Origin of the sequence: Citrobacter sp. Cpo221 (genome assembly GCF_030332345.1) — a bacterium.
Taxonomy (GTDB): domain Bacteria; phylum Pseudomonadota; class Gammaproteobacteria; order Enterobacterales; family Enterobacteriaceae; genus Citrobacter; species Citrobacter portucalensis.
On sequence record NZ_JAOWIA010000058.1, the window covers coordinates 114,758 to 230,100 of the forward strand.

Sequence of the window (115,343 nt, forward strand, 5' to 3'; positions counted from 1 at the left end):
GGTCACATCTTTGATGTGATCGTATTCTTTGCTCAGCTTGGTGTGCGGTACAGCAACCAGTTTCGCATCTTCACCGGATTCGTCGGTCATTTTCAGTACGCCAACCGGACGGCAGCGGATCACTGAACCTGGCTCCAGCGGGTACGGAGTCGGGACCAGAACGTCTACCGGGTCACCATCCAGAGACAGGGTGTGGTTGATGTAACCGTAGTTGCACGGATAGAACATCGCGGTGGACATGAAGCGGTCAACGAACAGGGCGCCGCTCTCTTTGTCAACTTCGTATTTGATCGGATCTGCGTTCGCAGGGATCTCGATAACAACGTAGATATCTTCCGGCAGGTCTTTACCGGCAGGGACGTTGAGTAAGCTCATGTCTGTTTCCTTTAAATAAGCTATGGCAAACAAGTGGCGGGTATTATAGCCAACTCGCGCGGAATGTCTCCGCTTGTTTTCGCTTTCTCTGCGTGCATTTTCTTCTTTTTACCTCTCTCTCGTGACAGAAAAATCCATATCTTCAGCCGCATTTTTCATAGTGAGATGAAAGCGATTACAAAGTTGTGATTAACGTTTTATTTACTTTTTTGAAGTGTGATGTAACGCAATCCGTTACATGCTCAATTGTCTATAGTTTTTTCGCAACGGTTAATTAACCAACAATAATCACCCTACGAGGACGCACTTATGTGGAAGCGCTTACTTTTAGTCACAGCAGTTTCGGCAGCCATGTCGTCTATGGCAATGGCAGCCCCTTTAACCGTAGGATTTTCGCAGGTTGGCTCTGAATCCGGCTGGCGCGCCGCAGAAACCAACGTCGCGAAAAGCGAGGCCGAAAAGCGGGGAATTACGCTTAAAATCGCTGATGGCCAGCAAAAGCAGGAAAACCAGATTAAAGCAGTCCGCTCATTTGTTGCGCAGGGCGTCGACGCCATCTTTATTGCGCCGGTCGTGGCAACGGGTTGGGAGCCGGTTTTAAAAGAAGCTAAAGATGCCGACATTCCGGTCTTTTTGCTCGATCGTTCCATCGATGTAAAAGACAAATCTCTCTATATGACCACCGTCACCGCCGACAACGTGTTGGAAGGTAAATTGATCGGCGACTGGCTGATTAAACAAGTGGACGGCAAGCCGTGTAACGTCGTTGAGCTGCAAGGGACCGTTGGGGCCAGCGTGGCGATCGATCGTAAGAAAGGCTTTGCTGAAGCCATTGCCAGTGCGCCAAACATCAAAATTATTCGCTCTCAGTCCGGTGACTTCACCCGCAGTAAAGGGAAAGAAGTGATGGAGAGCTTTATCAAAGCGGAAAACAACGGCAAGAACATCTGTATGGTTTACGCCCACAACGATGACATGGTGATCGGTGCGATTCAGGCGATCAAAGAAGCGGGCCTGAAACCTGGCAAAGATATTCTCACCGGTTCTATCGATGGCGTACCGGATATCTACAAAGCGATGATTGACGGCGAAGCCAACGCTAGCGTCGAACTGACGCCGAATATGGCCGGCCCGGCATTCGACGCGCTGGAGAAATTCAAAAAAGACGGCACGATGCCTGAGAAGCTGACCATTACCAAGTCGATCCTCTATCTGCCGGATACGGCGAAAGAAGAGTTAGAGAAGAAGAAAAACATGGGCTACTAAGCCTTCATGAAAATGCCGGGGGCGCTGCGCTTGCCCGGCCTACATTACGCTCTTTTGTAGGCCGGATAAGCGTAGCGCCATCCGGCGTGATGCAGGGGGAACCATGACCACCGACCAACATCAGGAAATCCTCCGCACCGAAGGATTAAGCAAATTCTTTCCCGGCGTCAAAGCGTTGGATAACGTGGATTTCAGTTTGCGTCGCGGTGAAATTATGGCGCTGCTGGGAGAAAACGGAGCCGGCAAATCGACGCTCATCAAAGCGCTGACCGGCGTTTACCATGCCGATCGTGGCACAATCTGGCTCGAAGGCCAACCGATCTCCCCCAAAAACACCGCCCATGCCCAACAACTGGGGATTGGCACCGTGTACCAGGAAGTGAACCTGCTGCCCAATATGTCGGTTGCCGATAACTTATTTATTGGCCGTGAACCGCGGCGTTTTGGCCTGCTCCAGCGCAAACAGATGGAAAAGCGCGCGACGGAGCTGATGGCGTCTTACGGTTTTTCCCTCGATGTGCGCGAGCCGCTGAACCGCTTTTCCGTGGCGATGCAACAAATCGTCGCCATCTGTCGGGCGATCGATCTCTCCGCGAAAGTGCTGATCCTCGATGAACCCACCGCCAGCCTCGATACCCAGGAAGTTGAAATGCTGTTTGGTCTGATGCGACATCTGCGCGATCGCGGCGTCAGTCTGATCTTCGTCACCCACTTTCTCGATCAGGTTTATCAGGTCAGCGATCGCATTACCGTCCTGCGGAACGGCGGCTTCATTGGCTGCCGTGAAACCCGCGAGCTGCCTCAGATCGAACTGGTCAAAATGATGCTGGGCCGCGAACTGGATACCCATGCGCTACAGCGTGCGGGCCGCACCTTGCTGAGTGATAAACCGGTGGCGGCATTCAGTGATTTTGGCAAAAAAGGCACCATCGCGCCGTTTGATCTACAGGTGCGTCCCGGTGAGATCGTCGGTCTCGCCGGACTGCTGGGATCCGGGCGAACGGAAACGGCGGAGGTGATCTTTGGTATTAAACCCGCCGACAGCGGAAGTGCGCTGATCAAAGGCAAACCGCAGACCTTGCGATCGCCGCATCAGGCTTCGTGTCTGGGGATCGGTTTCTGTCCGGAGGATCGCAAAACGGATGGCATTATCGCCGCCGCTTCGGTGCGGGAAAACATCATTCTGGCATTGCAGGCACAGCGCGGCTGGCTGCGGCCTATCCCACGGAAAGAACAAAACGAGATTGCCGAGCGGTTTATCCGCCAGCTTGGTATTCGTACCCCCAACGCTGAGCAGCCGATCGAATTTCTCTCCGGCGGTAATCAGCAAAAAGTATTGCTCTCGCGCTGGTTACTGACCAAACCGCAGTTCCTGATCCTTGATGAACCCACGCGTGGGATCGACGTCGGCGCGCATGCGGAGATCATCCGCCTGATCGAAACGCTGTGCGCGGATGGTCTGGCGCTGCTGGTCATTTCATCCGAACTGGAAGAGTTAGTGGGCTATGCCGATCGGGTCATTATTATGCGCGATCGCAAGCAGGTGGCCGAGATCCCACTGGCTGAACTGTCCGTACCGGCGATCATGAACGCCATTGCGGCCTAAGGAGACTATGGTGATGCCTCAATCTCTCCCTCAATCCAATCCGCCTAAACGGCGGTTCCGTTGGCCAAAGGGGATGCCACAGCTGGTGGCGTTACTGCTGGTACTGCTGGTGGATAGCCTGGTCGCCCCGCACTTCTACCAGGTGATTTTGCAGGATGGTCGGCTGTTCGGTAGCCCGATTGATATTCTCAACCGCGCCGCTCCCGTGGCGCTGTTGGCGATTGGAATGACGCTGGTAATTGCTACCGGCGGCATCGACCTTTCCGTGGGGGCCGTCATGGCTATTGCTGGCGCCACTACTGCGGCGATGACGGTGGCCGGGCACAGTCTGCCGGTGGTTCTGCTTGCCGCCTTAGGCTCCGGCATTCTGGCTGGGCTGTGGAACGGGATTCTGGTGGCCATCCTCAAGATTCAACCGTTCGTCGCCACGCTAATCCTGATGGTGGCCGGGCGCGGGGTGGCGCAGCTTATCACTTCCGGGCAGATCGTCACCTTTAACTCGCCCGAACTGTCATGGTTTGGCAGCGGCTCGCTTTTACTATTCCCCACGCCGGTAATTATTGCACTGCTCACGCTGGTGGTGTTCTGGCTGCTGACGCGGAAAACGGCGCTGGGTATGTTTATCGAAGCGGTGGGTATCAACATTCGTGCGGCAAAAAACGCCGGGGTGAACACCCGCATTATCGTGATGCTCACCTATGTGCTGAGCGGCCTGTGCGCGGCTATCGCTGGCATTATTGTCACGGCGGATATCCGGGGGGCAGATGCCAATAACGCCGGATTATGGCTGGAGCTGGATGCCATCCTGGCGGTGGTTATCGGCGGCGGCTCGCTGATGGGCGGGCGCTTTAACCTGCTGCTGTCGGTGGTAGGCGCGTTGATTATTCAGGGCATGAACACCGGGATTTTGCTGTCGGGCTTCCAGCCGGAACTGAATCAGGTGGTCAAAGCCGTGGTGGTGTTGTGTGTGCTGGTCGTGCAGTCGCAACGCTTTATCAGCCTGATAAAAGGAGTGCGTGGTCATGATAAAACGTAATTTACCGCTGATGATCACCCTCGGCGTGTTTGTGCTGGGTTATCTCTACTGCCTGACGCAGTTTCCCGCTTTTGCTTCCACCCGGGTCATTTGCAATATCCTGACCGATAACGCCTTTCTGGGCATCATTGCCGTAGGCATGACCTTCGTGATCCTCTCTGGCGGGATCGACCTTTCCGTTGGCTCGGTGATCGCCTTTACCGGCGTATTTCTGGCAAAGGCCATTGGTTTTTGGGGCATTTCCCCGCTGCTGGCGTTCCCATTGGTTTTGCTGATGGGCTGCGCGTTTGGTGCGTTTATGGGGTTACTGATTGATGCGCTGAAGATCCCGGCATTTATTATCACCCTGGCGGGAATGTTCTTCCTGCGCGGCGTCAGCTATCTGGTCTCTGAAGAATCTATCCCAATTAATCATCCGGTTTATGACACGCTCTCAAGCCTGGCATGGAAAATTCCCGGCGGTGGTCGCCTGAGCGCGATGGGATTGCTGATGCTGGCGGTTGTCGTCATCGGCATATTCCTGGCGCACCGTACGCGCTTTGGTAATCAGGTTTACGCGATTGGCGGCAACGCCACCTCTGCCAACCTGATGGGCATCTCAACTCGCAGCACCACCATCCGCATTTATATGCTGTCTACCGGGCTGGCGACGCTTGCCGGCATTGTCTTTTCCATTTATACCCAGGCGGGCTATGCGCTGGCGGGCGTTGGCGTCGAACTGGATGCGATAGCCTCCGTCGTGATTGGCGGAACGCTGCTTAGTGGCGGGGTCGGTACGGTGTTAGGGACATTGTTTGGCGTCGCCATTCAGGGGCTGATCCAGACCTACATTAATTTTGATGGCACATTAAGTTCCTGGTGGACGAAGATCGCGATTGGTATTTTATTGTTTATTTTTATAGCGTTACAACGCGGTCTGACGGTGCTTTGGGAAAATCGTCAAAGCTCGCCGGTGACCCGAGTGGGTACGGCGGCAACACCAAAGTAACATCCTGATTTTGCACAAAACATTTAAATACCTAAACTTTTTCCGGTTGTAGTCGATAGGTTCTGTACAGGTCTGTTTTAACCCTACAACCGGAAATATAACGATGCCAAAATCCCTTTCAATTCGATCAAGTTTGTTGGTGTTATTGTCTCTGCTGACGTTCCTTCTGTTACTGACCGGTGGTATGGGGCTATATGCTTCTACCCGTGTCATTACATCGTTGATTTATCACGGTATTATGAGCTCTGCGATGTTGGCTGCTATCGCATTGCTGGCGGTCATTTGGTTTATGCCGCGAAATAAGTTTCTCAAACCGTTGGATAACATGGTTGAGCAACTGGAACGTCTGGCAACGGGGGATTTGTCGCCGGTTACCGCGTTGTCAGCCAGCGCCGAATTCAACCGCCTGAACGCGGCAATGGATGACATGCGCCATGCGCTGGGCGACTCGGTACAGCGCGTACGCGATGCCAGTTCGCAAATTGATATTGGCAGTCGTGAACTGACGGCCGGGAACCAGCATCTGGCGCAACGCACTGAATCAACGGCCACTTCGCTGGAGCAGACAGCCGCCAGCATGGAAGAACTCACGGCGACGGTGAAACAGAATGCGCAGAACGCGGAACAGGCGCACCAGCTGGCAAAATCGGTGTCGGATACTGCCGATCGCGGTAGCGAAATGGTGTGCTATGTGATCGAGAAAATGCGCGATATTTCAGTAAGTTCCAGCCGAATCGCCGACATCCTCAGCGTAATCGACGGTATTGCTTTCCAGACCAATATTCTGGCGCTCAATGCTTCCGTTGAAGCGGCGCGAGCTGGTGAGCAGGGGCGGGGCTTTGCGGTTGTCGCCGGTGAAGTGCGTAATCTGGCCAGTCGCAGCGCCGAGGCGGCCAAAGAGATCCGTACGCTAATCAGCGATTCGCACACCCATGTGGGGGAAGGCAGTGAACTGGCGCAGCAGGCGGGCGAAACCATGGATGAAATCGCGACCGAGGTTATGCGTATGACCAAACTGATGCGTGAAATTGCCAGTGCGTCCCAGGAACAGAGTCGCGGCATAGAGCAGGTGAATATCGCGGTGATTCAGATGGATGAAACGGCACAGCAAAACGCGGCGCTGGTACAGCAGTCTTCAGCGGCTACCCGCTCGCTGGAAGAGCAGTCTTCAGCGCTAATCGAAGCAATGGCCGTATTTAAGCTACAGAAAGCGTAACCGGACGATGGATTTTGTAGGCCGGATGGCAACGCTACGCGTTTTATCCGGCCTACGTCCGTGCGATGAATAATACTTACGCGTCCGGGAACTCGCGGATAAAGCGTTCTACATCTTCAACCATATGGTCGTTACCCACGAAGAAGGAGCGGCGCTGGTGCAGACTTTCTGGGGTGATATCCAGAATGCGTTCTTTACCATCGCTGGCTTTGCCGCCCGCCTGTTCGGCCAGGAAGGCCATTGGGTTGCATTCATACAGCAGACGCAGCTTCCCTTGCGGGTGGCTGGCGGTGCTTGGGTACAGGTAGATCCCGCCTTTCAGCAGATTGCGATGGAAATCCGCAACCAGAGAGCCAATGTAGCGCGAGGTGTACGGGCGCTGGGTTGACTTATCTTCTTCCTGGCAGAATTTAATGTACTTCTTCACGCCGTTCGGGAATTTGATGTAGTTGCCTTCGTTAATGGAGTACGTGCTGCCTTTCGCCGGGAAGCGCATACGTTCCTGGCTGAGGCAGAATACGCCCAGAGAAGGATCGTAGGTGAAGGCATGTACGCCACAGCCGGTGGTATACACCAACATGGTGGAAGAACCATAAACCACGTAACCTGCAGCAACCTGCTTGTTGCCCGGTTGCAGGAAATCCTCTTCCGTGACCGGTGTGCCGACTGGGGTTACGCGGCGGTAAATAGAGAAAATCGTACCGACAGAGACGTTAACATCGATGTTGGATGAGCCATCCAGCGGATCCATTAGCACAACGTATTTAGCGTGTTCACAGCCTTCAAAGACGACGATTTCATCTTCTTCTTCTGAGGCAATGCCCGCCACAATGTCGCGCGCCTTCAGTGCTGCTTTCAGTTTTTCGTTTGCGAACAGATCGAGTTTTTGCTGAACCTCTCCCTGTACGTTCTCAGCACCGCTGGCACCCAGGATATCGACCAGACCGGCCTTATTGATATCGCGGTGGATGATCTTGGCGCCCAGCTTTATTGCCGACAACAAAGCAGTGAGTTCACCGGTAGCATGAGAAAACTCGTGCTGCTTTTCGACAATAAATTCACCTAACGTTTTCATAACACTTTCCCTGCAATTTATGTGGAGTAAAGCGACCGCAACAATATTAACAAATATTTCCATTGTTGCGCTTAGGTGAATCGCGCCAGCAAACTGCGGAATATCCTGAAATGCGTTTCTCACTTGCCGGACATGTGCGTAAAATGGCCCCCAGATTAAAAAAGGATAGTGACGTATGCGCATTCATATTTTGGGAATTTGTGGCACTTTCATGGGCGGTCTGGCGATGCTGGCGCGCTCGCTCGGTCATGAAGTAACCGGTTCGGACGCCAATGTGTATCCGCCGATGAGTACCTTACTTGAGAAGCAAGGCATTGATCTGATTCAGGGTTACGATGCCAGCCAGCTCGACCCACAGCCGGACCTGGTGATCATCGGCAATGCCATGACCCGTGGTAATCCGTGCGTGGAAGCGGTGCTGGAAAAGAACATTCCGTACATGTCTGGCCCGCAGTGGCTGCATGACTTTGTCTTGCGCGATCGCTGGGTACTGGCGGTTGCGGGTACGCACGGTAAAACCACTACCGCCGGAATGGCGACCTGGATCCTCGAAGCCTGCGGCTATAAACCTGGCTTTGTCATCGGCGGCGTTCCGGGCAACTTTGAGGTTTCCGCACGCCTCGGCGAGAGCGACTTCTTCGTGATTGAAGCGGATGAGTACGACTGCGCGTTCTTCGACAAGCGTTCTAAATTCGTGCATTACTGCCCGCGCACGCTGATCCTCAACAACCTTGAGTTCGATCACGCGGACATCTTTGACGATCTGAAAGCTATTCAGAAACAGTTCCACCATCTGGTGCGTATCGTGCCGGGCCAGGGACGCATCATCTACCCGGAAAACGACATCAATCTGAAACAGACGATGGCGATGGGCTGCTGGAGCGAACAAGAGCTGGTGGGCGAACAAGGTCACTGGCAGGCGAAAAAGCTGACCACCGATGCCTCCGAGTGGGAAGTGTGGCTGGACGGTGAAAAAGTCGGTGAAGTGAAGTGGGGCCTGGTGGGCGAGCACAACATGCACAACGGCCTGATGGCGATTGCAGCCGCGCGTCATGTTGGCGTCGTGCCTGCGGATGCGGCCAATGCATTGGGCTCGTTCATCAACGCCCGTCGTCGTCTTGAGCTGCGCGGTGAAGCCAATGGCGTGACGGTGTATGACGATTTTGCCCATCACCCGACGGCCATTCTGGCAACGCTTGCGGCACTGCGCGGTAAAGTGGGCGGCACGGCGCGCATCATCGCTGTGCTGGAACCTCGCTCGAACACCATGAAAATGGGCCTGTGCAAAGATGACCTGGCGCCGTCGTTAGGGCGTGCAGACGAAGTGTTCCTGCTGCAACCCCCGCACATTCCGTGGCAGGTAGCAGAAGTCGCTGAAGCCTGCGTTCAGCCGGCACACTGGAGCGGCGATGTGGATGCACTGGCAGATATGGTGGTGAAAACCGCGCAGCCTGGCGATCACATTCTGGTGATGAGCAACGGCGGGTTTGGCGGCATTCATCAAAAACTGCTGGATGGTCTGGCGAAGAAAGCTCAGGCGGAAGAAGAGTAAAAAATGCCCGGTGGCGCTACGCTTACCGGGCCTACAACGGATCGTAGGCCGGATAAGGTATTTGCACCGCCATCCGGCACTTTCGGCGGACGAAGAGGTTAGGCCTCGTTTTCCGCCAGTTCACGCAGATACTGGAAGATCTGGCGGGAAGATTTTGGCGGCTTGTTGCCCGCTTTTTCTTTCCTGGCGTTACGCACCAGCGAACGCAGTTGCTGACGGTCGGCGTCAGGCCACAGGTTCATCACTTCTTCGATAGCTTCATCGCTACCGTCAACCATACGGTCACGCAGTTGCTCCAGCTTATGGAAGACAACGACCTGTTGGTTATGACGGTTTTTTAGCTTGTCCAACGCCTGACGGATAGGATCAACATCGCGCTGGCGCAACATTTTGCCAATCAGCTGCAGCTGACGACGGCGACCTTCCATCTTAATACGCTGGGCCAGCTCAATCGCGGCACGTAAATCCGCATCGAGCGGGATTTTATCCAGCGCGTTTTTCCCCAGTTTTACCAGTTCCACACCCAGGTGTTTTAACTCCTCGGCGTCACGTTTTATTTCACTTTTACTGACCCAGATAATTTCATCGTCTTCGTCTTCGATGTCATCACCGGGAACGTCGTCGAGCCAGTCTTCGGGCTGCTTAGTCATGTCAGGCTCCTTAAAAAAAGAGGCTAATGTTACCAGTTAAGATGCGCACTGAAAAACGGTTCTCTGTTAGACTTCAGAGAAACTCTCTCTACATTATGGCATTTGCGATGAAAGTAATCTCACAAGTTGAAGCGCAGCGTAAGATTCTGGAAGAAGCAGTCTCGACGGCACTGGAATTAGCGTCAGGTAAGTCGGATGGCGCGGAAGTCGCTGTGAGCAAGACCACGGGTATTAGCGTCAGCACCCGTTATGGTGAAGTGGAGAACGTCGAATTCAATAGCGATGGTGCACTGGGGATTACGGTTTACCACCAGAACCGTAAGGGCAGCGCATCGTCCACCGATTTAAGCCCGCAGGCGATTGCACGTACCGTGCAGGCCGCGCTGGACATTGCACGTTACACTTCGCCGGACCCGTGCGCGGGCGTGGCAGATAAAGAACTGCTGGCCTTTGATGCGCCCGATCTGGATCTGTTCCACCCGGCGGAAGTTTCCCCTGACGAAGCTATCGAACTGGCTGCCCGCGCTGAACAGGCGGCGTTGCAGGCCGATAAGCGTATCACCAACACCGAGGGCGGCAGCTTTAACAGCCACTATGGCATCAAAGTGTTTGGCAACAGCCACGGCATGCTGCAGGGCTACTGCTCCACGCGCCATTCCCTTTCCAGCTGCGTAATCGCAGAAGAAAATGGCGATATGGAGCGTGATTACGCCTACACCATTGGCCGGGCGATGGGCGATCTGCAAACGCCGGAGTGGGTGGGGGCTGACTGTGCTCGCCGTACCTTATCTCGCCTGTCTCCGCGTAAACTTTCCACCATGAAAGCACCAGTGATTTTCGCCAATGAAGTGGCGACCGGACTGTTCGGACACCTGGTCGGCGCGATTGCTGGTGGCTCGGTGTACCGCAAATCCACCTTCCTGCTCGACTCGCTGGGCAAGCAAATTCTGCCGGAATGGCTGACCATTGAAGAACATCCGCACTTGCTGAAAGGGCTGGCGTCGTCGCCGTTCGACAGCGAAGGCGTACGGACCGAACGCCGCGACATTATTAAAGACGGCGTGCTGACTCAGTGGCTGCTGACCAACTATTCCGCACGTAAGCTGGGGCTGAAGAGCACCGGTCATGCAGGCGGGATCCACAACTGGCGAATTCCGGGACAGGGTCTAAGCTTCGAGCAGTTGCTTAAAGAGATGGGCACAGGTCTTGTGGTTACCGAGCTGATGGGGCAGGGCGTAAGCGGCATTACCGGCGATTACTCGCGCGGCGCGGCGGGCTTCTGGGTCGAAAACGGCGAAATTCAGTACCCGGTGAGTGAAATTACCATCGCCGGTAACTTAAAAGAGATGTGGCGTAATATCGTCACCGTCGGCAACGATATTGAAACGCGCAGTAATATTCAGTGTGGTTCGGTCCTGTTGCCGGAGATGAAGATCGCCGGGCAATAATATCCGTCATACTTCAAGCTGTGGCGTGAATTATTGAGGGTATCTGGCGTTTGTTTATTTTTGAATAATAAAAAAGGAAGTGAGCAATGCGTAAACACCTGTTAGCGATCGTCGCAGCTTCAACGCTGGTTCTTGGTTCTTCTGCGTTTGCAGCCGATCTTGAAGACGATATGGGGATCCTCAACGACAACCTGAAAATCGTCGAAAAAACGGATAATGCGACTGAACTGAAAGATGCGTTAACCAAAATGCGTGCAGCCGCGCTGGACGCGCAAAAGGGAACGCCGCCGAAGCTGGAAAACAAATCCCCGGACAGCCCGGAGATGAAGGATTTCCGCCACGGCTTTGACACGCTGATCGGTCAGATCGACGGTGCGTTGAAGCTGGCGAACGAAGGTAAAGTTAAAGAGGCGAAAGCCGTTGCGGAAGAGCTGAAAACTACGCGCAACGAAAACCACAAGAAGTTCCGCTAATCTGCGCTATCCGGCCTGCATACCCGTAGGTCGGATAAAACCCCCGCTACTGCACGTCCCATAAGTAAACGCTATCCCCATCACATTTTTTCATTTTTATCGTCCATTCATTGTTCGCACTTCCTTCCATTTTGCTGCTCGCTCTTGCGATCTCAATCACATTCTTCCAGTGATTAATCGTGGTTCCAGCCCTTTTTGCGGCACAGATCACTATCGCTGCACACCTTTCCACTTCGAAGTGGAAAACAACTCGCTACAAACTTATAACCTCCGTCGCTAATTTACCCTCAGAGACATTAACGGGGTAAGACGAGTGAATAACGGAGCTGTAATGAATGACATGGGGGAATCGGTGGAACTGGCCGACCGCATGCTGGCGCAGGTGTATGCCTTGCTGCGTGAACGCAACATTATTCCCAACGCCGTACAGGAACAGATGCTGACGTCGCATGTTCGCGCCATGGCGCACCGCTCGGTAACGGGTGAACCCTTACCAGAAGTCGATGCCAGCTTGTTTGATGAAATATCTGCCGAATCAATGGCGCTTGCCCGCGACGTGGTCGCCGAGTTTGGCAATCTTCCTGAGGAAGAGGCCTGGCTGCTGTCGGTGCACTTCGAAGTCGCGAAAGACAACCTTTAAGGAGCAAAAGATGGAACAGATTACCGTAGTGATTGGCGATCGTCTGGGTAAAGGCCAGAAAGTGGCGGCAGGCGTAGAGAAAGCGGGTGGCCGTGCCGTTGTGGTGCCGGGCGTTGCAGCAGATATGAAGCTGGGTGACGTGATGAAAGCGGAAAACGCCACCTTTGGTATCTCGTTTTGTGGCAGTGGTGGTGCGGGTGCGATTACCGCGCAGACCAAATACGGCTACAAGGCGAAATACGGCATGCGCTCGGTCGATGAAGGGGTAACCGCCATCAACGAAGGGTGCAACGTACTGGGATTCGGCTTTATGGATAAAGAAGAGCTCGGCGAGCGCCTGGTGCAGGCGTGGCAAAAGAAACACGGCGCTTAAGCATGAAAGAGCAATTCACCACCACGGTGAGAGTCACGGGTAAGGGCGAGACTAAAGCTCGCGCCTTTGCCGATGCCCTGAACCACGTTCAGGCTGCGGTGATGAAAGCGTCGCCGCATATCTTACTGCGTATTGAGCCACAGGATGTGCAGGTTGTTCAAGCGCGTGAATCGGTGCGTAAAGAGGCGTTTTTATTCCTCTTTTTGCGCCGGGAAAGACGCACTTTCAGCGTGGAGCTGGACGTGACCGTCAACGTGACTGCCATCAATCTCGACAAGGTGGATTTCGTTACGCAACGCTGATTTTTCTATTAAAAGGCATAATTATGTTCCTGATAATATTAATAAAATCGCTCATCATCGGCGCATTGGTTGGCGTTGGTGTCGGCGCTGGGGCTGCACGCATGTTTCATGCGCCTACCACTCAAGGGATGGGCGCGTTTCGTACTCTGGGAGAACTGAATTCCTGCGAAGGAGATCCAGCTTCTCACTTCTCGTTCGGCCTGGGCTTCTTCTTTAATGCCTGGGCTTCCTCCGTTGCGGCGGGGGCGTTCACGCAGGACGTCGACCATCGCATCATCCCTAACTGGGGCGCCGCCGCGCTGATGATTAAAAATCGCAACGTCGGTGAAACGCTGCACGACCCCAAACGCATGGCAATTGCCTGCGGCGTTATCGGGATGATCGTAGTGACCTTCCTGAACCTCACCGCATCATCCGTACCGGAAGCGTTGCAAGTTACCGCCGTCAAGGTGCTGGTGCCCGCGGCTAACCTGCTGGTTAACACCGTGATGCCAGTGATCTTCTGGCTGGCGGCGATCGACGCTGGTAAGAAATCCGGCTTCTGGGCCACCGTTTTTGGCGGCGCGGCGCAGCTGATTATGGGCAACGCCGTTCCGGGTCTGGTGCTCGGCATTCTGATCGGCAAAGGTGTTGAAGAAAGCGGCTGGAACCACGTCACGAAAGTGATGATGGTAGCTATCGTCGCGCTGTTTGTCCTGAGCGGCTTCTTCCGCGGTTTCGACATGAAGATGATCGAATCCTTCCATCTGACCGTGCCTAACTGGCTCGAACTTATCCACAACTCGCTCAGCGGCAAATAACGGAGGTCATCATGGAACAGAATAAAGGTTTTTGGTTCGCTGACTGGTCGTTCCCGATCTTCGTGGGCCTGCTCTCCTCTGGCGTATTTGCCGGAACACACATGTACTACCTGTACGGTATTGGCGCATTTAACGAAGTGGCTTTTGTGGCGATGCTGAAGGCGGGAATGGATACCGGCTCCTACGGGGCGGTGGCGGCATTTGGCGCAAGCTTCCTGTTTGCCCGCATCATTGAAGGTTCGCTGGTGGGGATTTTGGATATCGGCGGGGCGATTCAAACCGGGGTTGGGTTAGGTGTTCCGGCGCTGCTGCTGGGCGCGGGCATTATCTTCCCGGTCGCCAACTTCGCCGCCTCGCTGGTCACCGGTCTGGTGATTGGTCTGGCGATTGGCTACATCATCATTCTGGCGCGTAAGTTCACCATCAACCAGAGCGACTCGACCTACGGTGCGGACGTCATGATGGGGGCCGGTAACGCCTCCGGCCGCTTCCTCGGACCGTTGATTATCCTTAGCGCGATGACGGCTTCTATTCCTATCGGAATCGGTTCTCTGGCGGGCGCGCTGCTGTTTTATCTGTGGCAAAAACCGATTACCGGCGGGGCGATCCTCGGCGCAATGATCCTCGGGTCCATCTTCCCGATTGCTATTAGCTGATGGTGTGTCGTTGTAGGCCGGATAAGGCGCAGCCGCCATCCGGCAATGACGCCTGATGGCGGCTGCGCCTTATCAGGCCTACACGACCGCCCCCATTTCAACAGGAGAGAGACATGTTTGATTTACTCCTGCGCCGTGCGCGCCTCGTTGACGATACGGTGAGCGATATTGCGCTCAAAGACGGCAAGATCGCGGCGTTGGGTGACGTTGATGGTCCGGCGCTGAAAACCATCGAGCTGGGCGGTGAGTGCTACGTCAGCGCAGGCTGGATTGACTCCCACGTTCATTGCTACCCGAAATCCCCGATTTATCACGACCAGCCGGATAGCGTCGGTATTGCGACCGGCGTCACTACCGTGGTGGATGCGGGCAGCACCGGGGCGGATGACATCGACGATTTTTACACCCTGACCCGGGAAGCTGCGACCGAAGTGTATGCGTTGCTGAACATCTCCCGCGTGGGGCTTATCGCCCAGAACGAGCTGGCCAACATGGCCAATATTGACGCTGATGCGGTGCGAGAGGCGGTGAAACGCCACCCTGATTTTATCGTCGGTTTGAAGGCGCGCATGAGCAGCAGCGTAGTCGGTGAAAATGGCATCACGCCGCTGGATCGCGCCAAAGCGATGCAAGCACAGAACGGCGACCTGCCGCTGATGGTGCATATCGGCAACAACCCGCCGAATCTCGATGATATCGCTGAGCGCCTGAGCGCGGGTGACATCATTACCCACTGTTACAACGGTAAGCCGAATCGCATTCTGACGCCGCAAGGCGAGCTGCGGGCGTCAGTGACGCGGGCGATTTCACGTGGCGTGCGTCTGGACGTTGGGCATGGCACCGCCAGCCTGAGCTTTGCGGTGGCAAAACGCGCTATCGGCCTGGGCATTTTGCCGCACACCATCAGCTCCGATATTTATTGCCGCAACCGTATCAGCGGCCCGGTACATTCCCTGGCGAATGTGATGTCGAAATTCCTCGCCATTGGGATGTCGCTTCCGCAGGTCATTGAATGCGTTACCGCCAATGCCGCCGATGGTCTGCGCCTGAAACAGAAGGGGCGGCTGCAGGTCGGTCTGGATGCCGATTTAACCCTCTTTACGCTTAAGCGCCAGCCAACCGTGCTGGTAGATGCAGAAAACGACAGCCTGCAGGCTGAACAACTGCTGGTGCCGCTTGCCGCAATACGTGCGGGCAAGGGCTATATGACCGAACAAGGGAGCGCGGAACATGCCTTCGATTTTTGAGAAATACGATTTAAAACAGGTGATTAATACCTCCGGCCGCATGACGGCGCTTGGCGTCTCCACGCCGCGACCAGAAGTGGTTGAAGCCGCGATGGCGGGGATGAACCAATATTTCGAGATGAAAGACCTGGTCAATAAAACAGGCGACTACATCGCGAAATTACTGGAAGTGGAAGGGGCAACGGTTGTCTCTTGCGCCTCGGCCGGGATCGCCCTGTCGGTGGCTGGCGTATTGGTTAAAGATAGCGACTGGCTGCTGGAGAACCTGCACGTCACGCCCATTGAAAACAACGAAATCGTGCTGCCCAGAGGTCACAACGTCAACTTTGGCGCTCCGGTAGGCACCATGGTGGCGCTTGGCGGCGGCAAGTTAGTGGAAGCCGGTTATGCCAACGAATGTTCCGCGGCGCAGCTGGCGGCGGCCATTACACCGCGTACGGCGGCCATTCTGTATATCAAATCTCACCATTGCGTCCAGAAAAGTATGCTCAGCGTGGAGCAGGCCGCGGTGGTGGCGCGTACACATAATCTGCCGTTGATCGTGGACGCGGCGGCGGAAGAGGATTTGCAGTGCTACTACCGGGTTGGTGCAGATCTGGTGATTTATAGTGGCGCCAAGGCGATAGAAGGACCAACCAGCGGTCTGGTGATAGGTAAAACCCAGTACGTTGAGTGGGTGAAGCGCCAGACGGCGGGAATTGGCCGGGCGATGAAGGTGGGCAAAGAGGGAATTCTTGGACTGACCTGCGCCATCGAACTGTATCTGAACGCGCAGAAAGAGAGCGGCGCGGAGATGGTCGAGAAAATGACGCCGTTCATTAATGCCTTGAACCAGCTTAACGGCGTGAGCGCCCGCGTGGTGTGGGATAGTGCAGGGCGCGACATCGCACGCACGGAAATTAAGTTTGATGAAGCGGTAACCGGGATCGCCACGGGGGAACTGGTTGACGCGCTGAAACAGGGGGAGTACGCGATTTACTTCCGTGGTTACAAAGCCAACGAAGGCATTATCGAAGCCGATGTGCGCAGCGTCGATCGCGCGCAGCTGGAGATTGTGGCCCGTCGAATTGGTGAAGTGATTTCGCAGGAGAAAGAAGCATGAAACTGACCCCTAACTTTTATCGCGACCGCGTCTGCCTGAACGTGCTGGCAGGCTCCAAAGAAAATGCCCGGGATATTTACGCGGCGGCGGAAGGACACGTGCTGGTTGGCGTGCTGTCAAAGAATTACCCGGATGTCGCAAGCGCGGTAGCGGATATGCGTGAATACGCGGCCCTTATCGACAATGCGCTCTCCGTGGGGCTGGGGGCGGGCGATCCTAACCAGTCGGCGATGGTCAGTGAAATCTCCCGTCAGGTGCAGCCCCAGCATGTCAATCAGGTCTTTACCGGCGTGGCTACCAGTCGCGCGCTGCTGGGCCAGCAGGAGACAGTGGTCAACGGTCTGGTCTCGCCAACCGGCACGCCGGGCAGGGTGAAAATCTCCACTGGTCCGCTAAGCAGCCAGACGCCGGACGGTATTGTGCCGGTAGAAACCGCGATTGCGCTGCTCAAAGACATGGGCGGTAGCTCAATTAAATACTTCCCGATGGGCGGCCTGAAATGCCGTGACGAGTACATTGCGGTCGCGCAGGCCTGCGCCCGTCATGACTTCTGGCTGGAGCCAACCGGCGGTATCGATCTGGATAATTTCACTGAAATCCTGCAAATTGCCCTCGATGCCGGAGTGAGTAAAATCATTCCTCACATCTATAGTTCGATTATTGATAAGGTGAGTGGTAACACTCGTCCGGACGACGTACGCCAGCTGATGGCGATGACCCGGGCCTGCGTAGGCTAACTGACTGATGAGGAAACTGACGTGCGATTCCCCAACCAACGTTTAGCACAGCTGTTTGACATGTTGCAAAACGAAGCGCTTCCACAGGACGAGCTGGCGCAGCGGTTGTCGGTTTCCACACGCACCGTACGGGCGGATATCACCGCGCTAAACGCGCTGCTCACCCAGTACGGCGCACAGTTTGTCCTCAGCCGGGGTAATGGTTATCAGCTCAAAATTGACGACCCGGCAAGCTTTCACACCCTGCAAACGCAGCAGCCCAATACGTTGCTGCGCATCCCACGCACCAGCCAGGAACGGATACACTGGCTGGTGGTGCGTTTTCTGACATCGGCTTTCTCGCTGAAGCTGGAAGATTTGGCTGATGAATGGTTTATCAGCCGCGCGACGCTGCAAAACGATATGGCTGAGGTGCGCGAGCATCTGCAACGTTATCATCTGACGCTGGAAACGCGTCCCCGTCACGGCATGAAGCTGTTCGGCAGCGAAATGGCGATCCGCGCCTGTTTGACCGATCTGCTGTGGACGCTGGCGCAGCAGGATCCGCAGCATCCGTTAGTGACGCAAGAAGCGCTGAATGCGGGGCTTCCTGAGCAACTACAACCCGTTTTGCAGGACATTTTTTCCCGTTTCCATATTCGTCTGACCGATGAGGGCGAGCTGTTTTTACGCTTGTACTGCGCGGTGGCGGTAAGGCGGATTAGCGAAGGGTATCCACTCCCGGATTTTGCCGCAGAAGAGGCCGATCAATCGGTGTGCCTGGCCACGCGGGAAATCGCGGCGGTATTGCACCGCCTGGCAGACAAACCGCTTTCCGTTTCCGAAGAAAACTGGCTACAGGTGCATATTGCTGCCCGCCAGGTACAAGAGATCGCGCCCAGTGCTATCAATGCGGATGATGATGAAGCGCTGGTCAATTACATCCTGCGTTTTATCAACAGCCAGTACAACTACAACCTGTTGAATGACAAACAGTTGCATGCTGACCTGCTGACGCATATTAAGACGATGATCACCCGGGTGCGTTACCAGATAATGATCCCCAATCCGCTGCTGGAAAATATTAAACAGCACTACCCCATGGCGTGGGACATGACGCTGGCCGCCGTCTCGGGATGGGGAAAATATACGCCGTACACCATCAGTGAAAATGAGATTGGCTTCCTCGTGCTGCATATTGGCGTAGGGCTGGAGCGTAGTTACAACATCGGTTACCAGAGACAGCCGAAGGTTCTGCTGGTATGTGATGCCGGAAATGCGATGGCGCGGATGATTGAAGCGGTACTGGCGCGTAAGTATCCGCAGATAGAGATCGTCGATACCGTAACGCTTCGCGACTACGAACAGCGGGAAAGCATCAGCGAAGATTTTGTCATCTCTACCGCGCGGATTGGTGAAAAAGATAAACCGGTGGTGATGATTGCGCCGTTCCCTACCGATTATCAGCTGGAGCAGATTGGCAAACTGGTGCTGGTCGACAGAACCCGTCCGTGGATGTTGAACAAATTCTTCGATGCCGCCCATTTTCGTGTGGTTGACGAGCCAATGGATCAACAAACGTTGTTCAAAACCTTATGTCGTCAGTTGCAGGATGAAGGTTTTGTCGACGCAGAGTTTCTTGATTCGGTGGTGGAACGTGAGGCCATTGTCAGCACCATGCTGGGTGACAGCATTGCCTTGCCGCACGCCCTTGGTCTGCTGGCCAAGAAAACGGTGGTCTACACCATCCTCGCCCCACAGGGTATCGCCTGGGGCGATGAAACGGCCCACGTGATCTTCTTGCTCGCTATCAGCAAGAGTGAATACGAAGAGGCGATGGCTATCTACGATATCTTCGTCACCTTCCTGCGCGAACGCGCGATGACGCGACTCTGCGCGTGCCGTAATTTCACCGAGTTCAAAGCGGTTGCCATGGAGTGTGTGAGCCGTTTTTGAGAGGCGGAAAACAGAATATTTACCGCCTGGAAATTAACGCAAATGATGTACAACCTGGTTGCTGCTGCCGCGCCAGATCAGCGCTGGGTCTTTAAGATCCTGCACAAATTTACCATCGACCAGCACGTTGATGAGATCCACCACCTGCATTTGTGCGGCGTTGAGTTCATCAAGCTTGTAGCCGGTCCACACCCAGATATCTTTCCCCGGACACTCAGCGTGAATACGCTGTACCAGTTGCAGGATATCCGGCACGTTTTGCGGATGCAGCGGATCGCCGCCGGACAGCGAAATACCCTGGCGAGGGATTCGCGTGTCGTTCAGATCGGCAATGATCTTGTCTTCCATCTCTTTGGTAAACGGCTGGCCGGAATTGAGTCGCCAGGTGCTTTTGTTATAGCAGCCAGGGCATTCATGCACGCATCCCGACACAAACAGGGTGCAGCGAGTGCCGGGGCCGTTAACGATATCGACGGGATAGTATTGATGGTAGCGCATAGCGGGTGTCCAGAAAGCATGTAGGCCGGATAAGGTGCTTGCACCGCATCCGGCAACATTGTGATGCCTGATGACGACGCGATTGCGTCTTATCAGGCCTACGGCCTTTGCAAACGGAAATTAACCTATCTGCCCATTACCTAAATGCTTAACGCGGCGCTTCACTTCTTCCTGCTTACCGGCGTTAAACGGACGAGCGTCCGGGCTGCCTAAATAACCGCATACGCGGCGGGTGACCGACACGCGTGCGGCGTCGTGGTTACCACATTTCGGGCAGGTAAAGCCTTTGCTGGTGCACTCGAACTCACCGGTAAAGCCGCACTCGTAGCATTCATCGATTGGCGTGTTGGTCCCGTAATACGGCACGTGCTGATAGCTGTAATCCCAGACGTCTTCCAGTGCTTTCAGGTTGTGCTGAATGTTCGGGTACTCGCCGTAGCAAATGAAGCCTCCGTTCGCCAGCGGCGGGTACGGCGCTTCAAAATCGATCTTGTCGTACGGGTTAACCTTTTTCTCCACGTCGAGGTGGAAGCTGTTGGTGTAGTAACCTTTGTCGGTAACACCCGGCACCACGCCAAACTCGGCGGTATCCAGACGGCAGAAACGATCGCACAGGTTTTCACTTGGCGTACTGTACAGACTAAAGCCGTAGCCGGTTTCGTCTTTCCACTGATCGACCGCCTGACGCAGACGTTCCACAATGGCGATAGCTTTAGCGCGAAGCTGCTCGCTGTCGTACAAGTGTTTGTCGCCAAACAGCGCGTTGATGGTTTCGTGAATGCCGATGTAACCCAGAGAAATCGACGCGCGGCCGTTTTTAAAGATTTCAGACACGTCATCGTCTGCTTTCAGACGCACGCCGCAGGCCCCTTCCATATACAGGATCGGTGCAACGCGGGCCTTCACGCCTTCCAGACGCGCAATGCGGGTCATCAGCGCTTTACGCGCCAGGATCAGACGGTCGTCGAGCAGTTTCCAGAAGGTGGCTTCATCGCCATGAGCTTCCAGCGCGATACGCGGCAGGTTAAGGCTGATAACGCCGAGGTTGTTACGGCCATCGTGGACCTGTTCGCCGTTCTCGTTTTCCCATACGCCCAGGAAACTGCGGCAGCCCATCGGCGTTTTGAACGAGCCGGTCACTTTAACCACCTGATCGTAGTTCAGGATGTCCGGATACATACGCTTGCTCGCGCACTCCAGCGCCAGCTGCTTGATGTCATAGTTCGGATCGCCAAACTTGTGGTTCAGACCGTCACGAATCGCAAACACCAGTTTCGGGAACACGGCGGTTTTACGATTTTTACCCAGGCCGGCAATGCGGTTACGCAGAATGGACTGCTGGATCAAACGCGATTCCCAGCTGGTTCCCAGGCCGAAACCGAAGGTAACGAACGGCGTCTGACCGTTGGCGGTATGCAGGGTATTCACTTCATACTCAAGGGACTGGAATGCGTCGTAGCACTCTTTCTCGGTACGGGAATGCGCATAACCGTCGGCATCTGGGATCTGCCACTCTTCAGCGGTTTTGCGATGCTTATTAAAGCTCTCGGTCACGAACGGTGCGAGAACTTCGTCAATACGGTTAATGGTGGTACCGCCATAAATATGGCTGGCAACCTGCGCGATAATTTGCGCGGTGACGGCCGTCGCGGTGGAGATGGATTTTGGCGGCTCAATCTCCGCGTTACCCATCTTAAAGCCCTGCGTCAGCATACCTTTCAGGTCGATCAGCATGCAGTTAAACATTGGGAAGAACGGAGAGTAGTCGAGATCGTGATAGTGAATATCACCACGCTCGTGCGCCTGGACGACATCACGCGGCAGCAGGTGTTGACGCGCATAGTGTTTGGCGACGATACCGGCCAGCAGATCGCGCTGGGTCGGGATCACTTTGCTGTCTTTGTTGGCGTTTTCGTTCAGCAGAGCAGAGTTGGTTTGCTCAACCAGACCACGAATTTCCTGGTTCAGACGGCCACGTTTTTCACGCTGTATATCACGGTCGTGGCGATATTCGATGTACGCACGGGCGAGTTGTTTGTACGGACCAGACATCAGCTGGTTTTCTACCGCTGTCTGGATCTCGTTGATATCGACCTGGCTGCGCTCATTCATCTGGCTACTAACGACTTCTGCGACGGTGGCACAGTAATCTGCGTCATCGACTCCCGCTGCTTTAGCTGCACGCAGAATGGCTTCTTTGATGCGCTCTGATTTAAACGGCACTTTACAGCCATCTCGTTTCATCACATGCGGTGTCATGATCACTCCATATTTATAAGAACAGGTTATCCACAGAGGTTGGGGAAGCGGTCATGGCTTTATTCATCTCTATTGCCAATGACTTCCCGCAATCCTGACCCACTTTATCCACAATTCCACCGTTAAACGGTGCACTGTAGTTGTAGCAATTGTAGTCGATTAATACAACATATTGGGTCGGCGTGCATTTTAAGTTCTATATGTAGTGATTTGCATCAAGGATGTTTACGATTTATTTGATGTAGCGCAAAGTAAAAATCGGAGCGTACAGATGACGGGCGGTACAGCCGATTGTAAATTGTAGGCAGAAAATTCTGATTAATTATTCAGCAAAAACAGAAGGGTAAGCTAAGCGTATGTAGCAACGCCCGGTAGCGCTATGCGTACCGGGCCTGAACATAATTGCAAGCTATTTTTGCAACCACCAGACGGCCTCAAAAGGACGCAGTGTCATGTCCCCAGGTTGGCTGGCAACCTCGGCATAGTTGTGCATCAGCACCTGCCAGTTTCCGTCGGTCTGGGCTGGCTGCCAGCTCTGGAAGGTATCGCTCAGATTGGCAATGACCAGCAGCCGCTGCCCTTGCCACTCTCGTTGATAGCACCACAGATGCGGGCTGTCCGGTAGCAGATCCTGGTAGTCGCCCCAGGTGATAACCGGCTCCGCTTTGCGCAATGCGATCAGCTTCTGATAGGTGTAGAACACCGAGTCGGCATCGTTCAGTGCTGCCGCCACGTTAATGTCTGCTGCGTTGTCACACAGATTGATCCATGGCTCGCCGCGGGTGAAGCCCGCGTGTTTGCTGGCATCCCATTGCATCGGCGTGCGGCTGTTATCGCGTGATTTACTGGCGAGGATCGCCAGCAGCTCTTGCGCATCGCGTCCCTGGCCGTTCAGGGCGGCAAACATGTTATGGCTTTCCACATCGCGATAATCGGTAATCTGGCGGAAGTGCGGGTTGGTCATACCGATCTCTTCACCCTGGTAGATATAGGGGGTGCCCTGCATGCCATGCAGCACCATCGCCAGCATTTTGGCCGACGGAACGCGGTATTTACCTTCATCGCCAAAACGCGACACGATGCGCGGCTGATCGTGGTTACACCAGAATAATGCGTTCCAGGCCTGATTGTGCATGCCCTGCTGCCAGTGGCGGAACAGGGTTTTCAGCGCCATATAGTCGGGTTTTGCTAACGTCCACTTCTCGCCGTTGGGGTAATCCACTTTCAGGTGGTGGAAGTTAAAGGTCATCGACAGTTCGCTACCATCTTGTGCGGCGTACTGCTGGCAATGTTCCAACGTGGTGGATGACATTTCGCCGACCGTCATCAGGTTGCGTGGGGTAAAAACATCGCGGTTCATCTCACGCAAAAATTCATGCGCGCGTGGGCCGTCGGTATAAAAACGCCGTCCATCGCCGTCGGGATCGTTCGGGAAGTCCTGGTCTTTAGAGATAAGATTCACCACGTCGAGGCGCAGTCCGTCCACGCCGCGATCGGCCCAGAACTCGCAGACTTTTTTTAGCTCGGCGCGGACCGCCGGGTTTTCCCAATTCAGGTCGGCTTGCTCCGGAGCAAAGAGGTGCAGATAGTACTGCTCGCTTTCGGCGTGCCAGCCCCAGGCGTTGCCGCCAAACTTGGAACGCCAGTTATTCGGCGGGCAGTCTGGCGTGCCGTCGCGCCAGAGATAAAACTGACGATACGGGCTGTCTTTATCCAGCGCTTCACGAAACCAGGCGTGCTGGGTTGAGGTGTGGTTAAACACCATGTCGAGAATAATACGGATGCCGCGCGCTTTCGCCTGTACCACCAGTTCGTCAAAGTCTTCCAGCGTGCCGTAGGCCGGATCGACAGACGTGTAGTCTGCGACGTCGTAACCGTTATCAACCTGCGGCGAAATATAGAACGGCGTCAGCCAGATGGCATCAACGCCCAGCTTTTGCAGATAGTCGAGGCGCTGCGCCACGCCGCGTAAATCTCCGGTGCCGCTGCCGGTGGTGTCCTGAAAACTCTTGGGGTAAACCTGATAGATAACGCCGTTTTGCCACCAGTGGGGAATATTCATGGTTGTTTCCTGGAAATACGCTGGGGCGCAACTGCGCCCCGAAGAAAAGTTAGACAATCTGTAATGTGCCCAGACGGTGTTTACGCTGGTAAACGAATGAGGTCAGTACCATTGGGATGACAATCGCAATGACCATCGCCATGCCAAAGACCTGCCAGTAAGTCGGCTGGATGGAGAGGATGCCCGGCAAACCGCCGACGCCAATCCCGTTCGCCAGCACACCGTTCAGGCCGCACAGCAGTCCGGCGAGACCGGAACCGATCATCGCGCACAGCATCGGGAAGCGGTATTTCAGGTTGATCCCATACATCGCTGGTTCGGTTACCCCGAGATAAGCGGAGATCGCGGCAGGAACGGAAATTTCACGTTCGTTGTGCTTGCGACTGGAGATAATGATCCCGACCACCGCAGAGGCCTGAGCGATATTCGACAGTGCGATCAGTGGCCATACCGGCGTGCCGCCCATGCTCTGAATCATCTGCATGTCGATAGCCAGCGTGGTCTGATGCACACCGGTGATCACCAGCGGGGCGTACAGGAAGCCGAACAGCGCCGCGCCAATCGGAGCAAAACTGCCGGTCAGCAGATGACGGACCGCAAACGCGACACCGTCGCCAATCATGCGGCCAAATGGACCGATAAAGGCGTGCGCAAGGAATACCGCAAGGATCAGCGAGCACACCGGGACGATCACCAGATACAGGTAATCCGGCACGATGCGCTTCATGCGTGTTTCAATGAACCCGAGCGCCAGCCCGGCCAACAGTGCCGGAATGACCTGCGCCTGGTAGCCCACTTTCTCAATGCTGAACAGGCCGAAGTTCCACACGTCCGGCACCTGCTGACCGAGCAAATAGGCGTTCATCAGTTGCGGAGAAACCAGGGTCACGCCCAGCACAATTCCGAGGATCGGCGTACCGCCCATTTTCTTCACCGCCGACCAGCAGATCCCGACCGGCAAATAGAAGAAGATCGCCTCGCCAATCAGCCACAGGAAGTCATAAAGTGTTTTCAGCGAAGGATGCATCTGCGCCAGCGTCTGCCCGTTGCTCATGGGCAGATCGCCGATCACGTTACGGAAACCTAAGATCAGGCCGCCGCTAATCAGCGCTGGCAGCAGCGGGAAGAAGATCTCAGCAAAATGAGAAATCAGCTGCTCATGCCACTTCATGTTCTGCCGCGCCGCTTTCTTTGCCTGCTCTTTGTCGGCACTGGCTTGTCCGGTGGTCGCCAACAGCGCTTTGTAGTAATCGCCCACCTCGGTGCCAATCACCACCTGGAACTGCCCGGCGTTGGTGAAGCAGCCTTTGACCATTGGCAACAATTCGATCTCTTTCGGTCTGGCGTTTGCAGGCTGATTCAGCACAAAACGCAGGCGAGTAATGCAGTGACTCACCGTAGCGATATTGTCGCGCCCGCCAACCAGCTCAATCAGCCGGTCGATGTCTGCTTGTTTTATTTTGCTCATGATGGTGTGTGTTCCCCGTAGACCGGAAAAGACGCTGTTGCGTCGTCATTCGGCAACTCTCTCGTTGTTGACGCCAGAGTATATCTTCGATGAATTTTTAAAAATGGGAACGTTCCCGAAACGCAGCGAAGATCACAAATTAATGCTCAGAAAGCGATCAGGAGAGGGTGGAAGGAATAACGATTTGTCGTGGTTCGCTACGGCCGTTGATCTGTTCGATCAGCTGCGAGGCCGCTTGTCGCCCGGCTTCGGCGTATCCTGGATCGACGGTGATAGTTTCCGGATGGAGGAATTTCATCAGCGGCGTGCTGCCCACGCTTGCCAACTGCAGGTTCTCAATCCGCTGCTCCTGCAAGTATTTGCTGACGCCAAGGGCAAGGGTATCCGTCGCACAGACTAAGGCGGTGGTTTCCGGGGTGATGACGTTGGCGGCCTGTTCATAGCCCTGCTTCATGGCCAGACCAGGTAGCGCTGCCACAGAATGCAGTTTATGTTTTTTACAGAATGCCAGGTAGGCCTCATGGCGGCGTTTACCAGTGGTCACATCGCTATGCGGAACACCAAGAAAGCTAATATGGCGATGCTCGCGTTCGTATAAACGCTGCATCAGGGTACGAATGGCACCCTCATCGTCATAGCAGACGGAGGCAAAGCCTTTTGCATCTCTTGCCAGCAGCACCAGAGAATCCTGCCAGGAGGCGAGCATGGTTTCAGTAATGCCGGTAAAACCGAACAGCACCACGCCATCAATGTTACGGCGTCTGAGCATGCCGAGATGTTCTTCAACCAGCTCGGGCGAGAACTGGCTTTCCATCATGATCGGATCGTAGCCCTGTTCATAAAAGGCGGGCAACATGGTCTGCACGGCGAGATTTTCCGAAAGCGAGTCCAGACGCGTGACGATAATCGCCACCACCTTGTCGCTTTGTCCGCGCATGGCGCGTGCGGAGCGGGAAGGGGAAAAACCGTGCTGATTCATCACCGCCTCAACGCGTTCGCGGGTACGTTCACTCACGCCGCTTTCATTGTTGAGCACACGGGAAACGGTTGATTTTCCCACACCGCTTAAGCGGGCGATGTCTTTAATGGTCAGCCGATTTTGCATCCTGTTTTCCCATGTTGCGTGTGAAGTTATGCCAAATAGAGAATAACTTTACTCAAGCACAGTGCAATGGGCAAAGTCTGGTATATGTTTGGTTTAGTTTCCATGGTTTATCATACCGCCATAATTGCCACAAACCTTATGGTTTTCTGCGTATAATCCGCAGCGCAAATCATTCACTTACCGGAGGCTATATGGATCCCGATCCCACCCCTCTCCCGAGATGGAGAAACACCCCTTTCCGGTAAGCTTGTCTTTCACTGTCTTACCGGAACTGTAAGACAGTGACGTTCTGACGTCCCTGTTGTGATTTTAATATTGCCACCAGGCAAGGCTTTGCCACGCCTGAAGGATTTACTGCGCCTGTTTATACTGGTGCAGAGGGACTGCCTATGTTCAAAAATATAACCCGCCAGCTGTTTGCCCGGCTAAACCGCCATTTACCGCATCGTCTGGTGCATCGTGATCCATTGCCGAATGCTCAGACCGTTGCCAGCACGCCGATCCCGCCATCGCTGAGCGAACATTGCCTGAAAATGGCGCTGATGGACGAAGAAGCGCTGTGGAAAACGTTCGGCGCTCATCCGGAAGGCTTAAACGCCGCAGAAGTCGAAAACGCCCGCGAAATACATGGCGAGAACCAGTTGCCGGCGCAGAAGCCGTCGCCCTGGTGGGTGCATCTGTGGGTCTGCTATCGCAACCCGTTTAATATACTGCTGACCATTCTTGGGGCGATTTCCTATGCCACCGAAGATCTGTTTGCCGCTGGGGTCATCGCCCTGATGGTCGTCATCTCTACGCTGCTGAATTTTGTGCAAGAGGCGCGTTCCACCAAAGCGGCTGATGCGCTGAAAGCGATGGTCAGCAACACCGCCACGGTGCTGCGCGTTATCAACGAGAAAGGGGAGAACGGCTGGGTTGAACTGCCGATCGACCAGTTGGTTCCCGGCGATGTCATCAAGCTGGCGGCAGGGGATATGATCCCAGCCGATTTGCGCGTGGTGCAGGCTCGTGACCTGTTCGTGGCCCAGGCTTCGCTGACCGGTGAATCGCTGCCGGTGGAGAAAGTGGCAACCAGTCGCGATCCGCAGCAAAGCAACCCGCTGGAATGCGATACCCTGTGCTTTATGGGCACCAACGTAGTGAGCGGCACGGCGCAGGCCATTGTGATTTCAACCGGCGCCAATACCTGGTTCGGGCAACTGGCAGGCCGCGTCAGCGAGCAGGAAAGCGAGCAGAATGCCTTCCAGAAAGGGATCAGCCGCGTCAGCATGCTGCTGATCCGCTTTATGCTGGTGATGGCGCCCATCGTGCTTATCATCAACGGCTACACTAAAGGCGACTGGTGGGAAGCGGCGCTGTTTGCCCTGTCTGTGGCGGTGGGACTGACACCGGAAATGCTGCCGATGATCGTCACCTCAACGCTGGCGCGTGGGGCGGTGAAGCTGTCAAAACAAAAGGTTATCGTTAAACACCTCGACGCTATCCAGAACTTTGGCGCGATGGATATCCTGTGCACCGATAAAACCGGCACCCTGACTCAGGATAAAATTGTACTTGAGAATCATACGGATATCTCTGGAAAGCCCAGCGAACATGTCCTGCATTCTGCGTGGCTGAACAGCCATTATCAGACCGGGCTGAAGAATCTGCTGGATACGGCGGTGCTGGAAGGCGTGGACGAAGAATCAGCCCGCCAGCTCTCGACTCGCTGGCAGAAAATCGATGAGATCCCGTTTGATTTTGAACGTCGCCGCATGTCGGTAGTGGTGGCAGAAGAAACCGATGTACACCAACTGGTCTGTAAAGGGGCGCTACAGGAGATCCTCAACGTCTGTACCCAGGTGCGTCACAACGGTGAGATAGTCCCGTTAGATGACAACATGCTGCGTCGGGTGAAACGCGTCACGGACACGCTGAACCGCCAGGGGCTGCGCGTGGTGGCGGTGGCGACGAAATACCTGCCAGCGCGTGAAGGTGATTATCAGCGTATTGATGAATCAGATCTGATCCTCGAAGGCTATATTGCGTTCCTCGATCCGCCGAAAGAGACCACCGCACCTGCGCTTAAAGCGCTGAAAGCCAGCGGTATTACGGTGAAAATCCTCACTGGCGATAGCGAATTGGTGGCGGCGAAAGTGTGTCATGAAGTGGGCCTGGATGCGGGTGATGTGGTTATCGGTAGCAGCATTGAAGGGTTAAGCGATGATGAGCTGGCTCGGCTTGCTCAGCGCACCACGCTGTTTGCCCGTCTGACGCCAATGCACAAAGAGCGCATTGTCACGCTGCTCAAGCGCGAAGGCCATGTGGTCGGCTTTATGGGCGATGGTATAAACGATGCCCCGGCGCTGCGCGCGGCGGACATTGGTATCTCCGTTGACGGCGCGGTAGATATTGCACGTGAAGCGGCGGATATCATCCTGCTGGAAAAGAGCCTGATGGTGCTGGAAGAAGGGGTGATCGAAGGACGCCGTACCTTCTCTAACATGCTGAAGTACATCAAAATGACGGCCAGTTCTAACTTCGGTAACGTGTTTAGCGTGCTGGTGGCGAGCGCCTTCTTACCGTTCCTGCCGATGTTACCGCTGCACTTACTGATTCAGAACCTGCTGTACGATGTATCCCAGGTGGCGATTCCGTTTGATAACGTCGACGAAGAGCAGATCAAAAAGCCGCAGCGCTGGAATCCTGCCGAGTTGGGCCGCTTTATGATCTTCTTTGGACCGATCAGCTCGATCTTCGATATTCTGACCTTTTGCCTGATGTGGTTCGTCTTCCATGCCAATACGCCTGAACATCAGACGTTGTTCCAGTCTGGCTGGTTCGTGGTGGGCCTGCTGTCGCAAACGTTGATTGTGCATATGATCCGTACCCGTCGCGTGCCGTTCATCCAGAGCCGCGCCGCATGGCCGCTGATGCTGATGACGCTGGTGGTAATGGTGGTGGGCATTGCATTACCGTTCTCGCCGCTGGCCAGCTACCTGCAATTGCAGGCGCTGCCGCTGAGCTACTTCCCATGGCTGATTGCGATTCTGGCGGGTTACATGACATTAACCCAGCTTGTGAAAGGTTTTTATAGCCGTCGCTACGGCTGGCAGTAATCCTCAACGTCTCTGCAGGATGGTGTTAATACCATCCTGCATTTCTCTTTTTCATTCGAAAGATATTCTCCCAAAATATTAGTGTTTTATTTTTATTGAAATGCTAACGGGTGTTATTAGTATCAAATCGCCTTCTTTGCGTTTTTTTTGTATCAATAAAACGATCTGCATTGCAAAAATGAAACAGTGTGCTAAAAATTTTAAGCGTCTGCGATTTTTTGTGAACGCAGTCATCGAAATAAATTGTTACACCAGTTAGTCTGCGCAGGTAACGTCGTTAAGAAAGTTTCTCGCTGCCCGTTTTTAATTCCGGCAGTCATTTGCTCTGCAAGCTATTCCTGTTAATGGATATTATGAACTTCTGGAGAAGGACAAATGAAACTGACAAAAAAACTGTTAAGTCTGTGTATTGGCGCGTTTGTATTCCTGGCGAGTCATGCAACGCTGGCACAAACTTTTCGCGCCGCAGATGTGCATCCGGCTGATTACCCGAACGTTGTTGCTGTCAAACATATGGGGGAAAAACTTAGCGCTGCGACCGACGGCCGTCTGGAGATTAAAACCTTTCCAGGTGGCGTGTTAGGCGATGAAAAACAGATGATTGAACAGGCGCAATTAGGCGCTATCGATATTATTCGTGTCTCAATGACGCCTGTTGCCGCTATTCTCCCTGAAATTAACGTGTTTACCCTGCCATATATTTTCCGCGATGAGGACCATCTGCATAAGGTTCTCGATGGCATGATCGGTCAGGAAATTGGCGACCGTCTGACGGCCAATACCAAATCGCGGCTGGTGTTTCTCGGTTGGATGGATGCCGGCACGCGTAACCTGATCACCAAAAATCCGGTGGTGAAACCGGAAGATTTACACGGTATGAAAATCCGCGTTCAAGGAAGTCCGATAGCGCTGGATACCCTGAAAGCGATGGGCGCTAACTCCGTTGTCATGGGCGTCAGTGAAGTATTTAGCGGCATGCAGACCGGCGTTATTGATGGCACGGAAAATAACCCGCCAACGTTTGTTGCGCATAACTATTTGCCGGTCGTGAAAAACTATACCTGGAGTAAACACTTTATTATTCCTGAGCTTTTTCTGTTTTCGAAAGCTAAATGGGATAAGTTGAAAAAAGAAGATCAGGATCTCATTATTAAACTCGCCAAGGAAGCACAGATAGAGCAACGAAAACTTTGGCAGGATTATAATGCGAAATCACTGGAGACCATGAAAGCCAACGGCGTTCAGTTCCACGATATTGATACGGACTATTTCTATAAAGCCACGCAGTCAGTGCGGGATAATTACGGTAAAGACCACCAGGATTTGATCAAACGTATTCAGGATGTGAAGTAATTCATCAGGTGGAGGATATCAACCCTCCGCCTGAATCTTTTGATTAATTCGAGGTGATAATTATGGGTGAATGCTATTCATCGGTAATGGATTTTCTTTATCGGGTGTCAATGTGGATTGCCGGTATCGCATTATTGGTCATGGTCGCCATTATCCCCATTGGCATATTCGCGCGTTATGTTCTGAATAACGCCCTGTCATGGCCTGAACCCGTCGCTATTCTCTGTATGGTGACATTCACCTTTATTGGCGCGGCGGTGAGCTATCGTGCAGGCTCGCATATCGCAGTGAGCATGGTGACTGACCGTCTGGGGGATGCTTCCCGCCGTTATTGCTCGGTAATTGCAGACGTTATGTTGGTGGCGATAAGCCTGTTTATCCTCTGGTACGGAACCAATCTCTGTCTTGAACTGTGGGACCAGCCCGTGGCGGAATTCCCGCTTTTAAGCGCCGGGCAAAACTATCTTCCGTTGCCAATTGGCTCTGCCATAACGCTGCTGTTTATCGCAGAAAAGATTTTCCGTGGACCGCAGTACCAACGTCCCGTTGTTATGCTGGGATCGACCAGCTAGTTACCGCCCCCATTTCAGAAAGGAAAGCAGATGGATGCATTTATTCTCGTCTTTACGCTCGGCATTATGCTGGCGATTGGGGTACCGGTAGCGTACGCAGTTGGCATTAGCGCCATCATTGGGGCCTGGTACATAGATATTCCGCTGGAAGCGGTAATGATCCAACTGACCAGTGGGGTGAATAAGTTTTCGCTGCTGGCGATCCCATTCTTTATTCTGGCCGGGGCTATTATGGCCGAAGGGGGAATTGCGCGGCGACTGGTGAACTTTGCCTATATTTTTGTTGGCTTTATCCGCGGCGGACTGTCGCTGGTAAACATTGTGGCATCAACCTTTTTTGGCGCTATTTCTGGATCGTCGGTGGCTGATACCGCATCCATTGGTTCGGTAATGATCCCAGAGATGGATAAAAAAGGTTATCCGCGCGACTTTGCCGCAGCGGTAACGGCCAGTGGTTCGGTGCAGGCGATTCTTACGCCGCCCAGCCATAACTCGGTTATCTACTCGCTGGCAACCGGCGGTACGGTGTCGATTGCCGCGCTGTTCATCGCTGGGATCCTGCCGGGCCTGCTGTTAAGCCTCAGCCTGATGGTGATGTGCGTGGCTTTTGCGCACAAGCGCGGTTATCCAAAAGGCGAACGTGTACCGTTTCGCCAGGCGCTGAAGATTTTCGTCGATACGCTGTGGGGCCTGATGACCGTTGTGATCATCATGGGCGGTATCCTGTCAGGTATCTTTACCGCAACGGAGTCTGCAGCAATTGCCTGCCTGTGGGCCTTCTTTGTCACCATGTTTATCTATCGTGACTATAAATGGTCTGAGCTGCCGAAGCTGATGTTCCGCACGGTGAAAACGGTCACGATCGTCATGATCCTGATAGGCTTTGCCGCTGCGTTCGGTGCCGTCATGACCTATATGCAGTTGCCGATGCGTATCACTGAAGCCTTCACCAGCATCTCGGACAACAAATACGTCATCCTGATGTGTATTAACATCATGCTGCTGCTGATCGGTACGCTGATGGATATGGCACCGCTGATCCTGATCCTAACGCCGGTTCTGCTGCCGGTGACCAACGCGCTCGGCATTGATCCGGTTCATTTTGGCATGATCATGCTGGTGAACTTAGGGATCGGCCTGATTACGCCGCCGGTAGGGTCGGTGCTGTTTGTGGCCAGTGCGGTGAGTAAACAGAAAATAGAGCAGGTGGTGAAGGCGATGCTGCCGTTTTACCTCGTGCTATTCCTGGTGCTGATGCTCGTGACGTACATTCCGGCGATTTCGCTGTTCCTGCCGAAACTGTTTGGTGTGATGTGATAAATGCCCGGTGGCGCTTGCGCTTACCGGGCCTGTAAAGGACCCGTGCATTGGCCGGACGAGGCAAAGCCATCATCCGGCACAAGAAGACTTAGCGACGAACAGCGATCGCTTCAATCTCGATTTTCACGTCTTTCGGCAGACGGGCAACTTCTACGCAAGAACGCGCAGGGAAGGTCGCGTTGTGTTCGGTGAAGAATGCTTCGTAGGTCGCGTTTACAGTTGCGAAATCGTTCAGGTCTTTAACGAAAACGGTCGTTTTTACGATGTCGCCCACTTTCAGGCCTGCTGCTTCAACGATAGCTTTTACGTTTTCCAGCGACTGACGTGCCTGAGCGGACACGTCTTCCGCTACGGCACCGGTTTTCGGATCGACCGGGATCTGACCGGAAGTGATTACCATGCTACCCAGGTCAACGCCCTGAACGTATGGGCCGATTGCTGCTGGTGCATTTTCCGTCGCGATAGTCTTGCTCATGATTTCTCCTGAATTACAGCGGTAGTAGAATGTTCCCGCTCATTATAGGGAGCCGGGATCTCATAACCAACCCCAATTAGTTGGCCAGCACCACATAATGCGAAAACTCTTTTTCACAGTATTTGCATTTGAGTGCGATGTCATCAGCGCGCTTTTTCACTGCAAAACTGGAAGATACTGGTTCAGCATGGCTGATACAGTTGCTGTTCGGGCAAACCAGTACGTTGTCGATACGCTCAGGCAGGCTCGGACGTGATTTACCCACCACGTCGTAATCGTCAATGCGGTTTACCGTTGCCTGCGGGGCGTACAGGGAGAGCTGGTTTACCTGCTCATCGGTCAGGAACGTGTTTTCAATTTTAATCAGGTCCTTACGGCCCATCTCGCCTGACGGCAGGTTCAGACCGATGGTGATACGTTGGTCGGTTTCCGTCAGTTTGAACAGCGTCAGCAGCTTAAAACCAACCTGTGCGGGAATATGGTCAATCACGGTGCCACGTTTGATGGCTTCAACCTGCAGTTTGTTATCGTGTGTCATCTCTTTTTCTCCCTTACAGTGCCAGTTCGCTATTCAGTACCAGTGCCAGTAACGCCTGGCGGGCGAAGATGCCGTTGCCAGCCTGCTGGAAATACCAGGCGTGTGGCGTCTTGTCGACGTCGGTGGTGATCTCATCGATACGCGGCAGCGGATGCAGTACCTTCATGTTTGCTCTGGCGCCGTTCAGATCGCTGGCGCGCAGAACAAACTGCGCTTTCACGTTGGCGTATTCGGACGGGTCCAGACGCTCTTTTTGTACGCGGGTCATGTAGAGGATATCGACCTCCGCCATCACCTCTTCAATAGTGCCGTGCAGGCTCCAGGCGATACCTTTTTCATTCAACATATCCAGAATATATTGCGGCATGGCCAACGCGTCCGGGGCGATGAAGTAGAAACGGTTACCTTCAAACTTCGCCAGCGCCTGGGTCAGGGAATGGACGGTGCGGCCATATTTCAGGTCACCCACCATGGCGATGTGAAGATTGTCCAGGCGACCCTGAGTTTCCTGAATGGTGAACAGATCCAGCAGCGTTTGGGTGGGATGTTGGTTGGAGCCGTCGCCTGCGTTCAGTACCGGAACGTTACCGGAGAACTCCGTAGCCAGACGCGCGGCGCCTTCCTGCGGATGGCGCATTACGATGGCGTCGACATAGGTGCTGATGACGGAAATGGTATCGGCCAGTGTTTCACCTTTTTTGCCCAGAGAGGTGTTGCTGCTGTCAGAGAAACCCACCACGCTGGCGCCCAGGCGGTGCATGGAGGTTTCAAAGGATAAACGGGTGCGGGTTGAGGCTTCAAAGAAGCAGCTGGCGATAACCTTATGCTTTAACAGCTCCGGCTGTGGGTTAGCTTTTAATTTCGCCGCCGTTGCGAGGACCAGATTGAGGTCATCGCGGCTGAGGTCGTTTATGGAAATGATGTGTTTTTGATAGAGCGGATTAGCCATGTTTATCTCCTGACGCCTGGGCAAAAAAAAAGCCCCTCAATTGAGGGGCTCGGAATGGGTGATCAACGGAAAGAAAAACGGCAGGCCAGCGTCCTTTTTCAGACGCGGTAAGACAAAATGTCGTACACACTGAACCATACATCCTCCCGGCAAATTGTCCGCGATTATACTCAGCTCCGTTATGGGATCAAGCGAAAAATGCACAAATTATTCATCGCAAACGATTCTCATGAATATTCATTCACCCTGAATGCCAAACAGTAACAATGAGATAAACATGCGTTGACGCAAAATATCGGCAAATAGCAGTAGTATGGCAGACCATTTTTTCGTATAACAACTAAAATGAAACGATGTTTTAATTAAGGGGTTTGAGATGATTGTCGGCAATATTCACAACCTGGATGCCTGGCTGCCGGAAGAGCTGCGTCAGGCGATTGAACACATTAAAGCGCATGTGACGGATGAGACGGAAAAAGGTAAGCACGACATCGACGGCGATCGTCTGTTTTATCTGATTGCTGAAGATATGACGGAGCCGTTTGCACAGCGCCGCGCCGAGTATCACGCGCGCTATCTGGATATTCAGATCCTGCTCAAAGGTCAGGAAGGCATGACCTTCAGCACGCAGCCTGCGGGCACGCCGGAAACTGACTGGCTGGCGGATAAAGATATCGCCTTCCTGCCGGAAGGGGTACAGGAGAAAACGGTGGTGCTGAACGAAGGTGATTTCGTGGTGTTTTATCCGGGCGAAGTGCATAAACCGCTGTGCGCGGTCGGTGCTCCAGCGCTGGTACGCAAAGCCGTGGTGAAAATGCGGGTGGCATAAGCGTATTTGCCGGGGGCGGCTTCGCCTTACCCGGCCTACGGGAGCGCGGTTGTAGGCCGGATAAGATGCTTAGCATCGCCATCCGGCATTCTTTTCATCCATGCCCTCACTTCGCCAGCGTCGCCACCATCACCGCTTTGATGGTGTGCATCCGGTTTTCCGCCTGATCAAATACGATACTGGCGGGGGATTCAAAGACCTCATCGGTCACTTCCATTCCGCCGTGCAGACCATATTCCTGTGCCATTTGTTTGCCAAGCGTGGTTTGATCGTCATGAAACGCGGGCAGGCAGTGCAGGAATTTCACCTGCGGATTGCCGGTCAACGCCATCATCGCGCTATTAACCTGGTACTTACGCAGCAGCGCAATACGTTCGGCCCACTTCTCTTTTGCTTCGCCCATTGATACCCAGACGTCGGTATAGATGAAGTCCGCGTCTTTCACGCCAGTGGCGACATCTTCAGTCAGCGTAATATTGCCGCCGTTTTTCTGCGCCAGCGCTTTGCACTCCGCAACCAGACTTTCTTCCGGCCAGCAGGCCTGCGGTGCGACCAGGCGCAGATCCAGCCCGGTTAATGCGGCGGCTTCCAGCATGGAATTGCCCATATTGTTGCGGGCATCACCGGTGTAGACCAGCGTCATCTCATTAAACGCTTTACCCGGCAGGTGTTCCTGCATAGTTAACAGATCCGCCAGCAGTTGAGTGGGGTGAAACTCGTTGGTTAATCCGTTCCACACCGGAACTCCGGCATATTCCGCCAGCGTCTCGACAATCTCCTGACCGTGACCCCGATACTGAATACCGTCGTACATGCGGCCGAGCACGCGGGCAGTATCTTTGATCGACTCTTTATGACCAATCTGGCTGCCGCTCGGTCCGAGATACGTCACGCGCGCGCCCTGATCGTATGCGGCAACTTCGAAAGAGCAACGGGTACGGGTTGAGTCTTTTTCGAAGATGAGCGCGATATTTTTACCGGTGAGCTTAGCGACTTCAGTGCCGTTTTTCTTATCTGCCTTCAGCTGTGCGGCGAGCTGGAGCAGTGACGTGAGTTCAGCAGAGGTGAAATCAAGCAGTTTCAAAAAATGTTTCTGATAAAACGCAGACATGGTTCCCTCACATGGCTTAGGCCATTTATTGAATTAAAATTCAATTTATATGGATGTTTATTCATTTGCAACCTTGTTTAACAAATCTTTCCTGGAAAGGTGGAGGCAATGACAGCGGTATGTGACAATAAGAGTATCGGCAGGACATTATGAGGAACGAGCCATGGCAAACCCGGAACTACTGGAAGAACAGCGTGAAGAAACGCGCTTGATTATTGAAGAGCTACTCGAAGATGGCAGCGATCCAGATGCGCTGTACACCATCGAGCATCACCTTTCCGCGGATGACTTCGAAACCCTGGAAAAAGCGGCAGTAGAAGCCTTCAAGCTGGGTTATGAAGTGACCGAGCCGGAAGAGCTGGAAGTGGAAGAAGGCGACACGGTTATTTGCTGTGACATTCTGAGCGAATGTGCACTGAATGCGGAGTTGATTGATGCCCAGGTTGAGCAACTGATGAACCTGGCTGAAAAATATGATGTGGAATACGACGGTTGGGGTACCTATTTTGAAGACCCGAACGGCGAAGAAGGTGAAGACGGCGACGATGAAGACCTCGTCGACGAAGATGATGACGGCGTGCGTCACTAAGTCATCTACTGACCTGCGGTAGCCCAGGCTGCCGCAGGCCAAGGACAACGTATGGATTACCTGCAAATACTTTCCCCGATCTACAACTTCCTGCACTGTAAAACGCCCCAGGCCTGGCTTGATAAAGCGCGAGACCCAGCGAATCTGCCTCTGTTATTGACCGATCACCTCGTCTGTGAGCTGAAAGCGGCGCAAACGGCGATGCTGCTGGTGCGTAAGTATGTCGCGGATAAACAGGGATCGCAGGCGCTGCTGGACTGGCTGAAGCCCTATGAAGCGTTTGCTTTCAGAGAAGGGGATGAGCCGGATTTTATCGCGCTGAATAAACAGATAAGCAAAAGCGTGATGCCGCAAACCGACGACCCGTGGGGACGCAAGCTTATCGACAGCATGGTTTTGCTGATCAAAGAAGAGCTGCATCATTTCTGGCAGGTGCGTGAGGCGATGATGAGCCGCAACATTCCCTATATCAAGATTACCGCCAGCCGTTACGCCAAAGGCATGCTCAAAGAGGTACGCACCCATGAGCCTTTAACGCTAATCGATAAACTGATTTGCGGGGCTTACATTGAGGCGCGTTCCTGCGAACGGTTCGCCGCGCTGGCGCCGTATCTGGATGATGATCTGCAGGCGTTTTATCTGTCGCTATTGCGATCCGAGGCCCGACACTATCAGGATTACCTGGCGCTGGCGCAGCAGGTTTCAGCCGATGATATCAGTAGCCGGGTGCGGTTTTTTGGCGAAGTAGAAGCCGCGTTGATCACCTCTCCTGACGATGAATTCCGTTTCCACAGCGGTGTGCCAGCTTAATTCCTTTCTTTGACGCGCGGTGCTCATCGCCGCGCGGTTTAATCCTTCCTGTTTCTGTTAGCAAAATCTGGTGGCTGGAAATCGCTCGCTGCTGCCGTAATAATCAAAACACACGAAGGGGAAATATATCCCCGTAACAGAGATGATTTGGCATAAGGATGGTTAATGAACTGGGCACACGTTTTGTTGGCAGGTTATATCGGGGCGGTGATTGCTATCGTCGTCGGCATGTTTCGCAAAAAAGGCTGGCTGGGCAAGGTCTCCGGCGCGGTGGTCTTTGTGGTGGCGATTATCGCGTGGAATCTGTTTGATGTGCACTACCTGATCCCACGCGAAAGCCCGGATTATGGTCTGACCGAAGAGCAGCAGTTTGAAAAGGCGATGCTCTCCAATCCGGCGTTTCAGGTGATTAAGGAGCAGGAACCTGAGCTGACACAAAAAATTATCAGCCAGGCAGCGCAGATGAAGAAAGCAGGGAGTAGCGAACAGCAGGTTATCGACGCGATACAGCCGCAAATTCTTCAGTTGCAAATGGCAAGATTGCAGCAGGCGCCAGATGCCAATGTCATTGAATATATGAAAATTAACCTTGAGCAGATCGCTGCTGTGGCCAAAATCGGTGATGACGAATGCTTCCGCTTTCTGTTTCCGGCAGTGAAAGGGGGGATTAACCCGGCACGTCTGGTTCCGCATGAGATCATGAACCGTCGTATGGCGAGTGATATGAGTATGATGCGTGCTGCCTATGGTCCGAACAAACATACGGTCACGGCAGAAGAGAAACAGCTGGCGTTGCAGGATCTGCAAGCAATAAGCCCTGGGTTAGTACAGCGCTATGGGCCGGATATTCAGATCATGGCCGATCCGACTAAAGCGATCGGCAAAGAGAAGATTGCCTGTGAGATAGTGCAGGATCTCTGGTCACAGGTGCTGAAGCTGCCAACCGCCCGCGCGGCTGGCGTTATTAGACTGATGCTCTCAGCCGAGATGCAGTAACGTGGCTAAAGCCTCTCGGCGTAAGGTCAGAGGGGCTTTAACATCCGCACTTCACAATCCACGTGCCCGGTACAGCCCAGCGCTTCGCTGATATGCTCAAAGCCTAAATGTTCATACAGGCGGATTGCCTCGGTCAGAAACGCTGTGGTCTCCAGATAGCACTGCTTAAAACCCTGCTCACGGGCATGTTCGAGCGCCATCAGCGCCAGTTTTTTCGCCAGCCCCTGACCGCGCGCGCTCGACAGGAAGTACATCTTTTGCAGCTCGCAAATGTCTGGTTCACTACATCCTAACGGTGCAACACCGCCGCCGCCCACGACTTCACCGTTTTGCTCAACCACCCAGTAGGCCGCGCCCGGCTGGCTGTAAACCTGGAATAATTCATCCAGATTAGGATCGGCAACGGTATAGCCTTTATCGGCGGTAAGCCCGTATTCAGCGGAAACTTTGCGGATAACGCGGGCAATTGCGGCGTTATCATCGGCAGAAATTCGGCGCAGCGTTGCCGCGACGGAGGTAATGGCACTCATAGCGAACTCATGACATAAAAGTGAGACATATGCAGTTAATACCACTGTGGTGAGGGGAAGCGCAAGCGAGGATAATTCAATAAAAAGCCTCTGAGCATACGCGTCAGAGGCTTTATCGTCTGTGGTGTCGGATGCGCTACGCTTATCCGACCTACGTTGACGGTGCCTGTAGGCCGGATAAGCGTAGCGCTATCCGGCATAGGCGATTACAGCGCGGCGATGACCGCCTGCTGTTCAATCAGCTTCGCTTTGGCTTCTGCGTAACCGTCCAGCTTCTCACGCTCTTTGGCGATGACCGCTTCCGGTGCGCGGGCTACGAAACCTTCGTTGGAAAGTTTGCCTTCGATGCGGGCAATCTCACCTTCGATTTTCGCCACTTCTTTCGCCAGACGCGCCAGCTCATCTTCTTTGTTGATAAGGCCAGCCATCGGGATCAGCAATTCGGCGCCGTCGATGATTTTGGTCACGGAGACCGGACCTTTGTCATCGGCTGGCAGCACGGTGATGCTTTCCAGACGTGCCAGGTTCAGCAGGAAGCTGCGGTTGTCGTTCACGCGGCGCATCGCATCAGCGCTGCAACCACGCAGCAGCAGTTCCAGCGGCTTGCCCGGGGCGATGTTCATTTCCGCACGGATGTTACGTACGGCAACGATCGCCTGCTTCAGCCATTCGGTATCGGCCAGCGCGGCTTCATCAACCTGTGCGGCGTTATATTCCGGGAACGGCTGCAGCATGATGGTATCTGCAGTGTTGCCACAAATCACTTTCACGCGCTGCCAGATGGTTTCGGTGATGAACGGAATGATCGGGTGCGCCAGGCGCAGCAGACCTTCCAGCACGGTAACCAGCGTATTGCGCGTGCCGCGCAGTTCAGACTCGGAACCGCCGTTCATGACCGGCTTGGTCAGCTCCAGATACCAGTCGCAGAACTGGTTCCAGGTGAACTCGTACAGAATGCCCGCGGCGATGTCGAAGCGGAAGTTATCCAGCGCTTCGCGGTACGCTTTGATGGTCTGGTTGAATTCAGCGAGGATCCAGCGATCCGCCAGCGACAGGGTCATTTCGCCGCCGTTGAAGCCGCAATCCTGATCTTCGGTGTTCATCAGCACGAAGCGGCTGGCGTTCCACAGCTTGTTACAGAAGTTACGGTAACCTTCCAGACGCTTCATGTCCCAGTTGATATCGCGACCGGTAGAGGCCAGCGCCGCCAGGGTGAAACGCAGGGCGTCGGTGCCGTGCGGCTCGATGCCGTCCGGGAACTGCTTCTCGGTACGCTTGGCAATCTTCTCAGCCAGCTGCGGCTGCATCATGTTGCCGGTACGTTTCTCCAGCAGTTCTGCCAGAGAGATACCGTCGACCATATCCAGCGGGTCAATCACGTTGCCCTTGGATTTGGACATCTTCTGACCTTCGTCGTCACGGATAAGACCGGTCATGTAGACGGTCTTGAACGGAACCTGCGGCTTGCCGTTTTCATCTTTGATGAAGTGCATGGTCATCATGATCATGCGGGCAATCCAGAAGAAGATAATGTCGAAGCCGGAAACCATCACGCTGGTTGGGTGGAACTGACGCAGCGCGTCGGTGTTTTCCGGCCAGCCCAGGGTAGAGAAGGTCCACAGTGCGGAGGAGAACCAGGTATCAAGAACGTCTTCGTCCTGACGCAGCGCAACGTCGGCGCCGAGGTTGTTTTCCTGACGCACTTCGTCTTCGGTGCGGCCAACGTAGACGTTGCCGTCGTTGTCATACCATGCCGGGATGCGGTGTCCCCACCACAGCTGACGGGAAATACACCAGTCCTGAATATCGCGCATCCAGGAGAAGTACATGTTTTCGTACTGCTTCGGTACGAACTGGATGTCGCCGTTCTCAACTGCTTCAACCGCCGGTTTCGCCAGCACGTCGGCACGGACGTACCACTGGTCGGTCAGCATCGGTTCGATAACTACGCCGCCACGGTCGCCGTAAGGTACGGTCAGGTCGTGCGGTTTAATTTCTTCCAGCAGGCCCAGCGCATCAACGGCGGCAACCACCGCTTTACGCGCAGCAAAACGTTCCAGCTTCTGGAACTCAGCCGGGATTTCATTGGAGTAAACGTCGGACTCTTCGCCTTTGGTGTCGTACACTTCCGCGGTTTCGCGGATGTCGCCGTCAAAGGTCAGAATGTTGATCATCGGCAGGCCGTGACGTTTCCCGACTTCGTAGTCGTTAAAGTCGTGCGCCGGGGTGATCTTCACGCAGCCGGTGCCTTTTTCCATGTCGGCGTGTTCATCACCGACGATCGGAATGCGGCGGTTAACCAGCGGCAGAACAACGAATTTGCCGATCAGATCTTTGTAGCGCGGATCTTCCGGGTTAACGGCTACGCCGGTATCACCCAGTACGGTTTCCGGACGAGTGGTAGCGACGACCAGGTAATCTTTACCGTCTGCGGTTTTCGCGCCGTCAGCCAGCGGATAGCGGATGTGCCACATGGAGCCTTTAGACTCGCGGTTTTCCACTTCCAGATCAGAAATAGCGGTGCGCAGTTTCGGGTCCCAGTTGACCAGACGCTTGCCACGGTAGATCAGATCTTCTTTGTACAGGCGAACAAAGACTTCTTTCACGGCATTGGAAAGACCTTCGTCCATAGTGAAGCGCTCGCGCTCCCAGTCAACGGAGTTGCCGAGACGGCGCATCTGACGGGTAATGGTGCCGCCGGATTCCGCTTTCCACTGCCAAATTTTGTCGATAAACGCTTCGCGACCGTAGTCGTGACGGGTTTTACCTTCTTCAGCGGCAATCTTACGCTCAACCACCATCTGGGTAGCGATACCCGCGTGGTCGGTACCGGCCTGCCACAGGGTGTTTTTACCCTGCATGCGCTGGTAGCGAATCATGGTATCCATGATGGTTTGCTGGAAAGCATGACCCATATGCAAACTGCCGGTGACGTTCGGCGGCGGGATCATGATGCAGAAGGACTCTTTGCTTTCATCGCCGTTAGGTTTGAAATAGCCCTGCTTTTCCCAGTGCTCGTAAAGCGGCTGTTCGATATCTTGTGGGTTGTATGTCTTTTCCATTATTTCCAGGTTGCCGTATTCAGGTTAAAACCAGCCACGCGGTAAGCTTTGTAGCGATCGCGTGCCGATTGTTTCAAAGAATCTTCGTAAGGAACGAAGTCTATCACTTCTGTGAAAGCGGTGGCAAAATCTGCAAAGCCAACGCGCAAACTGATGAGCAGGTCGCGCGGGCTGCTATTGCGTTTCTCCGGCCAGGCAATCTCTACCGGCGCGCCACCTCTGGGGCCTTCTCCCGCCAGATTATGCGGAACAAAACTTTCTGCCGGTCTCGCCCACAGAGCTTCATCCAGTCGAAGAGCCTGCTTTTCGTTTTCACAGGCGATCAGCACGCGCTTGCCAACACGCCAACGTTCTGCGGCAATTTCACACACCAGTTGTTCAACGGCGCTTAAGCCATCGACGGTGTTGTCATTGTCCAGAATATAGAACGTTGCGTTTCTCATGATATGGGGCTTCTTGTTGTGGATTTAAATGCAAAGCCGGGTGGCGCTACGCTTACCCGGCCTACGGTTGAGTAACGTTGTCGGCCGGGTAAGGCGAAGCCGCCACCCGGCGTTTTACATCAATCTTCGCCGTTAAAACCGGCACGATTGAGCAGGAACTGCGACAGCAACGCGACCGGACGACCGGTTGCGCCTTTGGCTTTCCCTGAACGCCATGCGGTACCGGCGATATCCAGGTGCGCCCAGTTGTACTTACGGGTAAAGCGTGACAGGAAGCAGCCCGCGGTAATGGCACCGCCAGGACGTCCGCCGATGTTCGCCATATCCGCAAAGTTGGACTCTAACTGCTCCTGGTATTCATCACCCAGCGGCAAACGCCACGCGCGGTCGCCAGCCTGCTCGGACGCACCGATCAGCTCATGCGCCAGCGGGTTGTGGTTCGACATCAGGCCGGTGATGTGATGGCCCAGCGCAATTACGCACGCGCCGGTCAGGGTCGCAACGTCAATCACTGCTTCTGGCTCAAACCGCTCGACGTAGGTTAACACGTCGCACAGCACCAGACGGCCTTCGGCATCGGTATTGAGCACTTCAACGGTCTGACCAGACATGGTGGTCAGCACATCGCCTGGGCGATATGCGCGGCCACCTGGCATGTTTTCGCAACCCGCCAGTACGCCGACAACGTTGATGGGCAACTGAAGCTCGGCCACCATGCGCATCACGCCATATACCGCAGCCGCGCCGCACATGTCGTATTTCATCTCATCCATGCCTTCGGCTGGTTTGATGGAGATACCGCCGGAGTCAAAGGTTAACCCTTTACCGACCAGCACAATCGGACGCGCGTCTTCGGACGGATTGCCTTTGTACTCGATGACCGACATCAGCGACTCATTCTGCGAGCCGTGACCGACGGCCAGATAAGAGTGCATGCCCAGCTCTTTCATCTGCTGCTCGCCGATCACGCGGGTCACAACATTTTTGCTGTAGCTGTCTGCCAGCTGGCGCGCCTGAGAGGCCAGGTAGGCGGCGTTACAGATGTTCGGCGGCATGTTGCCAAGATCTTTAGCCGCTTTAATGCCGGCGGCGATTGCCAGACCGTGTTGGATCGCACGCTCACCGCTGGTCAGCTCGCGGCGGGTCGGCACATTGAAGACCATTTTACGCAGCGGGCGACGTGGCTCGCTTTTGTTGGTCTTCAGTTGGTCAAAGCTGTACAGCGTTTCCTGTGCCGTCTCAACGGCCTGACGCACTTTCCAGTAGTTATTGCGCCCTTTGACGTGCAGCTCAGTCAGAAAGCAGACGGCTTCCATTGAGCCAGTATCATTCAGCGTATTGATGGTTTTCTGAATGACCTGCTTGTACTGGCGCTCGTCAAGTTCGCGCTCTTTGCCACAACCAATGAGGAGAATTCGCTCAGACAGAACGTTAGGAACATGGTGCAGCAACAGGGTTTGACCCGGTTTGCCTTCCAGTTCGCCGCGACGCAGCAGTGCGCTGATGTACCCGTCGCTGATCTTGTCGAGCTGCTCTGCAATCGGAGAGAGGCGGCGTGGTTCAAAGACACCCACGACGATGCACGCACTCCGCTGTTTCTCCGGGCTACCGCTTTTTACACTGAACTCCATGCACTACGCTCCTGAATCTTAAAGACAACGGCGGTGGCTACGGATAGAATTGCAAGCTTTCGTAACTCATACCCGCTGTTGCGGTGACTTCGTGTTAATCTTAACGTTATTACGGCATTGGCACGTCAGAACAATTTCTGAGAGGTGGATCCGTTGAGTATAATGATCTTAGCGACGATTTCGACGACTCAAGAGAATAAATGACGTTTAAGCCATGAAACAAGCTAAATTCCGGCAAAAGACGGGTTTTTACGGGCGTATTTAAAGTGATAATCATAAGATATCTGGTTCGGGAAACGCTCAAAAGCCAACTTGCGATCCTATTCATCCTGCTTTTGATCTTCTTTTGTCAAAAGTTGGTCAGGATCCTTGGTGCGGCGGTTGACGGTGATATCCCGGCAAATCTGGTGCTCTCGCTGCTGGGGCTGGGCGTGCCAGAAATGGCGCAACTTATCTTGCCCTTAAGCCTGTTCCTCGGGCTGTTGATGACGCTGGGCAAACTGTATACCGAAAGCGAAATTACGGTCATGCACGCCTGCGGGCTGAGCAAGGCAGTGCTCGTGAAAGCGGCGATGGTGCTGGCGCTGTTTACCAGTATTATTGCGGCGGTCAACGTGATGTGGGCTGGACCGTGGTCCTCCAGACATCAGGACGAAGTCCTGGCGGAGGCGAAAGCGAACCCCGGTATGGCGGCGCTTGCTCAGGGGCAATTCCAGCAGGCGACCAACGGCAGTTCGGTGCTGTTTATCGAAAGCGTTGACGGCAGCAACTTCAAAGACGTGTTCCTCGCGCAAATCCGCCCGAAAGGCAACGCTCGTCCTTCGGTGGTGGTAGCGGATTCCGGACATCTTACCCAATTACGCGATGGCTCTCAGGTTGTGACGCTGAACCAGGGCACGCGCTTTGAAGGTACCGCGCTGCTGCGCGATTTCCGCATTACCGACTTCCAGGATTATCAGGCGATTATCGGTCATCAGGCCGTGGCGCTGGATCCAAACGATACCGACCAGATGAACATGCGTACGCTGTGGACGACCGACACCGATCGTGCCCGCGCGGAGCTGACCTGGCGTATCACGTTAGTTTTCACCGTATTTATGATGGCGCTGATGGTCGTACCGCTGAGCGTGGTGAACCCGCGTCAGGGTCGCGTGCTGTCGATGCTGCCAGCAATGCTGCTCTATTTGCTGTTCTTCCTGGTTCAAACGTCGCTGAAGTCGAACGGTGGTAAAGGTAAGCTGGATCCAGTGTTCTGGATGTGGACGGTTAACCTGGCGTATCTGGCGCTGGCGATTGTGCTTAACCTCTGGGATACGGTGCCGATGCGCCGCTTGCGTGCCCGTTTTATGCGTAAAGGAGCGGTATAATGCAGCCTTTTGGTGTACTTGACCGCTATATCGGTAAAACCATTTTCACCACCATCATGATGACGCTGTTCATGCTGGTGTCGCTCTCCGGGATCATCAAGTTCGTTGACCAGCTGAAAAAAGCCGGGCAGGGGAGCTACGATGCGATGGGCGCCGGGCTGTATACCCTGCTCAGTGCGCCGAAAGATATCCAGATCTTCTTCCCGATGGCGGCGCTGCTGGGGGCATTGCTGGGATTGGGCATGCTGGCCCAGCGTAGTGAACTGGTGGTGATGCAGGCTTCTGGCTTTACCCGTATGCAGGTGGCGTTGTCGGTGATGAAAACCGCGATTCCGCTGGTGCTGCTCACGATGGCTATCGGCGAATGGGTCGCGCCACAAGGTGAACAGATGGCGCGTAACTACCGTGCGCAGCAGATGTACGGCGGCTCGCTGCTCTCTACTCAGCAGGGTTTGTGGGCGAAAGACGGTGACAGCTTTGTCTACATCGAGCGAGTGAAAGGCGAGGCCGAGCTGGGCGGGATTAGCATCTACTCGTTTAACGACAAGCGCCGTCTGCAGTCCGTTCGCTATGCCGCAAGCGCGACATTTGACCCGGAGCAGAAGGTCTGGCGTTTGTCGCAGGTGGATGAATCCAACCTGACCGATCCGAAGCAAATCACCGGCTCGCAAACGGTGAGCGGCACCTGGAAAACCAACCTGACACCCGACAAGCTCGGCGTTGTGGCGTTGGATCCTGACGCGCTGTCGATTAGCGGTCTGCATAACTACGTGAAGTACCTGAAGTCGAGCGGCCAGGATGCCGGACGCTACCAGCTCAATATGTGGAGCAAAGTCTTCCAGCCGCTGTCTGTAGCGGTCATGATGCTGATGGCGCTGTCATTTATCTTTGGTCCGCTGCGTAGCGTCCCGATGGGCGTGCGCGTGGTGACAGGGATTAGCTTTGGCTTTGTGTTCTATGTGCTGGACCAAATCTTTGGCCCGCTGACGCTGGTGTACGGCATTCCGCCGATTATCGGTGCGCTGCTGCCAAGCGCCAGCTTCTTCCTGATAAGCCTGTGGCTGATGCTACGTAAGTCGTAATCACAGTAATCGTAGGCCTGATGGCGTTGTGCTTTTCAGGCCTACTCCGGACCCGTAGGCCGGATAGGGCGTCCACGCCGCCATCCGGCAACGTAACACGGGCTAGCGTTTTCTCCCGCCCATCAAACTCCCCAACATGCCGCGGATTATCTGATTGGTAACCTGCCTCGCTGCGCTTTTCGCCACGCTCTGCACCACGCCATCGCGCTTACCGCCACGCGGTCCGGTGCTGCCAAACAGAATATCCTTCAACCCACCGAGAATACCGCCATCCACATCGACAGCTTTACCGTTGGCGGGGGGCGTATTTTGCTGCTCGGTACTGGCCTGCACGCCTTGCTGCAAACGTTCATAGGCGGACTCGCGGTCGATATCTTCTTCATATTTGCCGTACAGCGAAGAGTGATTAATCAGCCCGTTGCGCTCGTCGTCCGTCACCGGTCCCATCCGTGAGCATGGCGCAATCACCATCGCCCGTTCAACCACAGAAGGGCTGCCTTTGGCGTCCAGAAACGACACCAGCGCCTCACCAGTTCCCAGCTCCTGAATGGCTTTTTCGGTATCAAATGCCGGGTTGGCGCGCATGGTTTGCGCCGCGCTTTTCACCGCTTTCTGGTCTTTCGGGGTAAACGCGCGCAGGGCGTGCTGTACGCGGTTCCCCAACTGGCCGAGCACGTTGTCCGGAATATCCGACGGGTTTTGCGAGACGAACCACACGCCGACCCCTTTCGAGCGGATCAGGCGGATCACCTGTTCGATTTTATCCAGCAGCACCTGCGGAGCATCGTTGAATAGCAGATGCGCTTCATCGAAGAAGAACACCAGTTTGGGCTTCTCCAGATCGCCCGCTTCCGGCAGCTGTTCATACAGTTCGGAGAGCATCCACAGCAGGCTGGCAGCGTACAGTTTGGGCATCTGATAGAGCTTCTCGGCGCTGAGGATATTAATCATCCCTTTGCCGCTGGCGTCGGTACGCATCCAGTCTTTGATGTCCAGCATCGGTTCGCCAAAGAAGTGTGCCGCGCCCTGTTGATCCAGCGACAGCAGCCCGCGCTGGATAGCCCCGACCGAGGCGCTACTGATATTGCCGTACTGATTCTGGAAGGATTTAGCGTTATCGCCAATGTATTGGGTGATAGCCCGCAGGTCTTTGAAATCGAGCAGCAGCAATCCCTGGTCATCGGCAATACGGAAGATAATATCCAGCACACCGGACTGCACGTCGTTGAGGTTCAGCAGACGGGCCAGCAGAAGCGGACCGAGGTCAGATACCGTGGCTCTCACGGGATGACCTTTTTCGCCGAAGATATCCCACACCGTGACCGGATTAGCATGCGGTTGCCAGTCGGTAATGCCGATATTTTTCAGGCGGGCGAGCAGCTTTTCAGAGGCTTGTCCTTCCTCGGCAGCGCCGGTTAAGTCACCTTTCACATCGGCCATAAATACCGGCACGCCAATCTCGGACAGCGATTCGGCCAGCTTCTGTAGCGTGACGGTTTTACCGGTCCCGGTCGCGCCGGTAATCAGCCCGTGGCGGTTGGCCATGCCTGGCAGTAAAAACAGTTCGGTGTCCGGCGTGCGGGCAATTAGCAGGGGTGCGCTCATTGAGATTTCCTCCATTTATCCTGCCTGGAGTATAGGCAACCGTGACGCACTCTTCACCGCTAAATTGCGGAGATTGTGAGGAGAATTTAACCTGTCTGGAATAGCGGGGAGAATAGCCGGGAAGCTTACGCCACCCGGCAAAGACGATCAGAAGTCTGCTTTAAGTACTACGCGATAGCGGGCTTTGCCGTCACGTACATGTTGGATTGCTTCGTTAATTTGCGACATCGGGTACAGTTCGGTGGTGGGCGACACCTTGCTGCGCCCGGCAAACTTCATCAGTTTGCGCAGTTCGAACGGCGTACCTGTTGCCGAACCGGAGATGCTGCGATCGCCGGCTATTAAGGTGAACGCCGGAACCGGCAGCGGCTTCAGCACTGCACCGACGGTATGGAAGTTACCGCCGTAGGCCAGCGCTTCAAAATAGGGCTGCCAGTCGAGATCGACGTTAACCGTGTTAATAATGAGATCGAACTGGCCCGCCAGCGCTTTTAGCGCATCCGGATCGCGGCTGTTGACGACTTTATCCGCCCCCATTGCCAGCACTTCCTGCTCTTTCGCCGGATTGGAGCTGAACGCGGTCACTTCGCAACCCATCGCATGTAACAGCTTAATGGCGATATGCCCCAGGCCGCCGATGCCGATCACCCCGACGCGGCTGGTGGCGGTGATATGGTGCATCAGCAGTGGTTTGAACACCGTGATGCCGCCGCACAGTAATGGGCCAGCGGCCGCAAGATCGATACTCTCCGGCAACGGGATCACCCACTGCCAGTCGGCCCGCAGCTTCTCGGCAAAGCCGCCGCGATTGAGTATCGTGGGGACAGACCCTTCAAGGCAGTTGATCTGATTACCGCTGATACAGGCATCGCAATGCCCGCAGCTGCGCGCCGTCCAGCCAACGCCGACGCGCTGACCAACTTTCAGGCCCTTATCCTGCGCCGCGCTGCCGAGCGCCGCCACGCGACCAATCACCTCATGCCCGGCAACCAGAGGATACTGAGAGAATCCCCATTCGTTGTCGATCATCGACAAATCAGAATGGCAGATACCGCAGTAATCGACCTGGACTTCTACATCTTCCGGCTTAAGCTCGCCAGCATCATATTCATAGAGTTCGAGTTCGCTGCCCGCCGCTTTTGCAGCGTAGCTTTTTATCATCGACATCGTGTTTCCCTCAGTATGGTGTTGAACTGGAAGTGTAGAGCATGGGGAAACGGGACGCTTCGCAGAAGGGGGGATTAAGGCGGTTATTGCGTGGGCTAAACCGTGATGTTGATTGCAGGTACGAAAGGTAATGCTGAAATTTTCAACACTTAGCGAGCCAGACACACGCTGGCGCTTGCATGGTGGCGCATGACAGGTATAATCCACAACGTTTTCCGCATCCCTTCCGTGCCGGAGTGGCGAAATCGGTAGACGCAGTTGATTCAAAATCAACCGTAGAAATACGTGCCGGTTCGAGTCCGGCCTTCGGCACCATCGGAACATCAATAGACGTCAACGGACGTCTTTTTTTGTGCCTGAAATCCAGTATCCGCAAGGCTTTCCTCGCTTTTTCACTCAACCTAAGTCAACCTGATTCAATCTACATCAACTTACTGATGCGGGTACAACTGCGGGTATATCGCGGTTCGATAATGTTTGTACCCACACAGAACCCTTGAAAGGATACTCATTATGGCTCTGAGTGATGTGAAGGTTCGTTCGGCAAAGCCTGAAGCAAAAGCCTATAAGCTGACTGATGGCGACGGCATGGTTTTGCTGGTTCACCCTAACGGCTCCAAATACTGGCGGCTACGTTATCGCTTCGGTGGCAAAGAGAAGATGCTGGCGCTGGGGAAATACCCTGAAGTGTCATTGGCGGATGCCCGGGCACGCCGGGATGAGGCCCGTAAGCTATTAGCTAACGGCGTCGACCCTAGTGAGAATAAGAAAGCTGTTAAGGTAGAACAAGAGCAGGAAGCGATAACGTTTGAAGTGGTTGCCCGAGAATGGCATGCCAGCAATCAGAAGTGGTCCGCATCGCATAGTGCTCGTGTATTGAAAAGTCTTGAGGATAATCTCTTTGCTGCTATCGGCAAACGCAATATTGCTGACCTGAAGACACGAGATCTGCTTGTGCCCATTAAGGCTGTGGAATCATCCGGACGACTCGAAGTCGCCGCCCGCTTACAACAGCGAACTACCGCGATTATGCGCTTTGCTGTTCAGAGCGGCTTAATCGACTATAACCCCGCGCAAGAGATTGCCGGTGCGGTTGCTACGGCAAAAAGACAGCACCGTGCTGCGCTGGAACTGAACCGCATTCCTGAATTGCTTCACCGCATCGATCACTATTCCGGAAGACCATTAACCCGACTTGCTGTCGAACTTACCTTGTTAGTTTTTATCCGCTCAAGCGAGCTGCGTTTTGCCCGCTGGTCAGAAGTCGATTTTGAAACGGCTATGTGGACGATTCCTGGTGAGCGTGAACCGCTGGACGGTGTTAAACATTCACAGCGTGGTTCAAAGATGCGGACACCTCATCTTGTTCCTTTGTCGCGTCAGGCCTTAGCTATTCTGGAAAAGATCAAAAGCATGAATGGGAACCGAGAGCTGATCTTCGTTGGCGATCACGATCTGCGTAAGCCGATGAGCGAGAATACGGTGAACAAGGCTCTGAGAGTGATGGGTTATGATACAAAAACGGAAGTATGTGGGCATGGTTTCAGGACAATGGCTTGTAGCTCACTGATTGAATCGGGCTTGTGGTCGAGAGATGCTGTAGAGAGGCAAATGAGCCATCAGGAACGCAGCTCTGTAAGGGCGGCTTACATCCATAAGGCGGAGCATCTGGGAGAGCGTAGGTTGATGTTGCAGTGGTGGGCGGATTATCTGGATGCGAATCGGGAGAAGGGGGTTAGTCCGTTTGATTTTGGGAAAAAGAATGGATAAGAGAGCTGGGGTTCGCGGCGGAGTCAGTGGGAATAAAAATCTAAGGTAGTGACCAAATTTATTTGGCTTTTACAGACCATGAAAGGTTTCAGATTGTTTCGGAATTGTTGGAATAACTCGGGTTTTTTATTAATGATATTTAATTATTATTGAGGAAAAAAATGGCACGTGAATTGATTCAACAAGAGCTTGCTGAACTTGCAGTGCAATTCGAGCGAGCATCTGCTGGGCTTTTATCAGTAACAAACCAGCTATCTACTTTTGAATTTGAAAAGGGACTATATGGAGTTTTGTTTATAAAGCCAAACAAGCGGCTCTCAAAAATATTCTCAACTGATCGCGAGGTGATCGTGTTGATCACTAATTTTCAAGATCAGCAACAGCGTACGATACAAGCACTAAAGACCCAAATTGCTGAGTCGCAAGGGAGGGTGGAAGGAGCACTTGCAATCGTAGTGCATGCCGATCTGGATGGGAATAGAAAGCTCAAAAACTGGGGGAGAGAACAGAGCTTAGCCATTCTTCCTATTTCCGCCCGAGATGTGATTAGTGACCCTGCAATGTTTGAGCGAGATCTTCTGCAAGACTTTTTCTCAAATGACCCCTTTGATGTTACAGGCCCTGTATCTGATGATGCTAGGTTCTTCGGGCGACGTACTGAGGCTTTGGATATTGCGCGACAACTGAGAAATGGACAGATTCGATCATCGTTAGGAATTCGAAAGATTGGTAAAACCTCTATCTTAAACAGGATTCTTCATGAAGCTAGGGTGCATCAAGATTGTGTATCTATCATGATTGACTGTTCTAAGGACGATATATGGGAGCAAAATGCGGCTCAGCTGCTGAGCTCTATATCGGATTCTGTTACGACAGCGTCTTCGTGTAGTCCGAAATATGCCGAAGTAGTTCGTACTCGAAACTTGAAGATAACGCTTACTGATGCCAGAGCCTCCTTGCTCAAAGTTATTCAAAATACCGATGGAACGGTAATAATGTTCTTTGACGAGGTCGACTACATTACACCAGGTAGCCCAACAGCCAAAGCAGCGTGGACCGCTGATTTCAATCCTTTTTGGCGAAATCTTCGTGCAGTCGTGCAGGAATGTGCACGACTCGATAAAAAACTGTCTCTATTCGTGTGTGGAGTATCGAGTAAATGGTTTAAGGAAGAGTCAATTGGGGGCGTAGAAAATGCTGTTTTAGCATTCATTCCGGACGAATATCTGTCGCCACTTGCCCCTAATGCCAGTGCTGCAATGATTAGGGCTACATCCAAAGTTACAGGGTTGACATTTGATGATGCTACAGCTGAATGGATTGGTAATGCATGCGGAAACATGCCGTATTGGACTCGCAAGGCGTGCTCGTACATTCATCGGCATATTGATATTAGGGATAGACCGTGCTCTGTACAGAAAGAAACTGCGCAGCGATTGGTAAGAGATTTTGTTGAAGTTGAGGGAGCTGCAATTGCAGAAGTAGCTCTAAATCATCTTTTTAGAGTACATCCTGAGGTCTATATTCCAGCCAAACAGGTATTGGAGGGGCAGATTTGTAGTAAGTCAGATATTCTAACGTCTACATTGTTGAGATATGGTGTGTTGCAAGAGAAACTTGGAAAAATTCAACTTGGTAGCATCATGATCGAAGAAGGTTTGAAGTTATACGAGAAAAAGAAAGCGGTCTTGTCAGTACCTACTGTTGAAGCAACTCAGGAGAGTGCTCAGAATCTATTGTTTACCCTGGATGAGTGGGCTGATGAGTTAGCGCTTATTAATGCTAGCCGAAATAAGCTAGAAAAAAGATTGCGCGGGCTCTCGCTGAATTTTATAAAATTTTCTTGCCTCCAAGATAAGTCAAAAGGAGCCCCTTCAGCTCGTATACAAAAATGTATTGAAAGACATCGTGTTGATAAGCTAAAGCATCTTCCGGCTGATGACTTGATTGAGAAACTTCTTTGGTCAGAGCTCATACGATTAATAGAAAAAGAATGGGATCTTTTTTCTTCTATTTTTAATGATCTTCGCTTATTAAAAGAGCATGCGGAATTAGTAAACGATCGTCCTGATACTCATGCGAAAGATGCTGATGGAGCAGATATAGCCCACTATAGAAGATCGCTTCGTTGGCTTGAAGATGCTGTTCAGCGTGCAAGTGCTTAATAATTCTTTTTATCAGTAGGATTTACATCAGTACCGGTTCTGAGCTGAAGTGGGCCTTAACCGGTCAATGCCTGACACGAAGAAACTTTATTCCCAACCGAATTCCATAGTTGTAAAATTTTTTTCTTAGTTTTTGTTGCCCACTTCAAGTGCATTTGGGCTAAGAAAAATTTAAGCCAGATGTAATCTGACAGATACTTGTATAAATAACCGGTAACTGTCAGCTCAGGTCTAAGCTATTACATGTGATTCAATTTGTTGTAGCGTTGCTGATAATGGAAGGTAGTGTGATGCATCGCCTTTATTTGCCAAAGGTGCAGCTATTGGAAGATATAATTATCATTGATGTCCTTTATAGGATAATCAGAAATCCTGAAGCGCCTTTTGACAAAAAATACAGATTTGGTAGGGATGGAATAGTTATTCTGGTAGAACGAAATACAATAAACTAAAAAATACACCAATGATAAAAAAATGACGAAAAAGAGAATGTCTTACCAATTCGTCCAGACACGTTCCACTCCATGAACCATTTCCCCAGCCTAATTGAAATAATGTAGCCCATGAAATAAAAGTAATACCTAATGCACTGACACTATTTTTCCATGATAGATGGGATGCTATGTTTAATGTTCCCGTATAAAAACCAATGCCTGCGATTAAAATAATAATGCTAAAAATATAAACTGTTGTCTTGAATAACAAAGTTCGTAATTCTTTTAGCCTCTGGGGATGAGAGTAGGTATGATTTTTTGGATCAAGACTGTAATCTCCTTGTTCGAGCTTCCGTTGATACTCTTCTTTCTCAAGCTCAAATGCCATCGAGTTTTCGGCTGCGGATAATAAAAATCGTTTGGTGTTAGTGATTAAATACCACATGCCTTTATAAACATTCTGCTTTTTAGGGAACTCATTTCCTAGATTCATTTTTTATCTTTTTTTATGTTAAACCATCCTTAGGCGGCATTATATTGTCTAAGGATGGTTCTCGTCATTATTCCAAAATAGCCATTATACAGATAAACTATTAGTCATCATAAAATCAGCCATTAGTCCAGAAATTGACCGACTTAACTCAATTTCATCATGGGGGATAAGAGCATATTGCCACGATTTCCCATTAAGTTTTTCAGCATTTTGATTTGCAAATTCGCACCAACGGATAGCCGCTCGCGTTTTGGCCTGAACTTCTGGCGCGTCGATTTCTGTCGCTTTTTTCGGTTCAATCAGGCAATAGCTATTGTCCATTTCGACAACAAAATCAGGTTCATAGTTCTTGCCATTAGCATATTCGATGCGAAACTGACCTGGACGAGGTTTCATCCAACGAATTACTGAAGGATCATTCTCCAGTATTTGTGCAAGACGAAGCTCCCCATCTACAGAGTCGAATTTCTGGTAAGGATAACAGCATTTAGTAAAGCCAGTGAAAATCATCTGGCGGACTTTATTTTTTTCTCCACCCCGAATAGCTACACGGAAGTCTCTTGGTTTTTCGTTTCCGGCAAAATTGAATGTTGCCGGGTGTATCACGTCAAAGCCCTGAGTTATGCGCCCGGTATAGCCAGTTGGTGTTGTCCACATATTTTGTTTGATTTGCACCCATATAAATTCTGCCAACTGCCTACCTGCATTTTTCAGAACGGATTCTGCATCTTCCTCCGGCTGATAACTGCACAAATGGTTCACCATCTGTCCGGCCAGTTTGTAAAGCATGTCGGCATGTTCGTCGTAATCAATTTCATCATGGTCGAGCAGATAACGAATGAGATAGTTTTCTAGCCGCTCTTCCGCTTCTCCACCTTCCTGCCAACTGATTGTCCGCTGTTCGTTATTTTCCAGATGCGTGAGTAAGAGCTCTTTACTGCCGGGTTTGAGCGCAATGCGATCCAATCCGGAAAGGTTGAAATCATTAAACCCGTAATTGACTTCACGTTCTGGCAAAACCACGATTCTAGGAATATCGATAGTATATTCCATCAGTTTTTCGGTGATCGTCCCGACCAACGCCTGAACTTCCGTATCCTCCATTGAAAGAAAACTTGGCTGTTCAACTTGCTCTTCAATCATTTCCGTCAAATCGAGTTGATCCGAAGACGATGAGATTTGATGTTGAGTGACTTCCCATTCACGCAAGGCTTGTTGTACCCGTCGAGTTACGTTTGCTTTCACCTCTGGCGTGCTGAGTTGCTGACTGCTGGTTAACCGTTTAGCTTCTTCTGATACCACTTTGAACGTAAGTTCGGCAACTTTACGTTCTGTTTCCGTATTGATTACCGGTTTTGATATGGAGTTTGTCTGATATATTGCTTGAGGTTCACAAGCCTGCAACCCATCATTATCAATGACTTGATTTCCCAACAGGAATTCAGCCATTGATGGTACGATAATTTGCTGGGGTTTTACTTCTGGTATACCGTTTTCATCATCATCCAGCCCGATATACAGAACCTTCTTGATAATCGAGTCATCGTTATTGGCACGATCGATAATCTCCTGAAAACGGTCATGGGCAATAATCGTCAGGCGATCGACGGCTTCGACGCCGGTTCTTTTGCCGTAGGGAAGGCGCAGTCCTCGGCCTATGGTCTGCTCAGTCAGGATTTCAGAGGCAGAAGCACGTAATGGAACGATAGTGTACAGATTTGTAACGTCCCATCCCTCTTTTAACTTATTGACATGAATGACGATTTCAGTGTCTTTGTCATGCTCAACGGCCAAAAGGCGCTGCATAGTTTCTTCTGATTCTTCACCCGTTTGGTTAGAGTGAACGGTTATTACTTTGCCTTTGTAAGCGCCATTGAAAAAATCGTCGTGTTCAATGCGTACTTTTAGTCTGTCTGCATGATCGGTATCCTGCGCAACGACTAGCATAAAAGGTTTGACCAGTTTGTTACCGGTGTTGTTGGCGAAGCTGGTTAGTTCCGTTTTCACATATTCATGATGGTGGATTCCATCTTCCAGCTTTATTTTTTCCAACTGCTCTTCAGAGTAATTGGCAGCACGGAAGTCTTTGCGCGTGGCAACCGCTGGAATTTTGACGTATCCGTCTTTTAGTGCACGTGAAAGGGGATAGTGATAAATAATATTATTAAAATCACGTGGGTTTGCGCCCACGGTTTTCGGCGTGGCAGTTAATTCAATCCCCAACACTGGATTCAGATCGTTAAGTGCCTGTGCACCCGCGCTGGCATAGTAACGATGGGCTTCATCCATCAAAATAACTAAATCGGGCAGGTTTGCAAGATAGCTAAAATAGGATTCTCCGACGTATTCCTGAATACGTCGAATTTTAGCGACCTTGGATTTAGCAGCACCTTTGGCATTTTCCAGTGCATTGATTTTGGAAATATTGAAGATATTAATGTGCGGGGCGGTTTCGCTGCCAAAAAGATCTCCCGTTTTGCTCTCAGCAATCGCGTAGTCCAGACGAACCCCTCGTCCTTCCTGATAATCATCACCAGTAATTAGTACCGGCGGTGTTTGTGCCAGTTCAGGAATGCCCTGAAAAACATACTTTGGCGAGCCGGGTAAAAAGTCCATCTTAAGTTTTTCATAAATGGTCAAGTTAGGAGCTAGTACGAAGAAGTGACGACTGCGTCCTGTTAAGTATAACCAGGCAATCATCGCTCCCATTAAGCGAGTTTTACCTACTCCCGTAGCCAGTGCAAAGCAGAGTGAAGGAAAGGCACGTTCAAACCCTTTTACTGTGGGATACTGTTGATGTAGCAATTCAATCCAGCGATTAAGATCGGGATCTTTACTGAGTTCCAGCTGTTCCAACACGTCACATAAAATACGTAAGGATTCTTCCTGCGGATCACGCAATGAAAGTCGAGCACTAATTCGATTGGCAATTTTAACGGAGTTAATCTGGCTCATAATTGTTCTTCGTCTTCGCTGTCTTCAACATAGTCAATATCGTCAGGCTGCTCTGAATCAGAGAGTACGTTTAGCGTGAAGCTGTAGTCATCCTGATCCCATTCGCATTTGCTTAGAATAGCGCGCGGAATTTTTACTAGAGTGAGATTGGGAAAATCTACACCTTCGGTCATAAATGCTTTGCAGCAGATCAGCAATGTACGTTCGGATCCCAACTCTTCACTCAAAACTTTAAGTTGATCGTAAGCTAAAGAGCCGGTCGTGACGTAAATGTAGTCTGTTTCGGTGCTGTAACCATGATTCCAGTATTGAGTAGGGCTAGGTGAATAGGTGAAGTTCATATGTTTACACATAGCTTCAGCCAGCATTTCTGCATTATATTCCTTATTAATCACCCAATTACCCCAGTTGTCTTTTTTCAGTAAGGAAGGGGCTAGATGAAAATAGCGAAAACCGCCACCACCTTGCCAGTTAACAGATTTCGAAATCCCCCCCTGATCTTCACCATCAATCACTTTTTTCAGGCGTGGCACTATATGAGTCTGACAATGCTCTCCTAACTCAACCATGATCCAGCGGCGTCCCATTTTGTGTGCTACTGCACCAGTCGTACCTGAGCCTGCAAAAGAATCTAAAACAATGTCCCCTCTATTTGAGGCAATATGAATTATTCTCTCCAGCAACTTTTCTGGTTTAGGCGTAGAGAATGGCGATTTTGGGTTTAGTTTCTGTACTTCTCGCTTTGCATCTTGATTATGCCCAACCTCTTGCCACGTCCAAACAGATTGAGGATTGGTTGTATCATCTACTGTTGATAGATGTCTTTTGAATGCTGGCGTAGAATTTTTCCCATCTTTTCCCCACCAAATTAAGTCTTCTGCTATATGTCGTTTATGAGTATCTTCATTGTAACGCCAGACAGCAGTTTCAGACGGCCAAATTATCTCTTTAGTGTTAGGCTGAATAATTGGGTAATATAAATTTGGGCGTTCCGAAGCACTTTTATTGCACTTGTAATTATCTGCTCTCCATAATCCGCGGGGATCATTATCTGGATTTTTGTAAGATTTATTTGACTCGATATTTCTAGGCAGTCGATTAGGAGTCCATTCTTTTTTGTTTTTTGCATAAATTAAAATATGGTCATGATCTTCACTAAGTTTTTTCGCGTCATTGGATGGAGCGTATTTTTTTTGCCAGATTGAGTTAGAAATAAAATTATTTCTTCCAAAAATTTCATCACAAATCACTTTTAGATAATGACACTCATTATCATCGATTGTTATCCAAATAGAACCGTCATCACTAAGTAAGATTCGTAATAACTCTAAGCGATCTCTTATCATAGACAGCCACATTGAATGCTCTAGGCCATCATCATAATGTTCAAAGGCACTACCTGTGTTATACGGGGGATCGATAAATATGCACTTGACTTTCCCTGCATACTTTTGTTCCAGCGCCTTCAGAGCCAACAGGTTATCACCATGAACTAGCAGATTCTCATTATCCGCATCGCCGTAAGACAACTCTTTGTCTTCAAGCAGAATACGCGGCTCCAGACGAGGGCGCTTATGCTTACCAATCCAGTTAAGTTCTAGTTTTTGCTTCGTTGTCATAATCTATTTTTATCCAATACGTGCTCGCGCGCGTTCCTGTTCACGGATCTGCGCCTGAATTTGTGTATAAAGCTGTGCCTGTTCGTTATCGCGATCGGTCGCGGTCACTACCAGTGCGTAAGGCTCCTGCTCGCTGCTGAATGCTTCGCCCCAATCTCTATCCTGACGGGTTACAACGATAAACCATTTTTCATTCGGGTTACGCTGACGAAAAGTCCATACTGATGATTGTACCGTACCGCGTTCCCGCTGTTGAGCAGATACAACCCGGTTAGTTTGGGCATCATCGGAGCGGGTTTCCGTTTCACTCTGGGTCTGGTGATTAAAACTGGCCTGCACCTCATCCAGCGAGCGACCATTAACCAGCCGGAAGCTGATCCGCGTGGCGGTATAGTCCAGTCGAGTGGTACGCACAGCGGGCGAGTAAGCCAGTGTCACGCGGATTTCACGAGTTGATCGCTGCGATCTTAAAAAAGAAGCCGGGAAGGGCAGTTCAAAAAACTGATGGGCGTTATTTTCTATCTGCTCTTCACATCGCATGACCACCACATATTCTGAAGAGCGGTATAAAGCATCTTCATCGATGATGCCGTAACCCGTTACCTCACGTTCTATCTCGCGGTTTCTCGTTGTAGGTGCTTTTTTATAACTTTCTCGCATCGCCTGCGGGAAAGCCTGCGTCATCGCCTGAGGGACAGATGCATGATTAACCAACATTGCCCGTAACATACTGGCGGACATATCCGGGTATTCGTTTAACAGGCGTCCTGCCAGATGCGTAATATACGGTGCGGCGAAGCTGGTACCGCTGAGCTCCTTAAACAAGGTAGCGCCCTGAAACTGGTGATGGCAACTTAATACACCCAAACCACGCATATGCGCCTGCCATTGCCCTTGCCGCACATTGGAAGCGACACTGCCACCGTGTGCCATAACGTCGGGTTTAAACGCCCCTTTTATTGATGGACCATGTCGGGTAAAAGGTGAAGGTTGATTTTCTGTTGCCGGGCAGAGATGCTGAATATCCTCAGGTCTTCGTTGTGCATCGTGCGTTGCGTTATGCCTAGCGATGCTGCCCACTGTCAGTACATTGAGTGCAGGAGCTGGATCGATGATAACGCTTGCCTCATGCAACAGGTAATCAGGATACTCATCCCGCCAGCTGCTTTGTGGTACCGGAGGCTCGTCACTACCAGCGAAGTTTCCTGCAGAAACGACAAAAAGTACATTGTACTGCCTTGACAACGTATCTAATAAATACGCTATACCGCGGATATGTTTGCCGTCGTAGGGAGCATTAGCATTTCCCAATGACAGGTTGAAAATGCGGCAGCCGAGATCGGTAAAATATGCAACAGCAGCTGCAAGCGTAGCTTCAATAGTTTCGGCATTAAATTCAGCCTGCTCGTTCAGTACTTTTCCATTATAAAGCCATAGTTGAGGCTGCCAGAAATTGCTCTGGTTACAAGCCTCAACATCACCATACAACGCAATACTGGCAACGGCAGTGCCATGCCCCTGTTCATCAAACGCATCTTGATCGGGAATAAAGCTGGCGCTTTCAGCAATGGCAGCGCTTAACAAAGGATGGTTGGTATTAATACCACTATCCAGAATACATATCCTGGTCGCATTTTCCGCTGGCGAGCTCAGGCGAGCTGGAAGTGTATTGATGTCCCGGTTAATTTGTTGATAGCTAATGCCACTAGACGGTGGCAAATCAATAAACCTAACGTCCCGATGAGCTAATAGGTGTTCCGCTTGCGCGAGTGAAACCTCGACCCGGTACATTAACAGGCTGTCCAGATTGACTTTATCCTGCCTGGAAATATCCTGCTCCTGTAACCAGTGCTCAAAACGTGTATACAGATCGATACGTTTGGGATGATGCGCAACTTCGATAGGCCAGAGCTCCACATCCAGTTTAAAGCGTTCCGCTACAGGAAAACCATAACGCCGAAGAGCCCAGCTTTTGCGATCTTCCGCCGACCAGCCCTCAATACCGTCAAGCGCCTCCAGGATCTGTTTGTAGGTTAGTTCTGTATTACCTAGACCGAGGGATGACAGATGTTCTGCAAATGTAGCCAGCCCTTGCTCGTCACTAAAGACTACACAAACTTGTTTATTTTCCTGACTAACAAACTCTACGCCATGATGTATCAATGCCGAAAAGTTCATCGTGCCGCTGTAGTTCAGCTTGAGTATATATCGACCATCAGCGGCGCTGCCTGGTACCTGCGTCAACATCGGGCGCAGAGTTTGGAGCTGGTTCAATAACATTTGCCCATGCTGACGTAAATCGCCTCTGCGAATACGAGGCATATTGACTCTGCGGGTCCGTCGGTCATTCTGAAGAGGGGCTTTGGAAATATTTAGATGCTGATAATTCGCCGTCATGGCAGTCCCTTATCGGTGAGTTCTGGCGTTCTCTCGCTGCATCGCGTTTTTTAAATCTTTCAGCGTCAGGAATTCCTGATGACGCAGGATCATGTGTTTAGTGGCTCGGCGAACGATGCGTTCGATATCTGCACCACTTTTGCCATGAAGCAAGGATAACAACTCATTATCGTCCAGTTCAAACTGTCGGCGAATGCCGCGTAGCTTTAACGCCAGCAACTCACGTAACTGCGTCTGATCTGGCAGAGGAAATTCAATCACTTCATCGAAACGACGCCAAATGGCGCTGTCCAAAATATGTTCATGGTTGGTGGCCGCCAGAATTAGACTTTTGCCCTGATAAGCATCCATCATTTGCAGTACAGCATTGACGACCCTGCGTAATTCGCCGTGTTCTCCGCTGTCGCCGCGTTCTTTACCTATTGCATCAAATTCATCGAACAAGACCACCAGCGGATGTTGGGCAATAAAATCAAAAATTTTACGCAGATTTGCGGCTGTTTCACCCAGAAATGAGGATACCAATACATCAAGGCGGACAATTGCCAGCGGCATGTCCAGCTCAAAGGCAATGACCTCCGCTGCCAGCGTTTTACCGCAGCCTGGTGGCCCGAAAAACATGATTTTACTGGCTGCTTTCATCCCATAGCTATGCAATACATCGCTACGCCGGTGCTCTTCAAGGAGCTCATCGATCACTGTAGCACTGGTAGCTGGAAGGATCATTTCATCGAGGCTGCGCTGCGGCTGCCGTAGATCCAACAGTGGCAGCCCCCTTTCTTTGTCTACCGGTGCCGGAGGCAACGTAGTTGAACGCGAAGCCTGAACAATGTGATCGCTATAAAGAATATGCTCCAGATCGTTAGCCAGAAGATGGTGCTGTTTCTGACGTTCCTCATCAATAATGGCTTCTGAAACGCGACGGAACGTAGCAGTGTCGCCCGTCGCGCCCGCTTTTATCAGCTGTCTTAATACTTTACCGTTAGCCATCATTGACTCCTGAAACAACAAAACTTCATGCGGAAGGTGAATTCAATGTCCAGCTCACCGCAAATAATTGACTGGACGTTATCTCTGTCGCCAGCTTTTGTTCAACCTCTTCCAGCAGGCGGTCTTCTTCCTGCTCAATTTTTTTCTTTTCATCATGATACTGTAACATGATGTTGTCCCGCTCGCGTTCTAGTGCCTTTAGCGAGCGTTTCGCTTCCATCTTCTCTTTCAGCGAAGGAAGTTGGCGGGCGGTTTTACGCGCTTCTTTAATTTCTGCATCTAACTGTTTGATGCGTAGGTCCAGCGCGATGCGACGATCTTCTGACCAGCGTTCAAGTTTTTCTACTTCTTCATTGTAATAAAGTTCGTTATCACGTTCGACCTGCTGGATAAAAGAATTCCGTAAAACCTCACATTGTGCGGCTAAAGTGGGTAACACAGGCTGTTCTTCGATTGATGTTACCTCTGACAACGGCAAGCGAAGAAGACGGGATGCGGTTTCTTCCGCCACTACCTCACCATTTTCCGTTACGGCAGCGACAAGTAGCTGCTCTCGTTGTTGTTCTTGATTTCCGATACTGACTTTTGCTAGTAACAACTGCCCTGATTGTTGGCAAAGCAATTTTACATCAGCCAATTGTCCTGCCTTGGGTTGGTAGATGAAATGGAGTTTCTGACAAACTGGCAATGTGGAAAGGTCTTTTCCCTCATGTAGGGCCACATCAATCAGTTGCTTTCCGTATCCCTGATTAGGTCGGAAAAATTCTGCATCCTTTTCATCCGCAACAGGCCAGCTAACGTCATAATACTTTCCCGAGGAACGAAAACCAGTTTCAGAGTGCTGGAAATCGCTATTGTCACTTAGAAACATTTCCGCTAGCAGCAGCAGATTTTCCTGATAATCGTTTAACTGTGCGAGGGTCGTTGTGCGTCGAGTTTTTAGATTTCGGACGACATCTACATCGAAATGTTCAAATAAGGAACGCCGGGTTTCATTCTCCCGGTTTTCCAGTTGCTCTTTGAGTTCATCCTGGAGCTGATTAAACTCCTGTTCTATTTGCTCGTCGGAGCGGCAGTGCTGGTAAATCTCATGGATACGCCGTTCAATATCAACGCCCGATTCTATCGATCCCAGAATATCATCGGATGCACCAAACACGCCTTCAAAAAGCTGGAACTTCTGGCTCAATAGTTCAAAGACACGCTGATCGGCCCGGTTGCCTTTATTAATGAAATTGACCACTACAACATCGTGCTTTTGTCCGTAACGGTGAACACGCCCGATACGTTGCTCAACCCGCTGCGGGTTCCAAGGTAAGTCATAATTGATTAACAGAGAGCAGAACTGAAGGTTGATACCTTCTGCACCGGCCTCGGTACATATCATCAGAGTACCTTCGTCCCTAAATTTTTCGACCAGTGCCGCTTTCATATCCGCCGTACGCGAACCGGAAACCCGGCCAGAGTTTTGATGCTTCTCCAACCAGTCACTATAAATCTTGCGAGACGCCGCATCGCTGTTACTGCCGTTGAGCAACACGACTTCGCCTTCATACCCATTGTCTGAAAGCAGTTGTGCTAGCCAAGTTTGGGTGCGCACGGACTCGGTAAAAATGACCGCTTTACGCAATCCACCAAGTTCTACTGTGAATTCGAAAGCCCGACTAAGAACGCTTAACAATGCCTCCGCCTTGGCGTTTTTAGTTATAGATGCCGCTAACGTTTTATAACTTTTTAACTGATCGATTTCTGCCTGTAGAGCCCTAGGATCGATGGTAACTTCATCCTCGATACCTTCTTCATCACTGTAATCATCATAATTTTCATAATCAGTCAGGGCATCTAAGACCGGCATTTTATTTTCTAGACGATGAATCATAGTCTCCAGCGTTCCCTGAATCGCAGTGGACGATGAGGCCAGAATTTTGCGAATGACTAATGTTACTAGATGACGTGCACCACTTTTGATTGCCAGTAGATCGTCTTGCTGCAAATAAGAGGAAACCTGTTTATAGAGAGCTTCTTCTTCATCCGTCGGGCGAAAATCTTCGGTTAATGAATGACGGCGGGTAAAACTGATACCACCTTCCTGCTGAACCTGTCGGCGAAGCGTACGGTTACAGATCTTATTCAGACGTACCCTTAATAACGCTAATTCTGCATCGTCAATATTCTGCCGAGAATAACGGGCCTTAAACGAGGCCAAATCACCGAAGAAATGAGGGTCAATAACGGAAACCAAACCATAAAGTTCAAGGATGCTGTTTTGAAGCGGCGTAGCAGAGAGCAGAATTTTTTTCCTGCCAGATAATGCACTACTGAGTTTTTTGGCCGTTTTAGCGCCATCGTTCTTGTAGATATTTCGCAGTTTATGGGCTTCATCCATGACGACCAGATCCCATGGGATACGGGCCAATTCATGTTCTTTACGGGAAGCGAATTCGTATGAACAAATACATATCGCAGCCTCCCCTGTTGCGTTTTCAATGTCAAATGGATTAACACATCCCTCTTTGATCATTTGATTGAAGCTTTTTGCTTCGATAATCCGCGAAGGTAATGAAAATTTCTCTTCAAGTTCCTGACTCCACTGCTTACGCAGCGTTGCCGGAGCAATAAGCAATAATTTCCGGCGTCGTTCTGCCCACTTTTGCGCCAAAATCAGGCTGGCCTCAATGGTTTTCCCTAGTCCCACTTCATCTGCGAGGATAACGCCATTCGACAAAGGAGATGCCAGTGCGAACATAGCGGCTTCTACCTGATGGGGATTCATATCAACTCGCGCGCTGGCGATGGTCTGTGTAAGTGAGTCCTCGGCTTTGCCGCTTAACGTTAACCACTGTGCCAGATAGTGACGCTGATGATTTGAATACATTTTTATACCATTCAGATAGGACGGGATAAGATAGATATCTTATTTTACTTTCACGAGTACAAGAGTTCTAGCTATTGCGTTGTTCCTGCTGTGAGCCTGCGTGCAGAATTAGACCACATCAACATTGTGTGCAGTTCCAGACACTGACTTCTGTACTGGCGGCATTCCCAACGGTGATGTAATGATCCCGTTGGTGGTGATAAAGTATTTCTATATTTTCATCATGCTGCATCTGTTGGTTGGCTGAAGTCTCCGGTGCTACAGGTCAGACAATAGCGTTCACCATAGTAATCGATCACACATTTTGAGCAGTGCCAATCGGCTTTACTGGCCCTGGAAGCGGCATTGCAGTGGAGGAGTTGCAGGCCTCTAACAAGATGCATTTCACCCGCATCCGGATTGGCATAGGGACAATGCTGTCGACCATTGCTGGTGAGACCCGTTTCGGTGTGTTCGAACCACGGGCGTTCGGTGTCGTATTCAGGATGGTATTGCATTGTGCTGTTGCACAGATGGCAGGTATAGCGATCGTAAGGCGCTATCTGCGCAGTACGAGCCCCGGTCAGGCGACAGTTACCGTCGAGAGCAATAAAGGATTTAGCAAACATAGTCATGTTCCTGCAGGCAGGCGTAAGCCGTCCTTGAAGGGCAAACAGACGCCATGCGATTGAATGGATTAAGGGGATTGAAAGGGGAACTGCGGAGTGGTTGTCACACTATGAATTGCTGACGTAAAAAACAGACTGACTCAGAAGTCAGTCTTGCGTGGTCGTCCGGTTGCTGGTCGCTCAGGGACCTCATTGCAACCAAACAACGGCAGCCCCTGCTTTTGTTGAACTTTGGCCATATACGCCAGCACCTGCCGGATATTGGCGATACTGCCCGGATCGCTGTAACGCACCGGAATATTGATATTGGCCGTGTAATGCTCTTTAAACTCACATCGGTGATACCAGCCTTCCCGCTCAGTGATATCACTCCAGTGCAAACCTGCTTGTTGAGCCCAGGGATATGTGTTCTGGGTTTTACTGCCATCCAGCCAGAAGACAACGTGAGCGTGGTAGTGGTGATCTTCAGTCCATTCGATAACCCAAAAGAAACCGACCACCGCTTCGAGTTGCATCATATGGTTCATCAGCTTTCGGATATCCCATTCGAGCTGCTGGTGATCCTGCAGGAAATACTTAGCGGTATGATCCTGGTAAAACAGATCTGTTCGGAATGCCCGCAGGCAGGAATAGCGCTCTACCAGTTTGTCGATATGGTTGTTCAGGAGTGACTGTAGAAACCAGTCTGGCTCCCATCGTTGTTTGTTTTGCATAGGATGAGTTTCTTTAGTGCTGGCGAGGGCCAGTCAATGGAATGCACCTGGCTTTCAGGAAGAGCCATGGCTGGGGAAATGCATGGATTAAGAGGATGGTTGTAAAAAGGGAGTGCCTATTAATTATATTAATTAACCTAAATTAATTTTCACTCCCCAATAACCCTCAAATCCCTTGCAGGACTATGGATGAAGCCTAACGCAGTGGTTCAGCTGTCGTTCGCCACGCAAAGCAGATGTACTCGTCCATCAGGCTGGTCAGCGCAGGGTTTTCCGCCTGCCGGTTATTGATCCAGATATCCATCTCTTTGTCTTTTTTGAACCTGAGGTTGTTGGTCCAGTCATCAAGGCAATTACCCAGCATCAAATCGTACCAGCAAAGCCAGACCAGCTTCAGACGCAGCTCGCTACCGCTGAACTGGCGGAACAAACTGATGAGCTTATTTGCCAGAGGGCGTTGTTTTAAACGCACGCACTCAGACAGTAAAATCCCCTCCAGCATGGGATGGTGAACCAGCAGATGCTCCTGGGTAAATAAACTGACGATCAGGTCATCATTAACAGTCAGTGGGGCTGCTGCTCTGCCATAAATAATCCGGTGCAGACACTGTGGAACAACAGCAATAACCTCTTCCTCTCCCGGAAACTTAAGGCTACCAACCGTCAGGGTATGGTGATGATATATATTCTGGTGGCACATACCCGATCTGACCGTCAGCTTCGTAAAATCGGTCAGCCAGGTCTGGTAACATTTATAAAGTTCTTCGTAACGAGGCTTGTAATCTTTCATGTTCATATTTCTTCTGGCTTAAATGACAGACAGCAGAAAACCTCCGGAGCAACCGGATAGTCATTATTCTGCTGAGGTTTTAGTCTGGTGGGAGGTTATTTACGGGACTGATCGATTCGTTCCTGTAGCCAGTTTTCGACTTCGCTTTTTAACCATCGGGAGCTTCGGCCCAGCTTGATGGGTTTGGGAAAGACTCCATCCTTAATGAGCTTATAAATCCACTTATCTGTCATTTGCAGCAGACTGGTGATAAATGCCATGTCAATCAACTGGTCTTCGGTAAGTAAGGGATGCGTGGTCATGATTTGGTATCTCCGGTTAAGAAAGGTAACCCGGATGAGTGATATTTAATTTCTGTCACTGCTCCGGGGCATACCCATAGGGAGATACGTAAAAAAAGCGGGTTATGTTGACCTCTAGGGGGCAACCGGTTCTGAGATGTATTTCGACGCGCTCATGTGCATGACTGTCTTACATTCTTCTGTTACCTCATCTGTTGCAGACATCGATCGCTCAGGTAACCGTCATCCTTCCTCTTTTGTCTTCATGGGCTTATAGTCACCGGACTACCTGTCCTTTGAAAAAAACCTTCTTACTTTCCCGAAGGTCAGTGAACAGCTTAACCTGTTGTTTTACATTGAAAACCAGCTAATCCCGCATCACTACGCATTACAAAAAACATAATTTCACTACACTTTTTATTACGCAGATATCGACGCAGAAAGCAACGCATTTGACTACGCATTACACACGCATTAACCTACGTAGTGATGCCCACTTTAAAATCAATGAAAATGTAATTATGAAAGAACAGCTGACGGATAGAACAGAAAGAGCGTGCCGGTTTTATATCGAATATATGAAGAAAAACATCGAAGGGTACCGGGAGCGCACTCCGCTAATCCTCATAACTGATTTTAAAAATCAGGAGGTTATGGACATGATCCTGAGAGAACTTAATAATGAATTTAAAAACACCCATGAGTACAATAAGTTCGTACGGGAAATGAAAAATGGGCTTTTATCCAGTATCGTCCCGGAGACTAATTTTGAATGGATAAAGGACTATAGCTCCGCTTATTTTGCATGGAATATACTTTCAACCATGGGCCCTAAGGAAATCAATCCACTAGAGGTTGATTTTTACCGTGAACGGCCTCCGGTTATTCGGCATGGCGTATTGGCTGTTATTCCAGAAACCTACCAGCATGCACTTTTAGTACTCTACACCTGTTTCGATAGTTGGGATGTCGAGTTAATTTTTAAGATCAAAACACTCTCTTCATTAAAAAATATCTGGATTCAGCGAAACCGGGAGTTACCAGAACCATTTAAATGGATTGACCTTAAGAATCATAAACAATGTGCATGGGCTTTTAAATATGTTATGGAGCATATCAAACCCGATTACATGCCTTCATTTATGACTGAAATCAGACAGCAACAGGTGATTACGTTTCTCACGGCCGTGTTGTATTCCTGGCCTGCCCATCCCGATACTCGGCGTCTGATGATTCAACGGATGAAAAAAACATACAATCAGAATGTATTCCGGGAAAACATTGCTGACAAAAAAGTGATTAACACCTATGTCCAGAAGGACATTAAAGAAAAGCTCGATATGCTTGCAAAGAAAAATGGTCGAAAAATTAACGAAGAGCTGGAAGTTATCATTATGAATGCCTGGCACGATGCCAGATATGCAGAAGATAAATAGCATTCACTCCAAATAATTTCAGACAGATATTATCTCAGTGAATCCCCCGCATCCTTTACAGGATCGCGGGTCTTTTTATTTTTCACATTGAGATCTCCGTATGCAAAAAATTGACGGCCTTCTGGCCATTGAGAAGCCTCTGGCTTCACTGCCTCCTACTCTTCGCAGTCTTATTCTTAAACGTCTTCGTAGTCTCACACAGTACGAGCCGGTGATTGGCATCATGGGTAAAACCGGTGTCGGTAAGTCGTCTCTCTGCAATGCCCTGTTCCAAGGCGAAGTCACACCGGTCAGCGATGTGAGGGCCTGCACGCGCGATGTGCTGCGCTTCCGGCTCCGCAATGGCAATCACAGCCTGATGATTGTTGATTTACCTGGTGTGGGTGAAAGCGAGCAACGCGACGAAGAATACGCCGCACTTTATCGTCACATCCTACCTGAGCTGGATTTGGTGTTATGGGTCATCAAAGCTGATGATCGGGCACTGTCAGTGGATGAACACTTCTATCGTAAGGTGATGTTGGCGTATCAGCATCGGGTGTTATTTGTGGTGAATCAGGCTGACAAAGCTGCCCCCTGCCATCAGTGGAATACCACCAGCAATACACCATCTCATAGCCAACAATCGACTATTGATGCCAAGCGGAGCGCAGTACAGCAGCTCTTTCTGCCGCACCATCCAGTCAGTGTTATATCGGCCCAAACTGGTTGGGGGCTGGATGCGATGGTAGAGACGATGATGCACAGCCTGCCTGACCGGGCCACCAGTCCACTAACGACACAGTTGCATGGCAGGCTCTGCACAGAGCCAGTAAAAAAGCAGGCACGCGAGCGCTTTGGTAATGCAGTGGATGAAATGATTGGCACTGTGGAGTCATCATCTTTTCTGCCAGAGCCTGTAAGGGCTGTGATTCGAACCGTACGGGAAGCAGTGGTGACTGTAGCTCGTGCCGTCTGGGACTGGATTTTCTTCTGACAAACCGCTTATGGCGGACACTCGCTGTCCTTGCCGCGCTCAATTAATGAGCAACCAACCCATCGATTAGGCGCAAAGCCGCATCATGGCTGAAATCCACATACTGAAAAAATACGCCTTCCCATGTCCATACCCTGTCCGACCCCTTCGTTACACTAATCACTTAATTTTCAGCCTGTTAACAGGATGGAGAAAATCTAATGTCCCAGACTGAGCGTCGCCATGAGCGGCTGGCGGTTCGGCTGTCCCTCATTATCAGTCGCCTTGTTGCTGGCGAAACACTGGATATGGGTCTTCTTGCCGCAGAGTTTGGTGTATCGCTCCGTACCCTCCGCCGCGATTTTCGTGAGCGACTGATGTATCTGGACCTGGAATATCGCGACGGCACCTGTCGTCTGCTTTCAGGTAGCCATCAGCGCGAACTGGCGGTGCTGACTTTTGCTCGTCAGTCAGGTGTGGAGGCCTTGTTTCCTGACATGGATAACCATATGGTCAGCTCACTGCTGAGTGGGCCTGGTGAGTCTCCGTGCCTCATATGGGCAGAATCGGAGTCATTGTCGCCGCCCAGGGCAGGTATATTTACACGCCTTGTCAGGGCCATATCAGAGCATCGTCGCGTGACGCTGCTGGCTGAAGGTTGTCGTTGCTCAGGGCTTGCACCATACCGCCTCGTACTCTGCGGCGGGCATTGGTATCTGACTGGAGAGCATCATCATCGCGTGGCAGTGTTTCCGCTGAAAGATATCCATGCGGTTACTTTGCACCCGGAACTGTTCGTGCCCGACCTTCAGATTCGTAACGTTCTCGCCGAACCGGAATTACTCAGAGCCCTTCCCCATTTTCACGTTTTTCACTCACTGCTCGCCAGAACCGGCGACGGTCTTTTACCTCATAAGGAATCATGATGAAGAAATTACTGACCACAACGGCACTGGCCGTCAGTCTCTGCGCTGGCGCTACCTTTCCGGCGTCTGCTGAAACTGTCGTGGGTACCGTCAAATTCTGGCAGTACATGCAGGCGGATGGCTGGAAATCGGCCGATGGCATGGATAACGACACGTTAAACAATACGCTCTATCAGGCCAGTGTGATTGGCAATTATCCCTGGACCAGGCAATTCCTGCTGCGTCAGCGTGGTGGTGGTGCTTATTTTCTCGCCGACAAGAAAACACATACCGTGCGCAAGCTGAATCTGGAACCTGCCAGCGGTTATTATTCCGACCTGACATCGGTCTATCAGGGCGAAGACCAGGGGAAAGGGTGTTACTTCACTATCATCGACACCCAGTATCAGTTGGAGCTGGTTAATGAACCTCACAGCAAGCAGGTGCTTGCTGCATTTCCGGAAAACTGTGTCAACAAACAGCAGCAGGCCGCCCTGGCGGCGAAGCGTTCTGCCTCAGAGCATAAACTGCAGCAGTGGGTAGCCCAACAGAGTCTGGCTGAGTTGTGCCGACGAACTGGCAACTGCTGAAGCAACGGAACGGACGAATAATAAGGAATCTGCACCATGAAGAAATTGTATCCACTTGTGCTTGCCGTTCTGACAGTTATCGGTGCAATGAGTGCCTCTGGCTGCGACAGCAAGGAAGATGCTGGCGTGAGAGCGATAGCTAGGTTTAAAGACCTGACTCCACCACCATTCAGCAAGGTTGTCTCGCATAAATCCGATATTGCCCAGGAATGGGTAAAAAAGGATGCCTTCGGTACACCGCAATATACGGTGATGAAAACCCGCCAGTCACCGGAAGGATGTAAGTCAGGCAATTATTACTACATTGCTGATATGCAGCAGAAAACGGTGCAGCCACTGATGGCAGCCCTGTGCCTTGCGGACAATATCACCCTGAGCTTCAGAATTGAAACCAACAGCTATACGGGTGAAAAATCGGTTGTGTATTCGCACGATGGCAAGGAAATGGGAAAACTCTATCTGCCGGAGAATCAGGAGAAAAATCCATGAAGAAGCTGAAAGGCGTTATCTCAGTTTTCGCTCTGAGCCTTTGTCTGCTGTCACCGGCTCAGGCCGAAGAACAGCGTTACATCAGTATCCGCAACACAGACATGGTCTGGGTGCCAGGCAATGTCTGCATCTGGCAGTTTCGCCTAGACAACGGCGGAAGTGGTGAAGGATTCGGGCCTTTGACACTTTCCCTGCGTCTGAAAGATAAAGGGGGGAACACGCTGGCCATGGGGAATATGGCAGTGGTTGCATTTGGCGACAGCGATGCCACTCGCTCTCAGGAAGCCTCGCTGGAGAACGAATGCGTGGAAAACGTTAGCTCCGTCGAAATCATGAAGGCAACAGAAGAGCGTAATGGTTACCAGATTGACCTACCACTTTCCGTTTTCGACCCGCAGTACTACCGACCTCTACAAGTCACGGTTGTCGGTGGTAAGGCATCTTAGCCGATTCGCCATCTGTTTGATTCAGCCCCTGTCGCTAATGCCTCAGGGGCTTTTTATTTTAGGGAGCCTGTATGACTGAACTCACTGAATTGCCTGATGGACCGTTTACTCGCCAGCAGGCAGAGGCGGTTGCTTCTCAATATTCCAACGTTGCTATAGAGGACGACCTGGGGACACATTTCCGTCTGGTTATCCATCATGAGCGTTGCATGGTCTGGCGAGCCTGGAACTTTGAGCAGGATGCCGGTTACTGGCTAAACAGGTATATCGCTCGTTATGGCATCCGCAAATTCCCTGCATAACCATCACCAGCGCATCATCGTTATAAACAAAGTCAGGCCACACCTCCTTCGGGAAGTGTGGCCTTTTGTATTTTTACCCACTTCATAAGGAGTTATCCATGCGATTAGCCAGCCGCTTTGGCCGTATAAATCAGATACGCCGTGACCGGCCTTTGACCCACGAAGAGCTGATGAGTCATGTCCCCAGCGTGTTCGGGAGTGACAAGCATGAATCTCGTTCAGACCGTTACACCTACATCCCGACCATCACCATCCTCGAAAGCCTGCAGCGTGAAGGCTTTGAGCCGTTCTTTGCCTGCCAGACAAAGGTTCGGGACCAGAGCAAGCGGGAACACACCAAACACATGCTTCGCCTGCGTCGTGCCGGACAACTGACCGGCCATCAGGTACCGGAAATCATCCTGCTCAACAGCCATGACGGCTCATCAAGCTACCAGATGCTGCCGGGACTTTTTCGTGGCGTCTGTACTAATGGTCTGGTCTGCGGTCAGTCATTCGGCGAAGTGCGGGTACCGCATAAAGGTAATGTCGTCGAGAAGGTGATTGAAGGGGCTTACGAAGTGCTGGGGGTCTTTGATCGGGTGGATGAAAAGCGCGATGCGATGCAGTCGCTTGTGCTGCCATATCCTGCCCGTCATGCACTGGCGAATGCCGCAATGAAGTATCGATTTGGTGAGGACCACCAGCCGGTCACGGTATCGCAGTTGCTGACCCCGCGTCGTCGGGAGGACTACAGCGATGATCTGTGGACTGTCTACCAGCGCGTGCAGGAGAACCTGATGAAAGGTGGATTGTCAGGGCGAACCGCTCAGGGGAAAAGCAGCCGCACCCGTGCTGTTACCGGTATTGATGGCGATGTGAAGCTCAATCGCGCCCTGTGGGTTATGGCAGAAAACATGCTCGAATTTTTCGGGCGTTAAACAATCGTTCCGGCATAAGGAGATAGTTTGATGGATACACAAAACCTTCAGTTCGCTGAGCAGACAGCAATCACGGCCTCAGTGGTCCCTGACGAGCTACGCATCGGCTTCTGGCCGCAGCACTTTGGCTCCATACCACAATGGATAACCCTTGAGCCCCAAATCTTCGGCTGGATGGATCGCCTGTGCGCTGATTACAGCGGCGGCGTCTGGAGCTTTTACACACTCAGCAATAGCAGCGCATTTATGGCTCCGGAGCCTGACGGTGAGAAATGGACGTTGTTCAACCCGATGAATGGCAACGATGCGGAGATGAGCGGAGAGGCTGCCGGTATAGCAGTCTGCCTAATGGCTTACAGCTACCACGCCTGCCGCACCGAGTGTGACGCTATGACTGGACACTATTATCGCTTACGCGACTACGCGCTAAACCATCCGGAATGCAGCGCCATTATGCATCTTATCGACTAAGGAATGCCTGACATGAATACTGTATTATCCCCAGAGTCATCGCAGCCTGAACTCTTTCCGCTGGCGGTTATGGCCCAGCATAGTTGCCTGCTCCCCGCGACCTCCGGATTGACACCTTATGCCCAACGGACCATTCGACGTGCTATCAACCTGCTGGATAAATATCTGCGCCAGCCCGGCATGTCCTTTACCTCAAGCACGGCTGCCCGTGACTGGCTTCGGTTACAGCTGGCAGGACAAGAACGGGAAGTGTTTATGGTGCTCTATCTCGATAACCAGCACCGTTTACTGGAGAGTGAAACGCTATTTGCCGGTTCGGTTAACCATGTCCAGGTCCATCCCCGTGAGGTGGTGAAGTCAGCGCTTCGCTTCAATGCTGCTGCTGTTGTGCTGGCGCATAACCATCCATCCGGTGATCCGGAGCCCAGCCAATGTGACCGCAACATTACGGGCAGGCTTAAAGAAGCGCTGGCACTGGTTGATGTGAACACTCTCGATCATCTGGTTATCGGTTCAGATGGAATTGTGTCGTTTGCAGAGCGAGGCTGGATATGAGGGCACTTCAATGAAATCTACTGACTCAGAGAACGATTCATTTCTCAAGTGGGGTCTGAATCGTAATGTGACACCTTGCTTTGGCGCTCGTCTGGTACAGGAGGGAAACCGGCTGCACTATCTGGCTGACCGGGCCAGTATCACCGGTAAGTTCAGCGAAGCAGAATGTCTTAAGCTGGATGTGGCATTCCCGCATTTTATCAGCCAGATGGAATCGATGCTGACTACTGGTGAAATGAATCCTCGCCATGCCCACTGTGTCACCCTGTACCACCTGCGAAGCCGATACCCTTGGCAGTTGCGGCTACGTATACATCGCCGTTTACTCCACCCATCGTTAACTACTTTCACAAGAGCAAATATGAAAACTCTACCTGCAACAAATCCGCAGGCGGCGAAGCTATGTCTGTCGCCCGTGGCTGTCTGGCAAATGCTGCTTGCACGCCTGCTGGAACAACATTATGGCCTGACACTCAACGACACGCCATTCAGTGATGAAACGGTAATTCAGGAACATATCGATGCCGGTATATCTTTGGCCGATGCCGTTAATTTTCTGGTGGAAAAGTACGGGCTGGTTCGTTTTGATCGCAGGGGATTCGATTGGCAAGAACAGTCCCCATATCTGCGGGCAGTCGATATTCTGCGGGCGCGACAGGCAACAGGTTTATTGAAAGCGCGGCACGGTGAACATTGGGAATAGCCTTCCTGATTCACACTGCAGCTTTCCTTACTTATTTAATTTACTCATTCCAAAAAGCACCTGCCGATGCTGGTTGGTGCTTTTACTTATATGGACTAAATATCATGCAAATTGAAGCTGTAATTTTAACTGGGCACATTATCGCAAGCACAATCCGGGAATGCTGGGCCGTCGTTGTTGATGGTTTTGACGCATACTACGAACAAGCTTATGATCCAGCATAATTTCTTTTCCTCATGAAGGGACTGGTATGGGCAACAGAATGTGGATGATCCGCGGTGACGGCGGCAAGCTCTATGACGATTTTCGCGATAAGCAAATTGTAGGCATCGGTTGGTCTCAGCTGGCTCCATTAGTCAAACCCGGCCTATCCCGAGCCCAGTTACTCGCCTTATACCAGGAGGCTGATCCCTTAACAAAGCTCGGAACAGCCCGTTCTGGCGCATCGCAGGTCTGGCGTTTTGTGAATGAGATCCAAAAGGGTGATTGGGTTATTACCTATTCGCCAGCTAACCGTACTTATTTGCTAGGCAAAGTTACTTCAGACTTCCAGTATCATCCTGAATGGGTGGAAGAGGGGATGGGTATCGCTCGGCAGGTTAAATGGAATACTCAAGAAATCGACCGCGATAGACTGTCTGTTGCTACCAAAAACACATTGGGTTCTACGCTGACGGTTTTCCAGCTTCCAGAATATGCGCTAGAAGAGCTTTTGCAGGATAAGAAACCCACTGCAGATGTAATTACTCAGAATCCAATTGCGATGGATGAAGATGAGGTTGTTTCTGATCCGCTTCGCGATATGGAAATGCTGGCGTTTGAGGGTATCAAAGATCGTATCAACTCTCTTGACTGGGATGAGATGCAAAATCTTGTTGCCGGAGTTTTACGCAGTATGGGCTATAAAACGCAGGTCTCACCTGCGGGAGCTGATCGGGGTAAAGACATCATTGCTTCACCTGATGGGTTCGGTTTTGAAAATCCGCGTATCATCGTTGAAGTAAAGCACCGCAGGGAACAGATGGGAAGCCAACAGATACGCAGCTTTATCGGCGGTCGCCATAAAGACGATCGCGGGCTTTATGTCAGTACAGGGGGTTTTACGAAAGATGCTCGATATGAAGCCGACCGTTCGACAATACCACTGACGCTCTGGACACTTGATGATCTCGTCCGTGCGCTTATTGAGAACTACGAACAAGTTGATATCGAGACTAAACTTTTGGTGCCTCTGAAGAAAACGTTCCTGCCTGCCTGAGTCTTGCTTCAACAGCCATATCAGTGTTCTACTGGTATGGCTTTATACCCACTCGCGATGTCTATTTTTGTACGGATTTTAACTTGTGGGTACAAGTGCGGGTATAACTATTTATTCCTGTTTATAAATAATATTGATATCAGTCTATTAGGTGTGAAATTCGAGTCCGGCCTTCGCACTCACCCTCTAAACACCTCCTTCCTGTGCCACTCCACAAAACCTTCTTTTGGATAATTCTCGCGCATCATCGGTAGAGCAATCTCCTTCCCGTCGAAATCCCAGAATAGTCTGCCCACCATGCCGCTGCCATTTACTGCGGGTGACACCTGAACTCGCATACTCTCATCCAGCCCAATCGAACCTTTATCAAAGGCTTTATGGTGGATTGCACACAGAGCCAGGCCGTTTGAAATCTCACACGGGCCGCCGTGTTGTTTCCATTTGATATGGGCGGCTTCCAGGGCAACCGAAGTGCTGTCGTGGCGCATATTGAAGCCACAAATGGCGCATTCATAGTTATAGGCACGCAGAACCTGCTGGCGGAACAATGGGTCCCGCTGCTTGCGGATTTGCAGGATATCAAACCCCAGTTCATCCGCGATCTCTTCCTGGATGCTTTCGGTGAAGTGAGCCTCGAGAATTTGCTGTGCCAGGGTGTTAATGAGGTTTTTGCTCTTTTTCAGTAGGGCAAAATGCTGTTCATCAAAACCTCCTGCAACGTTATGCGTCACCAGTTCTCCGGCGGGGGGCTGTTTGCTGCTGCCGGATGTTGAGCAATGCTCGGCGTTTTGGAGCTCCCAGAATCCATCGCCCTGTAAGCGCCAGAAGGGCATATCCGGGCGGTACTGCGCGCGCTGTGGTCCAAATCGCTCCAGCAGGCTATGCAAGGGGTCGCGAACTTCTGAACCGTAATCAAACAGGCGGTCATGGCCTTGCTGATACCCCGCCAGCACGTGAAGCAGCAGTAGGGGCTTGTGCGGCGCGCGTTGTTCGCCTTTACGCCAGATGGTGATGTCAGCAATTGCCTGTTGCAGGGATTTACTGGAAGTCATTGATTTCATTTTCGGGTAAATAATTGCGATGATGCTCGCAAAATATCACTTAATCAAGCGTTGCTGTGTCTATTACGGCCAACACTAAAAATAATATTCATTATCGAATTCGCAGATTAAATAAAACACTTTTTTCGCCATATTATTTTAAAGTTATTCATGCTCATTCATAGGGGTGTTTTATAAAAATAAACCTTGCTTTAGTAAGTGTTATTTTTTCTAACCATATGGAAAGAAAAGGTTATTTCCTGGGGTGTTATGCTAGTTTCTGCTTACTAATAAAAGCAATATCGGTAATTTGAATTGTTGGGTTTATCATATTTTAAACATGCATTACATTCCCTTTATATTTTTGAATGTTTGACAAAAATAGGACGCTCGGTTCCCAATACACAGAGCGAAATAGATATGGGTGAAGATAAAAATTATTCCCTTTGACGAAATGGTCTACGGATACACCACATCAAAAAAGGCGCCAATGGGCGCCTTTAAACCTGACCATCACCCCTCAGGCTTTGCGAGATGGATAAGCGTGTCGACACGAGCGGGGGAGAGCGGTTCGCGGGGCTGCGGCAGCGGCCAGCCGTACAGCCAGCGGGCGCTGGTGGCGCAGACTTTCCCCTGACAGGCTCCCATTCCACAGCGTGAGGCGAGCTTTGCCGCTTGCCAGCTTTCGGCGTTTTGCACGTCGCCACAACGAATATCTTCACAACGGCAGAGCAGAGTATCTGCGGTGGTCGCGGCTTTTAGCGACTCCGGCAGCGCAAACGTCGTATGCAACGCCTGGGCAAAACGCTGCCAGCGGGCGCGCGCGGAGATGGCGGTTTGGGCCTTGTGCGAACAATCTGCTGCGGTATAGCCGGCAATTTCTCCCTCGGCTAACGCCAGCTCGCTACCGCCAAAGCCCGTGCATTCTCCTGCCGCATAGATATCCTGCACACTGGTGCGTTGCTCCGCATCGACCCAAATCGCCTGATTTTCTGTTTTGCAGCCAAAGATGGCGCCAGGTTCTATATTCGGTACCAGTCCATAGCCAATGGCCAGCCTGTCGCAGACGATCTCCCGGGTTTTTACCTGGTGGCGCACAGTCACTGACTGAAGACAGGAATCGCCCTGCGCATGGATGACCTGGCTTGCCGGATGATAACGGGCTGGAAAGAGCTCGCCGAACTGACGCAATTTTTCAGGCCAGCGCCATAGCCCGGTTGCGAAACGGGCCAGTGCGGTCATCGGTGCCTGTTCGATGATGGCAACAATATTCCCGCCAGCGCGTTTCACCGTACTGGCGACCGCCAGCAGAAGAGGACCGCTGCCTGCAATGACCACGCGTTCCCCCTTGAGTTGCAGGCCATGTTTTATCTGCGCCTGCAGGCCTCCGGCCCCCGTCACATTGGGTAGCGTCCAGCCAGGAAAAGGCAGCGAGAGTTCTCTGGCGCCGCAGCATAAAATCAGCCGCTGCCAGCGGATTTCGCCGCAGTCGTCTGCGGTTTCGAAGACTACGGAATGTGGGGTGGGGCGGGCAATTAGCCGGGCACCGCTCAGCAGTGTGATGTTGGGATGTTCAGCTACCGCCTGACGAATCCGTCTGGCGTCCCGGGGGAGTGAGACCTGCGGCCCGTCGCGCCAGATTTGCCCGCCGGGGCGCGGGTTATCATCAAGGATTATCACTGATTTTCCACAGCGTGCGGCAGCCAGTGCCGCCGACAATCCGGCTGGCCCTGCGCCAAGGATCAGGATCTCACAGTCAACGCTTTGCATGATGGCTCCTTTCAATCACCATTTCGGGCTGGCATTCCGTCTGGCAGGCCAGCACCCGGTGTCCGTTCACCGTGACGCGGCACTCCTGGCACACCCCCATTCCGCAGAAGGGTGCGCGCAGTTGACCACTCACCGAACGACGGGTCACGCCGTTGCCCACCAGGGCCAGTGCTGCTGCAATACTCATTCCGACGGGAACCTCACAGGTCTGGCCGTCGATAATTACCTTCAGGGTTGTCATGCGATGGCCTCCTGCTTGTGCAGGCGAGAGGGGAGCCAGGCATCCGGGGACACCGCCGGACGCTCGCCAAGGATCTGGGCGCAAAGTAACTCGGCGGTTGCTGGCGCGGTTGTGACGCCGAGTCCTTCATGTCCCAGCGCCAGCCAGATACCCGGACGTGCAGGATGTGGGCCAATCAGCGGGTTGCCGTCAGCCGATGCCGCGCGAAAACCGCTCCAGCAACGGATGATATTTAGCGTCTCCAGAGAGGGTAAAAAATGGCGCGCGCGCGCCAGCATCTGTGCCAGCAGAGGGAGGTCAACCTCGCGGTCGGTGTTATCAAACTGGCGAGAGGAGCCAATCAGCAACTGTCCGGTGGGGCGTGGCTGAATGTTAAAGGCCACTGAGGTGCCGCCTGCATGGGCGCTGGCACCGTACCCCAACTCTACCAGCTGGTGGCTGAGCAAGGGGCCGTAGCGGTCGGTGATCGCCAACTGGCCTTTTTTGGGTCTGAGCCAGTTTTCACCCAGCAGCGTATTGGCCCCCAGACCGCTGGCGATGACGATGGCGCGTGCGCGCAGTCGTTTGCCGCTGTGTAGGGTGACGTAAGGGGCATCAACAGAGAGGGCGCTATCCCGAAGATGCGTTACATCGGCATCGTTAATAAACCAGCGGGCGACGTTTGGGGCGTAAACTATCCCGTCACCGGGGACCCACAGCCCGCCAGTGAGTCCGGTGGTGAGCAGCGGTTCGCGCGCGGCAAGCCGATCGCGGGTCTGCATTTCGCTGACAACCTGGTATTGTGCCATTCGTTGTTTTTTTTCTTCTGCCAGCGCAAGCTCTTGCGGCGTTTCCGCCAGCCACAGCGTGCCGCATCCGCGCCAGGCACAGCTTTCCGGCATCCGGGGCGTCAGTTTGCGCCAGCTCTCCAGAGACCAGGCAGAGAGTGCGAGCTCCGCAGGATCGTCATCCATGCACACCAGGTGACCCATACCCGCCGCCGTCGCGCCCGCATTGCCGTCATCGACCAGCGTGACTCGCTGTCCGCGAGCGGCCAGTTGCCAGGCGCAGGCGGCCCCGATAATCCCGGCACCGATAACGATGACGTCACTTTCGATCACAGCGAGATCCCCCAGCAGAACGGATCTTCAGGATTGAGGATCAGCTTGTTATCGCCACAGACCCATGCCTCCCCGCGGATCGTCGGGACGATCTTGTCGCCATGCGGCACGAAATGCGCCGTAAATTCGCTGCCGATAATGCTCGCCTGCCGCCATGACTCTCCGGATTTGAGTTTTCCGTCCTCTGCCAGGCAGGCCAGTTTGGCGCTGGTGCCGGTGCCGCAGGGCGATCGATCCCAGGCTTTACCGGGGCAAAGAACAAAGCTGCGGCTGTCCGCGCGATCATCTTCTGCAAACAGTTCGATATGATCGATAATGCCGTCATGTTCACCACGGATGCCTGCGCGATCTAACCCTTCACGGATTGCCCATGCGTACTCCGTCAATTCAGGGATCTTTTCCGGCGAGACCGCGAACGGATGATCGTTGACAAGGAAGAACCAGTTGCCGCCCCAGGCGATATCACCCGTTACCGTACCGTGGACGGTTTCAACCTGTACCTGCTTACGCCAGCGGTAGGCCGGCACGTTTTCGACCGAGACGCTGCCGTCTTCGTGCAGCGTGGCGGTCACATCGCCCACCGGCGTTTCAATCAGATGTTTACCGGGTTGAATGCGCCCAAGCCATGCCAGCGAGGCAATCAGCCCGATGGTGCCGTGACCGCACATGTTCAGAAAGCCGCAGTTGTTAAAGAAGATGACTCCCGCCGTGGCCTGTGGCGAAACTGGCTCACAGAGCAATGCACCGACCAGAACGTCGTTACCGCGCGGCTCAAGAATAATGGCTTTACGCCAGTCGTCGTAGTCGCGGGAAAAACGCTCCCGACGCTCGCTCATGTTCCCCGTTCCCAGATCCGGAAAGCCGCCGATGACCAGGCGAGTGGGTTCACCGCCGGTGTGAGAATCAATCACTCTCAGTTCACTGTACTGTGCTGTCATAGGATCTCCGGAAAGTTAATGTTTTGTTGCTAAATGCTGACGCAAGCTTTGCGTCCCGGCTTGATCGCTTTCGTCACCGTAAATGACGAAATCAGCATAATGGCCGCTGTCTTCGTTAAGTCGGTATCATATTTATTTGTTATTAATCATTTCGTTAGTGGTGTGGTAAACCAAAAAAGGCAACCGCGCCAGTGGCTGGAAAAGGGGAAGTTATAAATCTACGGCAGGATCGCAAAACGCAGTAAGGATGCTTGCTCGGTTAACAAAAAGTTAATAAATATTCAGGTCACTAATCGGGAGGAAGCATGATGTCCTGTGTGATTAATGATGTGCGGGCCCCGTCGCCGGTGCCGGAAGTGGCTGAACTTAGCCAGATATGTGAGGGGTTGGCGCGTCAGCGTCCGGACAATATCCAGACGTTGCTCCATGCGATGGCATTGATTGCGCCGCTGCTCAATGCCATTCCGAATGTGGTTTTTTTTATCAAAGATGTGCAGGCCCGCTATTTGATGGTCAATATGACCCTGGCACGACGCTGCGGGTTTAAGACGGTGGTTTCTCTGCTGGGTAAAACCTCTGCCGATGTTTTCCCTTCAGCGCTTGGGTTGGGCTATACCGAGCAGGATATGCGGGTGCTGCGCGAAGGGGTAACGCTACGCGATCAGCTGGAAATGCATCTCTACAACGGTCGTGAACGTGGCTGGTGTTTGACCCAGAAGCTGGCGCTGCGGGATGCGCAGGGCCAGGTCATCGGTATGGCGGGGATTTCACACGATCTGCAGGAAGCGCAGGCGCGTCACCCGGCGTGGCAGCGGCTGGCGATCGTCGACGATCATATCCGCAACCATTATCACCGTCCCATCGCGATGGAAGAACTAACCGCCCTGAGCGGCATGTCGGTGGCGCAAATTGAGCGCTACTGTAAGCGTATTTTTCATCTCACTCCGCGCCAGATGATCCACAAAGTTCGGCTGGAAAAAGCTACCGAACTGCTGGCGGGCGATACGCCGATTACCGATATTGCGTTGCAGTGCGGTTATACCGATCACAGCGCGTTTAGCCGCCAGTTTAAGGCGATGACGGGCTCTACGCCGCGTGATTTTCGCATTACGCTTGCCGGGTAAGACACACTCACTGTGCTAATTTCGTCATCAAAGAGGAAGAAAACCACCAAGCAGTCGGTCGCCTGAAACGTCAATCTGTCAGTGAATATTCACCATTCATTCACTTTAAATTAACAAATTGACGACAAGGAACCGAACATGAGCAAGAAAGCCATTCACTGGAGCGGTGTATTCCCGGCAGTCAGCACCCAGTTTCGTAGCGATTATTCCCTGGATCTGGATGCCACCCACACGGTGATGAAAAACCTGGTCAAGGATGGTGTTTCTGGCCTGGTGGTGTGCGGCAGCGTGGGGGAGAACACCTCTCTGACCACGCAGGAAAAGCTGCAGATTATCGAAGTAGCGAAAGATGCAGCGGGCGGTCAGATCCCGGTCATTGCGGGGGTGGCCGAATTCACCACCGCGTTTGCACAGAAGATGGCGAAAGAGGCAGAGCGCGTGGGCGTCGACGGTATTATGGTGATGCCTGCGCTGGTGTATTCCTCAAAACCGCATGAAACAGCGGCCCACTTCCGCAGTGTGGCTACGGCTACCGACCTGCCTATCATGGTGTACAACAACCCGCCGATTTACAAAAACGACGTGACGCCGGACATCCTGGCGACGCTGGCCGACTGCGACAACATCGTCTGCTTCAAAGACTCCTCCGGCGATACCCGCCGTTTTATCGACTTACGCAACTCCGTTGGCGACCGCTTTGTGCTGTTCGCTGGGCTGGATGATGTGGTGGTCGAGAGCATTGCCGTTGGGGCGGAAGGCTGGATCTCCGGAATGTCGAACGCCTTCCCGCGTGAAGGGGAGACGTTGTTCCGCCTGGCGAAACAACAGCGTTATGAGGAAGCGATGGCGCTTTACCGCTGGTTTATGCCGTTGCTGCATTTGGATGCGCGCCCGGATCTGGTGCAGTGCATCAAGCTTTGTGAAGAATTGCTGGGGCGCGGCAGCGCCATTACCCGTCCACCGCGTCTGGCGCTGGAAGGGGATACCCGTGCGCAAGTGGTGGCGATTGTTGAGAAGGCGCTGGCGACCCGTCCACAGCTGCCGGATGTCGGCCTTTAAGTAAAGGAGTGATGATGACGCTACCTCTCTCTGTTTCGGGTCAGCAGTTTATCGCCGGACGTCGCGTGGCAAGCGGTGAGGCGACGCTGCCAAGCCTGCGTGCCGCTGACGGCAAGCTGACCGGATACCATTTTTACCCGGCCTCTCGTGAGGAGGCCGCCGCCGCGGCGGAGGCGGCTGACCAGGCGTTTCCTGTCTATTCACAGACTGCGCCGGACGTGCGTGCCCGCTTTCTCGACACCCTTGCCGACGAGCTGGATCTGCTCGGTGAGGATTTTTTCGCCATAGCCCACCAGGAAACGGCGCTGCCGCTGGCGCGGTTACAGGGAGAGCGTACCCGTACCAGTAATCAGCTGCGCATGTTTGCCGGGGTGCTGCGTCGGGGCGATGCCTTTGGCGTACGTATTGATACCGCACTCCCTGACCGCCAGCCGCTGCCGCGCCCGGATCTGCGTCAGTTTCTGACCGCGCTTGGCCCAGTGGCGGTGTTCGGGGCCAGCAATTTTCCGCTGGCCTTTTCTACGGCAGGGGGCGATACCGCATCCGCGCTGGCGGCGGGTTGTCCGGTGGTAGTTAAGGCCCATCCCGGGCATATGGCGACGGCGGAATTGACTGCCCAGGCGATGGTGCGTGCGGTCGCGGCATCTGGCCTGCCTGCGGGCGTTTTTAACATGATTTTCGGCACCGATATTGGCGCGGATCTGGTTCGCCATCCGGCGATTCAGGCGGTGGGCTTTACCGGTTCGCTGCGCGGCGGTAAGGCGCTCTGGCAGCTGGCGCAGCAGCGTCCGCAGCCGATCCCCGTCTTTGCGGAAATGTCGGCCATTAACCCGCTGATTATTCTGCCGCAGGCCGTCGCCACGCGGGCAGAAACGCTGGCTAATGAGCTGGTGTCCTCTTTCACTTTGGGATGTGGGCAGTTTTGTACCAAGCCGGGGCTGATCCTTATCTTACGCGGCGAGGGTATGTCCCGCTTCACGCAGTCATTGAAGGACGCGGTTGACCAGGCACCGGCACAGATCATGCTGAATGCCCCGACGCTTGCCCATTATGAAGACGGCGTCAGCGCGCTTGAGGCGCATCCGCATATTCAGCGTCTGGCAGGGTCTGATGAATCGGTCATCGGCCGTGCGCAGGCCCGGCTGTATCAGGCTTCGGCTTCACTGCTGCTGGCACAGGATCCACTGTTACAGCAGGAGGTATTTGGCCCGCTGGCGGTGTTGGTCGAGGTTGCCGATGAGGCGGAATTGCAGTCCATTTTGCGCGTGATTCCGGGCCAGTTGACGGCAACCGTGCACGCCGAATCTGATGATGGGCCGCTGGCGCAGCGCCTGCTGCCAGCCCTCACTGAAAAAGCGGGACGCGTTTTGTTTAACAGTTATCCGACCGGCGTTGAGGTCTGTGATGCCATGGTGCACGGTGGTCCGTGGCCTGCCACCACCGATGTTCGCGGTACCTCGGTAGGGACGCAATCCATCGACCGTTTTTTACGCCCGGTATGCCTGCAAAATGTGCCTGCCGCGCTGCTTCCGCCTGCTGTCCAGGATGACAACCCTCTGAACCTGCTGCGCCTGATTAACGGGCAGTGGACCCGGGAAGCCATTTCCCCCTCTGTTGACTGAAGGGCATGACCATGACGATTCACTCTACGCACCAAACACAGGCCCGCGTTGCTGAGGTGGGTAAATTTAAAAAGCAGCTAACGCTAACCGACCTGACGTTTATTGGGCTTGGGGCTATCTTCGGTTCCGGCTGGCTGTTTGCCGCAAGCCATGTGGCATCGATTGCCGGACCTGCGGGCATTGCCTCGTGGGTCATCGGCGGAATTGCCGTTCTGCTGCTGGGGATTGTCTATTGTGAGCTGGGCGCGGCACTGCCTCGTGCCGGGGGGATTATCCGTTATCCGGTCTTTTCCCACGGTGAGTTGATGGGGTATCTGCTTGGATTTATTACGCTGATTGCGTTTTCAAGCCTCATCTCCATAGAGATTGTTGCTGCACGGCAGTATGCGGCAGCATGGTTCCCGATGCTGACTCAAACTGGTTCAAGCGACCCAACGTTGCTGGGATGGGTAGTGCAGTTTTTGCTGCTGTGTTTGTTCTTCGGGCTGAATTACTACAGCGTTAAAACGTTTGCCCGTTCCAATAACATCATCAGTATTCTGAAATTTTTGGTGCCGTTGGCGGTCGTTGTGACGCTATTTACCTTTTTCAAACCTGAGAACCTGCACGTTCAGGGGATTGCACCCTTTGGTATGTCGGGCGTTGAGGCTGCGATTAGCGCCGGTGGGATCATCTTCGCCTACCTGGGGTTGACGCCAATTATTTCTGTGGCGAGTGAAGTAAAGAATCCACAGCGTACCATCCCGGTGGCGCTGATTTTATCCGTGGTGCTGTCGACGATTATTTACGTGCTGTTGCAGTTGGCATTTCTTGGCAGTATTCCGACCGATATGCTGGGTGGCGGCTGGGCGGAGATCAGCAAGCAATTCTCGCTGCCGTACCGGGATATCGCCATTACGCTCGGTATGGGCTGGCTGGCGTTTATGGTGGTGTGCGACGCGATTGTCTCCCCAAGTGGTACCGGCAATATCTACATGAACGCCACGCCGCGCGTGATTTATGGCTGGGCCAAAGCAGGCACCTTCTTTAAGACGTTTACCCACATCGATAAAGAGTCTGGCATTCCGCGTCCGGCGCTGTGGCTGACCTTTGCATTGTCTATCTTCTGGACATTGCCGTTCCCGTCATGGGAACAGCTGATAAGCGTGGTGTCGGCGGCGCTGGTACTGAGCTACGCTATTGCCCCGGTCACGGCGGCGGGGCTACGCCGTAATGCACCGGATTTGCCACGTCCATTCCGCGTGCGAGCCTTTGGGATTATCGGTCCGGTGTCGTTTGTGATTTCGGCGCTGATTGTATTCTGGTCTGGCTGGGGCACGCTGTCATGGCTGCTGGGACTGCAGATTGTGATGTTTGTCGTCTATGTACTTTGCAAATCAAAAGTGCCGGTGCACACCGTGAGTCTGGCACAGCAGGTGAAGTCGTCTCTGTGGCTTATCGCCTTCTACGCACTGATTATGCTCTTCTCCTGGCTGGGCAGTTTTGGGGGCACAGGGGTGATTGGTCATCCGTGGGATACGGTGGTGGTAGCGGTGATGTCGCTGGGAATTTACTACTGGGGTGAGCGAACCTGTCTGCCGCGGGCTAACTTTACTGGTGATGAAGAAGAGTAAAGGAGTCGGTCATGGAGATGGTAAACCTCTCGTTAACAGAGGCTTATGCGCTGGCATATAAGGTGCTGCGCGGGAACGGATTCAGTGAAGCGCATGCCGTGGCGATCGCGACAAACGTGACCCACGGTGAGCGTGATGGCTGTGCCTCGCATGGTTTGTGGCGGTTGCTGGGGATTGTGGAGACGCGACGTAAAGGAAAGGTGTCACCTGACGCTGAGCCGGTTATCACCGATACCGCGCCGGCCATTGTGAAGGTGGACGCCGGTGGGGCATTTTCCCTGCTGGCATTCGAGCGCGCGCTTCCACTGCTGATAGAAAAGGCGCGCCACAGCGGTATTGCAGCCCTGGCGATTAACCGCTGTGTGCACTTTTCGGCGCTGTTTGCCGACGTTGAGCCGCTCACGGAGGCGGGGCTGGTGGCGCTGGCGACGACGCCCAGCCATGCGTGGGTTGCTCCCGCAGGCGGGACGCAGCCGCTTTTTGGCACTAACCCGATAGCATTTGGCTGGCCGCGTGAAGAAAAATCCCCGTTTATCTTCGACATGGCCACCAGTGCGGCGGCACGGGGAGAGATCCAACTCCATCAACGGGCGGGAAAAGCGGTGCCGGAAGGGTGGGGGATTGACGGTGACGGTCAGGCCACCACCGACGCGCAGGCGATCCTCGACGGTGCGATGTTGACGTTTGGCGGGCATAAAGGGTCGGCACTGGCGGCAATGGTGGAACTGCTTGCCGGACCGCTCATCGGCGATATGACCAGCGCGGAATCGCTGGCGTGGGATAAGGGGGCTGGCGGGTTGCCCTATGGTGGCGAGCTGATTCTGGCCCTGGACCCGGCCCGTTTTCTGGGACGGGAGGCTCCGCAGCATCTGGCACGTGCCGAGAGACTCTTTGCCGATATGCAGCGGCAAGGGGCGCGTTTGCCGGGCGAGCGTCGCTATCATTCCCGTAAGCGTACAACTCGTGACGGTGTGGAAATAGCCCATTCGCTGTTCAAGGATATATCCGCGTTAGTGAAATAATTATTGGCATTCTCGCGATAACAGGAGGGATGATGTCCCTCCTGTTATACGTTTATATAAATAGTTACTGCGATTAGCGATACGCAGGTGTTTGCGCACCTTCGCATCGCGCTAATAAAACCCCTGTAAATTCCCCCTGTGATCTTCGGTAAGCCCAGATGTAAATAAGATGAAATAAGCGCGAATAGCATGCTTTTGGAATAAATAGAAAACGCCTTCATCCCAATAAATCCGGTATTATTAATCGTATTTATTCATTATCTTTCACGCGCCTGAATATCCCCACGCTCCAGAAAACAACGCCTGTCGGCATCAGACCAAAAATGCGATCTAACTCACTGAAGCAAATAGCAAACTCTGAAACAACGCTTAATTGTACACTTTGCTTTACACTTTTAGTGATGTGAATCACAAATATAAACCCGCGAAGTGATCCGACTCTCACAAATTGGGGTGTACTCATTGAGCAATACATTATGAGAACAGCCTGGAAAGTTAAGTTTTCAGTATTTTCCCTCTCCAGTGACATGCAACGGTGAAGGGCAAATCAACACGCAAAAAAAACTCGTTGAATATGAACGGGTAAAAAAATGACGTGTGATTTGCATCACTCACATTTACAGCTTTTTAAATCATTGCCAGTGATTAATGTTGACCGGGCTATTTCCATAATCAATCAAATCTTGCATAGTGCCTCCACATTATTTTTCCCCCTGGCTCAGGAGGCGAATAGTTATATTTCATCAGACATTATTGATGAACCAGGTATGATTTACTTCACATTAATACGTACATGACCACTGTTACTGGAGAAACAAAATGAATTATCCGGCAGAACCCTTCCGTATTAAAAGCGTTGAAACTGTATCTATGATCCCGCGTGATGAGCGCCTTAAGAAAATGCAGGAAGCGGGTTACAATACTTTCCTGTTAAATTCGAAAGATATTTATATTGACCTGCTGACCGACAGTGGCACCAACGCAATGAGCGACAAGCAGTGGGCCGGAATGATGATGGGTGATGAAGCTTACGCGGGCAGCGAAAACTTCTATCATCTGGAAAGAACCGTGCAGGAACTGTTCGGCTTTAAACATATTGTTCCGACTCACCAGGGGCGTGGCGCAGAAAACCTGTTATCGCAGCTGGCTATTAAACCGGGGCAATATGTTGCCGGGAATATGTATTTCACTACCACTCGTTATCACCAGGAAAAAAATGGTGCGGTGTTTGTCGATATCGTTCGTGACGAAGCGCACGATGCCGGTCTGAATATTGCGTTTAAAGGTGATATCGATCTTAAAAAATTACAAAAACTGATTGATGAAAAAGGCGCAGAGAATATTGCGTATATCTGCCTGGCGGTGACGGTTAACCTCGCAGGCGGGCAGCCGGTCTCCATGGCGAACATGCGTGCGGTGCGTGAACTGACGGCAGCGCACGGCATTAAAGTGTTCTACGATGCTACCCGCTGCGTAGAAAACGCCTACTTTATCAAAGAGCAAGAGCAGGGATTTGAGAACAAAAGCATCGCCGAGATCGTGCATGAGATGTTCAGCTACGCCGACGGTTGTACCATGAGTGGTAAAAAAGACTGTCTGGTGAACATCGGCGGCTTCCTGTGCATGAACGATGACGAAATGTTCTCTTCTGCCAAAGAGTTAGTCGTGGTTTACGAAGGTATGCCATCCTACGGCGGCCTGGCCGGACGCGACATGGAAGCCATGGCGATTGGCCTGCGCGAAGCCATGCAGTACGAGTACATCGAGCACCGCGTGAAGCAGGTTCGCTACCTGGGCGATAAGCTGAAAGCCGCTGGCGTACCGATTGTTGAACCGGTAGGTGGTCACGCGGTATTCCTCGATGCGCGTCGCTTCTGCGAGCACCTCACGCAGGATGAGTTCCCGGCACAAAGTCTGGCCGCCAGCATCTATGTGGAAACCGGCGTGCGCAGTATGGAGCGCGGAATTATCTCTGCGGGCCGTAATAACGTGACCGGTGAACACCACAGACCGAAACTGGAAACCGTGCGTCTGACTATTCCACGCCGTGTTTATACCTACGCACATATGGATGTCGTGGCTGACGGTATTATTAAACTTTACCAGCACAAAGAAGATATTCGCGGGCTGAAGTTTATTTACGAGCCGAAGCAGTTGCGTTTCTTTACTGCACGCTTTGATTACATCTAAAAAATAGTTATGGCCCCATCACGTGATGGGGCTTTTTTGTATTCCTTTTCCATGAACAGGAAGCCTTTGCGGTGCCCGTTACCGTGACATAACTAAAAAAAGTAAACCCTGACTCCGACATTTTTATTATCCGCATGATGTACAAATGACAGCTGTAATTATAACGAATAGTCTACAGGAACATTTATCATGGATATTAATGCCATTGAGCGACAGAGTAGTACCCCCGGACTGATTAGCGGAACCATGTTGGTTATCGCGACCGTAGTAGGTGGCGGGATGTTCTCCCTGCCGATTGCGATGGCCGGCGTATGGTTCCCCGGTGCGTCTGTTATTCTTCTGTTTATCGCCATCATGATGTTATTAACCGGTCTGATGCTGGTTGAAGTTAATCTGCATTATGGTGCCGGTGCCAGTTTTAATACCTTTACTCAGGATTTATTAGGCCGTAAGTGGAATATCGTAGTCGGTATCGCTTTCGGCTTTGTGCTGTATATTCTGACCTATGCCTATATTTCCGGATCGTCAGCGGTGATGGCGCAAACCGTGTTCAAATACAGCGGCGTGCGCTTTCCGGCGAATATCTCGGTGGTGATCGTCAGTATGCTAGTCGGCGCGATTGCCTGGTATAGCTCCTTGCTGGTCGGACGTATCACTACCGTGTTGATTATCGGTAAGTTTATTGCGTTCTTTGCTACTTTCTCTGGGCTGGTTGGTCATATTGAGGTGGCGAAACTTGTCGACAGCGTGGCGGTGGCGCTGCCCAACTCACAGTACCTGCCTTACATTCTGATGACGCTGCCGTTCTGTATTATCTCGTTTGGTTTTCACGGTAACGTGCCGAGCCTGGTCAAGCTGTATGGCAAGAGTGGGGTCCCGAATATCACGCGTTCGATTATCATCGGTACGCTGTTTGCCCTGCTGCTGTATATCTTCTGGCTGGGCGTCACGATGGGTAACATCAGCCGTTCCGCGTTCCCGCCAATTATCGCCAAAGGCGGCAATATCGATGTGTTTGTCGAGGCCATCAGCGAGCTGTTCACCAGCCGCTATATGGATCTGATCCTGACCTTCTTCGGCAACTTCGCAGTAGCCAGTTCTCTGCTGGCGGCGACGCTTGGCTTGTTCGATTATATCGCCGACCTGTTTCACTTCCCGGATGACGGCATGGGCCGCCTGAAAACCGCGCTGGTGACCTACTTTCCGCCAGCCGCCGTGTGCTTCTTCTTCCCGAACGGTTTTGTGCACGCGATTGGCTACGCCGGTCTGGCCTTTACCATCTGGAGCGTGATCCTGCCGCCGTTCCTGGTGAAAGCCGCGCGGAAACGTTTCCCGACCGCCAGCTATACCGCGCCCTGTAATAACACCGTACTTAACCTGGTGATTGTCTGTGGGGCGGTTGTCTATCTGACGGTTGTTCTGGACGTATTTGGTCTGCTGCCAACGTTTCGTTAGACGGAGTCAAAATGAAAAACGTGTTGTCTGTTCAGTCGTCAGTCGTTTATGGCTATGCCGGAAATAAAGCCGCTGTGCTGCCGATGCAGCTTTCGGGGATCGATGTCTGGCCGTTTTACACCGTACAGTTTTCCAACCACACCCAGTACGGGATGTGGCAGGGCATGGCGATGCCGCACGGCGAGCTGAGTGCCATCATCAGCGGGCTGGACGACCTGCAAAAGCTGGCGCAATGCGATGCTGTATTGTCCGGGTATCTCGGGGATAAACGCCATTGCGAAGAGGTGAAGCACGCGGTCACCACCATTCGCCAGCGTAATCCGCAGGCACTCTACTTTTGCGATCCGGTGATGGGCGATCCGCAAAAAGGCTGCATTGTCGCGCAGGGCGTAGAGTCCTTTTTTGTCGATGATGCCATTCAACTGGCCGACATAATGGGGCCGAATCTCTATGAACTGGGCGTGCTGACGGGCAGACAACTGCGTAGTTTTGACGAGGTGGTGGAAGCGGCGCAGCAGCTGGTAGCGTGGGGCGTGAAGAAGGTGCTGGTGAAACATCTCGGCGACTGCTCGCGTGATAAGCAGGCGTTTGAAATGCTGCTGGTGACACCGGAACAGACGTTACACATTGCCCGGCCGCTGTATACCTTTGCCAAAATGCCGGTGGGCGTTGGGGATCTGATTTGCAGCGTGATGCTGGCCTCACTGCTCAATGGTTATGAGGATAAGCAGGCGCTGGAGCGGACCACCAGTGTCGTCGATGCGGTGATGCGACTGACAAAAGAGCATGATTCGTATGAACTGCGGCTGATAGATGCGCGTCACCAGATAATGGATCCGCAAATTCGCTATCGGGCAGCGGTACTGTAGCGCCGCAGGGAGGCTTTATGTTTCTGACATTGCTGCGGCTTCAGCATCCGCTGGTCTACCGTTTTGCGTGGCTTCGTCTGTGGGTGGCGGTGTTAAGAGCATGCGGTCTGCGTAAGAGAAAGGGGTGAGCATTTTACGCTGCTGTTGCTGCCGGATGCGGCTCGCGCCTTATCCGGCCTATAAATGAGCGTGAAACGCAGGCCTACAAATGAGTGTGAAATGTAGGCCTGATAAGCGAAGCGCCATCAGGCATAAGTGCCAGGTATTACACGCGGAAGTAGCGTGGTGGAATCAACGCGGAAAAGGCGTCGAACTTCTTCACCATCTTTTTCCAGAACAACATAACAACAATCCTCGATTTGAAACATCGGCGCTATTTTAGTCAGCGCCGACAAATCGTAAAGCCTGTCGCCTTGTTCCGTTTCTGGGGTGGTGTAAACCTTTTTGGTCACTGTGTCGTCAAATACGATTGCCGCGAATTTGACGGGGTTGACAATGGCTTACGCCATAAACCAGTAATAAAAGAGACCGACTTTCAGGCCAAGGATCACAATGTAGGCACAGCAGTATTTCATGGTGCCAGACATGATCTGATTGGCCTGACCGTCCATTTTGGTGGCAGAAACCGCGATGGCGATGCTTTGCGGCGAAATCATTTTGCCCCCCGTAGCGCCAGAGGTATTGGCCGCCGCCAGCCAGTTGGGATCGATATGTAACTTGCTGGCAGCTATGGTTTGCAGCTTGCCGAACAGAATGTTCGAGTTGGTATCGCTGCCGGTAACGAACGTGCCCAGCGCGCCAATCACCGGGGCGAGGAAGACGTACGAGCTGCCGGTCAGATCGACAATCGACTGCGCCAGCGTGGAGATAATCCCGCTGAGATCCATCACCGTGGCCAGCGCGACGATCGCCATAATTGCCACGATAGAGTTTTTAAGCTGGAAAATCGTTTTGATAAATACTTCCAGCATCCCGCGTGCGGACGCTCCCTGAATAAAACCGCCGATAATGGTCGCAAAGATAATCAGCATCCCTGGTGTGGTCACCCATTCAACTTTCAGTGCCATCGTTTTGCCGTCAGCCAACGTGAAATGCAGCACAGAAGCCAGTTGGGACGCCGCACCTTTTATTGTCGGGAACAGCGGCGAACACAGCAGGATAAACACAAAAATAAACAGATAGATAGAGCCCACGCGGAACAACACTTTTGCCGAGCGCGGCGTGGTTTCGCGGGTATGGCTGACCTCAATGCGCCACTCGGGATCGGTTTTCCCTTTGCGCAGGCGACTGACCATCGCCACGGCAAACAGGCTGACCAGGCTACCGGCAAAGGCGGGTAATTCCGCGCCAAGATGGATGGCGACAAAATATTGCGGAACCAGCGTGGAAATGCCGCAAATCAACGTGATCAGAAATACGCCGCGAATGGCTTTCAGGCCACCGCCAATAATGCAGACAATCACAAACGGCAGCAGGATATTAAACAACGCGAGCTGCAAAATAATGGTTCCGCCTAAGGTATAAACCGGCAGATTAACCTGTTCAGCCAGAATAGAAACCGGGATCCCGACCGCGCCGAATGCGGTAGGAACTGTATTTGCCACGAGAGAGGCAATCGCCGCCTTTAACGGGTTGAATCCCAGCGCAATGAGAATGCCGATCGGAATAGCGACCGCCGTGCCATAGCCCGCTGCGGCTTCAAGAAATCCACCAAAACACCATGAAATCAGCAGCACCTGAATACGCTTATCTTCGCTAATACTGGCGAGAATATCGCGCAAAATATCCAGCGCTTTGGTCGCCTGCATGACGTTATAACTGAAAATAGCGCCGAGGATCACAATCACGATCGGCCATAGTCCCTTCAGTGCGCCATACCCTATCGCGGCTTTCAGATTTTGTACGGGCATTTCCCAGAATATTGCCGATAGTGCAGCGGTGAATACCAAAGAGATCAGTACGGAATAATGGATGGGCATTTTTAATTTCAGTATTAAAAATACCATCAGCAGCAAAGGAGAGAGTGCCAGAGCAAACATTAAATATTCGTGCATTACAATTCCCGATTTACTTTTTTAGACTGAACTATATTTAGGGGGAAGGAAGCTACCTGAATAATAAAATAAAAAATGCAAACTGAATCGCTTCAGTGAAATAAAGTTATAAAGGTTAATAATTGTATAAATAATGTTATTTTTTTATTAAATATGAATAGCCACTAAATATTACAACACCCATTAGAGTTAATCATTAATAGGTATGGGATGATCTTTGCAATAAATGAAATAAGTGTTTTGGCATCCCCTCAAAGGGCGAGGTATGAATTATATGGCGGTGATAATTTCATTAAAAAAATGTGAGCGGTACCGAAAGAAATAAAATGGGGTATTGCATGTGGATATTGATTGAGGGAATATTCTGTTTTGTCATACAAATGAACTTATAGCCATTTTCACTGGCCCTGATATAAGGAGCGGAGAGCCGCCCTCCATGAAACATACTGATAATAAGACCTTTTTGACGACTCTTACCCAATTGGTTGGCCCTGCTCATATCCTCACTGAACCGTCAAAAACTGCGCGTTACCGTAAGGGATTCCGCTCGGGTCAGGGTGATGCTCTGGCGGTGGTTATCCCCGGCTCTTTGCTTGAACTCTGGAAAGTCCTCAGCGCCTGCGTTGAGGCCGATAAAATAATCCTGATGCAGGCGTCGAACACAGGCCTGACCGAGGGTTCGACGCCAAATGGTAATGACTACGACCGCGAGATCGTCATTATCAGCACGCTGCGGCTGGACAGTCTGCATGTGCTGGATGAGGGCAAGCAGGTGCTGGCTTATCCTGGCACCACGCTGTACTCGCTGGAAAAGGCGCTGAAGCCGTTTGGCCGTGAGCCGCATTCGGTGATCGGCTCTTCGTGCATCGGCGCGTCGGTTATCGGCGGTATCTGTAATAACTCGGGCGGTTCTCTGGTCCAGCGAGGCCCGGCTTACACCGAGATGTCGCTGTTTGCCCGCATTGATGAACAGGGACGCTTGCAACTGGTCAATCACCTTGGCATTGAGCTAGGTCAGACGCCAGAGCAAATCCTTGCCCGGCTGGATAACAATGCGATTGAAGCCGCGCTCGTCAACCATGACGGGCGTCACGCGCACGATCACGACTATGTTAGCCGCGTGCGGGACATCAATGCCGACACGCCAGCACGTTACAACGCTGACCCGGATCGCTTGTTTGAATCCTCTGGCTGCGCGGGCAAGTTAGCGGTGTTTGCCGTACGTCTGGATACCTTTGAAGCCGAGAAGAACCAGCAGGTCTTTTATATCGGTACCAATCAGACTGATGTCCTGACCGAGATTCGCCGCCACATCCTGGCGAATTTTACAAACCTGCCGGTAGCTGGGGAGTATATGCACCGCGATATCTATGATATTGCAGAGAAATACAGCAAAGATACCTTCCTGATGATCGACAAACTTGGTACGGACAAAATGCCGTTCTTCTTCAACCTGAAGGGGCGTACCGAGGCCATACTTGAGAAGGTGAAGATTTTTCGTCCGCACTTTACCGACCGCGCTATGCAGGCTTTTAGCCATCTGTTCCCGAGCCATCTCCCGGCGCGGATGAAGACCTGGCGCGATAACTATGAACACCATCTAATGCTGAAAATGTCAGGCGATGGTGTGGCCGAAGCCCAGGCATGGTTAACGGACTATTTTAAATCGGCCGAGGGCGCGTTCTTTACCTGTACCGCGGAAGAGGGCAGTAAGGCGTTTCTGCATCGTTTTGCCGCTGCGGGCGCTGCCATTCGTTATCAGGCCGTTCATTCCGATGAGGTTGAGGATATTCTCGCGCTGGATATTGCATTACGCCGTAATGATACCGAATGGTATGAGCATTTACCGGCAGAAATTGATAGTCAGTTGGTGCATAAACTCTATTACGGTCATTTTATGTGCTATGTCTTCCATCAGGATTATATCGTTAAAAAAGGCGTAGATGCCCACGCGTTAAAAGAACAGATGCTGGAATTACTGCGCCAACGCGGAGCGCAATATCCGGCGGAACACAATGTCGGTCATCTGTATAAAGCGCCGGAAAATTTGGCGCGTTTTTATCAGGAGAATGATCCGACCAACACTATGAACCCAGGCATTGGTAAAACCAGTAAACAGAAAAACTGGGCATGAAATATGAATGAACATTTGTTTGATATCGCGATATCAAGCGCAATAAACAGAAATGAAGCAATGGAGTAGTTATTGTGAATGTAAATTTCTTTGTTACCTGCATTGGTGACGCACTGAAATCACGGATGGCACGAGACTCCGTATTGCTGCTGGAAAAACTGGGTTGTCGCGTGAATTTCCCCGAGAAGCAAGGGTGTTGCGGTCAGCCAGCCATCAACAGCGGTTACATCAAAGAGGCGATCCCTGGGATGAAAAACCTGATCGCCGCGCTGGAAGACAACGACGATCCGATTATCTCCCCTGCGGGCTCCTGCACCTACGCGGTAAAAAGCTACCCGACGTATCTGGCCGATGAACCGGAATGGGCGCTACGTGCTGAGAAAGTTTCCGCGCGTATGCAGGATCTCACCTCCTTTATCGTCAACAAACTGGGCGTGGTGGACGTTGGCGCCAGCCTGCAGGGCCGCGCTGTGTATCATCCTTCCTGTAGCTTGACCCGCAAACTGGGGGTGAAGGAAGAGCCGCTTACGCTGCTGAAAAACGTGCGCGGACTGGAGCTGTTGACGTTTGCCGATCAGGATACCTGCTGCGGCTTTGGCGGGACGTTCTCGGTCAAGATGGCCGAGATATCCGGTGAAATGGTGAAAGAGAAAGTCTTACATCTGATGGATGCAAAGCCGGAATATTTGATTGGCGCAGACGTCAGCTGCCTGCTGAACATTGGCGGCCGACTGCAACGGGAAGGCCAGCCAGTCAAAGTGATGCATATTGCTGAAGTGCTGATGAGCCGCTGAGGGGAAAGAGATGTCGATAAAAACCAGCGATGTAGAATTTAAACTGCGCATTCGTCAGCAGATAGAAGATCCGATCATGCGCAAAGCCGTGGCTAATGCGCAGGAGCGTATCGGCGCAAATCGGCAAAAAATGGTTGATGAGTTAGGCCACTGGGAAGACTGGCGCGATCGTGCCAGCCAGATCCGCGATCACGTTCTGAGCAACCTCGACGCTTACCTGTACCAACTCTCCGAGAAAGTGACGGAAAACGGCGGACACGTCTATTTCGCCAAAACCAAAGAAGACGCCACTCGCTACATTTTGCAGGTCGCGCAGAGTAAAAATGCGCAGAAGGTGGTGAAGTCCAAGTCGATGGTGACCGAAGAGATCGGCATCAATCATGTGCTGCAGGATGCCGGAATCCAGGTGATCGAAACCGATCTCGGGGAATATATCCTGCAGTTGGATCAGGATCCGCCTTCGCACGTCGTGGTTCCGGCTATTCATAAAGATCGCTATCAGATCCGACGCGTGCTGAACGAACGTCTGGGGTATGACGGTCCGGAAACCCCGGAAGCTATGACCTTGTTCATTCGTCAGAAGATCCGCGAGGATTTCCTCAGTGCCGAAATCGGTATTACTGGCTGTAACTTTGCCGTGGCGGAAACCGGCTCGGTGTGTCTGGTGACCAACGAAGGCAACGCGCGCATGTGCACCACGCTGCCGAAAACGCACATTGCGGTGATGGGTATGGAGCGTATCGCGCCGACCTTTGCCGAGGTGGATGTGCTGATCACCATGCTGGCGCGCAGCGCCGTGGGCGCACGTCTGACGGGCTACAACACCTGGCTGACCGGCCCGCGCGAGGCGGATAACGTTGACGGACCGGAAGAGTTCCATCTGGTGATTGTCGATAACGGTCGCTCGCAGGTGCTGGGCTCAGAGTTTCGCGATGTGCTGCGCTGCATCCGCTGCGGAGCCTGTATGAACACCTGTCCGGCATACCGCCACATCGGCGGACACGGCTATGGCTCTATCTATCCAGGACCTATCGGCGCGGTGATTTCTCCGCTGCTCGGCGGCTATAAAGATTTTAAAGACCTGCCGTACGCCTGTTCTTTATGCACGGCCTGTGACAGCGTCTGCCCGGTGCGCATTCCGTTGTCAAAACTGATCCTGCGTCATCGCCGGGTGATGGCCGAGGAGGGCATTACGCCGAAAGCTGAGCGACGGGCGATCAAAATGTTCGCTTATGCCAATAGCCATCCGGGGCTGTGGAAAGTGGGGATGATGGCGGGCGCGCATGCGGCGAGCTGGTTTATCAATGGCGGCAAAACCCCGCTCAAGGTTGGCGCGATTGGTGACTGGATGGAGGCGCGCGACCTGCCTGATGCTGACGGCGAGAGCTTCCGTAGCTGGTTTAAAAAACATCAGGCGCAGGAGAAAAAGAATGGATAACCGTACCGCGTTTTTAAACACCATCGCCCAGGCGCTGGGTCGCCCGCTGCGTTTCGAACCGCAAGCGGATGCCGCGCCGGTTAACAACTATGCCAACGAGCGCCTGACCGAGCTTAGCCCCGAGCAGCGCTGCGATGCGTTCATCCAGTTCGCCAGCGAAGTGATGCTGGCTCGCTGCGAGCTGACTCGCGAGGACCAGGCCGCAGACGCGGCGCTGCGCCTGTGCGAAGAATTGGGTCAGCAGCCGGTGGTGCTGAGCGGCGACAGCCGGCTGGTGGAGCTGGGTATCACCGAACGCTTGCAGCAGGAATGCAACGCCGTGGTCTGGGATCCGGCGCGTGGTAGCGAAAATATTACCCAGGCCGAGCAGGCGAAAGTCGGCGTAGTGTATGCCGAATATGGCCTGACCGAGTCCGGCGGCGTGGTGCTGTTTTCCGCACCGGAGCGCGGGCGTTCCCTGAGCCTGTTGCCGGAGTCCTCGATTTTCGTGCTGCGTAAAAGCACCATCCTGCCGCGCGTGGCGCAGCTGGCAGAAAAACTGCATCAGAAAGCACAGGCCGGTGAGCGTATGCCATCGTGCATTAATATCATCAGTGGACCCAGCTCGACGGCGGATATTGAGCTTATCAAGGTGGTTGGGGTACATGGCCCGGTGAAGGCGGTGTATCTGATTATTGAGGATTGTTGAGGCAGGATGGAAAACCGCTCTGGCGCTATAGGCCAGAGCGGTATCGACGTTATGCAATCATGCTGATGATCAACACGATAATCAGGCCAACCACGGAGTTTACCAGCTCCAGCAGACCCCAGGTTTTCAGCGTATCCTTCACCGACAGGTCAAAGTAGCCTTTGAACAGCCAGAACGAAGCATCGTTGATATGGGTCAGTGTGTTGGAACCCGCCGCTGTTGCCAGTACCAGCAACGCCGGGTCGACGCCCACCAGTTGACCGGTTGCCGGGTCGAGGATTGCTGCGCTAATAATCCCCGCGGCCGTCATGGCTGAGACCACGCCCTGACCCGTTGCCAGACGAATCAGCACGGTTATCAACCACGCCATGATGTAGGGAGAAATATTACCGTGCGACATCAGCATGCCGATGGTATCGCCGATGCCGGTATCGATAATGGTTTGCTTCAGTACGCCGCCCGCGCCGATGATCAGGATCACCATGGCGATGCTTTTCACCGCGTTTTCAAAGGCGTTCATTACCCACTGCATGTCATGACCGCGCGCGGTACCAAACAGCACGAAGGCGACAACCATGGCGATAAACATTGCAATCGGCGAGGAGCCTAAGAAGTTGACCACTTCCCACGCCTGCGTCCCTTTCACCAGCCAGATGTTGGCGATGGTGGTGGAGATCATGATGATCGCCGGGATCAGCGGCACCAGGATAGAAACTCCGAAGGACGGCAGGTTGTTCTGGTCAACCGGTACGTCGGCCTTCATGAATGACGGCGTTGGACGATCGAGGTTGCCGAGGAATTTCGGCAGAATAAGCCCGGCGCAGATCACGCTCGGAATGGTCACCAGGATACCGTAGATGTAGACCATGCCCATGTCAGCGCCGTAGGCGTTAACCAGCGCGACCGGACCCGGCTGCGGTGGGAACAGTGAGTGAGCGGTGGTGGCGGCGGCAACCGCAGGAATCGCCAGCTTGAGGAATGGGATCTTCGCTTCCGCGGCAATGACGATCACCAGCGGTGCCAGCATAATAAACGCCACTTCATAGAACATCGCCAGGCCGAAGATCAGACCAATAATGATCACCGACAGCTGCACGTAACGTAGACCGAGTCGCGCCAGCAGCGTATGGGCAATCTGATGCGCCGCCCCGGAGTCAACCATCAGCTTACCGATGACTGCCCCGAATACCACGATAATCGCCAGCTCACCCAGCGTGCTGCCAAAGCCGGATTTCATGGTATGCAGCAGTTCCATTAAATCCATTCCCGCCAGCATACCGACCGAGAGTGCCGCCAGCAGCAGGGCGACCATCGAGTTTATTTTGAATCTTAAATTGAGCACCAGCATCAGGCCGATGCCGAATACAACCCACAGAATATTGAGAACGTGCATATAACGTCTACCTTACTTTGGTTGAACTATTATGGTTTTGGTTGAGATGTTACATATATTGGTCAACCTATGATGCGATGGATGTCACATTGCGTTACATGTTTACATTAATACTGGGTTGTCTGGACGTAAAAAGGCGATCTAATCAGCAGGTATCGTGATTTGGTTAACCAATTTAGCGCTTCAGGTTGACATGTAATACCAAAAGGAGGAATTTATGTGCCATATCGTCGAGTCCATAACGTAAATGAGGAATAAAACATGGAACAGACATGGCGCTGGTATGGTCCTAACGATCCGGTCACCTTAGCGGATGTACGTCAGGCGGGTGCAACGGGCGTTGTTACCGCCTTGCACCATATCCCGAACGGGGAAGTGTGGACGGTTGATGAGATCCTAAAACGCAAAGCCATTATTGAGCAGGCGGGCCTGGTATGGTCGGTCGTCGAAAGCGTACCGATCCACGAAGACATTAAAACCCGTTCCGGCAACTATCAGCAGTGGATTGCCAACTACCAGCAAAGCCTGCGTAACCTGGCCGAGTGCGGCATTCGTACCGTGTGCTACAACTTTATGCCGGTTCTCGACTGGACCCGTACCGACCTGGAATACGTCCTGCCGGACGGCTCCAAAGCGCTGCGTTTCGATCAAATTGAATTTGCCGCCTTTGAGCTGCATATCCTCAAACGCCCGGGCGCGGAAGCGGACTACACCGCCGAAGAGATTGCGCAGGCGCATGAACGCTTCACCACCATGAGCGAAGAAGACAAAGCACGTCTGACCCGCAATATCATCGCCGGTTTGCCGGGCGCGGAAGAGGGCTACACGCTCGACCAGTTCCGCCAGCATCTTGAACGCTATAAGGATATCGATAAAGCTGCGCTGCGTGAGAATTTTGCCGTCTTCCTGAAGGCGATTATTCCTGTAGCAGAAGAGGTCGGTGTGCGCATGGCGGTACACCCGGACGATCCGCCGCGCCCAATCCTTGGCCTGCCACGCATTGTTTCCACCGTGGAAGACATGCAGTGGATGGTCGATACGGTCAACAGCATGGCGAACGGTTTCACCATGTGTACCGGCTCCTACGGCGTTCGTGCGGATAACGACCTGGTCGACATGATCAAACAGTTTGGCCCGCGCATTTACTTCACCCATTTGCGCTCCACGCTGCGTGAAGATAACCCGAAAACTTTCCATGAAGCGGCGCATCTTAACGGCGACGTCGACATGTACGAAGTGGTGAAAGCGATCGTTGAGGAAGAACAGCGCCGTAAAGCCGAGGGCAAAGAGGATCTGATTCCTATGCGCCCGGACCACGGTCACCAGATGCTTGACGACCTGAAAAAGAAAACCAACCCAGGTTACTCCGCGATTGGTCGCCTGAAAGGCCTGGCGGAAGTACGTGGCGTTGAGATGGCTATCCAGCGCGCTTTCTTTAGCCGCTAAAGCAGTGTTGCCGGTCGCCTGTCTGGCCGGCTTTTTTCTTTTCTCTCCGTTGGTCTTTCCGACGGGATCTGGAGTTCACGATGACAACGACAATTGCCAATAGCAACCTGCCGGTTGCACGCCCCGCATGGGACAGCTCTCGTCTGCAATCCCGCATTGTTCACCTGGGATGCGGCGCTTTTCACCGCGCGCATCAGGCGCTGTACACCCACCATCTGCTGGAAACCACCGACAGCGACTGGGGTATCTGTGAAGTTAACCTGATGCCGGGTAATGACTGCATACTGATTGAAAACCTGCGCAAGCAACAATTGCTGTATACCGTGGCGGAAAAAGGCGCGGACAATACCGTGCTGAAAGTGATTGGCTCAATGAAAGAAGCCCTGCACCTGGAGCTTGATGGCTGTGATGGTATTTTACAGGCCATGGCGCGCCCGCAGACGGCAATTGTCTCGCTGACGGTCACGGAAAAAGGCTACTGCACCGATGCCGCCAGCGGTCAGTTAGATCTCAATAACCCACTGATTAAACACGATCTGGCAAATCCGGCCGCGCCGAAGTCGGCGATTGGTTACATCGTACAGGCGCTGCATCTGCGTCGTGAGCAGGGACTGGCGGCCTTTACCGTGATGTCCTGCGATAACGTGCGTGAAAATGGGCATGTGGCGAAAGTCGCGGTGCTGGGCCTGGCGCAGGCGCGTGACCCGCAGCTGGCGCAGTGGATTGAAGCAAACGCCACTTTCCCGTGTACCATGGTAGACCGCATTGTTCCGGCGGCAACGCCAGAAACGTTGCAGGAGATTGCCGACCAGTTGGGCGTTTACGATCCGTGCGCTATCGCCTGCGAACCGTTCCGCCAGTGGGTGATTGAAGACAACTTTGTTAACGGTCGTCCTGACTGGGACAAAGTCGGCGCACAGTTTGTTGCCGACGTAGTACCGTTTGAAATGATGAAACTGCGCATGCTCAACGGTAGCCACTCTTTCCTCGCTTATCTGGGCTATCTTGGCGGTTATGAAACCATCGCTGACACCATGACCAATCCAGCGTACCGCAAAGCGGCGTTTGCACTGATGATGCAGGAGCAAGCGCCAACGCTGTCGATGCCGGAAGGTACCGATCTCAACGCCTACGCGACGCTGCTGATCGAGCGTTTCAGCAACCCGTCTCTGCGCCACCGTACCTGGCAGATTGCGATGGACGGCAGCCAGAAACTGCCACAGCGTCTGCTGGATCCGGTGCGTCTGCATCTGCAAAACGGCAGCGGCTGGCGTCATCTGGCACTGGGCATCGCGGGCTGGATGCGCTACACCCACGGTGTGGATGAACAGGGGCAAGTCATTGATGTTGTCGACCCAATGCAGGCCGAATTCCAGCGCATTAACCAACAGTTCCAGGGAGCCGAACGGGTGACGGCGCTGCTGGGGTTAAGCGGCATTTTTGGTCACGATCTGGCGGAAAACGCCGATTTTGTGGAAACGATTATCGCGGAGTATCAACAGTTGTGTGAACACGGCGCACGCGAGTGCGTTGCAGCGTTAAGCGCTGACGCATAACCTCCCAGGTATGACGGGTCAATCAAAATACTAATTTGGTTGACCCGTTTTCTGTTTTTGGCTTCCCGCAAATGCTATAGTTCAGGCGAAAAAAACGTTATTGGTAGGCCGGATAAGGTGTGCGCAGTCATCCAGCCTCCGGATTCTGAATTGACGCATCTGACGGACATAACACGATGAAATCAAACACTTCTCAGCAAAGACCCTACCAGGAAGTGGGTGCAATGATCCGCGATCTGATTGTCCAGACGCCGTACCTGCCTGGTGAGCGCTTACCTCCGGAGCGTGAAATCGCCGAGAGGCTCAATGTCACTCGCACGGTGGTGCGCGAAGCGTTAATCATGCTGGAAATTAAAGGTCTGGTGGACGTGCGTCGTGGCGCCGGGATCTATGTGCTCGACAATGCAGAAGCTCAGACTATCGACAGTTCGGATGTGAATCATTGCAATGATGCAGGCCCGTTTGAGCTGCTACAGGCGCGACAGCTGCTGGAAAGCAACATCGCCGAATTTGCCGCGCTGCAGGCCACCCGCGAAGATATCGTCAAAATGCGCCAGGCGTTGCAGCTGGAAGAGCGGGAGCTGGCCTCCAGCGAACCCAACGGTTCTGAAAGCGGTGACATGCAGTTCCATCTCGCTATCGCCGAGGCCACGCATAACAGCATGCTGGTGGAGCTGTTCCGCCAGTCATGGCAGTGGCGCGAGAACAACCCGATGTGGATCCAGCTTCATAGCCATCTCGATGATACCCACTATCGTAAAGAGTGGATGGGTGACCACAAGCAGATCCTGGCGGCGTTAATCAAAAAGGATGCTCGCGCGGCCAAGCTGGCGATGTGGCAGCATCTGGAAAACGTCAAACAGCGCCTGCTGGAGTTTTCAAATGTTGATGACATCGACTTCGATGGCTATCTGTTTGACTCCTGGCCGCTGGATAAAGTTAACGCTTGATTTTACCACCTCTCACGCGGGCTGTTGCGGCCCGCTCGGTATTGCATAACAACCTTTCTTTTCACGTCTTAAACCTCATGTAAAAAATGGTTTCCATAGTCTTCAATGATCATTTTTTTCGCCGCTCCTGTGTGATGTAAATTGATTTTCATCAATTAAAAACAACTTATTTTTGCTTGCGAAAAAATGAGCTATTTACCTTATTTTTACCTTTTTGTGCTTATTTTTAGACAATACAGGTCTGTATTAAGTGAGAATCAAAGTGATTTCCGCTGCAGATAGTGCAGGGCCGCCAGGCATAACAGCGCATAAAAACAGGTGATTTGCGTAAAAGTAGGCATTAATAACGGCATGTAACTCATTGTCTGTAGTGATGTTTTGATTGCGTATCATTATTAACGTGAGTGATTCGTGGCTTTTTAATCATATGAATAAAAACGGATATATGTAAAGCTAACATTACACATTATTCTATAATCAAGTTATCTTTCATTTGAAATAACGTTCCAGTTTTTTGTTCTTTATTAACAGTTTTATTACTATTGTGACTGTATTTTGCCGTTGACATGTTTTTACACTGACTGCATATTTCATCGCCATAAGCGTGTTTGCGTTCAGGAGATGACTATGCCCTCTCGAGATTACCCTGATATCCGAAAAGCCAGGGGAACCCGATCAAAAGATATGGTTCTATTAAGTGCCCGTGTCGATACTTCTCTATGGGAATATGTTCGGACACTGGCATTTGAAACCCGTAAAAGTAAACAAGACATTATTGCCGAGGCATTAATGTTGCATCGCTCTATTAATGAGAGCACAAACGAAGAACCTAAGTAATTACTCTCTGTTCGGGTTTTATTTAAAACCCAAAGTTGAAATATATCTTGCCACTTCATTATTGCCTTTATTGGTATATTTTTTTGGTGTGTTATTGGTGTTTCCCCTTATCTGGAGGGGACTTTTTTATGTGGGCATTCCGCCTTCATAACAAAGTTGATAGCAAAATTCACAATTAAAAGTGAGTAACAACATGAAAAAGACAGTAGTGGCATTAGCTGTAATGGCATTAGGGGTAACCTCCGTTCATGCAGCGGAAATTTATAATAAAGATGGCAACAAACTGGATCTGTACGGCAAAGTAAAAGCGGTCCATTCATGGACTGACGGCACCGATGCCGATGGTACCTACGCGCGTCTGGGTTTTCGCGGTGAGACACAAATCAACGATCAACTGACCGGTTATGGCCAATTTGAAAGTCAGTTTGATGCCTCTAAAGCAGAAGGTTCTCAGAATGGCGTTAACACACGTCTGGCGTTTGCTGGCCTGGATTACGGCCATGACGTTAGTTTTGACTACGGTCGTAACTACGGTATCGCTTACGACGTGGGAGCTTACACTGACACTCTTTCAGAGTTCGGCGGTGACTCCTTTGAAAATACTGACCGCTTCCTTACTACACGCACTTCTGGCGTTGCAACACTCCGTACCAAAAATCTGTTTGGTGCCGTTGATGGTCTGAACGTTGGTGCGCAATATCAGGGGCAGGACGATACCAATACGGATCCGACCAAACAGCACGGCAACGGCTACGGCTTCTCGCTGGGCTATGACAATATTGCAGATTCTGGCGTATCTGCCATTGCGGCCTACACAACCAGCGCGGTGACTGCTCAGCAGAAAAAAAATGGCTGGGATGGCGAAAACGCAGAGTTCTGGGGCGCTGGCCTGAAATATGATGCGAACGCTATTTACGTAGCGACCATGTACGGCGAGTCCCACAACCTGATTCAGGATGCGGACAAAGCTGAGCACTTTGAAGCGATGGCGGCCTATGTGTTTGATTTCGGTCTGCGTCCGAACGTGGCTTACGTCCACGCGCGTGACAACAACAATAATGACCTGACCGAATACGTAGCGCTGGGTACAGACTACTACTTCAACAAAAACATGGTTGCTGATGTGGGTTATAAAATTAACCTGCTCGATGGCAAAGACGGTGACAACCAGGTTGTTGCGGGTCTGACCTATCAGTTCTAAGTTTGTTGTTCTGCTATGAAAAAGGCGTCTTGTTTAAGACGCCTTTTTTACCTCTGCGGTGTTTAAACCGGCTGGCTCTCTTTCATCTGTACACCGTGAAACAGCCATTGCCAGATGCCCACTTTTACCCATGAGACCACGCAGAGGATCAGATAAAAAAGTGGATTATGGGTAATGGTAACGCGCATGACTTCCATTAAATCTACATGCAAATTTCCGGCAATGGCCATATTGATAACAAAAATAGAGGCTACCGCGCTGGCCAGTAAAATAAATATGGCATGTAACTTTGTTATCTCCGGTAACTTGCCAGAGGCCCATTGCCATAAGAATGTTGTTGATAACAGGAAGATAATAAACAATCCCAGTGCGCCAAACAGGCCAAAGTCTTTATAATCCTTTAGCGTGCCAATTAAACCCGCCAAAATAATTAACCCCAGTAGTATTTTTTTAAACCACGACATGTGCCTTTCCCGAAGATGGTGTTGATGTTGAATTAATATGTCCATTTTTACGCATTTTAAATTGAGTTTATAAATGAACTGCCGGGAATTATAAATTGTCTGACGGGTAATTGCCGATTATTTGCGGTTTATTAAATGCTGACATTTAATTGCGGACTAATCCGAATATATCTTCTTTAGACGTTAGCCGGTTATACCCTTTTGGGCGAGGCGAAACGCTGTTTGTATAATTGCGTGAGGCTGATAATTGCCGCAATAAACAACGCGACCGCGCCGCACACCGTGGCGTTAACGATCGCCTGTGCGCCGCTTCCCAGCAGGCTGGTTAATAGCGGACCAAGTATTTGCCCAATGCCGTAAGTCAGAGTGACCAGGCCCAGCAGATTAATATTGCGCGGTACGCTAAGTTGTCGGGCAAGCGGCATCACCAGTGAAGTGGTTCCCATAAACGTTGCGCCAAACCCCATGCTGCTTATCACCAGCAGCGGCAAGGAGCCGCTGGCGAGCGTCATGACCACGCAGGCGCTTTGAATCAGCAAATTCGCCGTCAGGCATTGCAATACACCCCAGCGTCGGGCGGCCCACAGCCAGGCGAAACACCCCGGAATTATCGATATGCCGACCAGCGACCAGAGATGGGCAGTCAACAGCGGCGAACCGGCACTTTTCGCCATCAGCGGCAGGTAGGTGGCGACAATGATGTAGCCAAATCCGGCCAGCCCGTACAGTAGCGCCAGCAGCCACCAGGACATAGGCTGATACTCTGTTTTTACCGGGGCCGCAGCGGGGAGCATGTGGTCGCGAGATGGCAGGAGTATAACCAGTAGCACGAAGAACAGAGCCGAGGCTGCCGCTGCGCCCAGCCAGAGCGTGTGCGATGAAAGCGCAAAATGCAGACCGATAATGACATATTCATTGCCCAGCAAAATGCCTGCACCAACGCCGGAGAACAACGCCGCGATCACGAAGGGGTGCCGGGTATGATGCAGAACGATCATTGAGCCAAAGATCATCATACCGGCACTGGCGACGCCCGCCAGAAAGCGGATCAGCATCACCAGCGCGGGCTGCGTAAAGCTGGCCATCGCCAGAATCAGCCCTGCGGTAGCGAGTGCGGACGTTAGCAACATCGGGCGTAAGCGTGAGGGAAGATGAAAGAGCCCGAAGGAGAAGAGCAGGCTTCCCGCCAGATACCCGGCGTAGTTGGCGCTGGCAATCCAGGAGAGTTGGTCAAACGTAAATTGACCTTCCGACAGCAGCACCGGGAGCATTGGCGTATACAGAAAGCGCCCAATTCCCATACCCAGCGTTAAGACCAGCATGCCAAAAAGCGCGACGCTGATGGCATGACGATTTGAATCTGGGCTTCCCTGGGACATACGGACTCTCATTTCGCGCTGTTAGCTGATAATTGTTATATTACATGCGTAAATGATAATGAAAAGTAAAATAAAACTAAGTCCCCTGGCTCGTTCAGGAAGGAGGAAAAGTGGCAAGGCAGCGCCAGTCTCCGTTTTCAAGACGGTAGATAGATTCGGTATGACCCGGAATTATCCACTCATCCTCCTTGCCAGCAACACAGTCGATGTAAATGCACAGCCCGCAGCCACCGCGTAGCTCGCGGGGAATATCTGCCACCCGAAAGCACATACCCGCAGCCTGTAGCGCTTTACGCGTTTTGATGACGCCGAGGGTAGTATGAAACAAGAACAGTGTTTCCTTCACTCACGTTTCCCCTGACGCTGACCAATTAACGCGGCCCCAATCGCCCCAGCAAACTGCGCGTCGGGATGCGTGTGTACGGGAATGCCAATGTGGCCTTCAAGCATACGAGCAAAGGCGTGACAGTGGCTTACTCCCCCGGTAAATAACAGTGGAGCCTGCCCTGAAAGCCGTCCGATGAAATTCGCGCTGCGTCGGGCCATCGCGTTGATCACACCTGCTAAAATGGCCTCCGGCGCGACACCCGCAGAGCGCAGGCTGATAACCTCTGACTCGGCAAAAACCGTACACATGCTGGTGATGGCATGTGGTTCGACGCCAGCGGTAATCGCATCTAGCTGCTCTACGCTGGCGCCGAGCGTGCGTGAGATGACTTCCAGAAATCGTCCGGTCCCTGCCGCACATTTGTCGTTCATCAAGAAATCGCTGAGGTTGCCATCATCATCTAACTGGATGACTTTACTGTCCTGACCGCCGATATCAATCACTGTGCGGGTGCCGGGAGCCAGCAAGCGCGCCCCCAGCCCGTGGCAGGAAATTTCAGTGACCTGTTTGTCGGCATAATCCACGAGCTGCCGTCCGTAGCCAGTGAGGGTTAAAAATGGTCTATCGTTCAGCCCCGCTTGCAGCGTTTCCCATGCCTGCGCGATCGCTTCGGCAGGGCGAAAAGGTGTTGGGCAGAGGAAGCGACGTCTGATGACGTTCCTTTCCAACAAAATACCTTTAGTCGCCGTGGAGCCGGAATCGATCCCTATTGAGTATGTCATCCCTGTTCCTCACAACATTTCAATGAACGCGGCGACACGAGTGCTAAGTTGGCCGATATCCGCGCTGGAGTAGTCGGTTTCAATAGCGATATAGGGAATGTTGTGCTGCTGGCGGGCGTGGCGTTTAATGGCCAGTGATTCAACGGCGTAAGTGTGGCAAGCCTGTAAAATGACATCGACGACGCCGTCAGCCTGGTACTCTTCAACCATTTGGCTGAGCATTTTCAGACGTTGATCGTTAGGGGAAATACATGAGCAGCCGATGGCGAGGTATTTATCGGTCAGCGCGTCGTAGACGTCGCCAGTTTCCTCCACGCACTGTTCAGTGGCTTTCGCACCGGTACAGTTTTCATAACCCACCACCCAACCGCCGTTTTCTTCAATGGCACGAACCACTTTTTCTGCCGCGCCGCCGATGGGGCAGCCGGTTATCAGTATGCGTGGACGTGACGCCAGACGTTTCCCGGCCTGCCATTCCTGATGTACCCGCTCGGCCATGCTATTAAGCTCGTCGATCAGTACTGCTTTATCAAAGCGGAAGGTTGCACCGTAGACGACTTTCAGAATGTCACTGCCGCTGAGTGCGGGTGGGTTGAGCTGACCAACGCGGTAGAAGTTTGCCAGTGCACGACGTTCCTGGTTTTTGAGAATGACGGCTTCACGTAGCGCGGCTTCGGTTATCGGGGTGCCAAAACGGGCTTCGATTACCTGCTGCAAACGCAGGATCTCGGCTTTCCACAGCGCCCGCGAAGCCGCATCACTGGCGCTGTTGGGCAGTTGCATCACATGTACCGCTTTAAATTCAGCCATGTACTCGTACATCTTCTTTTTACCATCGCAGGTCGTTTCGCCCACCACCAAGTCAGAGAAGTAGAAGTACGGACATTTATCCGTTTTACCAAACCCGTAGCTGCTTTTGATCAGTGGACACAGGTTTCGTGGCAGATCTTTTTCGGCCTCTTCAATCGTTTCATCAGAGGTTGAGCATAGCGAAACGACGACCGCGCCTGCCGCCATCGCTATCTCCTGCGGCATAAAGGTGCAATAGGTCCCAACGAGCGGGATACCCTGCTCTTTAAGATCCATTACGGTGAGAAAACCTTTCTGACGGGCGTCGGAGAATTGATTAAAAATGGCGGGTAAATCGGTGATTAGCGACATGATTTTCCTTCCCCGTAACACGGGAGACAGTAAAAAGACGTCGCATTATAACCATGCAATTTATCTGGCTTTATTGATGTACAACAATTGTGCGCTTACAGATTACGACTGTAGACCCGTGAGACTTCCCCCCACGGATGATAGCCCGGCCCGTCAAAGTAAAATCCCGCTTTCTCGTATAAGCCTTCCAGGTCAGTACACAAATGGAGCTGCATAAAGCCTAGCTGTTTAGCCTGCTGCGCAATATGTTCAATCAGGCGAAATGCCAGACCGTGACCACGATAGCGAGGATCGACATAGAGCGCGCATAGCCACGGCCACAGTTCGCCGCGACTGATAAAATCATTAGTGATCAATCCGGCGCAGCCAACAATGCTGTCGCCGTCCTGCAGCCAGTACCACTGCGGTAGCGGGTTCTTTGCGCCAATACAACGATGCAGCGCATCCTCGTAAACTTTCATGGAGTCTTCTGAGGCCCATTGTTGCTGAAAGTAAGCGGTGACCTCGTGCAGTTTTTCCGGTGTTTCGCGCAGGGAAAAAATGCGGATGTTCATCGTCATTGAATTCTTCTCCTTAAAAATTCGCCAGCGTCAGCAGGGAAGGAATTTGCGACAACAGATATAACACCAGCCCAATAGAACCGCCAACCAGCGTGCCGTTGACGCGGATAAACTGCAAATCTTTACCGATGTTCAGCTCGATTTGCTGCGACATATCGCGTGCATCCCAGCTTTTCACCGTGTCGCTGATATGGCGCGTCAGGAAGGTGGCGAACTCTGGCGCTACTTTATGCGCGGCCTGCTCCAGATGCCCATTCAGTGAGGCGCGCAGGGCGCTGTCGGCTACCAGCGTTTCGCCGAACCACTGCCCGGCGCTGGCGATGCGCTGCTTCACGCGGGAATCATCGGCGTTAATGTCGGTTTTCACCCACTGACGCAGGTCTGCCCACAGCTCGCCAAGATAACGGTTGAAGGCTTCATCTTCCTTCAGATAGCTTTTCAGGCTTTCGGCCCGCACGGCCATCTCCGGATCGTGTTTGAGCTTATCGATGAGCTTAAACGTGGCGCGATCGAAGGCATGGCGGATCTGATGCGCGCGATCGTGGCTGATGTCATCCAGCAAGGAGTTAACGGCATCAGACACCAGCTCGGCACTGTGCTCGCCCAGCCATTCGGTCGGCAGGATCTTCGCTTTCAGTGGATGTTCGGTTTCCAGCCAGTGCACGACCTGTCTGGCGATAAACGCTCGCGAGCTGTCGCGCTGAAGCAGGGCGATCAGTTGGGCGATGAGCGTGTCGAGCAGCACCTGATGGCGATTATTTTTGGTCATGCTTTCCAGCATCAGCGCACTGGTACCTGAGAGATCGACCTTGTCGATGGCCTTGTGCACCGCCCGCTTGATCAGCCGCTGAATGCGCGAGTCGTCGGTCAGTTCGAGAAAACCGCTCATAATTTGCAGCAGATGCTGGCCGATGCGCTGGGCGTTTTCCGGCTGGCTGAACCAGTTGCCGATCAACAGCGCCGGTTCATGGCGGCGGATCAGCGCGACCAGCGACTGGGTATCGAGAAATTTTTCCTGGACAAATTGCCCGAGATTTTCGCCGATCCGATCCTTATTGCGCGGGATAATCGCCGTGTGCTGCGAGATAAACGGGATCGGCACCCGGCGAAAAAGCGCCACCACGGCAAACCAGTCCGCCAGCGCGCCCACCATCGCCGCTTCGGCGATCGCTTTGATCCCCAGTACCCAAAAGTTAGGCGGCAGAAACAGCGTGATGACGAAAGTGGCAGCGGCAATCAGCAGTAATGAGAGCGCCAGTCGCTTGGCGCGTTTGAGTTCAGCAATTTTATTCATAGGCTTAAGGATAGAGCCAGACGGGGGGATCGCGCAAAAAATGTGGAGTACCTCCCATTTTCAGGTGGGCTGGGCTTACTCCGGGATCCAGTTGTCCCAGGCGGGCAAGGGGCCGAGTTCCGTCACCAGAAAATCGATAAACGATCGCACCTTCGGATTGCTGTACTTGCTGGGAAAGTACAGCGCATACAGGGCGTGAGTTTCACAGGTGATAGTGCCGTCGAGCATCAGCGGCGTTATCTCTTCTTTTTGAATATGATCGCCAATCAGATAGGTGGGCAAATACGCCACTCCCTGATCTTCTAACACTGACTTCAGCAATACCAGGCTGCTGTTGGCCTGGATCGGCATATGCAGTTTCAACTGATGCAGACGATCCTGTTCATCCGCCACTTTCAGTACCGGCGTGAGGCCTGGATAAACCAGACAATCATGATCCACCAGATCGCTTCGACGCTGGGGCATGCCTTTTTTGGCGAGGTAGCCGGGTGAGGCACAGTACGCCCAGCGAACAGGCACCAGCTTGCGCATCGCATAGTTCTGCGGCGGTGCGGTGGAGATGCGCAGGGCGATGTCGAAATCCGTTTCGTTCAGATTCACGAAGTTATCGTTGAGATCGATATACAGATTCACATCCGGAAACTGGGAGCGATATTTATCTACCAGGTTCACCAGCCGGGAATAACCAAACGCAATTGAACAGGTTATGCGTAATTCACCCTGCGGGCTGTGGTAATAACCTGAAGTGGTATTCAGCGTTTCATCGAATTCTTTCAAAAGCTTATTAGCGCGATTGAAGAGATATTGCCCGGCGTCGGTCAGGGTAATACTGCGGGTGGTGCGTTTAATTAATGTCGTGCCCAGCGTGTCTTCCATCGCGGCCAGACTTTTGCTGACCGCAGACGGCGATACGTTGAGCTGCGCCGCGGCTTCTGACAATCCTCCGCAGTCGACGATTTTAATAAAAAACTCCAGATGCTTGAGTGAAATCGGCGTACTCATAGTTTCCTTTAATTCACAAGTGATTTGCAAAAACGGTACGAATAGGCCGTTACATTCGCGTTTTAAACATGCAACTATTGAATCACAGGAAACAACTTGCTGGCAAAATGAAAAAATAACAACTTAGGTGAGTTACGTCACAAAATAAAAGGAGGCAAAACGGAAACTCATCACATTGTGAATTTAATCTCATTAATTATTATTCTAAAGGTACCGATTATGTGGTCACGACTCGAACCCTACAAATCGTCGATTATTTTATTAGTTGCTCTGGTGATTGGCGGCTTATTAGGTATTTATGCCCCATCGTTTGCAAGTAAACT

The 115,343-nt window shown here is 52.3% G+C and carries 106 protein-coding genes, 1 tRNA gene and 1 pseudogene (2 of these 108 running past the window's edge); 62 read left to right on the top strand and 46 right to left on the bottom strand.

All coding sequences use genetic code 11. The features are described from left to right. Positions 1-375, bottom strand: the 5' portion of a protein-coding gene (ppa, locus tag OGY72_RS18225) for an inorganic diphosphatase (protein ID WP_003025726.1). The gene continues 153 nt to the left of window position 1, outside the view; only the first 375 of its 528 coding nucleotides appear in the window; it begins with the start codon at positions 373-375; its stop codon lies off the left edge, out of view. A 309-nt stretch (positions 376-684) separates the two neighbouring features. Between ppa and ytfQ the strand changes: the two genes are divergently transcribed. The 5 genes from ytfQ (at position 685) to OGY72_RS18250 (ending at position 6,487) form a co-directional block, all read left to right on the top strand. Continuing rightward, a complete protein-coding gene (ytfQ, locus tag OGY72_RS18230; protein WP_003025728.1) occupies positions 685-1,641 on the top strand; it encodes a galactofuranose ABC transporter substrate-binding protein YtfQ in 957 nt (318 codons plus the stop codon). Positions 1,642-1,744: 103 nt separating this feature from the next. Beyond that, positions 1,745-3,247 (top strand): galactofuranose ABC transporter, ATP-binding protein YtfR, encoded by a 1,503-nt coding sequence (gene ytfR / locus OGY72_RS18235; protein WP_286548650.1) that lies wholly within the window; start codon positions 1,745-1,747, stop codon positions 3,245-3,247. 13 nt (positions 3,248-3,260) lie between these two features. After that, the gene (ytfT, locus tag OGY72_RS18240) at positions 3,261-4,283 is read left to right on the top strand and encodes a galactofuranose ABC transporter, ATP-binding protein YtfT (protein ID WP_008323019.1); all 1,023 of its coding nucleotides are present in this window, start codon (positions 3,261-3,263) and stop codon (positions 4,281-4,283) included. Further along, entirely contained in the window at positions 4,270-5,271 is a 1,002-nt protein-coding gene (gene yjfF, locus OGY72_RS18245; RefSeq protein ID WP_063941641.1) for a galactofuranose ABC transporter, permease protein YjfF, read from the top strand. The genes ytfT and yjfF overlap by 14 nt, the downstream gene beginning before the upstream one ends. A gap of 103 nt (positions 5,272-5,374) precedes the next feature. Beyond that, positions 5,375-6,487, top strand: a complete 1,113-nt coding sequence (locus OGY72_RS18250; RefSeq protein ID WP_286548653.1) for a methyl-accepting chemotaxis protein — start codon at positions 5,375-5,377, stop codon at positions 6,485-6,487. A 76-nt stretch (positions 6,488-6,563) separates the two neighbouring features. Here the strand turns inward: OGY72_RS18250 and fbp are convergent, their stop codons facing one another. Further along, on the bottom strand, positions 6,564-7,562 hold the full coding sequence (gene fbp, locus OGY72_RS18255) for a class 1 fructose-bisphosphatase (protein WP_016155536.1): 999 nt from the start codon (positions 7,560-7,562) through the stop codon (positions 6,564-6,566). 175 nt (positions 7,563-7,737) lie between these two features. Between fbp and mpl the strand changes: the two genes are divergently transcribed. Continuing rightward, positions 7,738-9,114 carry a UDP-N-acetylmuramate:L-alanyl-gamma-D-glutamyl-meso-diaminopimelate ligase gene (gene mpl, locus OGY72_RS18260; protein WP_003830388.1) on the top strand — a complete coding sequence of 459 codons (1,377 nt, stop codon included), beginning with the start codon at positions 7,738-7,740 and terminating at the stop codon, positions 9,112-9,114. 98 nt (positions 9,115-9,212) lie between these two features. Here mpl and yjgA read toward each other — a convergent pair whose 3' ends face one another. Continuing rightward, complete coding sequence (gene yjgA / locus OGY72_RS18265) at positions 9,213-9,764, bottom strand: ribosome biogenesis factor YjgA (RefSeq protein ID WP_008786039.1); 552 nt, start codon at positions 9,762-9,764, stop codon at positions 9,213-9,215. Positions 9,765-9,859: 95 nt separating this feature from the next. Here yjgA and pmbA point away from each other — a divergent pair, with 95 nt between their 5' ends. The 11 genes from pmbA (at position 9,860) to OGY72_RS18320 (ending at position 19,477) form a co-directional block, all read left to right on the top strand. Then, a complete protein-coding gene (gene pmbA, locus OGY72_RS18270; protein ID WP_003830385.1) occupies positions 9,860-11,212 on the top strand; it encodes a metalloprotease PmbA in 1,353 nt (450 codons plus the stop codon). Between the two features lie 86 nt (positions 11,213-11,298). Beyond that, positions 11,299-11,685, top strand: coding sequence for a cytochrome b562 (gene cybC / locus OGY72_RS18275; RefSeq protein ID WP_003025756.1), 387 nt, complete (start codon positions 11,299-11,301; stop codon positions 11,683-11,685). A gap of 331 nt (positions 11,686-12,016) precedes the next feature. Continuing rightward, the gene (locus OGY72_RS18280) at positions 12,017-12,325 is read left to right on the top strand and encodes a glycine dehydrogenase (RefSeq protein ID WP_003025758.1); all 309 of its coding nucleotides are present in this window, start codon (positions 12,017-12,019) and stop codon (positions 12,323-12,325) included. 10 nt (positions 12,326-12,335) lie between these two features. Beyond that, positions 12,336-12,698 (top strand): SFCGS family glycine-rich protein, encoded by a 363-nt coding sequence (locus tag OGY72_RS18285; protein WP_003830384.1) that lies wholly within the window; start codon positions 12,336-12,338, stop codon positions 12,696-12,698. Positions 12,699-12,700: 2 nt separating this feature from the next. Beyond that, a complete protein-coding gene (locus OGY72_RS18290; RefSeq protein WP_003025762.1) occupies positions 12,701-13,000 on the top strand; it encodes a DUF4312 family protein in 300 nt (99 codons plus the stop codon). 23 nt (positions 13,001-13,023) lie between these two features. After that, positions 13,024-13,800 (top strand): DUF4311 domain-containing protein, encoded by a 777-nt coding sequence (locus OGY72_RS18295; RefSeq protein WP_003025764.1) that lies wholly within the window; start codon positions 13,024-13,026, stop codon positions 13,798-13,800. An 11-nt stretch (positions 13,801-13,811) separates the two neighbouring features. Beyond that, positions 13,812-14,456, top strand: a complete 645-nt coding sequence (locus OGY72_RS18300; protein ID WP_003830379.1) for a DUF4310 family protein — start codon at positions 13,812-13,814, stop codon at positions 14,454-14,456. 113 nt (positions 14,457-14,569) lie between these two features. Further along, positions 14,570-15,703 (top strand): amidohydrolase/deacetylase family metallohydrolase, encoded by a 1,134-nt coding sequence (locus OGY72_RS18305; protein ID WP_003830377.1) that lies wholly within the window; start codon positions 14,570-14,572, stop codon positions 15,701-15,703. Continuing rightward, positions 15,687-16,805, top strand: a complete 1,119-nt coding sequence (locus tag OGY72_RS18310) for a DgaE family pyridoxal phosphate-dependent ammonia lyase (RefSeq protein WP_063941637.1) — start codon at positions 15,687-15,689, stop codon at positions 16,803-16,805. The genes OGY72_RS18305 and OGY72_RS18310 overlap by 17 nt, the downstream gene beginning before the upstream one ends. Next, a complete protein-coding gene (dagF, locus tag OGY72_RS18315; RefSeq protein WP_149281799.1) occupies positions 16,802-17,542 on the top strand; it encodes a 2-dehydro-3-deoxy-phosphogluconate aldolase in 741 nt (246 codons plus the stop codon). Before OGY72_RS18310 ends, dagF begins: the two co-directional genes overlap by 4 nt. A gap of 21 nt (positions 17,543-17,563) precedes the next feature. Next, entirely contained in the window at positions 17,564-19,477 is a 1,914-nt protein-coding gene (locus tag OGY72_RS18320; protein WP_148362527.1) for a BglG family transcription antiterminator, read from the top strand. Between the two features lie 33 nt (positions 19,478-19,510). Here the strand turns inward: OGY72_RS18320 and nrdG are convergent, their stop codons facing one another. The 5 genes from nrdG to treR all read right to left on the bottom strand — a co-directional run bounded on the left by nrdG (position 19,511) and on the right by treR (position 26,869). Next, the gene (gene nrdG / locus OGY72_RS18325; RefSeq protein ID WP_048227187.1) at positions 19,511-19,975 is read right to left on the bottom strand and encodes an anaerobic ribonucleoside-triphosphate reductase-activating protein; all 465 of its coding nucleotides are present in this window, start codon (positions 19,973-19,975) and stop codon (positions 19,511-19,513) included. 120 nt (positions 19,976-20,095) lie between these two features. Further along, the gene (gene nrdD / locus OGY72_RS18330) at positions 20,096-22,234 is read right to left on the bottom strand and encodes an anaerobic ribonucleoside-triphosphate reductase (protein ID WP_003830363.1); all 2,139 of its coding nucleotides are present in this window, start codon (positions 22,232-22,234) and stop codon (positions 20,096-20,098) included. Positions 22,235-22,643: 409 nt separating this feature from the next. Beyond that, positions 22,644-24,296 carry an alpha,alpha-phosphotrehalase gene (gene treC / locus OGY72_RS18335; protein ID WP_286548664.1) on the bottom strand — a complete coding sequence of 551 codons (1,653 nt, stop codon included), beginning with the start codon at positions 24,294-24,296 and terminating at the stop codon, positions 22,644-22,646. 49 nt (positions 24,297-24,345) lie between these two features. After that, positions 24,346-25,764 carry a PTS trehalose transporter subunit IIBC gene (gene treB / locus OGY72_RS18340; RefSeq protein WP_048215055.1) on the bottom strand — a complete coding sequence of 473 codons (1,419 nt, stop codon included), beginning with the start codon at positions 25,762-25,764 and terminating at the stop codon, positions 24,346-24,348. Between the two features lie 157 nt (positions 25,765-25,921). Next, the gene (gene treR / locus OGY72_RS18345) at positions 25,922-26,869 is read right to left on the bottom strand and encodes a trehalose operon repressor TreR (protein WP_126319421.1); all 948 of its coding nucleotides are present in this window, start codon (positions 26,867-26,869) and stop codon (positions 25,922-25,924) included. A gap of 191 nt (positions 26,870-27,060) precedes the next feature. Here treR and mgtL point away from each other — a divergent pair, with 191 nt between their 5' ends. From mgtL to OGY72_RS18365, 5 genes are all read left to right on the top strand, one after another. Beyond that, positions 27,061-27,114, top strand: coding sequence for a mgtA regulatory leader peptide MgtL (mgtL, locus tag OGY72_RS24825; protein ID WP_219816547.1), 54 nt, complete (start codon positions 27,061-27,063; stop codon positions 27,112-27,114). A 144-nt stretch (positions 27,115-27,258) separates the two neighbouring features. Beyond that, positions 27,259-29,967 (top strand): magnesium-translocating P-type ATPase, encoded by a 2,709-nt coding sequence (gene mgtA / locus OGY72_RS18350; RefSeq protein WP_197385335.1) that lies wholly within the window; start codon positions 27,259-27,261, stop codon positions 29,965-29,967. Positions 29,968-30,342: 375 nt separating this feature from the next. Next, positions 30,343-31,320, top strand: coding sequence for a TRAP transporter substrate-binding protein (locus tag OGY72_RS18355; RefSeq protein ID WP_286548671.1), 978 nt, complete (start codon positions 30,343-30,345; stop codon positions 31,318-31,320). A gap of 62 nt (positions 31,321-31,382) precedes the next feature. After that, entirely contained in the window at positions 31,383-31,892 is a 510-nt protein-coding gene (locus tag OGY72_RS18360; protein WP_043018240.1) for a TRAP transporter small permease, read from the top strand. A gap of 30 nt (positions 31,893-31,922) precedes the next feature. After that, the gene (locus tag OGY72_RS18365) at positions 31,923-33,209 is read left to right on the top strand and encodes a TRAP transporter large permease (RefSeq protein ID WP_003830349.1); all 1,287 of its coding nucleotides are present in this window, start codon (positions 31,923-31,925) and stop codon (positions 33,207-33,209) included. A 91-nt stretch (positions 33,210-33,300) separates the two neighbouring features. On the opposite strand, the gene ridA is transcribed toward OGY72_RS18365, so the two are convergent. The 5 genes from ridA to pyrL form a co-directional block, all read right to left on the bottom strand. Further along, positions 33,301-33,687, bottom strand: a complete 387-nt coding sequence (gene ridA / locus OGY72_RS18370; protein WP_000047544.1) for a 2-iminobutanoate/2-iminopropanoate deaminase — start codon at positions 33,685-33,687, stop codon at positions 33,301-33,303. A 76-nt stretch (positions 33,688-33,763) separates the two neighbouring features. Beyond that, on the bottom strand, positions 33,764-34,225 hold the full coding sequence (gene pyrI / locus OGY72_RS18375) for an aspartate carbamoyltransferase regulatory subunit (RefSeq protein WP_003025816.1): 462 nt from the start codon (positions 34,223-34,225) through the stop codon (positions 33,764-33,766). Positions 34,226-34,238: 13 nt separating this feature from the next. Next, complete coding sequence (gene pyrB, locus OGY72_RS18380; protein ID WP_003025818.1) at positions 34,239-35,174, bottom strand: aspartate carbamoyltransferase; 936 nt, start codon at positions 35,172-35,174, stop codon at positions 34,239-34,241. A gap of 2 nt (positions 35,175-35,176) precedes the next feature. Then, entirely contained in the window at positions 35,177-35,230 is a 54-nt protein-coding gene (locus OGY72_RS24830) for a pyrBI operon leader peptide (protein WP_106875647.1), read from the bottom strand. Then, on the bottom strand, positions 35,211-35,312 hold the full coding sequence (pyrL, locus tag OGY72_RS18385; protein ID WP_003025819.1) for a pyr operon leader peptide: 102 nt from the start codon (positions 35,310-35,312) through the stop codon (positions 35,211-35,213). Before pyrL ends, OGY72_RS24830 begins: the two co-directional genes overlap by 20 nt. A 238-nt stretch (positions 35,313-35,550) precedes the next feature. Between pyrL and OGY72_RS18390 the strand changes: the two genes are divergently transcribed. After that, the gene (locus OGY72_RS18390; protein WP_286548674.1) at positions 35,551-36,003 is read left to right on the top strand and encodes a YhcH/YjgK/YiaL family protein; all 453 of its coding nucleotides are present in this window, start codon (positions 35,551-35,553) and stop codon (positions 36,001-36,003) included. 106 nt (positions 36,004-36,109) lie between these two features. Here OGY72_RS18390 and argF read toward each other — a convergent pair whose 3' ends face one another. After that, positions 36,110-37,114: an ornithine carbamoyltransferase gene (argF, locus tag OGY72_RS18395; RefSeq protein ID WP_003830265.1), complete on the bottom strand. Its 1,005-nt coding sequence runs from the start codon at positions 37,112-37,114 to the stop codon at positions 36,110-36,112. Beyond that, positions 37,084-37,179: a putative translational regulatory protein ArgL gene (argL, locus tag OGY72_RS24965; RefSeq protein ID WP_370867251.1), complete on the bottom strand. Its 96-nt coding sequence runs from the start codon at positions 37,177-37,179 to the stop codon at positions 37,084-37,086. The genes argF and argL overlap by 31 nt, the downstream gene beginning before the upstream one ends. 98 nt (positions 37,180-37,277) lie before the next feature. Between argL and rraB the strand changes: the two genes are divergently transcribed. The 3 genes from rraB to OGY72_RS18410 all read left to right on the top strand — a co-directional run bounded on the left by rraB (position 37,278) and on the right by OGY72_RS18410 (position 39,509). Beyond that, positions 37,278-37,703 carry a ribonuclease E inhibitor RraB gene (rraB, locus tag OGY72_RS18400; RefSeq protein ID WP_003025845.1) on the top strand — a complete coding sequence of 142 codons (426 nt, stop codon included), beginning with the start codon at positions 37,278-37,280 and terminating at the stop codon, positions 37,701-37,703. A gap of 51 nt (positions 37,704-37,754) precedes the next feature. Continuing rightward, a complete protein-coding gene (gene miaE, locus OGY72_RS18405; protein ID WP_148362521.1) occupies positions 37,755-38,513 on the top strand; it encodes a tRNA isopentenyl-2-thiomethyl-A-37 hydroxylase MiaE in 759 nt (252 codons plus the stop codon). A gap of 165 nt (positions 38,514-38,678) precedes the next feature. Next, positions 38,679-39,509, top strand: coding sequence for a topoisomerase II (locus tag OGY72_RS18410; protein WP_148362520.1), 831 nt, complete (start codon positions 38,679-38,681; stop codon positions 39,507-39,509). 26 nt (positions 39,510-39,535) lie between these two features. Here OGY72_RS18410 and OGY72_RS18415 read toward each other — a convergent pair whose 3' ends face one another. From OGY72_RS18415 to pepA, 4 genes are all read right to left on the bottom strand, one after another. Further along, entirely contained in the window at positions 39,536-40,039 is a 504-nt protein-coding gene (locus OGY72_RS18415) for a GNAT family N-acetyltransferase (RefSeq protein ID WP_003025856.1), read from the bottom strand. Between the two features lie 206 nt (positions 40,040-40,245). Continuing rightward, complete coding sequence (locus OGY72_RS18420; RefSeq protein WP_008786064.1) at positions 40,246-43,101, bottom strand: valine--tRNA ligase; 2,856 nt, start codon at positions 43,099-43,101, stop codon at positions 40,246-40,248. Then, positions 43,101-43,544, bottom strand: a complete 444-nt coding sequence (holC, locus tag OGY72_RS18425; RefSeq protein ID WP_148362519.1) for a DNA polymerase III subunit chi — start codon at positions 43,542-43,544, stop codon at positions 43,101-43,103. Before holC ends, OGY72_RS18420 begins: the two co-directional genes overlap by 1 nt. Positions 43,545-43,663: 119 nt before the next feature. Further along, positions 43,664-45,175: a leucyl aminopeptidase gene (pepA, locus tag OGY72_RS18430; RefSeq protein ID WP_286548683.1), complete on the bottom strand. Its 1,512-nt coding sequence runs from the start codon at positions 45,173-45,175 to the stop codon at positions 43,664-43,666. Positions 45,176-45,328: 153 nt separating this feature from the next. Here pepA and OGY72_RS18435 point away from each other — a divergent pair, with 153 nt between their 5' ends. The 3 genes from OGY72_RS18435 (at position 45,329) to lptG (ending at position 47,624) form a co-directional block, all read left to right on the top strand. Further along, positions 45,329-45,379: a hypothetical protein gene (locus tag OGY72_RS18435; RefSeq protein ID WP_212723231.1), complete on the top strand. Its 51-nt coding sequence runs from the start codon at positions 45,329-45,331 to the stop codon at positions 45,377-45,379. Positions 45,380-45,441: 62 nt separating this feature from the next. Then, positions 45,442-46,542 (top strand): LPS export ABC transporter permease LptF, encoded by a 1,101-nt coding sequence (lptF, locus tag OGY72_RS18440; protein WP_003830254.1) that lies wholly within the window; start codon positions 45,442-45,444, stop codon positions 46,540-46,542. After that, entirely contained in the window at positions 46,542-47,624 is a 1,083-nt protein-coding gene (gene lptG, locus OGY72_RS18445) for an LPS export ABC transporter permease LptG (protein WP_003025875.1), read from the top strand. Before lptF ends, lptG begins: the two co-directional genes overlap by 1 nt. A 102-nt stretch (positions 47,625-47,726) precedes the next feature. Here lptG and OGY72_RS18450 read toward each other — a convergent pair whose 3' ends face one another. Next, a complete protein-coding gene (locus tag OGY72_RS18450; protein ID WP_286548685.1) occupies positions 47,727-49,229 on the bottom strand; it encodes a helicase HerA-like C-terminal domain-containing protein in 1,503 nt (500 codons plus the stop codon). Positions 49,230-49,376: 147 nt separating this feature from the next. Next, complete coding sequence (gene ahr / locus OGY72_RS18455) at positions 49,377-50,396, bottom strand: NADPH-dependent aldehyde reductase Ahr (RefSeq protein WP_048236253.1); 1,020 nt, start codon at positions 50,394-50,396, stop codon at positions 49,377-49,379. A gap of 230 nt (positions 50,397-50,626) precedes the next feature. Between ahr and OGY72_RS18460 the strand changes: the two genes are divergently transcribed. The 3 genes from OGY72_RS18460 (at position 50,627) to OGY72_RS18470 (ending at position 54,331) form a co-directional block, all read left to right on the top strand. Then, positions 50,627-50,711 (top strand) — tRNA-Leu (locus OGY72_RS18460). A 198-nt stretch (positions 50,712-50,909) separates the two neighbouring features. Continuing rightward, complete coding sequence (locus OGY72_RS18465; RefSeq protein ID WP_219976634.1) at positions 50,910-52,166, top strand: tyrosine-type recombinase/integrase; 1,257 nt, start codon at positions 50,910-50,912, stop codon at positions 52,164-52,166. Positions 52,167-52,327: 161 nt separating this feature from the next. After that, positions 52,328-54,331: an ATP-binding protein gene (locus OGY72_RS18470; RefSeq protein ID WP_219976635.1), complete on the top strand. Its 2,004-nt coding sequence runs from the start codon at positions 52,328-52,330 to the stop codon at positions 54,329-54,331. A gap of 420 nt (positions 54,332-54,751) precedes the next feature. Here OGY72_RS18470 and OGY72_RS18475 read toward each other — a convergent pair whose 3' ends face one another. From OGY72_RS18475 to OGY72_RS18520, 10 genes are all read right to left on the bottom strand, one after another. Next, positions 54,752-55,258: a hypothetical protein gene (locus OGY72_RS18475; RefSeq protein WP_219976637.1), complete on the bottom strand. Its 507-nt coding sequence runs from the start codon at positions 55,256-55,258 to the stop codon at positions 54,752-54,754. An 84-nt stretch (positions 55,259-55,342) separates the two neighbouring features. Next, positions 55,343-58,213, bottom strand: coding sequence for a DEAD/DEAH box helicase (locus OGY72_RS18480; RefSeq protein ID WP_219976639.1), 2,871 nt, complete (start codon positions 58,211-58,213; stop codon positions 55,343-55,345). Further along, positions 58,210-59,832 (bottom strand): site-specific DNA-methyltransferase, encoded by a 1,623-nt coding sequence (locus tag OGY72_RS18485; RefSeq protein ID WP_205926918.1) that lies wholly within the window; start codon positions 59,830-59,832, stop codon positions 58,210-58,212. The genes OGY72_RS18480 and OGY72_RS18485 overlap by 4 nt, the downstream gene beginning before the upstream one ends. A 9-nt stretch (positions 59,833-59,841) precedes the next feature. Then, positions 59,842-62,229, bottom strand: a complete 2,388-nt coding sequence (locus OGY72_RS18490) for a S8 family peptidase (protein ID WP_219976641.1) — start codon at positions 62,227-62,229, stop codon at positions 59,842-59,844. A 9-nt stretch (positions 62,230-62,238) separates the two neighbouring features. Next, a complete protein-coding gene (locus OGY72_RS18495; protein WP_219976680.1) occupies positions 62,239-63,219 on the bottom strand; it encodes an AAA family ATPase in 981 nt (326 codons plus the stop codon). 25 nt (positions 63,220-63,244) lie between these two features. After that, a complete protein-coding gene (locus tag OGY72_RS18500; protein ID WP_219976643.1) occupies positions 63,245-66,094 on the bottom strand; it encodes an SNF2-related protein in 2,850 nt (949 codons plus the stop codon). 221 nt (positions 66,095-66,315) lie between these two features. Continuing rightward, a complete protein-coding gene (locus OGY72_RS18505; protein ID WP_219976645.1) occupies positions 66,316-66,702 on the bottom strand; it encodes a putative zinc ribbon protein in 387 nt (128 codons plus the stop codon). A gap of 140 nt (positions 66,703-66,842) precedes the next feature. Next, on the bottom strand, positions 66,843-67,415 hold the full coding sequence (locus tag OGY72_RS18510) for a YagK/YfjJ domain-containing protein (protein ID WP_219976647.1): 573 nt from the start codon (positions 67,413-67,415) through the stop codon (positions 66,843-66,845). Between the two features lie 196 nt (positions 67,416-67,611). Beyond that, entirely contained in the window at positions 67,612-68,205 is a 594-nt protein-coding gene (locus OGY72_RS18515) for a hypothetical protein (protein WP_219976681.1), read from the bottom strand. A gap of 95 nt (positions 68,206-68,300) precedes the next feature. After that, positions 68,301-68,507 (bottom strand): helix-turn-helix transcriptional regulator, encoded by a 207-nt coding sequence (locus OGY72_RS18520; protein WP_062729752.1) that lies wholly within the window; start codon positions 68,505-68,507, stop codon positions 68,301-68,303. A gap of 500 nt (positions 68,508-69,007) precedes the next feature. On the opposite strand from OGY72_RS18520, the gene OGY72_RS18525 reads away from it, so the two are divergent. From OGY72_RS18525 to OGY72_RS18585, 13 genes and pseudogenes are all read left to right on the top strand, one after another. Further along, positions 69,008-69,922: a hypothetical protein gene (locus OGY72_RS18525; protein ID WP_227628278.1), complete on the top strand. Its 915-nt coding sequence runs from the start codon at positions 69,008-69,010 to the stop codon at positions 69,920-69,922. A gap of 100 nt (positions 69,923-70,022) precedes the next feature. Then, positions 70,023-70,898 carry a GTPase family protein gene (locus OGY72_RS18530; protein ID WP_219976649.1) on the top strand — a complete coding sequence of 292 codons (876 nt, stop codon included), beginning with the start codon at positions 70,023-70,025 and terminating at the stop codon, positions 70,896-70,898. A 200-nt stretch (positions 70,899-71,098) separates the two neighbouring features. Further along, positions 71,099-71,803: a WYL domain-containing protein gene (locus OGY72_RS18535; RefSeq protein ID WP_219976651.1), complete on the top strand. Its 705-nt coding sequence runs from the start codon at positions 71,099-71,101 to the stop codon at positions 71,801-71,803. Next, entirely contained in the window at positions 71,803-72,372 is a 570-nt protein-coding gene (locus tag OGY72_RS18540) for a hypothetical protein (protein ID WP_219976682.1), read from the top strand. Before OGY72_RS18535 ends, OGY72_RS18540 begins: the two co-directional genes overlap by 1 nt. A 36-nt stretch (positions 72,373-72,408) precedes the next feature. Beyond that, a complete protein-coding gene (locus tag OGY72_RS18545; protein WP_219976653.1) occupies positions 72,409-72,861 on the top strand; it encodes a YfjS/YafY family lipoprotein in 453 nt (150 codons plus the stop codon). Next, on the top strand, positions 72,858-73,307 hold the full coding sequence (locus OGY72_RS18550) for an IrmA family protein (protein ID WP_219976655.1): 450 nt from the start codon (positions 72,858-72,860) through the stop codon (positions 73,305-73,307). The genes OGY72_RS18545 and OGY72_RS18550 overlap by 4 nt, the downstream gene beginning before the upstream one ends. A gap of 71 nt (positions 73,308-73,378) precedes the next feature. Next, positions 73,379-73,609, top strand: a complete 231-nt coding sequence (locus OGY72_RS18555) for a DUF905 domain-containing protein (RefSeq protein WP_119834391.1) — start codon at positions 73,379-73,381, stop codon at positions 73,607-73,609. A 98-nt stretch (positions 73,610-73,707) separates the two neighbouring features. After that, complete coding sequence (locus OGY72_RS18560) at positions 73,708-74,529, top strand: DUF932 domain-containing protein (RefSeq protein WP_096925453.1); 822 nt, start codon at positions 73,708-73,710, stop codon at positions 74,527-74,529. Positions 74,530-74,559: 30 nt separating this feature from the next. Then, positions 74,560-75,000 carry an antirestriction protein gene (locus tag OGY72_RS18565; protein WP_219976657.1) on the top strand — a complete coding sequence of 147 codons (441 nt, stop codon included), beginning with the start codon at positions 74,560-74,562 and terminating at the stop codon, positions 74,998-75,000. 12 nt (positions 75,001-75,012) lie between these two features. Then, on the top strand, positions 75,013-75,555 hold the full coding sequence (gene radC, locus OGY72_RS18570) for a RadC family protein (protein WP_096002210.1): 543 nt from the start codon (positions 75,013-75,015) through the stop codon (positions 75,553-75,555). A 10-nt stretch (positions 75,556-75,565) separates the two neighbouring features. Next, positions 75,566-75,896 (top strand): annotated as a pseudogene (locus tag OGY72_RS18575) (type IV toxin-antitoxin system YeeU family antitoxin). 20 nt (positions 75,897-75,916) lie between these two features. Then, complete coding sequence (locus OGY72_RS18580; protein WP_219976658.1) at positions 75,917-76,258, top strand: TA system toxin CbtA family protein; 342 nt, start codon at positions 75,917-75,919, stop codon at positions 76,256-76,258. A 268-nt stretch (positions 76,259-76,526) separates the two neighbouring features. Beyond that, positions 76,527-77,516: a restriction endonuclease gene (locus tag OGY72_RS18585; RefSeq protein ID WP_368913910.1), complete on the top strand. Its 990-nt coding sequence runs from the start codon at positions 76,527-76,529 to the stop codon at positions 77,514-77,516. Between the two features lie 179 nt (positions 77,517-77,695). On the opposite strand, the gene OGY72_RS18590 is transcribed toward OGY72_RS18585, so the two are convergent. The 5 genes from OGY72_RS18590 to OGY72_RS18610 all read right to left on the bottom strand — a co-directional run bounded on the left by OGY72_RS18590 (position 77,696) and on the right by OGY72_RS18610 (position 82,605). Further along, complete coding sequence (locus OGY72_RS18590; RefSeq protein ID WP_148362507.1) at positions 77,696-78,568, bottom strand: phosphorothioated DNA-binding restriction endonuclease; 873 nt, start codon at positions 78,566-78,568, stop codon at positions 77,696-77,698. A 501-nt stretch (positions 78,569-79,069) separates the two neighbouring features. Then, entirely contained in the window at positions 79,070-80,326 is a 1,257-nt protein-coding gene (locus OGY72_RS18595) for an NAD(P)/FAD-dependent oxidoreductase (protein ID WP_286548721.1), read from the bottom strand. Next, positions 80,313-80,567, bottom strand: coding sequence for a (2Fe-2S)-binding protein (locus OGY72_RS18600; RefSeq protein ID WP_003830118.1), 255 nt, complete (start codon positions 80,565-80,567; stop codon positions 80,313-80,315). The genes OGY72_RS18595 and OGY72_RS18600 overlap by 14 nt, the downstream gene beginning before the upstream one ends. Continuing rightward, positions 80,564-81,667, bottom strand: coding sequence for an NAD(P)/FAD-dependent oxidoreductase (locus OGY72_RS18605; protein ID WP_286548724.1), 1,104 nt, complete (start codon positions 81,665-81,667; stop codon positions 80,564-80,566). Before OGY72_RS18605 ends, OGY72_RS18600 begins: the two co-directional genes overlap by 4 nt. After that, complete coding sequence (locus OGY72_RS18610; protein ID WP_286548726.1) at positions 81,664-82,605, bottom strand: 4-hydroxyproline epimerase; 942 nt, start codon at positions 82,603-82,605, stop codon at positions 81,664-81,666. The genes OGY72_RS18605 and OGY72_RS18610 overlap by 4 nt, the downstream gene beginning before the upstream one ends. A 308-nt stretch (positions 82,606-82,913) precedes the next feature. On the opposite strand from OGY72_RS18610, the gene OGY72_RS18615 reads away from it, so the two are divergent. The 8 genes from OGY72_RS18615 (at position 82,914) to pdxY (ending at position 93,559) form a co-directional block, all read left to right on the top strand. Beyond that, entirely contained in the window at positions 82,914-83,729 is an 816-nt protein-coding gene (locus OGY72_RS18615; protein ID WP_008786078.1) for an AraC family transcriptional regulator, read from the top strand. Positions 83,730-83,867: 138 nt separating this feature from the next. Then, the gene (locus OGY72_RS18620) at positions 83,868-84,788 is read left to right on the top strand and encodes a dihydrodipicolinate synthase family protein (RefSeq protein ID WP_003830108.1); all 921 of its coding nucleotides are present in this window, start codon (positions 83,868-83,870) and stop codon (positions 84,786-84,788) included. 14 nt (positions 84,789-84,802) lie between these two features. Continuing rightward, entirely contained in the window at positions 84,803-86,410 is a 1,608-nt protein-coding gene (locus OGY72_RS18625; RefSeq protein ID WP_286549021.1) for an aldehyde dehydrogenase (NADP(+)), read from the top strand. Positions 86,411-86,421: 11 nt separating this feature from the next. Then, positions 86,422-88,023: an APC family permease gene (locus OGY72_RS18630; protein WP_048227169.1), complete on the top strand. Its 1,602-nt coding sequence runs from the start codon at positions 86,422-86,424 to the stop codon at positions 88,021-88,023. Between the two features lie 11 nt (positions 88,024-88,034). Further along, on the top strand, positions 88,035-89,045 hold the full coding sequence (locus OGY72_RS18635) for an Ldh family oxidoreductase (protein WP_286548732.1): 1,011 nt from the start codon (positions 88,035-88,037) through the stop codon (positions 89,043-89,045). Positions 89,046-89,864: 819 nt separating this feature from the next. Beyond that, positions 89,865-91,235: a tyrosine phenol-lyase gene (locus OGY72_RS18640; protein ID WP_016155590.1), complete on the top strand. Its 1,371-nt coding sequence runs from the start codon at positions 89,865-89,867 to the stop codon at positions 91,233-91,235. Between the two features lie 189 nt (positions 91,236-91,424). Then, entirely contained in the window at positions 91,425-92,690 is a 1,266-nt protein-coding gene (locus OGY72_RS18645) for an aromatic amino acid transporter (protein ID WP_003830097.1), read from the top strand. An 11-nt stretch (positions 92,691-92,701) separates the two neighbouring features. Continuing rightward, positions 92,702-93,559 carry a pyridoxal kinase PdxY gene (pdxY, locus tag OGY72_RS18650; protein ID WP_286548736.1) on the top strand — a complete coding sequence of 286 codons (858 nt, stop codon included), beginning with the start codon at positions 92,702-92,704 and terminating at the stop codon, positions 93,557-93,559. Between the two features lie 500 nt (positions 93,560-94,059). On the opposite strand, the gene OGY72_RS18655 is transcribed toward pdxY, so the two are convergent. Then, a complete protein-coding gene (locus OGY72_RS18655) occupies positions 94,060-95,613 on the bottom strand; it encodes an L-lactate permease (protein WP_079937197.1) in 1,554 nt (517 codons plus the stop codon). A 436-nt stretch (positions 95,614-96,049) separates the two neighbouring features. Here OGY72_RS18655 and dld point away from each other — a divergent pair, with 436 nt between their 5' ends. From dld to OGY72_RS18675, 4 genes are all read left to right on the top strand, one after another. Further along, positions 96,050-97,747, top strand: coding sequence for a D-lactate dehydrogenase (gene dld, locus OGY72_RS18660; RefSeq protein WP_126319389.1), 1,698 nt, complete (start codon positions 96,050-96,052; stop codon positions 97,745-97,747). Between the two features lie 74 nt (positions 97,748-97,821). Beyond that, positions 97,822-98,541 (top strand): (Fe-S)-binding protein, encoded by a 720-nt coding sequence (locus tag OGY72_RS18665; protein ID WP_001102107.1) that lies wholly within the window; start codon positions 97,822-97,824, stop codon positions 98,539-98,541. 10 nt (positions 98,542-98,551) lie between these two features. After that, positions 98,552-99,979, top strand: a complete 1,428-nt coding sequence (locus OGY72_RS18670; protein ID WP_149281689.1) for a LutB/LldF family L-lactate oxidation iron-sulfur protein — start codon at positions 98,552-98,554, stop codon at positions 99,977-99,979. Then, entirely contained in the window at positions 99,972-100,667 is a 696-nt protein-coding gene (locus OGY72_RS18675) for a LutC/YkgG family protein (RefSeq protein ID WP_286548746.1), read from the top strand. The genes OGY72_RS18670 and OGY72_RS18675 overlap by 8 nt, the downstream gene beginning before the upstream one ends. Before the next feature lie 49 nt (positions 100,668-100,716). Here the strand turns inward: OGY72_RS18675 and gntP are convergent, their stop codons facing one another. Next, positions 100,717-102,060, bottom strand: a complete 1,344-nt coding sequence (gntP, locus tag OGY72_RS18680) for a gluconate permease GntP (protein ID WP_003033260.1) — start codon at positions 102,058-102,060, stop codon at positions 100,717-100,719. A gap of 261 nt (positions 102,061-102,321) precedes the next feature. Between gntP and uxuA the strand changes: the two genes are divergently transcribed. The 4 genes from uxuA to OGY72_RS18700 all read left to right on the top strand — a co-directional run bounded on the left by uxuA (position 102,322) and on the right by OGY72_RS18700 (position 108,050). Further along, the gene (gene uxuA, locus OGY72_RS18685; protein WP_003830090.1) at positions 102,322-103,506 is read left to right on the top strand and encodes a mannonate dehydratase; all 1,185 of its coding nucleotides are present in this window, start codon (positions 102,322-102,324) and stop codon (positions 103,504-103,506) included. An 80-nt stretch (positions 103,507-103,586) separates the two neighbouring features. Further along, on the top strand, positions 103,587-105,062 hold the full coding sequence (locus OGY72_RS18690) for a fructuronate reductase (RefSeq protein WP_286548753.1): 1,476 nt from the start codon (positions 103,587-103,589) through the stop codon (positions 105,060-105,062). Positions 105,063-105,238: 176 nt separating this feature from the next. Further along, positions 105,239-106,012, top strand: a complete 774-nt coding sequence (uxuR, locus tag OGY72_RS18695) for a Uxu operon transcriptional regulator (RefSeq protein ID WP_032934226.1) — start codon at positions 105,239-105,241, stop codon at positions 106,010-106,012. A gap of 1,030 nt (positions 106,013-107,042) precedes the next feature. After that, positions 107,043-108,050: a porin gene (locus OGY72_RS18700; protein WP_286548757.1), complete on the top strand. Its 1,008-nt coding sequence runs from the start codon at positions 107,043-107,045 to the stop codon at positions 108,048-108,050. Between the two features lie 62 nt (positions 108,051-108,112). Here the strand turns inward: OGY72_RS18700 and OGY72_RS18705 are convergent, their stop codons facing one another. The 8 genes from OGY72_RS18705 to OGY72_RS18740 all read right to left on the bottom strand — a co-directional run bounded on the left by OGY72_RS18705 (position 108,113) and on the right by OGY72_RS18740 (position 115,020). Beyond that, positions 108,113-108,514, bottom strand: a complete 402-nt coding sequence (locus OGY72_RS18705; RefSeq protein ID WP_286548760.1) for a hypothetical protein — start codon at positions 108,512-108,514, stop codon at positions 108,113-108,115. 191 nt (positions 108,515-108,705) lie between these two features. After that, complete coding sequence (locus tag OGY72_RS18710) at positions 108,706-109,893, bottom strand: MFS transporter (RefSeq protein WP_286548762.1); 1,188 nt, start codon at positions 109,891-109,893, stop codon at positions 108,706-108,708. A 94-nt stretch (positions 109,894-109,987) separates the two neighbouring features. Beyond that, entirely contained in the window at positions 109,988-110,239 is a 252-nt protein-coding gene (locus OGY72_RS18715; RefSeq protein ID WP_003830079.1) for a putative Se/S carrier protein, read from the bottom strand. Beyond that, the gene (yjiL, locus tag OGY72_RS18720) at positions 110,236-111,003 is read right to left on the bottom strand and encodes a putative 2-hydroxyacyl-CoA dehydratase activator YjiL (protein ID WP_003830076.1); all 768 of its coding nucleotides are present in this window, start codon (positions 111,001-111,003) and stop codon (positions 110,236-110,238) included. Before yjiL ends, OGY72_RS18715 begins: the two co-directional genes overlap by 4 nt. Positions 111,004-111,012: 9 nt before the next feature. After that, the gene (locus tag OGY72_RS18725; RefSeq protein ID WP_286548766.1) at positions 111,013-112,164 is read right to left on the bottom strand and encodes a double-cubane-cluster-containing anaerobic reductase; all 1,152 of its coding nucleotides are present in this window, start codon (positions 112,162-112,164) and stop codon (positions 111,013-111,015) included. Positions 112,165-112,259: 95 nt separating this feature from the next. Continuing rightward, positions 112,260-112,724 (bottom strand): GNAT family N-acetyltransferase, encoded by a 465-nt coding sequence (locus OGY72_RS18730; protein WP_148362494.1) that lies wholly within the window; start codon positions 112,722-112,724, stop codon positions 112,260-112,262. A 13-nt stretch (positions 112,725-112,737) separates the two neighbouring features. After that, the gene (locus OGY72_RS18735; protein ID WP_003830070.1) at positions 112,738-114,018 is read right to left on the bottom strand and encodes a DUF445 domain-containing protein; all 1,281 of its coding nucleotides are present in this window, start codon (positions 114,016-114,018) and stop codon (positions 112,738-112,740) included. Positions 114,019-114,093: 75 nt separating this feature from the next. Next, entirely contained in the window at positions 114,094-115,020 is a 927-nt protein-coding gene (locus tag OGY72_RS18740) for a LysR family transcriptional regulator (RefSeq protein ID WP_286548771.1), read from the bottom strand. Positions 115,021-115,239: 219 nt separating this feature from the next. On the opposite strand from OGY72_RS18740, the gene OGY72_RS18745 reads away from it, so the two are divergent. Continuing rightward, positions 115,240-115,343 carry the beginning of a dicarboxylate/amino acid:cation symporter gene (locus OGY72_RS18745; RefSeq protein ID WP_197385311.1) on the top strand. 1,129 nt of this gene lie beyond the right edge of the window, so the window shows 104 of its 1,233 coding nt (coding positions 1-104); the start codon lies at positions 115,240-115,242; the stop codon falls past the right edge of the window.

Excerpts from the sequence above, each read along its gene's own strand:
- ytfQ (WP_003025728.1), top strand. The coding sequence starts at position 685 with ATGTGGAAGCGCTTACTTTTAGTCACAGCAGTTTCGGCAGCCATGTCG.
- ytfR (WP_286548650.1), top strand. The coding sequence starts at position 1,745 with ATGACCACCGACCAACATCAGGAAATCCTCCGCACCGAAGGATTAAGC.
- ytfT (WP_008323019.1), top strand. The coding sequence starts at position 3,261 with ATGCCTCAATCTCTCCCTCAATCCAATCCGCCTAAACGGCGGTTCCGT.
- yjfF (WP_063941641.1), top strand. The coding sequence starts at position 4,270 with ATGATAAAACGTAATTTACCGCTGATGATCACCCTCGGCGTGTTTGTG.
- OGY72_RS18250 (WP_286548653.1), top strand. The coding sequence starts at position 5,375 with ATGCCAAAATCCCTTTCAATTCGATCAAGTTTGTTGGTGTTATTGTCT.
- fbp (WP_016155536.1), bottom strand. The coding sequence starts at position 7,562 with ATGAAAACGTTAGGTGAATTTATTGTCGAAAAGCAGCACGAGTTTTCT.
- mpl (WP_003830388.1), top strand. The coding sequence starts at position 7,738 with ATGCGCATTCATATTTTGGGAATTTGTGGCACTTTCATGGGCGGTCTG.
- yjgA (WP_008786039.1), bottom strand. The coding sequence starts at position 9,764 with ATGACTAAGCAGCCCGAAGACTGGCTCGACGACGTTCCCGGTGATGAC.
- pmbA (WP_003830385.1), top strand. The coding sequence starts at position 9,860 with ATGGCATTTGCGATGAAAGTAATCTCACAAGTTGAAGCGCAGCGTAAG.
- cybC (WP_003025756.1), top strand. The coding sequence starts at position 11,299 with ATGCGTAAACACCTGTTAGCGATCGTCGCAGCTTCAACGCTGGTTCTT.
- OGY72_RS18280 (WP_003025758.1), top strand. The coding sequence starts at position 12,017 with ATGAATGACATGGGGGAATCGGTGGAACTGGCCGACCGCATGCTGGCG.
- OGY72_RS18285 (WP_003830384.1), top strand. The coding sequence starts at position 12,336 with ATGGAACAGATTACCGTAGTGATTGGCGATCGTCTGGGTAAAGGCCAG.
- OGY72_RS18290 (WP_003025762.1), top strand. The coding sequence starts at position 12,701 with ATGAAAGAGCAATTCACCACCACGGTGAGAGTCACGGGTAAGGGCGAG.
- OGY72_RS18295 (WP_003025764.1), top strand. The coding sequence starts at position 13,024 with ATGTTCCTGATAATATTAATAAAATCGCTCATCATCGGCGCATTGGTT.
- OGY72_RS18300 (WP_003830379.1), top strand. The coding sequence starts at position 13,812 with ATGGAACAGAATAAAGGTTTTTGGTTCGCTGACTGGTCGTTCCCGATC.
- OGY72_RS18305 (WP_003830377.1), top strand. The coding sequence starts at position 14,570 with ATGTTTGATTTACTCCTGCGCCGTGCGCGCCTCGTTGACGATACGGTG.
- OGY72_RS18310 (WP_063941637.1), top strand. The coding sequence starts at position 15,687 with ATGCCTTCGATTTTTGAGAAATACGATTTAAAACAGGTGATTAATACC.
- dagF (WP_149281799.1), top strand. The coding sequence starts at position 16,802 with ATGAAACTGACCCCTAACTTTTATCGCGACCGCGTCTGCCTGAACGTG.
- nrdG (WP_048227187.1), bottom strand. The coding sequence starts at position 19,975 with ATGCGCTACCATCAATACTATCCCGTCGATATCGTTAACGGCCCCGGC.
- nrdD (WP_003830363.1), bottom strand. The coding sequence starts at position 22,234 with ATGACACCGCATGTGATGAAACGAGATGGCTGTAAAGTGCCGTTTAAA.
- treC (WP_286548664.1), bottom strand. The coding sequence starts at position 24,296 with ATGAATATTCCCCACTGGTGGCAAAACGGCGTTATCTATCAGGTTTAC.
- treB (WP_048215055.1), bottom strand. The coding sequence starts at position 25,764 with ATGAGCAAAATAAAACAAGCAGACATCGACCGGCTGATTGAGCTGGTT.
- treR (WP_126319421.1), bottom strand. The coding sequence starts at position 26,869 with ATGCAAAATCGGCTGACCATTAAAGACATCGCCCGCTTAAGCGGTGTG.
- mgtA (WP_197385335.1), top strand. The coding sequence starts at position 27,259 with ATGTTCAAAAATATAACCCGCCAGCTGTTTGCCCGGCTAAACCGCCAT.
- OGY72_RS18355 (WP_286548671.1), top strand. The coding sequence starts at position 30,343 with ATGAAACTGACAAAAAAACTGTTAAGTCTGTGTATTGGCGCGTTTGTA.
- OGY72_RS18360 (WP_043018240.1), top strand. The coding sequence starts at position 31,383 with ATGGGTGAATGCTATTCATCGGTAATGGATTTTCTTTATCGGGTGTCA.
- OGY72_RS18365 (WP_003830349.1), top strand. The coding sequence starts at position 31,923 with ATGGATGCATTTATTCTCGTCTTTACGCTCGGCATTATGCTGGCGATT.
- ridA (WP_000047544.1), bottom strand. The coding sequence starts at position 33,687 with ATGAGCAAGACTATCGCGACGGAAAATGCACCAGCAGCAATCGGCCCA.
- pyrI (WP_003025816.1), bottom strand. The coding sequence starts at position 34,225 with ATGACACACGATAACAAACTGCAGGTTGAAGCCATCAAACGTGGCACC.
- pyrB (WP_003025818.1), bottom strand. The coding sequence starts at position 35,174 with ATGGCTAATCCGCTCTATCAAAAACACATCATTTCCATAAACGACCTC.
- pyrL (WP_003025819.1), bottom strand. The coding sequence starts at position 35,312 with ATGGTTCAGTGTGTACGACATTTTGTCTTACCGCGTCTGAAAAAGGAC.
- OGY72_RS18390 (WP_286548674.1), top strand. The coding sequence starts at position 35,551 with ATGATTGTCGGCAATATTCACAACCTGGATGCCTGGCTGCCGGAAGAG.
- argF (WP_003830265.1), bottom strand. The coding sequence starts at position 37,114 with ATGTCTGCGTTTTATCAGAAACATTTTTTGAAACTGCTTGATTTCACC.
- argL (WP_370867251.1), bottom strand. The coding sequence starts at position 37,179 with ATGAATAAACATCCATATAAATTGAATTTTAATTCAATAAATGGCCTA.
- rraB (WP_003025845.1), top strand. The coding sequence starts at position 37,278 with ATGGCAAACCCGGAACTACTGGAAGAACAGCGTGAAGAAACGCGCTTG.
- miaE (WP_148362521.1), top strand. The coding sequence starts at position 37,755 with ATGGATTACCTGCAAATACTTTCCCCGATCTACAACTTCCTGCACTGT.
- OGY72_RS18410 (WP_148362520.1), top strand. The coding sequence starts at position 38,679 with ATGAACTGGGCACACGTTTTGTTGGCAGGTTATATCGGGGCGGTGATT.
- OGY72_RS18415 (WP_003025856.1), bottom strand. The coding sequence starts at position 40,039 with ATGAGTGCCATTACCTCCGTCGCGGCAACGCTGCGCCGAATTTCTGCC.
- OGY72_RS18420 (WP_008786064.1), bottom strand. The coding sequence starts at position 43,101 with ATGGAAAAGACATACAACCCACAAGATATCGAACAGCCGCTTTACGAG.
- holC (WP_148362519.1), bottom strand. The coding sequence starts at position 43,544 with ATGAGAAACGCAACGTTCTATATTCTGGACAATGACAACACCGTCGAT.
- pepA (WP_286548683.1), bottom strand. The coding sequence starts at position 45,175 with ATGGAGTTCAGTGTAAAAAGCGGTAGCCCGGAGAAACAGCGGAGTGCG.
- lptG (WP_003025875.1), top strand. The coding sequence starts at position 46,542 with ATGCAGCCTTTTGGTGTACTTGACCGCTATATCGGTAAAACCATTTTC.
- OGY72_RS18450 (WP_286548685.1), bottom strand. The coding sequence starts at position 49,229 with ATGAGCGCACCCCTGCTAATTGCCCGCACGCCGGACACCGAACTGTTT.
- ahr (WP_048236253.1), bottom strand. The coding sequence starts at position 50,396 with ATGTCGATGATAAAAAGCTACGCTGCAAAAGCGGCGGGCAGCGAACTC.
- OGY72_RS18465 (WP_219976634.1), top strand. The coding sequence starts at position 50,910 with ATGGCTCTGAGTGATGTGAAGGTTCGTTCGGCAAAGCCTGAAGCAAAA.
- OGY72_RS18470 (WP_219976635.1), top strand. The coding sequence starts at position 52,328 with ATGGCACGTGAATTGATTCAACAAGAGCTTGCTGAACTTGCAGTGCAA.
- OGY72_RS18475 (WP_219976637.1), bottom strand. The coding sequence starts at position 55,258 with ATGAATCTAGGAAATGAGTTCCCTAAAAAGCAGAATGTTTATAAAGGC.
- OGY72_RS18480 (WP_219976639.1), bottom strand. The coding sequence starts at position 58,213 with ATGAGCCAGATTAACTCCGTTAAAATTGCCAATCGAATTAGTGCTCGA.
- OGY72_RS18485 (WP_205926918.1), bottom strand. The coding sequence starts at position 59,832 with ATGACAACGAAGCAAAAACTAGAACTTAACTGGATTGGTAAGCATAAG.
- OGY72_RS18490 (WP_219976641.1), bottom strand. The coding sequence starts at position 62,229 with ATGACGGCGAATTATCAGCATCTAAATATTTCCAAAGCCCCTCTTCAG.
- OGY72_RS18495 (WP_219976680.1), bottom strand. The coding sequence starts at position 63,219 with ATGGCTAACGGTAAAGTATTAAGACAGCTGATAAAAGCGGGCGCGACG.
- OGY72_RS18500 (WP_219976643.1), bottom strand. The coding sequence starts at position 66,094 with ATGTATTCAAATCATCAGCGTCACTATCTGGCACAGTGGTTAACGTTA.
- OGY72_RS18505 (WP_219976645.1), bottom strand. The coding sequence starts at position 66,702 with ATGTTTGCTAAATCCTTTATTGCTCTCGACGGTAACTGTCGCCTGACC.
- OGY72_RS18510 (WP_219976647.1), bottom strand. The coding sequence starts at position 67,415 with ATGCAAAACAAACAACGATGGGAGCCAGACTGGTTTCTACAGTCACTC.
- OGY72_RS18515 (WP_219976681.1), bottom strand. The coding sequence starts at position 68,205 with ATGAAAGATTACAAGCCTCGTTACGAAGAACTTTATAAATGTTACCAG.
- OGY72_RS18520 (WP_062729752.1), bottom strand. The coding sequence starts at position 68,507 with ATGACCACGCATCCCTTACTTACCGAAGACCAGTTGATTGACATGGCA.
- OGY72_RS18525 (WP_227628278.1), top strand. The coding sequence starts at position 69,008 with ATGAAAGAACAGCTGACGGATAGAACAGAAAGAGCGTGCCGGTTTTAT.
- OGY72_RS18530 (WP_219976649.1), top strand. The coding sequence starts at position 70,023 with ATGCAAAAAATTGACGGCCTTCTGGCCATTGAGAAGCCTCTGGCTTCA.
- OGY72_RS18535 (WP_219976651.1), top strand. The coding sequence starts at position 71,099 with ATGTCCCAGACTGAGCGTCGCCATGAGCGGCTGGCGGTTCGGCTGTCC.
- OGY72_RS18540 (WP_219976682.1), top strand. The coding sequence starts at position 71,803 with ATGAAGAAATTACTGACCACAACGGCACTGGCCGTCAGTCTCTGCGCT.
- OGY72_RS18545 (WP_219976653.1), top strand. The coding sequence starts at position 72,409 with ATGAAGAAATTGTATCCACTTGTGCTTGCCGTTCTGACAGTTATCGGT.
- OGY72_RS18550 (WP_219976655.1), top strand. The coding sequence starts at position 72,858 with ATGAAGAAGCTGAAAGGCGTTATCTCAGTTTTCGCTCTGAGCCTTTGT.
- OGY72_RS18555 (WP_119834391.1), top strand. The coding sequence starts at position 73,379 with ATGACTGAACTCACTGAATTGCCTGATGGACCGTTTACTCGCCAGCAG.
- OGY72_RS18560 (WP_096925453.1), top strand. The coding sequence starts at position 73,708 with ATGCGATTAGCCAGCCGCTTTGGCCGTATAAATCAGATACGCCGTGAC.
- OGY72_RS18565 (WP_219976657.1), top strand. The coding sequence starts at position 74,560 with ATGGATACACAAAACCTTCAGTTCGCTGAGCAGACAGCAATCACGGCC.
- radC (WP_096002210.1), top strand. The coding sequence starts at position 75,013 with ATGAATACTGTATTATCCCCAGAGTCATCGCAGCCTGAACTCTTTCCG.
- OGY72_RS18580 (WP_219976658.1), top strand. The coding sequence starts at position 75,917 with ATGAAAACTCTACCTGCAACAAATCCGCAGGCGGCGAAGCTATGTCTG.
- OGY72_RS18585 (WP_368913910.1), top strand. The coding sequence starts at position 76,527 with ATGATCCGCGGTGACGGCGGCAAGCTCTATGACGATTTTCGCGATAAG.
- OGY72_RS18590 (WP_148362507.1), bottom strand. The coding sequence starts at position 78,568 with ATGACTTCCAGTAAATCCCTGCAACAGGCAATTGCTGACATCACCATC.
- OGY72_RS18595 (WP_286548721.1), bottom strand. The coding sequence starts at position 80,326 with ATGCAAAGCGTTGACTGTGAGATCCTGATCCTTGGCGCAGGGCCAGCC.
- OGY72_RS18600 (WP_003830118.1), bottom strand. The coding sequence starts at position 80,567 with ATGACAACCCTGAAGGTAATTATCGACGGCCAGACCTGTGAGGTTCCC.
- OGY72_RS18610 (WP_286548726.1), bottom strand. The coding sequence starts at position 82,605 with ATGACAGCACAGTACAGTGAACTGAGAGTGATTGATTCTCACACCGGC.
- OGY72_RS18615 (WP_008786078.1), top strand. The coding sequence starts at position 82,914 with ATGTCCTGTGTGATTAATGATGTGCGGGCCCCGTCGCCGGTGCCGGAA.
- OGY72_RS18620 (WP_003830108.1), top strand. The coding sequence starts at position 83,868 with ATGAGCAAGAAAGCCATTCACTGGAGCGGTGTATTCCCGGCAGTCAGC.
- OGY72_RS18625 (WP_286549021.1), top strand. The coding sequence starts at position 84,803 with ATGACGCTACCTCTCTCTGTTTCGGGTCAGCAGTTTATCGCCGGACGT.
- OGY72_RS18630 (WP_048227169.1), top strand. The coding sequence starts at position 86,422 with ATGACGATTCACTCTACGCACCAAACACAGGCCCGCGTTGCTGAGGTG.
- OGY72_RS18635 (WP_286548732.1), top strand. The coding sequence starts at position 88,035 with ATGGAGATGGTAAACCTCTCGTTAACAGAGGCTTATGCGCTGGCATAT.
- OGY72_RS18640 (WP_016155590.1), top strand. The coding sequence starts at position 89,865 with ATGAATTATCCGGCAGAACCCTTCCGTATTAAAAGCGTTGAAACTGTA.
- OGY72_RS18645 (WP_003830097.1), top strand. The coding sequence starts at position 91,425 with ATGGATATTAATGCCATTGAGCGACAGAGTAGTACCCCCGGACTGATT.
- pdxY (WP_286548736.1), top strand. The coding sequence starts at position 92,702 with ATGAAAAACGTGTTGTCTGTTCAGTCGTCAGTCGTTTATGGCTATGCC.
- OGY72_RS18655 (WP_079937197.1), bottom strand. The coding sequence starts at position 95,613 with ATGCACGAATATTTAATGTTTGCTCTGGCACTCTCTCCTTTGCTGCTG.
- dld (WP_126319389.1), top strand. The coding sequence starts at position 96,050 with ATGAAACATACTGATAATAAGACCTTTTTGACGACTCTTACCCAATTG.
- OGY72_RS18670 (WP_149281689.1), top strand. The coding sequence starts at position 98,552 with ATGTCGATAAAAACCAGCGATGTAGAATTTAAACTGCGCATTCGTCAG.
- OGY72_RS18675 (WP_286548746.1), top strand. The coding sequence starts at position 99,972 with ATGGATAACCGTACCGCGTTTTTAAACACCATCGCCCAGGCGCTGGGT.
- gntP (WP_003033260.1), bottom strand. The coding sequence starts at position 102,060 with ATGCACGTTCTCAATATTCTGTGGGTTGTATTCGGCATCGGCCTGATG.
- uxuA (WP_003830090.1), top strand. The coding sequence starts at position 102,322 with ATGGAACAGACATGGCGCTGGTATGGTCCTAACGATCCGGTCACCTTA.
- OGY72_RS18690 (WP_286548753.1), top strand. The coding sequence starts at position 103,587 with ATGACAACGACAATTGCCAATAGCAACCTGCCGGTTGCACGCCCCGCA.
- uxuR (WP_032934226.1), top strand. The coding sequence starts at position 105,239 with ATGAAATCAAACACTTCTCAGCAAAGACCCTACCAGGAAGTGGGTGCA.
- OGY72_RS18700 (WP_286548757.1), top strand. The coding sequence starts at position 107,043 with ATGAAAAAGACAGTAGTGGCATTAGCTGTAATGGCATTAGGGGTAACC.
- OGY72_RS18705 (WP_286548760.1), bottom strand. The coding sequence starts at position 108,514 with ATGTCGTGGTTTAAAAAAATACTACTGGGGTTAATTATTTTGGCGGGT.
- OGY72_RS18710 (WP_286548762.1), bottom strand. The coding sequence starts at position 109,893 with ATGTCCCAGGGAAGCCCAGATTCAAATCGTCATGCCATCAGCGTCGCG.
- yjiL (WP_003830076.1), bottom strand. The coding sequence starts at position 111,003 with ATGACATACTCAATAGGGATCGATTCCGGCTCCACGGCGACTAAAGGT.
- OGY72_RS18725 (WP_286548766.1), bottom strand. The coding sequence starts at position 112,164 with ATGTCGCTAATCACCGATTTACCCGCCATTTTTAATCAATTCTCCGAC.
- OGY72_RS18730 (WP_148362494.1), bottom strand. The coding sequence starts at position 112,724 with ATGACGATGAACATCCGCATTTTTTCCCTGCGCGAAACACCGGAAAAA.
- OGY72_RS18735 (WP_003830070.1), bottom strand. The coding sequence starts at position 114,018 with ATGAATAAAATTGCTGAACTCAAACGCGCCAAGCGACTGGCGCTCTCA.
- OGY72_RS18740 (WP_286548771.1), bottom strand. The coding sequence starts at position 115,020 with ATGAGTACGCCGATTTCACTCAAGCATCTGGAGTTTTTTATTAAAATC.